The organism is Pantoea alfalfae, from assembly GCF_019880205.1.
Taxonomy (GTDB): Bacteria; Pseudomonadota; Gammaproteobacteria; order Enterobacterales; family Enterobacteriaceae; genus Pantoea; species Pantoea alfalfae.
The window spans coordinates 3,328,255-3,443,597 of the sequence record NZ_CP082292.1; the positions used below are offsets into that span (position 1 = coordinate 3,328,255).

At 56.3% G+C, this 115,343-nt stretch carries 92 protein-coding genes, 3 tRNA genes, 1 pseudogene and 1 other annotated feature (2 of these 97 only partly in view); of the genes and pseudogenes, 47 read left to right on the forward strand and 49 right to left on the reverse strand.

Going from position 1 to position 115,343, the window contains the following annotated elements; translation table 11 throughout:
• Both rapA and rluA read left to right on the forward strand, forming a co-directional pair.
• On the forward strand, positions 1 to 417 hold the 3' end of the coding sequence (gene rapA / locus K6R05_RS15695) for an RNA polymerase-associated protein RapA (RefSeq protein WP_222924574.1). The gene continues 2,490 nt to the left of window position 1, outside the view; only the last 417 of its 2,907 coding nucleotides appear in the window; the start codon falls outside the window, past its left edge; it ends in the stop codon at positions 415 to 417.
• Between the two features lie 38 nt (positions 418 to 455).
• Positions 456 to 1,109, forward strand: a complete 654-nt coding sequence (gene rluA / locus K6R05_RS15700; protein WP_161731658.1) for a bifunctional tRNA pseudouridine(32) synthase/23S rRNA pseudouridine(746) synthase RluA — start codon at positions 456 to 458, stop codon at positions 1,107 to 1,109.
• A 59-nt stretch (positions 1,110 to 1,168) separates the two neighbouring features.
• Here rluA and djlA read toward each other — a convergent pair whose 3' ends face one another.
• On the reverse strand, positions 1,169 to 1,978 hold the full coding sequence (gene djlA, locus K6R05_RS15705) for a co-chaperone DjlA (protein WP_013356743.1): 810 nt from the start codon (positions 1,976 to 1,978) through the stop codon (positions 1,169 to 1,171).
• A gap of 182 nt (positions 1,979 to 2,160) precedes the next feature.
• Here djlA and lptD point away from each other — a divergent pair, with 182 nt between their 5' ends.
• Genes lptD through apaH form a run of 6 tightly spaced genes read left to right on the forward strand, consistent with a single transcriptional unit; the run spans position 2,161 to position 8,974 of the window.
• Positions 2,161 to 4,536, forward strand: coding sequence for an LPS assembly protein LptD (gene lptD, locus K6R05_RS15710; protein WP_161731660.1), 2,376 nt, complete (start codon positions 2,161 to 2,163; stop codon positions 4,534 to 4,536).
• Between the two features lie 54 nt (positions 4,537 to 4,590).
• Positions 4,591 to 5,886, forward strand: a complete 1,296-nt coding sequence (gene surA, locus K6R05_RS15715) for a peptidylprolyl isomerase SurA (RefSeq protein ID WP_161731662.1) — start codon at positions 4,591 to 4,593, stop codon at positions 5,884 to 5,886.
• Positions 5,876 to 6,868, forward strand: coding sequence for a 4-hydroxythreonine-4-phosphate dehydrogenase PdxA (pdxA, locus tag K6R05_RS15720; protein WP_222924576.1), 993 nt, complete (start codon positions 5,876 to 5,878; stop codon positions 6,866 to 6,868). Before surA ends, pdxA begins: the two co-directional genes overlap by 11 nt.
• Positions 6,861 to 7,682 (forward strand): 16S rRNA (adenine(1518)-N(6)/adenine(1519)-N(6))-dimethyltransferase RsmA, encoded by an 822-nt coding sequence (gene rsmA, locus K6R05_RS15725; RefSeq protein ID WP_161731666.1) that lies wholly within the window; start codon positions 6,861 to 6,863, stop codon positions 7,680 to 7,682. Before pdxA ends, rsmA begins: the two co-directional genes overlap by 8 nt.
• A 3-nt stretch (positions 7,683 to 7,685) precedes the next feature.
• The gene (apaG, locus tag K6R05_RS15730; protein WP_161731668.1) at positions 7,686 to 8,063 is read left to right on the forward strand and encodes a Co2+/Mg2+ efflux facilitator ApaG/CorD; all 378 of its coding nucleotides are present in this window, start codon (positions 7,686 to 7,688) and stop codon (positions 8,061 to 8,063) included.
• Positions 8,064 to 8,116: 53 nt separating this feature from the next.
• Positions 8,117 to 8,974, forward strand: coding sequence for a bis(5'-nucleosyl)-tetraphosphatase (symmetrical) ApaH (gene apaH, locus K6R05_RS15735; RefSeq protein ID WP_161731670.1), 858 nt, complete (start codon positions 8,117 to 8,119; stop codon positions 8,972 to 8,974).
• 34 nt (positions 8,975 to 9,008) lie between these two features.
• On the opposite strand, the gene K6R05_RS15740 is transcribed toward apaH, so the two are convergent.
• From K6R05_RS15740 to ribF, 11 genes are all read right to left on the reverse strand, one after another.
• A complete protein-coding gene (locus tag K6R05_RS15740; protein WP_161731672.1) occupies positions 9,009 to 10,892 on the reverse strand; it encodes a PhoX family protein in 1,884 nt (627 codons plus the stop codon).
• A gap of 90 nt (positions 10,893 to 10,982) precedes the next feature.
• Positions 10,983 to 11,465, reverse strand: coding sequence for a type 3 dihydrofolate reductase (gene folA / locus K6R05_RS15745; protein ID WP_161731674.1), 483 nt, complete (start codon positions 11,463 to 11,465; stop codon positions 10,983 to 10,985).
• Positions 11,466 to 11,699: 234 nt separating this feature from the next.
• Positions 11,700 to 12,839: a porin gene (locus K6R05_RS15750; RefSeq protein WP_161731676.1), complete on the reverse strand. Its 1,140-nt coding sequence runs from the start codon at positions 12,837 to 12,839 to the stop codon at positions 11,700 to 11,702.
• 252 nt (positions 12,840 to 13,091) lie between these two features.
• Positions 13,092 to 16,319 (reverse strand): carbamoyl-phosphate synthase large subunit, encoded by a 3,228-nt coding sequence (gene carB / locus K6R05_RS15755; RefSeq protein ID WP_161731678.1) that lies wholly within the window; start codon positions 16,317 to 16,319, stop codon positions 13,092 to 13,094.
• A gap of 14 nt (positions 16,320 to 16,333) precedes the next feature.
• Positions 16,334 to 17,482: a glutamine-hydrolyzing carbamoyl-phosphate synthase small subunit gene (gene carA, locus K6R05_RS15760; protein ID WP_161731680.1), complete on the reverse strand. Its 1,149-nt coding sequence runs from the start codon at positions 17,480 to 17,482 to the stop codon at positions 16,334 to 16,336.
• A gap of 469 nt (positions 17,483 to 17,951) precedes the next feature.
• Positions 17,952 to 18,767 (reverse strand): 4-hydroxy-tetrahydrodipicolinate reductase, encoded by an 816-nt coding sequence (gene dapB, locus K6R05_RS15765; RefSeq protein WP_161731682.1) that lies wholly within the window; start codon positions 18,765 to 18,767, stop codon positions 17,952 to 17,954.
• A gap of 223 nt (positions 18,768 to 18,990) precedes the next feature.
• Entirely contained in the window at positions 18,991 to 19,944 is a 954-nt protein-coding gene (gene ispH, locus K6R05_RS15770) for a 4-hydroxy-3-methylbut-2-enyl diphosphate reductase (protein ID WP_003854823.1), read from the reverse strand.
• Positions 19,925 to 20,395 carry an FKBP-type peptidyl-prolyl cis-trans isomerase gene (fkpB, locus tag K6R05_RS15775; RefSeq protein WP_161731685.1) on the reverse strand — a complete coding sequence of 157 codons (471 nt, stop codon included), beginning with the start codon at positions 20,393 to 20,395 and terminating at the stop codon, positions 19,925 to 19,927. Before fkpB ends, ispH begins: the two co-directional genes overlap by 20 nt.
• A gap of 3 nt (positions 20,396 to 20,398) precedes the next feature.
• The gene (lspA, locus tag K6R05_RS15780; RefSeq protein WP_003854827.1) at positions 20,399 to 20,905 is read right to left on the reverse strand and encodes a signal peptidase II; all 507 of its coding nucleotides are present in this window, start codon (positions 20,903 to 20,905) and stop codon (positions 20,399 to 20,401) included.
• A complete protein-coding gene (gene ileS / locus K6R05_RS15785; protein WP_222924578.1) occupies positions 20,905 to 23,721 on the reverse strand; it encodes an isoleucine--tRNA ligase in 2,817 nt (938 codons plus the stop codon). Before ileS ends, lspA begins: the two co-directional genes overlap by 1 nt.
• Before the next feature lie 29 nt (positions 23,722 to 23,750).
• Positions 23,751 to 24,680: a bifunctional riboflavin kinase/FAD synthetase gene (gene ribF, locus K6R05_RS15790; protein WP_013356724.1), complete on the reverse strand. Its 930-nt coding sequence runs from the start codon at positions 24,678 to 24,680 to the stop codon at positions 23,751 to 23,753.
• Positions 24,681 to 24,986: 306 nt separating this feature from the next.
• Between ribF and rpsT the strand changes: the two genes are divergently transcribed.
• Complete coding sequence (gene rpsT / locus K6R05_RS15795; protein WP_008925553.1) at positions 24,987 to 25,250, forward strand: 30S ribosomal protein S20; 264 nt, start codon at positions 24,987 to 24,989, stop codon at positions 25,248 to 25,250.
• Positions 25,251 to 25,286: 36 nt separating this feature from the next.
• On the opposite strand, the gene nhaR is transcribed toward rpsT, so the two are convergent.
• The 4 genes from nhaR to dnaK form a co-directional block, all read right to left on the reverse strand.
• Entirely contained in the window at positions 25,287 to 26,195 is a 909-nt protein-coding gene (gene nhaR / locus K6R05_RS15800) for a transcriptional activator NhaR (RefSeq protein WP_161731688.1), read from the reverse strand.
• An 8-nt stretch (positions 26,196 to 26,203) separates the two neighbouring features.
• Positions 26,204 to 27,376, reverse strand: coding sequence for a Na+/H+ antiporter NhaA (nhaA, locus tag K6R05_RS15805; RefSeq protein WP_161731689.1), 1,173 nt, complete (start codon positions 27,374 to 27,376; stop codon positions 26,204 to 26,206).
• A 164-nt stretch (positions 27,377 to 27,540) separates the two neighbouring features.
• Positions 27,541 to 28,686, reverse strand: coding sequence for a molecular chaperone DnaJ (gene dnaJ, locus K6R05_RS15810; protein ID WP_135910149.1), 1,146 nt, complete (start codon positions 28,684 to 28,686; stop codon positions 27,541 to 27,543).
• A gap of 104 nt (positions 28,687 to 28,790) precedes the next feature.
• Positions 28,791 to 30,701, reverse strand: a complete 1,911-nt coding sequence (dnaK, locus tag K6R05_RS15815; protein WP_222924580.1) for a molecular chaperone DnaK — start codon at positions 30,699 to 30,701, stop codon at positions 28,791 to 28,793.
• Positions 30,702 to 31,004: 303 nt separating this feature from the next.
• Between dnaK and satP the strand changes: the two genes are divergently transcribed.
• Positions 31,005 to 31,574, forward strand: a complete 570-nt coding sequence (gene satP, locus K6R05_RS15820) for an acetate uptake transporter (protein WP_222924582.1) — start codon at positions 31,005 to 31,007, stop codon at positions 31,572 to 31,574.
• A gap of 51 nt (positions 31,575 to 31,625) precedes the next feature.
• On the opposite strand, the gene K6R05_RS15825 is transcribed toward satP, so the two are convergent.
• The 3 genes from K6R05_RS15825 to tal form a co-directional block, all read right to left on the reverse strand.
• Positions 31,626 to 32,933, reverse strand: coding sequence for an MFS transporter (locus K6R05_RS15825; protein WP_222924587.1), 1,308 nt, complete (start codon positions 32,931 to 32,933; stop codon positions 31,626 to 31,628).
• Positions 32,934 to 33,039: 106 nt separating this feature from the next.
• Positions 33,040 to 33,627: a molybdopterin adenylyltransferase gene (mog, locus tag K6R05_RS15830; RefSeq protein ID WP_161731695.1), complete on the reverse strand. Its 588-nt coding sequence runs from the start codon at positions 33,625 to 33,627 to the stop codon at positions 33,040 to 33,042.
• 125 nt (positions 33,628 to 33,752) lie between these two features.
• Positions 33,753 to 34,706 carry a transaldolase gene (gene tal / locus K6R05_RS15835; RefSeq protein ID WP_013356716.1) on the reverse strand — a complete coding sequence of 318 codons (954 nt, stop codon included), beginning with the start codon at positions 34,704 to 34,706 and terminating at the stop codon, positions 33,753 to 33,755.
• A 209-nt stretch (positions 34,707 to 34,915) separates the two neighbouring features.
• Here tal and yaaA point away from each other — a divergent pair, with 209 nt between their 5' ends.
• Positions 34,916 to 35,689 (forward strand): peroxide stress protein YaaA, encoded by a 774-nt coding sequence (yaaA, locus tag K6R05_RS15840; protein WP_161731697.1) that lies wholly within the window; start codon positions 34,916 to 34,918, stop codon positions 35,687 to 35,689.
• Between the two features lie 62 nt (positions 35,690 to 35,751).
• Here yaaA and thrC read toward each other — a convergent pair whose 3' ends face one another.
• From thrC to K6R05_RS15865, 5 genes are all read right to left on the reverse strand, one after another.
• Positions 35,752 to 37,035: a threonine synthase gene (thrC, locus tag K6R05_RS15845; protein ID WP_161731698.1), complete on the reverse strand. Its 1,284-nt coding sequence runs from the start codon at positions 37,033 to 37,035 to the stop codon at positions 35,752 to 35,754.
• A 3-nt stretch (positions 37,036 to 37,038) separates the two neighbouring features.
• Positions 37,039 to 37,968: a homoserine kinase gene (thrB, locus tag K6R05_RS15850; RefSeq protein WP_013356712.1), complete on the reverse strand. Its 930-nt coding sequence runs from the start codon at positions 37,966 to 37,968 to the stop codon at positions 37,039 to 37,041.
• Positions 37,969 to 37,970: 2 nt separating this feature from the next.
• A complete protein-coding gene (gene thrA / locus K6R05_RS15855; protein ID WP_161731702.1) occupies positions 37,971 to 40,433 on the reverse strand; it encodes a bifunctional aspartate kinase/homoserine dehydrogenase I in 2,463 nt (820 codons plus the stop codon).
• 26 nt (positions 40,434 to 40,459) lie between these two features.
• Positions 40,460 to 40,578: a sequence feature (Thr leader region), on the reverse strand.
• Positions 40,517 to 40,585 carry a thr operon leader peptide gene (gene thrL / locus K6R05_RS15860; RefSeq protein WP_071822204.1) on the reverse strand — a complete coding sequence of 23 codons (69 nt, stop codon included), beginning with the start codon at positions 40,583 to 40,585 and terminating at the stop codon, positions 40,517 to 40,519. It overlaps the preceding feature by 62 nt.
• A gap of 188 nt (positions 40,586 to 40,773) precedes the next feature.
• Complete coding sequence (locus tag K6R05_RS15865; protein WP_161731704.1) at positions 40,774 to 41,478, reverse strand: tRNA/rRNA methyltransferase; 705 nt, start codon at positions 41,476 to 41,478, stop codon at positions 40,774 to 40,776.
• A gap of 609 nt (positions 41,479 to 42,087) precedes the next feature.
• On the opposite strand from K6R05_RS15865, the gene arcA reads away from it, so the two are divergent.
• Positions 42,088 to 42,804, forward strand: a complete 717-nt coding sequence (arcA, locus tag K6R05_RS15870; protein ID WP_010253677.1) for a two-component system response regulator ArcA — start codon at positions 42,088 to 42,090, stop codon at positions 42,802 to 42,804.
• Between the two features lie 71 nt (positions 42,805 to 42,875).
• Here arcA and creA read toward each other — a convergent pair whose 3' ends face one another.
• Positions 42,876 to 43,349: a protein CreA gene (gene creA, locus K6R05_RS15875; RefSeq protein ID WP_161731706.1), complete on the reverse strand. Its 474-nt coding sequence runs from the start codon at positions 43,347 to 43,349 to the stop codon at positions 42,876 to 42,878.
• 194 nt (positions 43,350 to 43,543) lie between these two features.
• On the opposite strand from creA, the gene robA reads away from it, so the two are divergent.
• On the forward strand, positions 43,544 to 44,425 hold the full coding sequence (robA, locus tag K6R05_RS15880) for an MDR efflux pump AcrAB transcriptional activator RobA (RefSeq protein WP_161731708.1): 882 nt from the start codon (positions 43,544 to 43,546) through the stop codon (positions 44,423 to 44,425).
• A 39-nt stretch (positions 44,426 to 44,464) separates the two neighbouring features.
• Here the strand turns inward: robA and gpmB are convergent, their stop codons facing one another.
• Positions 44,465 to 45,112, reverse strand: coding sequence for a 2,3-diphosphoglycerate-dependent phosphoglycerate mutase GpmB (gpmB, locus tag K6R05_RS15885; RefSeq protein ID WP_161731710.1), 648 nt, complete (start codon positions 45,110 to 45,112; stop codon positions 44,465 to 44,467).
• Between the two features lie 204 nt (positions 45,113 to 45,316).
• Here gpmB and yjjX point away from each other — a divergent pair, with 204 nt between their 5' ends.
• Complete coding sequence (gene yjjX / locus K6R05_RS15890) at positions 45,317 to 45,835, forward strand: inosine/xanthosine triphosphatase (protein ID WP_161731712.1); 519 nt, start codon at positions 45,317 to 45,319, stop codon at positions 45,833 to 45,835.
• On the opposite strand, the gene trpR is transcribed toward yjjX, so the two are convergent.
• Together trpR and sltY are read right to left on the reverse strand one after the other, a co-directional pair.
• A complete protein-coding gene (gene trpR, locus K6R05_RS15895; protein WP_222924588.1) occupies positions 45,836 to 46,156 on the reverse strand; it encodes a trp operon repressor in 321 nt (106 codons plus the stop codon).
• Between the two features lie 45 nt (positions 46,157 to 46,201).
• The gene (gene sltY, locus K6R05_RS15900) at positions 46,202 to 48,121 is read right to left on the reverse strand and encodes a murein transglycosylase (protein ID WP_161731716.1); all 1,920 of its coding nucleotides are present in this window, start codon (positions 48,119 to 48,121) and stop codon (positions 46,202 to 46,204) included.
• Between the two features lie 271 nt (positions 48,122 to 48,392).
• Here sltY and atzF point away from each other — a divergent pair, with 271 nt between their 5' ends.
• The 8 genes from atzF (at position 48,393) to urtE (ending at position 60,042) form a co-directional block, all read left to right on the forward strand.
• Positions 48,393 to 50,189, forward strand: coding sequence for an allophanate hydrolase (gene atzF / locus K6R05_RS15905; RefSeq protein WP_222924590.1), 1,797 nt, complete (start codon positions 48,393 to 48,395; stop codon positions 50,187 to 50,189).
• 2 nt (positions 50,190 to 50,191) lie between these two features.
• The gene (gene uca / locus K6R05_RS15910) at positions 50,192 to 53,809 is read left to right on the forward strand and encodes an urea carboxylase (protein ID WP_222924591.1); all 3,618 of its coding nucleotides are present in this window, start codon (positions 50,192 to 50,194) and stop codon (positions 53,807 to 53,809) included.
• A gap of 9 nt (positions 53,810 to 53,818) precedes the next feature.
• A complete protein-coding gene (locus tag K6R05_RS15915; RefSeq protein ID WP_161731722.1) occupies positions 53,819 to 54,520 on the forward strand; it encodes a GntR family transcriptional regulator in 702 nt (233 codons plus the stop codon).
• Positions 54,521 to 54,547: 27 nt separating this feature from the next.
• On the forward strand, positions 54,548 to 55,816 hold the full coding sequence (urtA, locus tag K6R05_RS15920; RefSeq protein ID WP_161731743.1) for an urea ABC transporter substrate-binding protein: 1,269 nt from the start codon (positions 54,548 to 54,550) through the stop codon (positions 55,814 to 55,816).
• Between the two features lie 99 nt (positions 55,817 to 55,915).
• Entirely contained in the window at positions 55,916 to 57,481 is a 1,566-nt protein-coding gene (gene urtB, locus K6R05_RS15925; protein WP_222924592.1) for an urea ABC transporter permease subunit UrtB, read from the forward strand.
• Positions 57,481 to 58,554: an urea ABC transporter permease subunit UrtC gene (gene urtC / locus K6R05_RS15930; protein WP_222924594.1), complete on the forward strand. Its 1,074-nt coding sequence runs from the start codon at positions 57,481 to 57,483 to the stop codon at positions 58,552 to 58,554. The genes urtB and urtC overlap by 1 nt, the downstream gene beginning before the upstream one ends.
• Positions 58,551 to 59,342, forward strand: a complete 792-nt coding sequence (gene urtD, locus K6R05_RS15935; RefSeq protein ID WP_161731728.1) for an urea ABC transporter ATP-binding protein UrtD — start codon at positions 58,551 to 58,553, stop codon at positions 59,340 to 59,342. Before urtC ends, urtD begins: the two co-directional genes overlap by 4 nt.
• Before the next feature lies 1 nt (position 59,343).
• A complete protein-coding gene (gene urtE, locus K6R05_RS15940; RefSeq protein WP_033769607.1) occupies positions 59,344 to 60,042 on the forward strand; it encodes an urea ABC transporter ATP-binding subunit UrtE in 699 nt (232 codons plus the stop codon).
• A 7-nt stretch (positions 60,043 to 60,049) separates the two neighbouring features.
• On the opposite strand, the gene K6R05_RS15945 is transcribed toward urtE, so the two are convergent.
• From K6R05_RS15945 to rbsK, 3 genes are read right to left on the reverse strand one after another with little or no spacing between them, the layout of a single operon-like run.
• Positions 60,050 to 61,063 carry an aldose 1-epimerase family protein gene (locus K6R05_RS15945; protein WP_222924595.1) on the reverse strand — a complete coding sequence of 338 codons (1,014 nt, stop codon included), beginning with the start codon at positions 61,061 to 61,063 and terminating at the stop codon, positions 60,050 to 60,052.
• Complete coding sequence (gene fucP, locus K6R05_RS15950; RefSeq protein WP_161731731.1) at positions 61,060 to 62,385, reverse strand: L-fucose:H+ symporter permease; 1,326 nt, start codon at positions 62,383 to 62,385, stop codon at positions 61,060 to 61,062. The genes K6R05_RS15945 and fucP overlap by 4 nt, the downstream gene beginning before the upstream one ends.
• Before the next feature lie 9 nt (positions 62,386 to 62,394).
• Positions 62,395 to 63,312 carry a ribokinase gene (rbsK, locus tag K6R05_RS15955; protein ID WP_161731733.1) on the reverse strand — a complete coding sequence of 306 codons (918 nt, stop codon included), beginning with the start codon at positions 63,310 to 63,312 and terminating at the stop codon, positions 62,395 to 62,397.
• 379 nt (positions 63,313 to 63,691) lie between these two features.
• On the opposite strand from rbsK, the gene deoR reads away from it, so the two are divergent.
• Both deoR and ettA read left to right on the forward strand, forming a co-directional pair.
• The gene (gene deoR, locus K6R05_RS15960) at positions 63,692 to 64,456 is read left to right on the forward strand and encodes a DNA-binding transcriptional repressor DeoR (RefSeq protein WP_161731745.1); all 765 of its coding nucleotides are present in this window, start codon (positions 63,692 to 63,694) and stop codon (positions 64,454 to 64,456) included.
• 180 nt (positions 64,457 to 64,636) lie between these two features.
• The gene (gene ettA, locus K6R05_RS15965; protein ID WP_013356691.1) at positions 64,637 to 66,304 is read left to right on the forward strand and encodes an energy-dependent translational throttle protein EttA; all 1,668 of its coding nucleotides are present in this window, start codon (positions 64,637 to 64,639) and stop codon (positions 66,302 to 66,304) included.
• Between the two features lie 54 nt (positions 66,305 to 66,358).
• On the opposite strand, the gene K6R05_RS15970 is transcribed toward ettA, so the two are convergent.
• Both K6R05_RS15970 and K6R05_RS15975 read right to left on the reverse strand, forming a co-directional pair.
• On the reverse strand, positions 66,359 to 66,736 hold the full coding sequence (locus tag K6R05_RS15970; RefSeq protein WP_222924596.1) for a type II restriction endonuclease: 378 nt from the start codon (positions 66,734 to 66,736) through the stop codon (positions 66,359 to 66,361).
• Positions 66,737 to 66,847: 111 nt separating this feature from the next.
• Positions 66,848 to 67,744 carry a LysR family transcriptional regulator gene (locus tag K6R05_RS15975; protein WP_135910184.1) on the reverse strand — a complete coding sequence of 299 codons (897 nt, stop codon included), beginning with the start codon at positions 67,742 to 67,744 and terminating at the stop codon, positions 66,848 to 66,850.
• Between the two features lie 95 nt (positions 67,745 to 67,839).
• Here K6R05_RS15975 and K6R05_RS15980 point away from each other — a divergent pair, with 95 nt between their 5' ends.
• Positions 67,840 to 68,841 (forward strand): zinc-binding alcohol dehydrogenase family protein, encoded by a 1,002-nt coding sequence (locus K6R05_RS15980; protein WP_161735974.1) that lies wholly within the window; start codon positions 67,840 to 67,842, stop codon positions 68,839 to 68,841.
• Positions 68,842 to 68,886: 45 nt separating this feature from the next.
• On the opposite strand, the gene nadR is transcribed toward K6R05_RS15980, so the two are convergent.
• From nadR to serB, 3 genes are all read right to left on the reverse strand, one after another.
• Positions 68,887 to 70,128: a multifunctional transcriptional regulator/nicotinamide-nucleotide adenylyltransferase/ribosylnicotinamide kinase NadR gene (nadR, locus tag K6R05_RS15985; protein ID WP_161735973.1), complete on the reverse strand. Its 1,242-nt coding sequence runs from the start codon at positions 70,126 to 70,128 to the stop codon at positions 68,887 to 68,889.
• A 75-nt stretch (positions 70,129 to 70,203) separates the two neighbouring features.
• On the reverse strand, positions 70,204 to 71,586 hold the full coding sequence (radA, locus tag K6R05_RS15990; protein WP_010253610.1) for a DNA repair protein RadA: 1,383 nt from the start codon (positions 71,584 to 71,586) through the stop codon (positions 70,204 to 70,206).
• Positions 71,587 to 71,599: 13 nt separating this feature from the next.
• Complete coding sequence (serB, locus tag K6R05_RS15995; protein WP_161735972.1) at positions 71,600 to 72,577, reverse strand: phosphoserine phosphatase; 978 nt, start codon at positions 72,575 to 72,577, stop codon at positions 71,600 to 71,602.
• Between the two features lie 107 nt (positions 72,578 to 72,684).
• Here serB and K6R05_RS16000 point away from each other — a divergent pair, with 107 nt between their 5' ends.
• Positions 72,685 to 73,335 (forward strand): YtjB family periplasmic protein, encoded by a 651-nt coding sequence (locus tag K6R05_RS16000; RefSeq protein ID WP_095706238.1) that lies wholly within the window; start codon positions 72,685 to 72,687, stop codon positions 73,333 to 73,335.
• Positions 73,336 to 73,426: 91 nt separating this feature from the next.
• Here K6R05_RS16000 and yjjG read toward each other — a convergent pair whose 3' ends face one another.
• From yjjG to K6R05_RS16015, 3 genes are read right to left on the reverse strand one after another with little or no spacing between them, the layout of a single operon-like run.
• Positions 73,427 to 74,107 (reverse strand): pyrimidine 5'-nucleotidase, encoded by a 681-nt coding sequence (yjjG, locus tag K6R05_RS16005; protein ID WP_222924598.1) that lies wholly within the window; start codon positions 74,105 to 74,107, stop codon positions 73,427 to 73,429.
• Positions 74,108 to 74,125: 18 nt separating this feature from the next.
• Positions 74,126 to 74,566 (reverse strand): ribosomal protein S18-alanine N-acetyltransferase, encoded by a 441-nt coding sequence (gene rimI, locus K6R05_RS16010; protein WP_161735970.1) that lies wholly within the window; start codon positions 74,564 to 74,566, stop codon positions 74,126 to 74,128.
• Positions 74,538 to 74,948 carry a DNA polymerase III subunit psi gene (locus K6R05_RS16015; RefSeq protein WP_161735969.1) on the reverse strand — a complete coding sequence of 137 codons (411 nt, stop codon included), beginning with the start codon at positions 74,946 to 74,948 and terminating at the stop codon, positions 74,538 to 74,540. Before K6R05_RS16015 ends, rimI begins: the two co-directional genes overlap by 29 nt.
• 106 nt (positions 74,949 to 75,054) lie before the next feature.
• On the opposite strand from K6R05_RS16015, the gene rsmC reads away from it, so the two are divergent.
• From rsmC to K6R05_RS16035, 4 genes are all read left to right on the forward strand, one after another.
• Entirely contained in the window at positions 75,055 to 76,086 is a 1,032-nt protein-coding gene (gene rsmC, locus K6R05_RS16020) for a 16S rRNA (guanine(1207)-N(2))-methyltransferase RsmC (protein WP_222924600.1), read from the forward strand.
• Between the two features lie 151 nt (positions 76,087 to 76,237).
• Positions 76,238 to 76,324 (forward strand) — tRNA-Leu (locus K6R05_RS16025).
• A 30-nt stretch (positions 76,325 to 76,354) separates the two neighbouring features.
• Positions 76,355 to 76,441 (forward strand) — tRNA-Leu (locus K6R05_RS16030).
• A 28-nt stretch (positions 76,442 to 76,469) separates the two neighbouring features.
• Positions 76,470 to 76,556 (forward strand) — tRNA-Leu (locus K6R05_RS16035).
• 146 nt (positions 76,557 to 76,702) lie between these two features.
• Here the strand turns inward: K6R05_RS16035 and K6R05_RS16040 are convergent.
• On the reverse strand, positions 76,703 to 76,987 hold the full coding sequence (locus tag K6R05_RS16040) for a DUF1435 domain-containing protein (protein ID WP_161735968.1): 285 nt from the start codon (positions 76,985 to 76,987) through the stop codon (positions 76,703 to 76,705).
• A gap of 232 nt (positions 76,988 to 77,219) precedes the next feature.
• On the opposite strand from K6R05_RS16040, the gene K6R05_RS16045 reads away from it, so the two are divergent.
• The 3 genes from K6R05_RS16045 to K6R05_RS16055 all read left to right on the forward strand — a co-directional run bounded on the left by K6R05_RS16045 (position 77,220) and on the right by K6R05_RS16055 (position 79,855).
• The gene (locus K6R05_RS16045; protein WP_161735967.1) at positions 77,220 to 78,317 is read left to right on the forward strand and encodes a diguanylate cyclase; all 1,098 of its coding nucleotides are present in this window, start codon (positions 77,220 to 77,222) and stop codon (positions 78,315 to 78,317) included.
• Between the two features lie 184 nt (positions 78,318 to 78,501).
• A complete protein-coding gene (gene fhuF / locus K6R05_RS16050) occupies positions 78,502 to 79,296 on the forward strand; it encodes a siderophore-iron reductase FhuF (RefSeq protein ID WP_222924605.1) in 795 nt (264 codons plus the stop codon).
• Positions 79,297 to 79,390: 94 nt separating this feature from the next.
• Entirely contained in the window at positions 79,391 to 79,855 is a 465-nt protein-coding gene (locus K6R05_RS16055) for a YbaK/EbsC family protein (protein ID WP_098051571.1), read from the forward strand.
• Positions 79,856 to 80,005: 150 nt separating this feature from the next.
• Here the strand turns inward: K6R05_RS16055 and K6R05_RS16060 are convergent, their stop codons facing one another.
• From K6R05_RS16060 to K6R05_RS16070, 3 genes are all read right to left on the reverse strand, one after another.
• A complete protein-coding gene (locus tag K6R05_RS16060) occupies positions 80,006 to 80,992 on the reverse strand; it encodes a nucleoside hydrolase (RefSeq protein WP_161735965.1) in 987 nt (328 codons plus the stop codon).
• Between the two features lie 11 nt (positions 80,993 to 81,003).
• The gene (locus K6R05_RS16065; RefSeq protein ID WP_222924606.1) at positions 81,004 to 82,026 is read right to left on the reverse strand and encodes a LacI family DNA-binding transcriptional regulator; all 1,023 of its coding nucleotides are present in this window, start codon (positions 82,024 to 82,026) and stop codon (positions 81,004 to 81,006) included.
• A gap of 87 nt (positions 82,027 to 82,113) precedes the next feature.
• A complete protein-coding gene (locus tag K6R05_RS16070) occupies positions 82,114 to 83,502 on the reverse strand; it encodes an MFS transporter (RefSeq protein WP_222924608.1) in 1,389 nt (462 codons plus the stop codon).
• A 580-nt stretch (positions 83,503 to 84,082) separates the two neighbouring features.
• Here K6R05_RS16070 and K6R05_RS16075 point away from each other — a divergent pair.
• Positions 84,083 to 84,637: a histidine phosphatase family protein gene (locus K6R05_RS16075; RefSeq protein ID WP_161735962.1), complete on the forward strand. Its 555-nt coding sequence runs from the start codon at positions 84,083 to 84,085 to the stop codon at positions 84,635 to 84,637.
• Here the strand turns inward: K6R05_RS16075 and K6R05_RS16080 are convergent.
• Entirely contained in the window at positions 84,619 to 85,584 is a 966-nt protein-coding gene (locus K6R05_RS16080; protein WP_161735961.1) for a beta-propeller fold lactonase family protein, read from the reverse strand. The genes K6R05_RS16075 and K6R05_RS16080 overlap by 19 nt on opposite strands.
• Positions 85,585 to 86,086: 502 nt before the next feature.
• Here K6R05_RS16080 and K6R05_RS16085 point away from each other — a divergent pair.
• Positions 86,087 to 87,100 carry a glycosyltransferase family 32 protein gene (locus K6R05_RS16085; RefSeq protein WP_161735960.1) on the forward strand — a complete coding sequence of 338 codons (1,014 nt, stop codon included), beginning with the start codon at positions 86,087 to 86,089 and terminating at the stop codon, positions 87,098 to 87,100.
• Here K6R05_RS16085 and K6R05_RS16090 read toward each other — a convergent pair.
• Complete coding sequence (locus K6R05_RS16090; RefSeq protein ID WP_222924610.1) at positions 87,077 to 87,994, reverse strand: LysR substrate-binding domain-containing protein; 918 nt, start codon at positions 87,992 to 87,994, stop codon at positions 87,077 to 87,079. The genes K6R05_RS16085 and K6R05_RS16090 overlap by 24 nt on opposite strands.
• Positions 87,995 to 88,096: 102 nt before the next feature.
• Between K6R05_RS16090 and K6R05_RS16095 the strand changes: the two genes are divergently transcribed.
• The 3 genes from K6R05_RS16095 (at position 88,097) to K6R05_RS16105 (ending at position 91,794) form a co-directional block, all read left to right on the forward strand.
• Complete coding sequence (locus K6R05_RS16095; protein WP_098051578.1) at positions 88,097 to 88,486, forward strand: tautomerase family protein; 390 nt, start codon at positions 88,097 to 88,099, stop codon at positions 88,484 to 88,486.
• A gap of 210 nt (positions 88,487 to 88,696) precedes the next feature.
• Positions 88,697 to 90,988, forward strand: coding sequence for a phosphatidylglycerol--membrane-oligosaccharide glycerophosphotransferase (gene opgB, locus K6R05_RS16100; RefSeq protein WP_222924612.1), 2,292 nt, complete (start codon positions 88,697 to 88,699; stop codon positions 90,986 to 90,988).
• 218 nt (positions 90,989 to 91,206) lie between these two features.
• A complete protein-coding gene (locus K6R05_RS16105) occupies positions 91,207 to 91,794 on the forward strand; it encodes a coiled-coil domain-containing protein (protein ID WP_161735956.1) in 588 nt (195 codons plus the stop codon).
• Positions 91,795 to 91,810: 16 nt separating this feature from the next.
• Here the strand turns inward: K6R05_RS16105 and K6R05_RS16110 are convergent, their stop codons facing one another.
• A complete protein-coding gene (locus K6R05_RS16110; protein ID WP_161735955.1) occupies positions 91,811 to 92,524 on the reverse strand; it encodes a GNAT family N-acetyltransferase in 714 nt (237 codons plus the stop codon).
• Between the two features lie 99 nt (positions 92,525 to 92,623).
• Between K6R05_RS16110 and pdxR the strand changes: the two genes are divergently transcribed.
• Entirely contained in the window at positions 92,624 to 94,072 is a 1,449-nt protein-coding gene (pdxR, locus tag K6R05_RS16115) for a MocR-like pyridoxine biosynthesis transcription factor PdxR (RefSeq protein WP_222924613.1), read from the forward strand.
• A 5-nt stretch (positions 94,073 to 94,077) separates the two neighbouring features.
• On the opposite strand, the gene K6R05_RS16120 is transcribed toward pdxR, so the two are convergent.
• Positions 94,078 to 95,163, reverse strand: a complete 1,086-nt coding sequence (locus K6R05_RS16120; protein WP_222924615.1) for a LacI family DNA-binding transcriptional regulator — start codon at positions 95,161 to 95,163, stop codon at positions 94,078 to 94,080.
• A 193-nt stretch (positions 95,164 to 95,356) separates the two neighbouring features.
• Here K6R05_RS16120 and K6R05_RS16125 point away from each other — a divergent pair, with 193 nt between their 5' ends.
• From K6R05_RS16125 to K6R05_RS16140, 4 genes are all read left to right on the forward strand, one after another.
• Positions 95,357 to 96,169 (forward strand): ABC transporter substrate-binding protein, encoded by an 813-nt coding sequence (locus K6R05_RS16125; RefSeq protein ID WP_222924616.1) that lies wholly within the window; start codon positions 95,357 to 95,359, stop codon positions 96,167 to 96,169.
• A gap of 61 nt (positions 96,170 to 96,230) precedes the next feature.
• Positions 96,231 to 97,037: an amino acid ABC transporter permease gene (locus tag K6R05_RS16130; protein WP_161735951.1), complete on the forward strand. Its 807-nt coding sequence runs from the start codon at positions 96,231 to 96,233 to the stop codon at positions 97,035 to 97,037.
• Entirely contained in the window at positions 97,030 to 97,782 is a 753-nt protein-coding gene (locus tag K6R05_RS16135) for an amino acid ABC transporter ATP-binding protein (protein ID WP_222924617.1), read from the forward strand. The genes K6R05_RS16130 and K6R05_RS16135 overlap by 8 nt, the downstream gene beginning before the upstream one ends.
• Positions 97,783 to 97,801: 19 nt before the next feature.
• Positions 97,802 to 98,914: an NAD(P)/FAD-dependent oxidoreductase gene (locus K6R05_RS16140; protein WP_222924619.1), complete on the forward strand. Its 1,113-nt coding sequence runs from the start codon at positions 97,802 to 97,804 to the stop codon at positions 98,912 to 98,914.
• Between the two features lie 46 nt (positions 98,915 to 98,960).
• On the opposite strand, the gene K6R05_RS16145 is transcribed toward K6R05_RS16140, so the two are convergent.
• On the reverse strand, positions 98,961 to 99,476 hold the full coding sequence (locus tag K6R05_RS16145) for an RcnB family protein (RefSeq protein ID WP_161735949.1): 516 nt from the start codon (positions 99,474 to 99,476) through the stop codon (positions 98,961 to 98,963).
• A 125-nt stretch (positions 99,477 to 99,601) separates the two neighbouring features.
• Positions 99,602 to 99,757: pseudogene (locus K6R05_RS22170) on the reverse strand (serine hydrolase domain-containing protein); the annotation flags it as partial.
• A gap of 355 nt (positions 99,758 to 100,112) precedes the next feature.
• Between K6R05_RS22170 and K6R05_RS16150 the strand changes: the two are divergent.
• The 4 genes from K6R05_RS16150 to K6R05_RS16165 all read left to right on the forward strand — a co-directional run.
• Positions 100,113 to 100,781 (forward strand): YecA/YgfB family protein, encoded by a 669-nt coding sequence (locus K6R05_RS16150; RefSeq protein ID WP_150010999.1) that lies wholly within the window; start codon positions 100,113 to 100,115, stop codon positions 100,779 to 100,781.
• Between the two features lie 1,174 nt (positions 100,782 to 101,955).
• The gene (locus tag K6R05_RS16155; RefSeq protein WP_222924621.1) at positions 101,956 to 112,860 is read left to right on the forward strand and encodes a beta strand repeat-containing protein; all 10,905 of its coding nucleotides are present in this window, start codon (positions 101,956 to 101,958) and stop codon (positions 112,858 to 112,860) included.
• Positions 112,861 to 112,966: 106 nt separating this feature from the next.
• Positions 112,967 to 114,439 (forward strand): TolC family outer membrane protein, encoded by a 1,473-nt coding sequence (locus K6R05_RS16160; protein WP_222924622.1) that lies wholly within the window; start codon positions 112,967 to 112,969, stop codon positions 114,437 to 114,439.
• Positions 114,440 to 114,467: 28 nt separating this feature from the next.
• Positions 114,468 to 115,343, forward strand: partial view of a type I secretion system permease/ATPase gene (locus K6R05_RS16165; RefSeq protein ID WP_262390874.1) — the beginning only. The gene runs 1,332 nt beyond the window's last position; the window shows 876 of its 2,208 coding nt (coding positions 1-876); it begins with the start codon at positions 114,468 to 114,470; its stop codon lies off the right edge, out of view.

Below are 115,343 nucleotides of genomic sequence, written 5' to 3' on the forward strand. Positions count from 1 at the left end.
CAACTGACCCGTTTCCTGCCACCGACGCCAATCCGTCTGCTGATGGATACCAAAGGCACCAACCTGGCGGGAAAAGTGGAGTTCGAAAGCTTTAACCGTCAGCTGAATGCCGTTAACCGTCATACCGCCAGTAAACTGGTGAATGCGGTGCAGCAGGATGTGCATGCGATTCTGACGCAGGCCGAAGAGAGTGTGGTCAGCGAAGCGCGCGCGGTGATCGATGCGGCACGTGCTGAAGCGAACGAGAAGCTGGGTGCCGAGCTTTCGCGTCTTAACGCGCTGAAAGCCGTCAACCCGAACATCCGCGACGATGAAGTCGAGGCACTGGAAAGCAATCGCGAACAGGTGCTGGAAAGTCTCGATCAGGCTAACTGGCGTCTCGACGCGCTGCGCCTGATTGTGGTGACACACCAGTAAGCTCAGGGGCCACTGGCCCCTTATTTTTGGAAAGCCCCATGGAACCTTACAATCCACCGCGTGAACCCTGGCTGCACATCCTTTATCAGGATGCACACATCATGGTCGTGAACAAACCCAGCGGTCTGCTCTCGGTACCCGGTCGTCTGGATGAGCACAAAGATAGCGTGATGACGCGGATACAGCGTGATTTCCCGCAGGCAGAATCCGTTCACCGGCTCGATATGGCGACCAGCGGCGTAATGGTGGTGGCGCTGACCAAAGCGGCTGAACGCGAGCTGAAGCGCCAGTTCCGTGAGCGCGAGCCTTCCAAAACCTACGTGGCCTGCATCTGGGGGCATCCGGAGAAGGAAGAAGGACTGGTTGATCTGCCGCTGATTTGTGACTGGCCAAATCGTCCAAAGCAGATGGTTTGCTTCGAGACCGGCAAAGCCGCGCAGACGGAGTATCAGGTGCTGGAATATCGTGCGGATAACTGTGCGCGCCTGTTGCTGAAGCCGATTACCGGCCGTTCACACCAGCTGCGGGTGCATATGCTGGCGCTGGGCCATCCGATTCTGGGGGATAACTTCTATGCGCATCCGGAGGCTAAAGCGATGGCAGCCCGTTTGCTGCTGCATGCAGAGTCACTGACCATTACCCATCCGGCATTTGGTAATGCCATGACGTTTCGCCAGCCCGCCGATTTTTGAAATCTACTGCCTGTCACCGTGGCCTCCTCTGTTGCAGAAGAGGCCAGGAGACATAGTGATTACTTAAAGCCTTTCTCTTTGCGAATCAGATCGTACGCTGCCTGAATTTCCTGCGCTTTCTGCTTCGCCATCTCCATCATCTCTGGCGGCAGCCCTTTCGCCACCAGCTTGTCAGGATGATGCTCGCTCATGAGTTTACGGTACGCGCGTTTAATCGTGGTGGCGTCATCGCTGCTCTTCACGCCCAGCACGCTACAGGCATCTTCCAGCGTTGGGCCGCGTTGCGCCTGCTGGAAACCGCCCGAACTGCGCTGACCACCGCCAAACTGCTGGCCACCCTCCATCATGCGCAGGAACTGATCGAACTGGACACGCGAAATGCCCAGCTCTTCAGCAATCACATAGAGCACCTGACGTTCGTTGGGATGCAGTGAGCCGTCGGCAAAGGCGGCCTGAATCTGGATCTCCAGGAACATCCGGATCAGATCGAACCGGCCAAAACAGGCGCTGCGCAGTTCACGCAATTTACTGCGTAACGGGTAATCCGCCTGCTTGCCTTCGCGGAACGCGCGCTGGGCTGCACTGCGGGAGTCACCATGCAGCTGCATCCGTTCCATTAGCAGCGAAGCAATCTGAATATCCGCTTCCGTGACGCGCCCTTTTGACTTGGTCAGATGGCCCATCACCTGAAAGGTGGTGCTGAAAAACAGCGTCTGTCGGGTCTGATTATTTGAGAAGTAAGCCTTGCCTTGCGCACCGCGTACTTTGTCAATCATATGGCCAATGATCAAGCCAATCACAATACCCCAAAAGCCTGCGCCGGAAAGTAATCCCACCGCCAGACCCATAACTTTTCCCCAGTAGCGCATAAACTCCTCAATTCGCCATGCTTGCGGCTGAAAATTGCATTATCATACCTGTCATTTATCTCAGCGCCTAACGGCAACGCTGACAGACCAGGATTAACACTGGCACAACGCCGGGCAGTAAGTTAGTCTCTGACCCGATTGTCGGCATGATGCCAGTTTTCATGGAATTCTCGATACCGCGTATGAAAAAACATATACCTACCCTGCTGGCCACACTGATCGGCGCAGCCATTAGCCAGCAAGCCTTTGCCGACGATTTGATGTCGCAGTGTATGTTAGGCGTGCCGAGTTATAACCGCCCGCTGGTGAACGGTAATACGAACCAGCTGCCTGTCACCATTCACTCTGATGCCGCGAAAGGGAACTATCCCGATGATGCGGTCTTCACCGGCAATGTAAACATTGAGCAGGGCAACAGCCGTATGCAGGCGGATGAAGTTCAGCTTCATCAGCGTCAGCAGGAAGGCCAGACCGCGCCAGTGCGTACCGTCGATGCCCTGGGTAATGTGCACTACGATGACAATCAGGTCATCCTGAAAGGTCCGAAAGCCTGGTCAAACCTCAACAGCAAAGATACCAACGTCTGGAATGGCCAATACCAGATGGTGGATCGTCAGGGACGCGGGACTGCAGACCAGATGAAGCTGCGCGGCGATAACCGCTATACCATCCTGGAAAACGGTACATTTACGTCCTGTCTGCCTGGCTCCAACAGCTGGAGCGTAGTGGGTTCAGAAGTGATCCAGGATCGCGAAGAGGAAGTGGCGGAGATCTGGAACGCCCGCTTTAAGCTCGGTTCCGTTCCGGTGTTCTACAGCCCCTATCTGCAGTTACCGATTGGCGATCGTCGCCGGTCCGGTTTCCTGATCCCGAACGCAAAATATGGCAGCAATAATGGCTTCGAGTTCATTCTGCCCTATTACTGGAACATCGCGCCGCAGGCCGATGCGACCATCACGCCGCACTACATCAGTAAGCGCGGCATGAAGTTTGAAAATGAATTCCGTTATCTGACCACGCTGGGTGCCGGTCTGATGGAATTTGACTACCTCGGCTCCGATAAACAGTATGACAACGACAAAGCGCTGCGCGGCATCGCCGACGATGACAGCTCCGATCGCTGGCTGTTCTACTGGCGTCATGCGGGTGTTTATGACCAGCACTGGCGTTTCAACGCGGACTACACTAAGGTCAGCGACAAATATTACTTCAACGATCTCGACTCGAAGTACTACAGCTCGACTGATAACTACGCCACGCAGAAATTCAGCATAGGCTATGCCGACACTAACTGGGACGCGACGCTCTCCACTAAAGATTTCCAGGTATTCGGCAATAGCAGCAGCGATAACGTTTACCGCGCGATGCCGCAGCTGGACGTTAATCTCTATCAGAACGATATTGGCCCGTTTGATGGCCGGATCTATGCTCAGGCGGTGAAATTTACCAACGTCAGCGATCACTACCCTGAAGCGACCCGTTTGCACATTGAGCCGACGCTGAACCTGCCGCTGTCAAACGGCTGGGCCAGTCTGGATACCGAAGCGAAGTTCCTGGCGACCCACTATCAGCAGACTGACGTTGATTACTATAATAATGCGGCCAATGGCCTCAGGGGTGATCAGAGCGGCGAGCTGGATGAGTCGGTCAACCGTACCCTGCCGCAGTTTAAAGTGGATGGACGGCTGGTGTTTGACCGCGATATGAACTCGGCTGCGGGCTATACCCAGACGCTGGAACCGCGCGTACAGTACCTCTATATCCCGTACCGCAATCAAAGCAATATCTATCCCTACGACTCAACATTGCTGCAAACCGACTACACCGGTCTGTTCCGCGACCGTACTTATAGCGGGCTGGATCGCATCGCGTCAGCCAATGAAGTGGCTACCGGTGTCACCTCGCGTATTTATGATACCGATCTGGTTGAACGTTTTAACGTTTCTGTGGGTCAAATCTACTCGTTTACCCCTTCTCGTACTGGTGTGAATCAAACCAGTAAAGAAGATGATACCGGCAGCCTGATTTGGGCTGGTGATACATACTGGAAAATCAGCGATCGCTGGGGCGTCAGAGGTGGGCTGCAATATGACACCAAACTCGACAACGTCTCCCAGGGCAATACCGTACTGGAATACCGTCGTGATGCCGACCGTATGGTGCAACTGAGCTACCGTTACAGCAGCCCGGAATATGTGGCAACGGCGCTGAACAACAGTGCGCTGGTGACAAATCCTATCTTTAAAAACGGGATTTCACAGGTGGGCACTACGGCCAGCTGGCCGATTGCGGATGCATGGTCCGTGGTAGGCGCTTACTACTACGATACCCGCAACACGCGTCCGGCGTCGCAGCTGGTTGGACTGCAATACAGTTCATGCTGTTACGCGATCCGGGTCGGTTACGAACGCAAAATTAACGGCTGGGAAAACAACGACAGTAAATATGACAACCAAATCTCATTCAACATTGAGCTGCGTGGTCTGAGTTCTAACTATGGCTTAGGCACCAACGATATGCTGCGTCAGGGCATTATCCCTTACCAGCCCGCTTTCTGATGTTGTGATGTTTGACAGGCAATCCCGCAGTGCGGAACCAACAATGGATAAAGTATGAAGAACTGGAGAATGCTGATTCTTGGTGTGGCAATCAGTGCTAACACCGCGTTCGCAGCACCACAAGTCGTTGATAAAGTTGCAGCCGTGGTCAATAACGGCGTGGTTCTTGAGAGTGACGTGGACGGCATGATGGGCACGGTTAAATCTCAGGCCCAGCAGGCAGGTCAGCAGTTGCCGGATGATAAAACGTTGCGCCATCAGATTCTGGAACGTCAGATCATGGACAACATCATTCTGCAGATGGGTGAAAAAGCGGGGATCCAGATCAGCGACGAGCAACTGGACCAGGCGATTCAGAACATCGCTGCGCAGAACAGGATGAGCCTTGATCAGTTGCGCAGTCGTCTGGCTTATGACGGCATGAATTACAGCGTTTATCGTTCTCAGATCCGTAAAGAGATGACCATTGCTGAAGTGCGCAATAACGAAGTGCGTCGTCGCGTCACCATTCTGCCGCAGGAAGTCGATACGCTGGCTAACCAGATCGGTTCTCAGAACAGTCAGGGGACAGAACTGAACGTCAGCCATATTCTGCTGCCGCTGCCGGAAAACCCGACGCAGCAGCAGGTTGATGAGCAGGAAACACTGGCGAAACAGCTGGTTGGCGAACTGAAAAATGGCGCGGACTTCGGCAAGATGGCCGTAACCTACTCTGCTGACTCTCAGGCGCTGAAAGGCGGCAACATGGGCTGGGGCAAAATCGAAGAGTTACCAACCCTGTTTGCGCAGGCGCTGGCGACCGCGAAAAAAGGCGATATCGTCGGACCCGTTCGCTCAGGTGTCGGCTTCCATATCCTGAAAGTGAATGACCTGCGTGGCGAGAGCAAAAATGTCTCTGTCACCGAAGTGCATTCGCGTCACATTCTGCTGAAGCCATCGCCGATTCTCACAGATGAACAGGCACGCGCGCAGCTGGAACAGATCGCGGCTGACATCCGCAGTGGCAAAACCACTTTCGCCGCGGCGGCCAAACAGTACTCTGATGACCCGGGTTCGGCGAACCAGGGCGGCGATCTCGGCTGGACCTCTCCGGAAGTCTTTGATCCGGCGTTTCGTGACGCACTGCTGCGCCTGAAAAAAGGTCAGACGAGTCAGCCAGTTCACTCCTCTTTCGGCTGGCATCTGATTCAGTTGCTGGATACCCGTCAGGTGGATAAAACCGATGCAGCCCAGAAAGAGCGTGCTTACCGTATGCTGTTTAACCGTAAGTTCGCAGAAGAAGCACAGACCTGGATGCAGGAACAACGCGCCAGTGCCTACGTGAAGATTCTGGATGGCAATGCGCAGTAATGCCCGTGTAGTGATCACCCCCGGCGAACCTGCCGGGATTGGTCCCGATCTTACTGTTCAGCTGGCCCAGCAGTCGTGGCCGGTTGAACTGGTAGTCTGCGCCTCACCTGCCCTGTTGCAGCAGCGTGCGGCACAACTCGGTTTGCCGCTGGCCCTGCGTCCCTATCAGCCTGGCATGGCAGCATTGCCGCAGCAGGCGGGTACGCTGACTATCCTGCCCATCGAAACGGCAGCGCCGGTCACGCCCGGCGAGCTTTGCGTCGCCAACAGCGACTATGTGCTGGCCACCCTGGCGCGCGCCTGTGACGGTTGTCTCGATGGTGAGTTCACTGCCCTGATTACCGGCCCGGTGCACAAAGGCGTCATCAATGATGCCGGCATCGCCTTTACCGGCCATACCGAATTCTTCGCCGATCGCGCGGGCGGCCATCGTGTCGTGATGATGCTGGCGACAGAAGAGCTGCGCGTCGCACTGGCAACTACCCATCTGCCGCTGAAAGATGTCCCCGCTGCGGTAACCCGCGACTGTCTGCATGAAGTGATTACGATTCTGCATCGTGATCTGCAGCAGAAGTTTGCCATTGCCGAGCCGCATATTTACGTCTGTGGTCTTAATCCTCATGCGGGCGAAAGCGGCCACATGGGTCGGGAAGAGATCGAGACCATCACGCCGGCACTCAATGAACTGCGTCAGCAGGGCATTAACCTGACCGGCCCGCTGCCTGCGGATACCCTTTTTCAGCCTAAATATCTGCAATATGCCGATGCGGTGCTGGCGATGTATCACGACCAGGGCCTGCCGGTACTCAAATTCCAGGGGTTTGGCCGGGCGGTGAATATCACCCTGGGCCTGCCCTTTATCCGGACTTCAGTTGACCATGGCACTGCGCTTGAACTCGCTGGTCTGGGTCAGGCTGAACCGGGCAGCTTCATCACGGCGCTTAACCTCGCCATCACTATGATCAAGAGCAGTAATGAATAATCGCGTCCATCAGGGGCACTATGCCCGTAAACGTTTCGGGCAGAACTTCCTGAACGATCAGTACATTATCGACAGCATTGTCTCCGCCATCCATCCACAGCGCGATGAAGCGCTGGTAGAGATCGGTCCGGGCCTGGGTGCCCTGACCGAACCGGTCGGCGAACGCCTCGATAAATTAACGGTGATAGAGCTGGACCGCGACCTCGCTGCGCGTCTGGAAACGCATCCGTTCCTTGGCCCTAAACTGACTATCTTCCAGCAGGATGCCATGACCTTCGACTTCGCCGCGCTGGCGCAGGAGAGAGGCCAGCCGCTGCGGGTATTTGGTAACCTGCCGTACAATATTTCGACCCCGCTGATGTTCCACCTTTTCAGCTATACTGGTTCGATCAAAGATATGCACTTCATGCTGCAGAAAGAAGTGGTCAATCGTCTGGTCGCCGGTCCGGGTAGTAAGACCTACGGTCGTCTGACGGTGATGGCGCAATATTACTGCCAGGTCATTCCGGTGCTGGAAGTGCCTCCGCACTCTTTTACACCGCCACCGAAAGTAGACTCTGCCGTGGTGCGTCTGGTGCCGTATGCCGAGCCACCATATCCGGTCAGCGATGTGCGTATTCTGAGCCGCATTACCACTGAAGCGTTCGGCCAGCGACGTAAAACGCTGCGCAACAGCCTGAGCCACATGGTGGCTGCCGGTGCGCTGGAAGAGTTATCCATAGATCCAACCCTGCGTGCCGAGAACGTCTCCGTCGCGCAATATTGTCAGCTGGCGAACTGGCTGGCCAATCATCAGGGAAAATCGCAGGAGTAAGTCATGAGTGAAACGGCCCGCGTCTCCGTCCATGTGCAAAGCCAGTACGTCGCCTCACAATCCTCACCGGATGACGATCGCTACGTCTTCGCCTATACCATTACGATACGCAATCTGGGCCGTTCCGCTGTGCAACTGCTGGGACGTTACTGGCTGATTACCAATGGTAACGGCCGCGAAACGGAGGTTCAGGGTGAAGGCGTGGTCGGTGAACAGCCATGTATTGCGCCTGGTAATGAATTTCAGTACACCAGCGGTGCGGTGATCGAAACGCCGATGGGCACCATGCAGGGACATTACGTGATGGTCGACGAACAGGGTGATACCTTCCACGTCGAGATCCCGGTGTTCCGCCTCGCCATTCAGACCCACATTCATTGATTTACACGCTTTTTGCCCGTTAAATCGGGCACCTTCCTGATGGATAAAACGTTATGAGCACATACCTGATTGGCGATGTTCACGGTTGCTACGATGAATTACGTGCGTTGCTGCAACAGGTCGATTTCAATCCTGAGCAGGATACGCTGTGGCTGACCGGCGACCTGGTGGCACGCGGTCCAGGCTCCCTTGACGTCCTGCGCTACGTGAAATCGCTGGGTGACGCGGTACGTCTGGTGCTGGGCAATCACGATTTGCATCTGCTGGCGGTTTACGCCGGGATCAGCCGTAACAAGCCTAAAGATCGCCTGACCCCCCTGCTCGAAGCGGACGATGCAGATGAGCTGATCAACTGGCTACGTCGTCAGCCGCTATTACAGGTTGATGAAGAGAAAAAACTGGTGATGGGCCACGCCGGTATCACACCGCAGTGGGATATCGAAACCGCGAAAAAGTGTGCGCGTGAAGTGGAAGCGGTTCTCGCCAGCGACAGTTATCCGCTGTTCCTGGATGCCATGTATGGCGATATGCCGAACAACTGGAGTGAGGATTTGACCGGCCTGGCGCGTCTGCGCTTTAGCACCAACGCCCTGACGCGCATGCGTTACTGCTTCCCCAACGGTCAGCTGGACATGATCTGCAAAGATGCCCCTGAATCCGCCCTTCCGCCGCTGAAACCCTGGTTTAACATCGAGGGGCCGGTTGCACGTGACTACACCATCGTGTTTGGTCACTGGGCATCACTGGAAGGCAAAGGGACACCAGACGGCATTATCGGTCTGGATACCGGCTGCTGCTGGGGCGGAACGCTAACCCTGCTGCACTGGGAAGATCAGCGTTATGTCGTGCAGCCTTCCAATCGCGAACAAGCGCTGGCCTCCAGCGACAGTCTCGCACCGCCTGCGTTATAACGGCGATGCTGGTCAGTCAGGCCAGCATCCTGTTTTATGCACCGATAATGCCGCCATCTTCGCGGGTGATCATGATCACCGACGAACGTGGACGCGGGCTGTTATTGGGAAAGTGTGAGTCACCCTCTTCACCGGGATGCTGCACATTCACGAACAGCGTTTTGTAGTCGGGCGTGAAGGTAATACCGGTAAGCTCGCACGATTTGGGGCCGACCATAAACCGGCGGATCTCTCCACTGTCAGGATCTCCCACCAGCATCTGATTATTCCCCTGCCCCTGATAATCCTCTTTGTTACTGTACTTGCCGTCGGTCAGGATCCACAAGCGCCCCTGCGCATCAAATCCCAGGCCATCCGGGCTGTTGAAGGTGTTCTCCGCCGTGATGTTAGGTGTGCCGCGATAAACCCCTTCAGGATGTGCTATCGGGTTGCCGCACAAGGCATAGATATCCCACTCAAAGGTCTGTGCAGTGGCATCGCCCTTCTCATCCCAGCGGATAATCTGACCGTAAATATTTTTTGGCCGCGGATTCGCTGCATTGACCGGCATGCCTTCATTCCCGCGCTTGTTGTTGTTGGTCAGCGTGCAGTAGGCACGACCATCGTGTGGGTTAACGGCAATCCACTCGGGCCGGTCCATCCGCGTGGCGTTAACGACATCGGCCGCCGCACGCGCATTGATCAAAACATCTGCCTGGCTATTGAATCCCTTTTCAGCGGTGAGTCCATTTTCGCCCCACTTCAGCGCCAGCCAGCGCCCGGTGCCTTTCAGCGGTGTGCCCTGCGCATCACCGTTGAACTGCGCCACATAGAGCGTGCCCTTATCCAGCAGTCCGTGATTGGCTTTAGCATCATCCGGGATGACCTTGTCGTCGGAGACATATTTATAGATATATTCGCCGCGCTCGTCGTCGCCCATATAAACCACCAGCTGGCCGGTTTTCGCGACCGTCACGGCGGCATTCTCGTGCTTAAAGCGGCCCAGCGCGGTCCGCTTTACCGGCACGGAGTGAGGATCGAAAGGATCGATTTCGACGATCCAGCCGTGACGGTTGAATTCGTTGGGATTCTTAGCGATATCGAAGCGGGGATCAAAGTCAGACCAGTTGCGCTCCGGCTCGGCGGCATTCAGGGTATAGCGCTTCTGCTGTGGGGTCGGGGTAAAGTCGGCCTGATGGGTACCAAAGTAGGTATCGTAGTTCTCTTCACAGGTGAGATAGGTGCCCCACGGCGTTTTGCCGTTGGCGCAGTTACCAAAGGTGCCCAGGACATTCATTCCCTGCGGATCGGCCGCAGTCTGCAGCGCTTTATCCCCTGCGGCCGGACCGGAGAAGCGCATCGGGGTATTGGCGGTAATGCGGCGGTTATAGTCAGAAGGACGTACCACCTGCCAGCGATTGTCCTCACCCCGTTTGACTTCAACGATGGAGATACCGTGCGCCGCCTGCGACTTTTTGACATCTTCCAGGCTGGTCGCTTTACTGCCGCCGTGGGCAAATAGCGTCGGCTCGTTCACGTATTCATTGTTAATCGCCATCACGCCACGCTGGTCATTAATCGCGAAGAAGCTCATCCCATCGTTGTTGTCACCGAACTGCTTTTCCTGATCTTCTGCGCTATTGTTGCCGTGCGGGTCAAACGCGACCGCGCCATTCACCAGCGGATCACCCCAGGAGATCAGCACGTCAGCACGATAGCCCGGTGCGACCACAACCTCATCGGCCGTAGATGCGGCAATCGCCTGAAAGCCCAGCAGTGGGCTGCCGGCAGGCTTTGTCTGCGCCAGTACGTTTCCTGAAAGCGTGAGGCTGCCGCTGAGAAAGCCGGTCAGCCCTATCGCGCCGGAACCGGCAAGAAATTTACGACGATGTGGATCACGAAGGCGGTCAGTGCTTAATGCGGAGAGTTCGGTTTTCATTATTGATTGCTTCCTTTATGACGATCCCAGAAAAGAAGCAATGCTAATGAACAGAGATGACAGCCAGGTTACAGCCAGGCGGAAAGAGGATTAACGGCGACGGTCGAGGATCTCAAAACAGTAGCTGTGAGAGTTCTGCTCATCAGCGTCGTGGAATTCGCTGAAAGTGGACTGCCATTCGTCCGGCTCGTAATCCGGGAACTGCGTATCACCTTCTACTTCCGCATCAATGTGCGTCAGATAAAGACGATCGGCACGCTTCAGCATCTGCTCATAGACGCGGCCACCGCCAATCACCATGATCTCCTCAGCGTCTCCGGCTGCCTGTAACGCCTCATCCAGCGACGTAACCCAGGTCACGCCTTCTGTGGTGCCTGGCTTACTGCTGACAACAATGTTCAGTCGTCCAGGTAACGGACGGCCAATGGATTCAAAGGTCAATCGCCCCATAATCACCGGTTTCTTCAGCGTATTGCACTTGAACCACGCCAGATCTGCAGGCAGGTCCCACGGCATGGCGTTCTCCATTCCAATAATGCGATCTGCTGCTAATGCCGCGATAAGACTAATCATGTTAACCACTCACTGAAAAAAATTGGCGCCATGATACGTAAAGGTGAAACTTTCGTCGATAGGGGGAAAGGTCTATTTGCGTAAAGCTTTTCATGATGCCGTTTTTCGCGGCCTGTGCAGCGTTTTTCACCGCGTAATCGCGTCAGTTTGCCGCAGCGCGCCAGCGACTGGCCTCAGGCTGGCACAAAAAGCGTGCGCAAAAGAAAACGGCTCCCGCAGGAGCCGTCAGGGTTATCAGAAGTCGTAGCGCAGACGCACCAGATTCATATCACCCAGGTTATCGGTGCTGGAGGTAAAGACATGTTCGTAATCAACACGGAAACCGTAGTCGAGGAACAGCGTCACACCCAGACCGTTGTCGATGCGCTGGTAATCACGGCCAGTCGCATACTCGATGCGGTCACCCATGACATAAGGCTGGATGGCTTTCAGACCGTACTGCGCCACCGGGATCTTGTAACCGGCGAAATATTCAATGCCCCACGCATCGCCAGCAAAGTAGTCATGCACATCTTTGCGTTTGGTGGTCATGAAGTTCTGATACCAGCCGCCACCGGCTGACAGCGTCCAGTTGCCTGGTGTCCAGCTCAGAGCGGTGCCGTAGATGTTCTGGTCGTAATCGCGGCTGTCGCCGTTGTTCGGATTACGCATCGCCGCGCGAGTGTAGTTCCACGCCGTGCCCCAGCTCAGATCCTCAGTGATGTGGTAATCCACGCCCAGTGAGCCGCCGCCTTTGCGCTTATAGCGCAGGCCGTTGCCTGGCAGATACTCGTTATCTTCGAACAGATAAGAAGCGTAGATATCCGCGTCGCCGAAGCTGTTTTTGTACTTCAGCTGCTTACGTGAACGGTAAGATCCATCGTAGTCGCCGTTGATTCCGTTGCCCGGTGCCTGGCCGATCATGTCGTAATCCCAGATATCCGTTTTGGCGCCCACGGTGTCATAATAGACGCTGTTCTGCTGACCAAAGGTAAGCTGACCCCAGGTTTTGCTTTTCAGACCGGTGTAGAGCTGGCGACGCGTGGTGTTATTGGCACCATCGGCATAGTGACGATCCCAGCTGAACACCGCCGGTACGTTAACACCCAGCTCGTAGTAGCTGATCCAGCTCACGTCATCAAACAGGTAATAGTCAGCGCCAAAACGGAAACGGGTGCCACCATCGAAACCGTCGCGCTTGTAGGATTTGTCATCCACGCCGGTCTGATGATTGACCTGAGCACGGATGCTGCCGCCAACATTCAGGGTAAGACGGCTAAGTGGATCGCCCGCCTGCGGATCCTGTTTCAACAGGGTAATTTCCGCCTGGCTGGCGAAAGGAAGAATAGCCATCAGTGCAGCCACTGCACTCAGAGAAAAAGTACGCATTTTCATTTTTTATTTATGTCCTGATACGCTCCAGTGATGAGCGGCAGGCATAGTACTGGCGAAAAATCCGCACAGGAAGTGTTTATCTTATAAATTTGTGCGAACCGGCGTTATTCGCACCTATAGCTAAAAAATTAAGCCAAATCAGTTACTTTAACGCAAACTCCAGACTCTTCCTGGACCTCAATTTCGGATTATCGCCAGAGAAGTGGCAAAAAAAACGGCTCCCGAAGGAGCCGTTTTTCACATTACATTACCTTACATCGCCTTTATCTGGGCATGCATTTCCTGAACGGAGATAACCTGTTCCGTCGGGTCTGCATTCAGCGCCATCGCGGTGGCGAAGCCGCCGTTCAGCGTGGTGTCGTAATGCACTTTATACTGCAGTGCGCTGCGGCGAATCAGCTTCGAATCTTCAATCGCCTGACGACCCGCCGTTGTATTGACGATGTAGCTATACTCGCCATTCTTCAGGCGGTCCTGAATGTGCGGACGTCCTTCATGCACCTTGTTGACCAGGCGCGGGTTGATGCCCGCTTCGCCCAGCACCACCGCGGTGCCGTGAGTCGCATCCAGTTCGAAACCAAACTTCTGCAGCTTCGCGGCCAGGTCGACGATACGTTTCTTGTCGCCTTCACGCACAGACAGCAGCGCACGGCCTGACTTCTTCATATTGCTCTGGGCACCCAGCATCGCTTTGGAGAACGCCTCAGCGAACGTGCGGCCCACACCCATGACTTCACCAGTGGAGCGCATTTCTGGACCCAGAATCGGGTCAACGCCCTGGAACTTGTTGAACGGCAGCACCACTTCTTTGACCGAGTAGTAAGGCGGGATCACCTCTTCCGTCACGCCCTGCTCTGCCAGTGTTTTACCTGCCATCACGCGCGCAGCCACTTTCGCCAGCGGTACACCGGTCGCTTTAGAAACGAACGGAACGGTACGCGCCGCACGTGGGTTCACTTCGATCAGATAGACTTCGTTGTCTTTCACCGCGAACTGAACGTTCATCAGGCCACGAACGTTCAGCTCAAACGCCAGTTTCTCAACCTGCTGGCGCATCACATTCTGAATCTCCTGATTCAGCGTGTAGGCCGGCAGTGAACAGGCGGAGTCACCGGAGTGAACACCAGCCTGCTCAATGTGTTCCATAATGCCGCCAATCAGCACCCGCTCACCGTCGCAAATCGCATCCACATCCACTTCGACAGCATCATCCAAGAAGCGATCCAGCAGTACCGGCGCATCATTGGAAACCGAGACTGCCGTCTGGAAGTAACGTCTGAGGTCGATCTCGTCGTAGACGATCTCCATGGCACGGCCACCCAGTACATAGGAAGGACGCACCACCAGCGGATAACCCAGGCCAGCCGCTTTCTCGACTGCCTGCTCCAGCGTCGCTACCGTGGCGTTAGCTGGTTGCTTCAGTTTCAGGCGATCAACCGCCTGCTGGAAACGTTCACGGTCTTCCGCACGGTCAATAGAATCCGGGCTGGTGCCGATAACCGGTACGCCTGCGGCTTCCAGCGCACGCGCCAGTTTCAGCGGGGTCTGACCGCCATACTGTACGATGACGCCTTTTGGCTGCTCGATGCGCACAATCTCCAGCACATCTTCCAGCGTGACCGGCTCAAAGTAGAGGCGGTCAGAGGTGTCGTAATCGGTCGAGACCGTTTCCGGGTTACAGTTCACCATAATGGTCTGGTAACCATCTTCACGCAGCGCCAGAGCGGCATGAACGCAGCAGTAGTCGAATTCGATACCCTGACCGATACGGTTTGGCCCCCCCCCCAGAATCATGATTTTTTCACGATCCGGACTCGGGTTGGCTTCGCACTCCTCCTCATAGGTGGAGTACATATAGGCCGTATTCGTCGCGAACTCGGCGGCACAGGTATCCACCCGCTTATAAACCGGATGCAGGTTAAACTGCTGACGCAGCTTGCGGATTTCGCTCTCAGCCACACCTGCCAGCGTCGCCAGCCGCGCATCGGCAAAGCCTTTACGCTTCAGAGTACGCAGGAACGTGGCATCCAGGCTATTCACCCCTTCGCTTGCCACCTGATCTTCCAGCCGTACCAGCTCTTCAATCTGCACCAGGAACCAGCGGTCAATGTTGGTCAGATTGAACACGCCATCTACTGACATACCGGCACGGAATGCATCAGCGATGTACCAGATGCGGTCTGAACCGGCATCTTTCAGCTCGCGGCGGATGCGGGTTAACGCTTCCGGGTCATCAAGGTGCACTTTCGGGTCAAAACCGTTAGCGCCGACTTCCAGGCCGCGCAGCGCTTTCTGCATGGACTCCTGGAAAGTACGGCCAATCGCCATCACTTCACCCACCGATTTCATCTGCGTGGTCAGGCGATCGTTGGCACCGGCAAATTTCTCAAAGTTGAAACGCGGGATCTTGGTGACGACGTAGTCGATTGACGGTTCAAACGAGGCTGGTGTTAAACCGCCAGTGATATCGTTCATCAGCTCGTCGAGGGTGTAGCCGACTGCCAGTTTGGCCGCCACTTTAGCAATCGGGAAGCCAGTCGCTTTTGACGCCAGCGCCGAAGAGCGCGACACGCGTGGGTTCATCTCAATGACAATCAGGCGGCCATCTTTCGGGTTAACCGAGAACTGCACGTTGGAGCCACCGGTCTCAACACCGATTTCACGCAGTACCGCCAGCGAGGCGTTACGCATGATCTGATACTCTTTGTCGGTCAGCGTCTGGGCAGGTGCCACCGTGATGGAGTCACCGGTGTGGATCCCCATCGCATCGAAGTTTTCAATTGAGCAGACGATGATGCAGTTGTCGTTTTTATCGCGCACTACTTCCATCTCATACTCTTTCCAGCCAATCAGCGACTCATCAATCAGCAGCTCATTGGTTGGTGAGAGGTCGAGACCGCGTTCGCAAATCTCTTCAAACTCTTCGCGGTTGTAGGCGATGCCGCCACCGGTTCCGCCCATAGTAAATGAGGGACGGATAATGCACGGGAAGCCAACATCTTCTGCCACGGCCAGCGCTTCTTCCATGGTGTGCGCAATGCCGGAACGCGCGGTATCCAGACCGATGCTTTTCATCGCCACGTCGAAGCGACGACGATCTTCCGCTTTGTCGATCGCATCAGCCGTCGCGCCAATCATCGTGACGCCAAACTCTTCCAGCACGCCATGACGCTCCAGCTCCAGCGCACAGTTCAGCGCTGTCTGTCCGCCCATCGTTGGCAATACCGCATCCGGGCGCTCTTTTTCGATGATTTTGCGCACCACTTCCCAGTGAATCGGCTCAATGTAGGTCGCATCGGCCATTTCCGGGTCGGTCATGATCGTCGCCGGGTTCGAGTTTACCAGAATGACGCGGTAACCCTCTTCACGCAGCGCTTTACACGCCTGCGCACCGGAATAGTCAAATTCGCAGGCCTGGCCGATCACAATCGGACCGGCACCAAGAATCAGGATGGATTTTAGGTCTGTACGTTTTGGCATGTATTAGCTCCTGATTACTTCGCTTGCAGACGGAATGCGTCAATCAATTCAATAAAGTGGTCAAACAGCGGTGCGGCATCACCCGGACCCGGGCTGGCTTCCGGGTGTCCCTGGAAGCTGAATGCAGGCTTATCAGTGCGATGAATGCCCTGCACCGTTTTATCGAACAACGAAATGTGGGTGACACGCAGGTTCGCAGGCAGATTGTTCTCATCGACCGCAAAACCGTGGTTCTGCGCGGTAATCATCACGCGGTTTTTTTCGAGATCTTTCACCGGATGGTTGCCGCCGTGGTGACCGAGCTTCATCTTCACGGTCTTAGCCCCGCTGGCCAGCGCCAGCAGCTGATGCCCCAGGCAGATACCGAACACCGGAATCTCTGTCTTCAGGAAGGACTGAATCGCGCTGATCGCGTAGTCGCACGGCTCCGGGTCACCGGGACCGTTGGAGAGGAAAATGCCGTCAGGACTCAGCTTCAGAACCTCTTCGGCAGGTGTCTGTGCCGGAACCACGGTCAGACGACAGCCGCGATCGACTAGCATGCGCAGGATGTTGCGCTTAGCGCCGTAATCGTAAGCCACTACATGATAAGGCAGCGACTCCGCAGTAGCCTGCTCTGGCAGACCCGCGTCCAGCGTCCAGCTGCCCTGCTGCCAGCTGTAAGTCTCCGTAGTGCAGACCTCTTTCGCCAGATCCATTCCTTTCAGTCCCGGAAACGCCTGGGCTTTTTGCAGCGCCAGCGCAGCATCCGGATTATCGCCCGCAATGATGCAGCCGTTCTGCGCCCCTTTCTCACGCAGCAGGCGCGTCAGCTTGCGGGTATCAATATCGGCAATCGCCACGATGTTGTTGCGCTGCAGGTAAGCAGATAAGCCCTCTTCGCTACGGAAGTTGCTGGCAATCAGCGGCAGGTCACGAATAACCAGGCCCTGCGCATGAATCTGGCTGGATTCTTCGTCGGCGGCATTAGCACCGACATTACCGATATGGGGATAAGTGAGAGTGACGATTTGGCGGGAATAGGAAGGATCAGTGAGGATTTCTTGATAACCGGTCATTGAAGTGTTGAAAACGACTTCTCCCACTGCCGATCCTGTTGCCCCTATGGCCCGACCGTGGAATTGGGTTCCGTCTTCCAGAACCAGGATTGCTGACTTGATCAAAACATCCTCCAGGGAATAAACAGTCAATATATCTGCATATTAATTCAAAATAGCCGCCTGAATCAATGCAAAAACCGCCTGAATTGTCGATTTTTGGCAAATTGCGCGCATTCTAATGATCGCCCTGGTCATTGTCTACCCTGCAGTGGAATTTTTTCATACTTATCTGCCTTATGAGGAAAAAAACGGGCATGAGCGGCAAAAAGAGGGGAAAACTCGGCTAAATAATCGTTTGCCAGGCAGCCTAAAAACTAAATTAGCGCAACCGCCTCTTTATTTTTGACCAAATGGTCAAAAATAGCATCCAGCCGGGTAATAAAAGGAATTAAATAGATAAAAATAAGCGTCAGAGCAGAATTTTACATCCTAACCCTGGTTTTTAGATAAAATTAAGGGCAATGAAATCATTGCCCCTTTTCAATCAAGTTATTAACGATTGAAATAACCACATCACGATGGTTCACAACACTTACAACATCGACAAATCCAGCACATCGCGCATATCGTAAAGCCCTGATTTCTTATCTTTCAACCATAAAGCCGACTTAACTGCGCCATTTGCAAAGGTCATACGGCTCGAAGCCTTGTGGGTAATCTCTACCCGCTCGCCAATATCTGCAAACATCGCCGTATGCTCACCGACGATGTCACCTGCGCGCACCGTCGCAAAACCGATGGTCTGTGGCTGGCGTTCACCCGTATGGCCTTCACGTGTATAGACTGCATGCTCATCCAGTTTCCACTGCATCGCGTCGGCTATTGCCTCCCCCATCGCCAGCGCGGTGCCAGACGGCGCATCCACTTTATGACGGTGGTGCGCTTCAACGATCTCAATGTCCGCATACTCGCCCATCACTTTAGCGGCCTTCTCCAGCAGCTTCAGCACCAGGTTAACCCCCACACTGAAGTTAGCGGCGAACACGATGGCGATATCTTCCGCCGCCGCACGAATGGCCGCTTTGCCTGCCTCATCAAAACCGGTGGTGCCAATGACCATCGCTTTACCCTGCTCACGGCAGATCGCCATATACTCCAGCGTGCCTTCCGGCCGGGTGAAGTCGATCAACACATCAAAGTCGTTAATCACCGCGCGTAAATCGTCTGCGATGAGGATGCCATTCTTCCCGATGCCTGCTAATTCACCAGCGTCGCTGCCCGTCAGCGATGAACCCGGGCGTACCAGTGCTGCACCCAGTTCTACGCCCTCTGCCTGCTGTGTCGCCTGAATCAGATTACGGCCCATTCGGCCCGGCGCGCCCACAATAGCAATCCGGATAGTGTTCATATTTATTCATTCCTAAAGCAAATCTATGCATACAAAGCGTCATCAGGTTAACGACGAGTTAACAGTCACGCCACTATTAATCCGTGATAATAAGAATTTTATGCCAGCCGCCTGTGATTATCAGTAAAAGCAATTACGCCCGCAAACAACAGTCTTTTCTGTCTGACCAAAAAAACAAAAAAGGCCGAACAGAGTCGGCCTTTTTAGCAGGTAAATCAGAACGCTACTGCACGTTGCGTACGTCGACACGTAGCTCTTTTGGCACTTCGAAGACGATATTCTCTTCACGACCAATCAGCTCAATCGCCGCTTCGCCACCCAGCTCACGCAGTCGCTGGATCACCTGCTGCACCAGAATATCGGGGGCTGAGGCACCCGCGGTTACACCAATACAGGCTACGCCTTTTACCCACTCTTCCTGAATATCATCCGCAGAGTCGATCAGCTTCGCCAGCTTACCGGCACGCTGTGCCAGTTCGGCCAGGCGGTTGGAGTTCGAGGAGTTCTTCGACCCTACCACCAGCACCACTTCCGCATCTTTCGCCAGCGTACGAACGGCTTCCTGACGGTTGGTGGTGGCGTAGCAGATATCATCTTTACGCGGCCCGATAATCGCCGGGAAGCGCTGGCGCAAAGCATCAATGATGTCAGAGGTGTCATCCACCGACAGCGTGGTCTGCGTCATGAAGCTCAGATTGTTTTCGTCTTTGACGGTCAGTCTGAAGACATCTTCCGGTGACTCCACCAGATACATGCCGCCATTAGGGTTGTTGTACTGCCCCATGGTGCCTTCGACTTCCGGATGCCCCGCATGACCAATCAGTATTGCCTCAACGCCTTTACGGCTGGCGCGTGCCACTTCCATATGCACCTTGGTCACCAGCGGACAGGTGGCGTCGAACAGCATAGTCAGATTGCGCGCTTTAGCTTCGGCACGCACTGCCTGAGAAACACCGTGCGCGGAGAAGATCAGAATCGCGTTATCCGGCACTTCACTGATCTCTTCAATGAAGATGGCACCGCGCTCACGCAGGCTGTTTACCACATAACGGTTATGCACCACTTCGTGACGGACGTAGATGGGCGCGCCATACATCTCCAGCGCGCGCTCAACAATACTGATGGCACGATCAACGCCAGCGCAGAAGCCGCGCGGATTAGCTAACAGGATTTGCATCGTTGGCCTCCAGTGCGGGATCGATTTCCAGCACCTCTACATCAAACTGAATACGACGACCTGCCAGCGGATGGTTGAAATCCACAGTGATAGAGTCACCGGAGATTTCACGGATCACGCCAGGCATTTCACTGCCGCCCATGCCGCTGAACAGCATGATGGCTCCCACTTCCGGCTCACCCGCATCGATAAAGTCCCGACGCGAGAAATACTGGATCAGGTCAGGGCTGACGCCGCCAAAGGCGTCGTCCGGTTCCAGGGTAAACTGTTTAGTTTCACCCGCTTTCAGCCCCAGCAGTGCCTGCTCAAGTGCTGCAGAGAGGCTGCCATCACCGAGACGGAACAGCGCGGGCTTGCCGTTTGCACGGGTCGATTCCGCCGTCGAGCCATCTTCCAGCTTCAGCGTAAAATGCACCAACACCGCGCTTTCGCGCTGTACGCACTCAGTCATCACTTACCCTTTCTGTTTAGCCTGTTTGCCGTTCGGGCTGAAAAAGCCCTCCAGCACCACCAATGCCGCACCGATACAGATGCCGCAGTCAGCGATATTAAATGTAGCGAAGTGCCAGTTACCGACATAGAAATCGATAAAATCGACCACAAAGCCATGGTATGAGCGATCGAACAAATTGCCTATCGCGCCGCCGATGATCAGAGCATAGGCGATGTTAGCCATCTTCTGGCTGGCGTGATTGCGGTACATCATCACCACCAGCGAGATCACGATAGCCAGCGCAATACCGGCAAAGAACCAGCGCTGCCAGCCGCCTTTGTCCGCCAGGAAACTGAACGCCGCGCCATAGTTGTGCGCGTAGAACAGATTCAGATAAGGCATCAGCGGCTGGGTTTCATGCAGCATCATGTTGTTCATCACCCACTGCTTACTGGCGAAGTCGACAACAATCACCACCAGCACCAGCCACAGCCAGCGCAATCCGGTTGATAAAATAGGTTTACGCATCAGGCAAATTCACGCTGTTCGCCGTCACCGGCTACGTTAGTGTAACAACGACCACAGACCTCAGCATGCTCAGGATTCTGTCCGACGTCGGTAGTGTAATGCCAGCAGCGCTGACATTTCTCGCCTTCCGCCTTGTGCAGCGCGATTTTCAGACCTTTCAGCAGCTCACTCTGCTGCGCTTCGTCATTCGCCAGTGCGTAATCCGCTACCTGTGCGCCAGAGGTCAGCAGCACAAAACGCAGCTCATTGCCCAGCGCCTGCAGCTTAGCAGCCAGTTCCGGATCGGCATAGAGCGTCACCGTCGCTTCCAGTGCGCCACCGATACGTTTATCCGCACGCGCCTGCTCGATCACCTTGTTCACTTCGCCACGCACTTTCAGCAGCTCAGCCCAGTAGGCGTCATTCAGCGCTTCATCTTCTGCCAGGCCAAACAGATCCTGATACCACTCTTCGGTGAAGACATACTGTGCACGTTCGCCTGGCAGGTAGCCCCAGATCTCATCCGCTGTAAAGGACATGATCGGTGCCATCCAGCGTACCAGCGCTTCGACGATATGCCACAGCGCGGTCTGACAGCTGCGACGCGCCAGGCCATCGCCTTTCGCGGTGTACTGACGATCCTTGATGATGTCGAGATAGAAGCTGCCCATCTCAATTGAGCAGAACTGCATCAGACGCTGGATCACTTCGTGGAAATCGTAGTTCTCGTAAGAGGCAACGATATCGGCCTGTGCCGCCTGTGCGCGACCCACTGCCCAGCGATCCACCACCACCATCTCTTCAGGTTTCACCAGATCGGTGGCCGGGTTGAAGCCGCTGAGGTTAGCCAGCAGGAAACGCGCGGTGTTACGGATACGACGATAGGCATCGGCAGAGCGCTTGAGGATCTCATCGGAGACCGCCATTTCACCGGAGTAGTCGGTTGAGGCCACCCACAGACGCAGAATATCGGCGCCCAGTTTGTTCATCACATCCTGCGGTGCAACGGTGTTGCCGATCGACTTCGACATCTTGCGGCCCTGACCATCCACGGTGAAACCGTGCGTCAGTACCTGACGATAAGGCGCTTTGCCCTTCATCGCCGTGGAGATCATCAGCGAGGACATAAACCAGCCGCGATGCTGATCGGAGCCTTCCAGATAGAGATCAGGCGCATGTCCGCCAAATTCAGGACGCGCATCCACCACGGAGTAGCTGGTAGAACCGGAGTCAAACCAGACATCCAGCGTATCCGGCACTTTAACGTAATGATCGGCATCGTCGCCCATCAGTTCGCGCGGGTCGAGATCCCACCAGGCCTGAATCCCATCCTGCTCAACGCGCTGCGCCACTTTCTCCATCAGCGCCAGCGTGTCCGGGTGCAGCTCTTCGCTCTCTTTATGAACGAACAGCGCCATTGGGACGCCCCACGTACGCTGACGGGAGATACACCAGTCAGGACGGTTCGCTACCATCGATTCGATACGCGCCTGGCCCCAGTCCGGGATCCACTGTACGCCTTTGATCTCTTTCAGCGACTGCGCACGCAGTCCTTTCTGATCCATGCTGATGAACCATTGCGGCGTGGCGCGGAAGATGATCGGCGTTTTATGGCGCCAGCAGTGCGGGTAGCTGTGCAGCAGTTTCTCAACGTGCAGCAGCGCGCCCTTCTCTTTCAGCAGCTCAACGATCATGTCGTTGGCTTTAAAAACGTTAATCCCATCCAGCGTCGGATATGTGCCTGGCAGATAAGTGCCATCCGGTCCGACCGGATTCGCCGTTTCGATGCCATATTTCTGACCGATGACATAGTCATCCGGACCGTGGCCTGGAGCGGTGTGAACTGCACCAGTACCCGCGTCCAGCGTCACGTGATCGCCCAGCACCACCAGCGACGCCAGCGCCAGGAACGGATGCTGGAATTTCTGCAGCTCCAGCGCAGCGCCCTGACATTCGCCCAGTATCTGCCATTCGCTGACACCGGCGCGCTTCATGACGCTCTCAACCAGCTCTTTCGCCAGGATCAGGGCACGGCCCTCGATCTGGATCAACTGGTACTCAAATTCAGGATGCAGAGAGATGGCGCGGTTAGCCGGTAATGTCCACGGCGTCGTTGTCCAGATCACCAGTGAGATTGGGCCATTGACCTGTGCTACGCCAAATGCCTGACGCACCGCGTCGGCATCGATGGCGTTGAACATCACATCAATTGACGGTGACGTTTTGTCGTAATACTCCACTTCGGCTTCTGCTAAGGCCGAACGGCAATCCAGGCACCAGTGCACTGGCTTCGCGCCTTTATGCAGGTGGCCGTTGCCGATGATTTTACCCAGCGCACGGATGATGTTGGCTTCGGTGCCGAAATCCATGGTCAGGTAAGGACGATCCCAGTCGCCCAGCACGCCCAGACGGATAAAGTCGGCCTTCTGGCCTTCAACCTGTTCAGCAGCATACTTGCGGCACGCGGCACGGAATTCGGCGGCGGTGACTTTCTCGCCTGGCTTGCCGATCATCTGCTCAACTTTGTGTTCGATTGGCAGACCGTGACAGTCCCAGCCCGGCACATATGGCGAGTCATAACCCGCCATGCCTTTCGACTTAACGATAATGTCTTTCAGAATCTTGTTAACAGAGTGACCAATATGAATGCTGCCGTTCGCATACGGAGGGCCATCATGCAGGATAAAGGTTTTTTTCCCTTTTTTGGCTTCGCGGATGATGCCGTACAGGTTGTCGGCATACCAGCGTTGCAACATTCCCGGTTCGCGTTTGGCCAGATCGCCACGCATCGGGAATCCCGTTTCCGGCAAATTCAGGGTAGATTTATAGTCACTCATCAGATTCTCGATTCCGTTTTTCGCTCAGGTTAAAGCAGCCCAAAGAACTGCCGGGCCGTTACCACATCGTTCGCAATTTGTTCTTTCAACGCCTCCAGTGAGGCAAAGCGCTGCTCGTTTCGTATTTTCTGTTTCAGCACCACATCAATGTGACGACCATAGAGATCCATATTGATGTCGAGCAGGTGAACTTCAAGCTGCTGGCGTAAACCTTTTACGGTCGGGCGAGTGCCGATATTGGCAACACCCGGCAGTGGCTCAGGCGTCAGACCCTGTACCTCCACCGCATAGACCCCTTTCACCGGTGAGACGCTGCGGCGTAAAGGAAGGTTCGCAGTGGGGAAACCCAGCGTGCGTCCCAGTGCATCACCGTGCACGACGCGGCCGGAAATGGTGAATGGATGACCTAACAGCGACTGCGCCAGCGCTAAATCATCTGCGGCCAGCGCCTGACGCACAGCGGTGCTGCTGATTCGCTTCCCGCCGTCACAGAAGGTTTCGGTGCTCACGACCTCAAAACCATACTCCGCACCGGCTTTCTGTAATAACAGGAAATCCCCCTGGCGACCAGCGCCGAAGCGGAAATCATCGCCTACTGCGAGGTACTTTACGTCCAGCTTGTCCACCAGCAGGTCACTGATAAAACGCTGGGCGGACAGGGCTGCGAAGCGACGGTCGAACCGCACACACAGCACTTTATCGACGCCGGCTTCAGCCATATAGCGCAGTTTTTCACGCAGGCGCGTCAGGCGTGCCGGGGCTTTATCACCGGCAAACAGCTCCAGCGGCTGTGGCTCAAACACCATGACCACGACCGGCAGATTACGCTTACGCCCCTCTTCACACAGCCGGGACATCAGCGCCTGATGCCCGCGGTGCACGCCATCGAAATTACCAATGGTCAGAACGCAGCCGCGATGCTGCTCGTTAAGATTATGAATACCGCGGATAAACTTCATGGCTGGCCCAAACCGGTGGAAATCGGCGGATTATACCCTTGAAAGCGACTCAGGTTAACCCGTCAGCACGCCTTTCATGCTTTAGGTGCTGCATTTCCTGTTGCAGATGCGCATGTTAAGAATTTTGTCGCGAAATACTGTATTCAGCGAGGGGAAGCTGGTAGAATCTTGCGCCATCAAATACGTAACCGAGTGCTGCTCATAGAGCGACGCTTATTTGCACAAATCCATTGACAAAATCAGGTTAGAAGGGCATAGTCCTCGGCCTTTGATTTGTCTCTATAGAACACATTTGGGAGTTGGACCTTGGCTAATATCAAATCAGCTAAGAAACGCGCCGTAACATCTGAGAAACGCCGCAAGCATAACGCTAGCCGCCGCTCAATGATGCGTACCTTCGTTAAGAAAGTATACGCGGCGATCGCTTCAGGCGACAAAGCTGCTGCGCAGAACGCATTCAATGAAATGCAACCACTCGTGGATCGTCAGGCCGCTAAAGGTCTGATCCACAAAAACAAAGCTGCACGTTATAAATCAAACCTGACTGCACAGATCAACAAACTGGCTTAATCGCCCGTTGTTTATCGCTTTGTTAAAAAAGCCGGCTTACGCCGGTTTTTTTTCGTCTGTACTCTGACGGGGAAAGAGTCCGCTGAAGTCAGCGTGACAGAGACGCTGCACCGCCGGATGCTGAATCATCCGCTCGGCGAAGAGTATATGGTACTCCTCTGACACCGCATCGAGCCGGCCGACTTCATAACTCCCCTCCTGCTGATCCCTGTCCAGCGCTGCTGCTACAAAAACCGCCTTCTGACGCGCACCAAATGCGTTCATCAGAGCTGCATCATCAAACTCACCGAGAATCTCCACCTGCAGCCCCTGGGTTGTGATCCAGTTGAGGATTTTGCGCCCCAGCATCGAGCGGCGACCCGGAATCAGCAGGGGGCGCGTCTCAAGACAAGCCGGAAAAGAGAGATCGGTGATCGGCTGCGCGGACCAGAAACTGATCGGGCACTCCCCCAGCTTCACCGAAAACAGCCCTTCCTGCTGGGTGGGATCGATGGAGCAGTCAGAGATAATCATATCCAGCTTATGCTGACTGAGCTGTTCCAGCAGCATTTCGTGAGTCGACTCAAAACAGCGCAGGTGAATCTTCTCTTCTGCAACCACTGCGGTCTCCAGTACCTTACTGACCAGTTGCTTAGAGAGCGCATCTGCCACGCCAACATCCAGCAGCAGATGAGACTCTTTGCGGTAGTTAACGATATCCAGCATCTCCTGACCCAGCATAAACATGCGGTCAGCGTAGCGGAACACCAACTGTCCCAGTTCCGTCGGTACGAGACCCCGTCCCTGACGCCGGAACAGCTTGCCCTGCAGGCGCTCCTCCAGTGCCTTAATCTGCCCGGTAATGGTCTGTGGCGTCAGGGAGAGTGCCTCTGCCGCCGCCGTAATCGATCCCGCACGGCAGGCGTGCCAGAAGTAGTAGAGATGATTGTAATTAATGTGCGCCATAGGATGCCCTACGCCGCACGCTGCTTAAGACGCCAGCCAAGGATCACATAGCCCAGCACCGCCGACAGAATCGAACCTGACAGAATCCCCAGCTTCGCCAGCGTCATCAGTTCAGCACTGATGTCGCCGTAGGCCAGCGAGGCGATAAATATCGACATGGTGAAGCCAATACCGCACAGCACCCCCACCGCCGCAATATCTTTGATGTGAGTATTTTCCGGCAGTCTGGCTATGCCGGTTTTATCTGCCAGCCAGCAGAACAGCGTAATGCCCAGTGGCTTACCGATCAGCAGACCGGCCATGATGCCCAGCGGCAGCAGCGAGAAGAGGCTACCGAACGAGACACCCGTCAGCGACACACCCGCATTAGCAAAGGCAAACAGGGGCAGGATCACCCAGCGCACCCAGGGATGCAGCGCATGCTCAAGATGAATCGCCGGAGAGTGTCCCTCTTTCTTCGCCAGCGGAATCAGGAAGCCGACCACGACACCCGCCAGCGTCGCATGAACACCCGACTTCAGCACCGCCACCCATAGCACCAGCCCCACCAGCAGATAGAGACCGGTGTTGCGCACGTTGAGCAGGTTCATCAGCGCCAGCACGGCAATGGCAGCGGCGGCAACGCCCAGCGAGGCCATCGAAAGGTGATGCGTGTAAAACAGCGCGATAATCACGATAGCCCCGAGATCGTCGATGATCGCCAGCGCCATCAGGAAGATTTTCAGAGCAGGCGGCACGCGGCTTCCCAGCAGCGCCAGGATGCCCAGCGCAAAGGCGATATCGGTGGCGGTCGGGATCGCCCAGCCGCTGCGGGTGGCGGCATCGGCACCGTTAAACAGCAGAAAAATGATCGCCGGGGCGATCATGCCACCCAGCGCCGCAATCAGCGGGAACAGCGCCTGTTCACGTTTAGCCAGCGCGCCCATCACCAGTTCGCGTTTGACCTCAAGTCCTACCATCAGGAAGAACAGCGCCATCAGCGCATCGTTAATCCACAGCAGCAGGTCTTTGCTGATATCGAGACTGCCAAAGCGAAACTCCACCGGAATGGCCAGCAAATCGCGATAGCCCTGCTGCGTCGCTCCGCTATTGGCCAGTACCATCGCCAGCGCAGCCGCAATAATCAGCACCACACCGCCGGTAGCGTCGCTTTCAACTATTTTTTTTAATCTGATATTCACACGCGTTGTCCTTAATCCAGAGATCAATCAAAGTCCCTAAGAGTAACGGTAATAACAGCTCGAAAAAAACAGTTTATTTAGCGGGGATTGTTCGGAAATAACGAAGCGTTGATCGCAGGTAAAAAAAAGCCAGCGGCAGGCGCTGGCTTTCAGCGTGGATGAACTTAACGGGTTAAGTCATCAAAGAATTTTTTCACGCCGTCGAAGAAGCTCTTTGAGCGCGGGCTGTTATGCTCGCCGCTCGGGCCGCCAAAACTCTCTTCCAGTTCACGCAACAGCGCTTTCTGTTTCTCATTCAGGCTGACCGGTGTTTCCACCACGACGCGACATAACAGGTCGCCGACCGCGCCGCCACGTACCGATTTGACGCCACGTCCGCGCATGCGGAACAGCTTGCCGGTCTGCGTTTCTGACGGCACTTTCAGCTTCACGCGACCATCCAGTGTCGGCACTTCAATCTCGCCGCCCAGCGCCGCCATCGCAAAGTTGATTGGCACTTCGCAGTAGAGATTGTTCTCTTCACGCTCGAAGATCGGGTGTTTCTTCACCGAGACCTGAACGTAGAGATCGCCGGCTGGTGCGCCCTGCTCGCCCGCTTCGCCTTCGCCACTCAGACGAATACGATCGCCGGTGTCAACCCCAGCAGGGATTTTCACTGACAGCGTCTTCGACTTCTCAACGCGGCCATGGCCATGACAGGCGTTGCACGGATCTTTAATCACCGAGCCGCGACCATGACAGGTCGGACAGGCCTGCTGGACAGTGAAGAAGCCCTGGCGCATCTGCACCTGGCCTGCACCATGACAGGTTGAACAGGTTTGTGGCTGCGTTCCCGCTTTCGCGCCGCTGCCGTGGCAGACATCACACTCTTCCAGGGTTGGAATGCGGATCTCTTTGGTCACGCCGCGTACCGCTTCTTCCAGCGACAGCTCCATGTTGTAGCGTAAATCGGCGCCACGTGAGGCGCGCTGACGGCGTCCACCACCAAAGATGTCACCGAATACGTCGCCAAAGATATCGCTGAAGTCTGCACCGCCGCCACCAAAGCCGCCGCCGCCGAATCCACCGCCACCCATACCGCCCTGTTCAAAGGCTGCATGACCATACTGATCGTAGGCCGCACGCTTCTGCGCATCGGTCAGGATTTCGTACGCTTCCTTGACCTCTTTGAATTTAGCTTCGGCCTCTTTGTCACCGGGATTGCGGTCCGGGTGAAATTTCATTGCCAGGCGTTTGTAAGCCTTTTTGATTTCACGCTCGTCCGCGGATTTGGCGACGCCTAAAATCTCGTAGTAATCACTCTTCGCCATGTTTTTTTAGCCCTTAACATGATCGCACGGGCGTGGAGAGATCTCCTACGCCCGTGCTGGTTTCAACGGCTGTCAGGCCAACCGTCGCGCCCGGTCAGGGGCAATTATTTCTTGTTGTCTTTCACTTCTTCGAATTCAGCATCGACAACGTCATCATCTTTCTTCGCTGACGCGTCACCGGCATCCGCTGCACCCGCCTGAGACTGCTGTGCTGCTTCCATCAGTTTGCCGGACACTTCCATCAGCGCCTGCATTTTGGCGTCGATTTCCGCTTTGTCTTCGCCTTTCAGCGCAGTTTCCAGCGCGGCCAGTGCGGCTTCAATTGGCGCTTTGTCATCAGCTGACAGTTTGTCGCCTGCTTCATCCAGCTGCTTACGTGTGCTGTGGGCAATCTGGTCACCCTGGTTACGCGTCTGAACCAGCTCTTCGAACTTACGGTCAGATTCAGCGTTCGCTTCTGCATCACGCACCATTTTCTGGATCTCTTCATCGCTCAGACCTGAAGAGGCTTTGATGGTGATCTTCTGCTCTTTACCGCTGTTCTTATCCTTCGCCGACACGTGCAGGATACCATCCGCATCGATGTCGAAGGTCACTTCGATCTGCGGCATACCGCGTGGCGCATTCTGAATACCGTCGAGGTTGAACTGGCCCAGTGACTTGTTGTCATTGGCGCGCTTACGCTCACCCTGCAGCACATGAATGGTCACGGCTGACTGGTTATCTTCAGCCGTCGAGAAGACCTGGCTGTGCTTGGTTGGGATGGTGGTGTTCTTGCTGATCAGCGAAGTCATCACGCCACCCATGGTTTCGATACCCAGTGACAGCGGGGTAACGTCCAGCAGCAGCACGTCTTTCACGTCGCCACCCAGTACACCACCCTGAACCGCAGCACCAACGGCAACGGCTTCGTCCGGGTTCACGTCTTTACGCGGCTCTTTACCGAAGAATTCGGTCACTTTCGCCTGAACCAGTGGCATACGGGTCTGACCACCCACCAGGATAACGTCGTTGATGTCTGATACAGACAGGCCCGCATCCTGCAGCGCAACTTTCAGTGGCGCGATTGAGCGTACAACCAGATCTTCAACCAGTGACTCCAGTTTAGAGCGGGTCACTTTGATGTTCAGGTGCTTAGGACCGGTCGCATCTGCCGTGATGTATGGCAGGTTAACATCGGTCTGCTGTGCAGAAGAAAGTTCGATTTTCGCTTTCTCTGCCGCTTCTTTCAGACGCTGCATTGCCAGTGGATCGTTGTGCAGATCGATGCCCTGGTCTTTCTTGAATTCAGCAACCAGATAGTTAATCAGGCGGCTGTCAAAGTCTTCACCACCCAGGTGGGTGTCACCGTTGGTCGCCAGAACTTCAAAGGTTTTTTCGCCGTCAACTTCGTCGATCTCGATGATTGAGATATCGAAGGTACCGCCACCCAGGTCATAAACCGCGATGGTGCGGTTGCCCTGGCCTTTGTCCAGACCGTATGCCAGTGCAGCAGCTGTCGGTTCGTTAATGATACGTTTGACTTCCAGACCCGCGATACGGCCGGCATCTTTGGTCGCCTGACGCTGCGCATCGTTGAAGTAAGCCGGTACGGTAATGACCGCTTCGGTCACTGGCTCACCGAGGTAATCTTCGGCGGTCTTTTTCATTTTCTTCAGCACTTCAGCAGAGATCTGCGGTGGTGCCATTCTTTGGCCTTTCACTTCCAGCCAGGCGTCGCCGTTGTCAGCGCCGGTGATTTTGTACGGCATGATTTTAATATCACGCTGCACTTCTTCGTCCTGGAAACGACGACCAATCAGACGCTTGATTGCGAACAGGGTATTCTGCGGGTTAGTCACTGCCTGACGTTTAGCCGGTTGACCGACCAGAATTTCGCCATCCTGTGTATACGCAATAATTGAAGGCGTGGTGCGATCGCCCTCGGCATTTTCCAGCACGCGTGCTTTAGTGCCATCCATGATCGCAACACAAGAGTTGGTTGTACCCAGGTCAATACCAATAATCTTACCCATCTAAACATCTCCCACTTAAATTCGTTGCCAATTTGGGTTGTGAACCTGTTATGTGGGCGGGTTGTTTGCATTCAACCTGCCAGCACATGCTTTTTTTCCAACGTTCACAACGCTCGATGACAAGTAAATGGGGCCGCTTCGATGCGCATCAAGGGCTAAACCAAAAAAATTTTTCTACCTCTGGCCCTGCCGGGATCAAAGAACACGGTTAACCCACTGAATATGATGCGTCGCCTTACTCCTTTCTGTGAGCAGGCTGAAGTCCTTTTATTTCATTAACGATCAACTGACTGCCGAGGAACTATGGCAAATTCAACGCTGGCTAATCCTGCCCCGCTGGGCTTAATGGGATTTGGCATGACAACCATTTTGCTGAACCTGCACAACACGGGTCTGTTTGACATGGACGTGGCAATTTTAGCGATGGGGATTTTTTATGGCGGAATCGCGCAGGTGCTGGCCGGTCTGCTGGAATTTAAAAAGAACAACACTTTTGGGCTGACAGCCTTTACCTCTTACGGCATGTTCTGGTTAAGCTTTGTGGCGATTCTGCTGTTACCGCAGATGGGTCTGGCGAAAGCGCCTGATGAACGCTTCCTGGGTGCCTGGCTGGCACTGTGGGGCATCTTCACGCTGTTTATGTTTATCAGCACGCTGAAAGGTGCGCGGATGCTGCAGTTTGTCTTTGGCTCGCTCACGCTGCTGTTTCTGCTGCTGGCCGTGGCTCACCTTATGCACCTGCCTTCGCTGGAGGTGTCTGCGGGCTGGGTCGGCATACTTTGTGGTGCCAGCGCCTGCTATCTGGCAATGGGTGAAGTGCTGAACGACACCTTTGGCCGCACTCTTCTGCCGATTGGCGCGAAATCGCTTTAAGCCTGCCTTTACGCCTGAAAAAGACGCGGAGCCTGTCTCCGCGTCCCCGCATTACAAAGAGTTTATTCCCTGCTGCAGGCCAGGCTCGTGGCTGACATCACGCCGCAGCCAGATCCCCGTCAACAATCCCACCAGCGCCAGCGCCATCACATACCAGCAGGGTGCCATCACTGAGACGTTCATCAGCAGCGACACAAAGATGGGTGTCAGCCCGCCGAAGATCGCGTAGGAGAGGTTGTAGGAAAACGAGAGGCCGGTAAAACGCACCTCTGCCGGGAAGGCGCGCACCATCACAAAGGGCACGACGCCGACAATACCGACGCTCAGGCCCGCCACGCCATAGAGCAGGAACAGCTGCTGCGGATAGAGAGCGGTCAGGTGATAGAACTGCCAGCTACAGATTGCCAGCAGCAGGCTGCCGACACATAAGGTACGACTGGCACCAACGCGATCGACAGCGAGTCCGGCAATAATGCAGCCGATGCAGAGCATCACGGTGGCGATACTGTTGGCCTGCAGGGTCAGCGCGGGCGCGATGCCCAGCTGCTTCTGCAGCCAGACCGGCGACATCAGGATCACGACCACGATGCAGGCGGAGAGCAGCCAGGTCAGCAGCATGGAAATCACAACCGACTTTTTATGCTCCGCCAGCACGGTCTTCAGCGGCAGGGTTTCAGCCAGCGCTTTACGCTGCTGCATCTCAACAAAGACCGGCGTCTCATGCAGCCAGCGCCGCAGGTACATTGCGATAAGACCAAACACGCCACCGAGGAAGAACGGAATACGCCAGCCGCCGTCATGAATCGCCTGCTGCGACATCGAGGTATTAATCAGCGTCGCCACCAGCGACCCCAGTAAAATGCCGATGGTCAGCCCGGCCGTCAGCGTGCCACAGGCGATGCCGATACGTTTGTAAGGCACGTGCTCAGCGACAAACACCCACGCACCCGGCACTTCGCCGCCAATCGCTGCGCCCTGCAGCATCCGCATCAACAGCATCAGCAGTGGCGCAGCAATGCCAATCGTCTGCCAGGTAGGCAGAGCGCCCATCATCAGGGTTGGCAGCGCCATCAGCAGAATACTCAGGCTGAACATCTTTTTGCGTCCGAGCTTGTCGCCAAAATGCGCCATCACGATGCCGCCCAGCGGGCGTGCCAGATAGCCTGCGGCAAAAATGGCAAACGTCTGCAGCTGACGCAGCCATTCCGGAATATCTGAAGGGAAAAAGAGTTCGCCAATTACGGTGGCGAAGAAGACAAAGATGATGAAGTCGTAAAATTCCAGCGCGCCGCCCAGCGCGGCCAGCGCCAGAGTTTTGTAATCCTTACCGGTCAGACGCTGCGTGTAAGTCGGATTCATAATAGTCCAGAGGCAAAAGAGACAAGGTTGTAAAGATACTCTTACTATATCGTCAATCTTTTGCCACACCAGCAGGGCTATAGCTTATGCCTGAAATGCGCAATATTTAGTTATTTATCTCACGTATCGCGCTTTTAGGGCGAAATGCTGCTACTACCTCAGAATGCGTCTCGACGTAAGGCCCTTCCAGAAGCTGTAAACAATAAGGTACAGAAGCAAAGATGCCGTGCACTTTTACGTTGCCCTGCTCATCCTTCAGCCCTTCCAGCGTCTCTTTGATCGACTTCGGCTGACCCGGCAGATTGAGGATAAGCGACTGTTTGCGGATCACCCCGACCTGACGCGACAGAATCGCGGTTGGCACAAACTGCAGGCTTATCTGACGCATCTGCTCACCAAAGCCAGGCATTTCCCGATCGGCAACGGCTAAGGTGGCGTCGGGCGTGACATCGCGTCGGGCCGGACCGGTGCCGCCAGTGGTTAACACCAGATGGCAAAAACGTTCATCGACCAGTTCGCAAATTGCGTGCTCAATCATCGGCTGCTCGTCCGGTACCAGTCGGGACTCAATCTCAAACGGACTGCTGATTGCGCTGCCAAGCCAGCTCTCCAGTGCGGGAATCCCCTGATCCTGATAGATGCCGTTCGCGGCGCGATCGGAGACCGAGATCAGGCCAATGCGTAATGTATTCATGATGAGCTTCGCTGTGATTTACCGCGGTGCGGTGGAGTAAAAGGGGAATAGCAGAAAGGATAATATAAAGTGAAAGGGTCGGAAAAGAGAAAACCGTGGCAGCCTGCGCCGCCACGGTCAGCAGATTACAGCAGTTCTGCCAGCATTTTCTCAAGTTTGCCCTGATCAACGGCAAAGTTGCGGATACCTTCTGCCAGCTTAGCTACCGCCATGGGATCCTGGTTGTGCTGCCACAGGAACTCAGACTCGGTCATGCGGGCCGGACGCGCTTTCACTTCGCCGCTGTAGCTCAGTTTACGCTCCAGGGTGCCTTCGCTCTCTGCCAGCTCTTTCAGCAGCGCAGGTGAAATGGTCAGACGGTCACAGCCGGCCAGCTCGATGATTTCGCCAACGTTACGGAAGCTCGCACCCATCACCACGGTTTCATAGCCATGCTGCTTGTAGTAGTTGTAGATTTCAGAGACTGAAACCACGCCTGGATCTTCGTGCGCGGCATACTCTTTCTTGTCGGTGTTGGCTTTGTACCAGTCGAGGATACGGCCAACAAACGGAGAGATCAGGAACACGCCCGCTTCAGCACAGGCACGCGCCTGAGCAAAGGAGAACAGCAGGGTCAGGTTACAGTTGATACCCTCTTTTTCCAGCTGCTCTGCAGCACGGATGCCCTGCCAGGTAGAGGCCAGTTTGATCAGGATGCGGTCATTGCTGATACCGGCATCATTGTAGAGTTTGATCAGGCTGCGGGCTTTAGCGATGCTGCCTTCCGTGTCGTAAGAGAGACGCGCATCGACTTCAGTCGAGATACGGCCTGGGATCAGCTTCAGGATTTCCAGACCAATGTTTACGGCCAGCTTGTCAGAAACCAGCTGCAGTTGCTCTTCTTTGTTGCTGCTCTGCTCACGCGCCCAGCCGATCGCTTCATCGATCAGTTTACGGTATTCAGGAATTTGTGCGGCGTTAAGAATCAGAGAAGGGTTGGTGGTAGCGTCCTGCGGCTGATACAGCTTCATGGCTGCAATATCACCGGTGTCGGCGACGACGGTGGTGAGCTGACGCAGGGAGGTAAGTTTGTCCGTCATGTTCTTTTCTCTTAGTTAACTGTCAGTGTGAAAAAAGGCTGTTGGGATAATATCACGCGCCAACGGTCGCGCAAGGTCAGGGAATGCCGTTTACGATAGCGCGAACAAATAGGTGTGATTCGTCATTCTTTGCGGCTTTTTTGGTACACTGCAAAGCCTGATAAGCAGCCAATGTCCTGTTAAACCAGGCATTAACCGAGGAAGCAACAATGTTGATGGTGATCTCTCCTGCCAAGACGCTCGATTATGAAAGCCCGCTGGCGACCACGCGTTTCACCCAGCCTGCGCTGTTAGAAAAGTCACAACAGCTGATTGAGATTGCGCGCGAGCTGTCACCCGCCAGCATCGCCTCGTTAATGGGCATCAGCGACAAACTGGCACACCTCAATGCCGAACGATTTAACAGCTGGCACCCCGATTTTTCCCCGCAGAATGCCCGTCAGGCCATCCTGGCGTTCAAAGGCGATGTCTACACGGGCCTGCAGGCCGAAACCTTCAGTGATGAGGATTTCAATTTTGCTCAGCAGCATCTGCGTATGCTGTCAGGCCTCTATGGCGTGCTGCGTCCGCTCGATCTCATGCAGCCTTACCGACTGGAGATGGGCATTCGTCTGGCCAATCCGGCGGGCAAAGATCTCTACACATTCTGGGGCGATGTTATCACTGAACGGCTGAATGCCGCGCTGGCGGAACAGGGTGATGAGGTACTGATTAACCTCGCCTCGGACGAATATTTCAGAGCAGTTAAGCCGAAGAAGCTGAAAGCACAAATGATTAAGCCGGTGTTCCTCGATGAGAAGAACGGCAGTTATAAAGTGATTAGCTTCTATGCCAAAAAGGCGCGTGGATTAATGAGCCGCTATGTGATTCAGCAGCGCCTGACAAAGCCGGAGCAGCTTAAAGCGTTTGATCTGGATGGCTATCGTTTTGATGCAGCCAGCAGCAGTGAGAGCGAGCTGGTCTTTAAGCGCGCGGAGCAGTAATACCCCGCGCGTAATGTCTCTCCGCGAATAGGCTTCCCGCCGCCGGGAAGCCATTTACAGCACTACTTCAGCAGGAAGGCCCGCAGTGAGGCGAAGTCCGCCGTCATCTCGTGCGACAGGAGCGGCAGATCAGCGCGCTCCGCTAACTCTGGCGGCAGCGTCAGAGTCTGTTCAAGAATCGCTTCCACACTTTCGCGGAATTTCGCAGGGTGCGCGGTACCGAGGAACACACCATATTCCCCTTCCTGCAGCTGATCGCGCAGCAGACGCCAGGCGATGGCAGCATGCGGCTCGGAAACATAGCCAATCTGAGCCAGTTCACGCATGGCGGCGCGCGTGGTCTCATCAGAGACCGCACCACAGGCGAGATCGGTTAAGCGCCAGGTTTTACGGCGGAACAGCTCTTCCACACGCGGCCAGTTGTTCGGCTGGCTGACATCCATCGCATTCGACAGCGTAGAGACCGTCAGGTTAGGCTGCCATTCGCCGTTGCCAAGGAAGCGCGGCACCGTGTCATTGGCGTTGGTGGCGGCGATAAAGCGTTTGATCGGCAGGCCCAGCGATTTCGCCAGCAGACCGGCGGTCAAATCACCAAAGTTGCCGCTCGGCACGGATACCACCAGCTGATTACGTTTTTCCTGCGGCAGCTGCGCGACTGCTTCAAAGTAGTAGCAGATCTGCGCGAGCAGGCGGCTGATGTTGATAGAGTTTGCCGAGTTCAGACCAATCGTCTTTTTCAGCTCTTCATCATCAAACGCCTGTTTGACCAGCGACTGGCAGGCATCAAAATCGCCGTCGATAGCGATGGTTTCGATGTTACCGCCCAGGGTACAGAAGAGTTTCTCCTGCAACGGACTGATTTTGCCCTGCGGATAGAGGATCACCACGCGCACGTTCTTCATGCCGTAGAACGCGTGCGCCACGGCCGCGCCGGTATCACCGGAGGTGGCGGTCAGAATGGTGATCTGCTCATCTGAGCCTGAAACATACGACAGCATCTGCGCCATGAAACGGCCGCCGAAATCTTTAAACGCCAGCGTCGGACCGTGGAACAGCTCCAGACAGGCGATATCTTCGCTGACCTGTTTCACCGGGGCCGGAAAAGCAAAAGCGGCTTTAACACGCTCATGCAGCTGATGGGCCGGAATCTCGTCACCAATGAAAGCCGAGAGAATTTTGCTGCTGCGGCTGACAAAATCCATCTCCAGCATCGCGTCGATGTCGGTCAGTTCAAACTCCGGCAGTTCCAGCGGAAAGAACAGACCCTGCTGCGAACCCAGACCCTGTTTCACCGCCTGGGCGAAGCTGACCTGCTCGTTGTGATCCTTAAGATTGTAGAGTTTCATGCGTTATCCCAATTGTCGTGCGCCAGCCGTGTCGAGACGGCAGATATGGACGAAGCCTTCATCATTCTGCAGATAGTGCTGGCTCAGCCAGTCAGCCATCCGCTGTGCCGTTTCCATCTGATTGCAAACGGCGAAAAGTGTCGGACCAGAGCCGGAGATGCCGCACGCCAGTGCGCCAATCTCTTTCGCGGCCTGCCGCGCCTCGGCGAAACCTGGCAGCAGCCGGGTCCGATAAGGTTCGGCAATCACATCCTGCATAAGTTTAGCTGCCAGCTGCGGCTGACGCGTATGGCAGGCGTGAATGAAGCCGGCCAGCAGGCGGCCATGCTTAATGCAGTCTTCTTTACGGTACTGCGCCGGTAAAATGGCGCGTGCTTCTGCGGTCGACACTTTAATGCCCGGGTAGGCCATTACCCACAGCCAGTCGTCAAAGCCTGGCACCGCCTGGCTGATGATGTCATTCTCCTGAAGCATCAGTTGAATGCCGCCGAGGAAGCAGGGAGCGACATTATCATAATGTACGCTGCCGGAGATTCGCCCTTCCAGCTCACCCATCAGCGTCAGTAGCGTGCTGTCGCTGAGAGGCTTGCCGCAAAACTCGTTCATCGCCATTAAACCGGCCACCACCGAGCAGGCGCTGGAACCCAGCCCGGAGCCAATGGGCATATTCTTCTCCAGCGTCATCGCCACCGGGATCTCTTTGCCAATCGCCTCGCAGAAACGCTGCCAGCACTGATAAACGATGTTCTCTTTGGGATCGGCGGGCAGCTTACTGACAAAACGTCCGGCGTTGGTCAGTGAAAACTGCTCTGCCGCTTCCACGGAGACGCAGTCACCCAGCAGGGAGCCATCTACCGGCGAAACCGCCGCGCCCAGCACATCGAAGCCGACGCTGACGTTACCAATCGAGGCCGGTGCGTAAATTTTTACCATGATTAAACTCCCAACTTCCATGACAGCGTACGCAGCAGGTCGGCAAAGACACCGGCCGCTGTAACATCATTTCCTGCACCGTATCCGCGCAGCACCAGCGGAATCGGCTGATAGTAGCGGCTGTAAAACGCCAGCGCGTTCTCACCGTTTTTCACTTTATAGAGCGGATCGTTGCCGTCAACGGCGTCGATCTTCACTTTGCAGACGCCGCCCTCTTCAATCACGCCCACGTAGCGCAGCACTTTGCCCTCACTCTGCGCCTGTGCAACGCGGTCAGCAAAGGCGTTATCCAGCTCAGGCAGACGCTGCATAAACTGCTCCACATCCTGAATTTCGACAAGGCTGGCGGGCAGCAGCGGCTCGATCTCAATATCACTCAGCTCAAGCTGATGACCCGCTTCACGCGCCAGAATAAGCAGCTTACGCGCCACATCGGTGCCGGCGAGATCGTCTCGCGGATCGGGTTCGGTAAAGCCCATTTCACGCGCCATGTTAGTGGCTTGCGACAGCGAGATCCCTTCGTCCAGCTTGCCGAAGATGAACGACAGCGATCCGGAAAGAATACCGGAGAAGCGCAGCAGTTCATCACCCGCGTTCATCAGGTTCTGCAGGTTCTCAATCACCGGCAGTCCGGCACCGACGTTGGTATCATAAAGGAATTTACGTCGTGAGTTGGCGGCGGCGGCGCGCATCTGCTGATAGTAATTCCAGGAGGAGGTATTCGCCTTTTTGTTCGGCGTTACCACATGGAAGCCTTCGCTGAGGAAATCCGCGTACTGATCGGCAACGGCCTGGCTGGAGGTACAATCCACAATGACCGGATTAAGCAGGTGATACTCTTTCACCAGACGGGTCAGGCGTCCGAGATTGAACGGCTCTTTCGCTTCGGCGAGTGCCGCCTGCCAGTTGCTTAAATCGATGCCGTGGACATTTGTTAACAGCGCATGCGAGTTCGCAATGCCGCAGACCCGCAGATCGATGTGCTTCTGCTTCAGCCACGCCTGCTGGCGATGTAACTGATCCAGCAGCGCACCGCCGACACCGCCGACACCGACCACAAACACTTCGATCACCTGATCGGTGGCGAACAGCATCTGATGCACCACGCGCACGCCGGTGATCACTTCGTCATTATTTACCACCACCGAGATGGAGCGCTCAGAGGAGCCCTGCGCAATCGCCACGATATTGATATTGGCGCGTGCCAGCGCCGAGAAGAATTTCGCTGAGATGCCACGCAGCGTGCGCATGCCATCGCCCACCACCGAGATCACCGCCAGGTTTTCAATGATGTCCAGCGGATCCAGCAGGCCATCTTTCAGCTCCAGGTAGAACTCTTCTTCCAGCACATGACGCGCCCGCGCCAGCTCGCTCTGCGGCACGCAGAAACTGATGCTGTATTCGGAAGAGGATTGAGTGATCAGCACCACAGAGATACCGGTGCGCGACATCGCCGCAAAGACTCTGGCCGCCATTCCAACCATCCCTTTCATGCCGGGGCCGGAGACGTTGACCATCGCCATATTATTCAGATTGGTGATGCCTTTTACCGGGCTCTCATCCTGTTCGCCTTCAGCACCAATCAGGGTGCCGGGCGCCTGCGGATTAGCGGTGTTTTTGATCAGGCAAGGGATCTGGAACTGGGCGATAGGCGCGATAGTGCGGGGATGCAGCACTTTGGCGCCGAAATAGGAGAGCTCCATCGCCTCCTGATACGACATTGACTTCAGCAGGCGTGCATCCGGCACCTGACGCGGATCGCAGGTATAGACGCCATCCACATCGGTCCAGATTTCGCAGCAGTCGGCACGCAGACAGGCGGCCAGCACGGCAGCTGAATAATCAGAGCCATTACGGCCCAGCACCACCAGCTCGCCGCGCTCGTTACCGGCGGTAAAGCCAGCCATCAGGATCATGTTCTGCGGCGGGATTTGACTCGCTTCAATACGGCGGGTTGATTCAGGGATGTCGACAGTCGATTCGAGGTAGTGGCCGACCGCCAGCAATTTCTCGACCGGATCAATCACGCTCACCTCATGACCGCGCGCCTGCAGCAGCGCTTCCATGATCGCAATCGAGAGTTTTTCACCACGACAGATAATCGCTGCGTTGACGCTGTCCGGGCACTGGCCCAGCAGGCTGATGCCGTGCAGTACCTGTTTTAGCTGAGCAAACTCCAGATCAACGCGGGTTTTCAGTCGATCGAACTCAAAGCCCGGCTGCGCGTCAGCGAGCCCCTGCAGCAGCTCGCTGAAGATGCGTTCGGCGTCGCTGATATTCGGTAAAGCGTCCTGACCACTGATGGTTTTTTCAATCATCGCCACCAGATGGTTAGTGATCTTCGCAGGTGCAGAGAGCACGGTTGCAACCTGTCCTTGTTGCGCATTGCTTTCCAGAATGTCAGCGACGCGAAGGAAACGCTCCGCATTCGCTACCGAGGTCCCGCCGAATTTCAGCACTCGCATAATATTAACTCTCCTGAATTTAAGCCGAAAAAAAAGCCCGCACTGTTTAGGTGCGGGCTTGTTTTCTGTTTTTCCTGTATGCGTCAGCCCGCACCGTTACCTGAGGTAATGGTGGTGGTAATAATTGTGGTGTTCAGGCTGATTTTACGCATTTAGATTTATTTTCTGTCTGTTTTTGTCTGTCCGTCTTGCTTCCAGAAGTAAAGCAAAGCGCACATTAAGTCAACCCGATTTGTCCGGCGGACAGTTTTCCACCACTGCGCACAGCCTCCGGTCAAATCGCAAAACGCTGTTCGATCGTTTGCGATGCAGAAATTCCCTGCGATCTGTTGCTGTAAAATCAGCTTTTTGCCGAGGATTTATCTGTGAGTTTTTTTTCAATATCGTGCAGCAGACGATGCAGCATCGCGCTGTCACGCTGTTCCAGCAAACCCACTCGCTGATCGATCCAGTCTGACAGCTTCTCATCATCACTGACATCGAGTTGCGCCAGCAGCTGATGGAAACGCTGACGCAGCGCCTGCAGCTGCTGCCCGTCGGCAGCGGACGCGACCGGCGCTTCAACCTGATTCAGCTTCGACAGCTGATAGCAGTAAACCATCACTGCCTGACCGAGATTCAGTGAAGGATAATCATTTGCCATCGGGATGCCGGTCAGCAGATCGACCTGCTCCAGCTCCTCGTTGGTCAGCCCGCTATCTTCGCGGCCAAACACCAGCGCCATGCTGTTGACCCACTGACGCTTTTCCAGCAGTTGCGTTTCAACCTGCTCGGGTGTGGCATAGTAACGGAACTTTGCCCGGCTGCGCGCCGTCGTCGCGACCGAAAAATCGATATCCGCTAAAGCCTCGGCAAGCGTAGTAAAGGCCTGAACATTATCGAGGATCTCACCTGCGCCATGGGCTACCCGGCGCGCTGCCGGATCCTGCCAGGCGTCGCTGGCAACGATGCGCAGCTGGCTGAACCCCATAGTTTTCATAGCACGCGCCGCAGCGCCGATATTTTCTGGCCGCGCGGGCGAGACGAGAATCAGGGGAAAAAGCATATTTATTCCATTGGTCCATTTACATAACGCCATATTAACATGACTGTTAATGATCCAGTTGTCAGAAGGCGACAAGAAAATCGGGTGTTAACAATGTTAAAACCAGTGAAAAGTGATGCCCTGAATATTTTTATCCCCGAAACCCGCCTTATTAAAGAAATCATTATTAATTTATTTAACTTCAAAGAGATAGAATGTGATTACCCGCTGGTTTCATTTTTGGTCACAGGCGTGATAAATGTAACGTAAATGATGCTTTTTGTGAGCTAAACAGGCATTCTGCGAGAAGTTTTTCACAAAAGTGTTAACGTGCTACAATTGCATTTGATATAAGTCAACGAAGCGTTGTTTTTATGCTTATCGGTTGTAGTTGGTGCTGTTAGGTTGCTGTTAATACAGTTAGGATATGCGCCATTATCATTAACGCCCGGGGCATGCAATTTTCATCCTGACTGGCTGAGCTAATACTGTTGTTGACGTTGATAGATGGCTTATCAAAATATGATTTCGTACAACGGTTCAGCGCGGCCCGCCGCTCTCGATGATGGAGAACGCCATACCGCTGTACGCCCTGTTTTCAATTTGTTGGCAAATTTTAGGTAGCTAAACATGCAGACCCCGCACATTCTTATCGTTGAAGACGAACTGGTCACGCGTAATACCCTCAAGAGCATTTTTGAGGCGGAAGGTTATGTGGTGTACGAGGCGACTGATGGCGCTGAAATGCATCAGGTGCTGACTGACAATGACGTTAACCTGGTCATTATGGACATCAACCTGCCCGGTAAAAACGGCCTGCTACTGGCCCGTGAACTGCGTGAGCAGGCCAATGTCGCTCTGATGTTCCTGACCGGCCGTGACAACGAAGTCGATAAAATTCTTGGTCTGGAAATTGGCGCTGACGACTACATCACCAAACCGTTTAATCCACGTGAGCTGACTATTCGTGCCCGCAACCTGCTGTCGCGCACTATGAACCTGGCGATGCCAGGCGAAGAGCGCCGTCAGGTAGAGAGTTACAAATTCAACGGTTGGGAGCTGGATATCAACAGCCGCTCACTGATCAACCCGAACGGCGAGCACTACAAATTGCCACGCAGTGAGTTCCGCGCCATGCTGCACTTCTGCGAAAATCCAGGCAAAATTCAGACCCGTGCCGATTTGCTGAAAAAAATGACCGGCCGCGACCTTAAGCCGCACGATCGCACCGTTGATGTCACCATCCGTCGTATCCGCAAGCATTTCGAATCTACGCCGGACACGCCTGAGATCATCGCCACCATCCATGGTGAAGGTTATCGCTTCTGTGGTGATCTGCAGGATTAAGCAGCTGTCAGATGCGATAAACAATAAACGCCCCTGCGGGCGTTTTTTTTGCGCTCAATACAGCAGGTTAATCAGTGCCACGGCATAATCGGCACGGCGCTGAGCGCATTTTTCGGTGAACCGTCGACCACTTTATCGGAGTAGGTCAGATAGACCAGAGCATTGCGCTTTTTGTCGAAGAAGCGTACAACCTGCAGCTTCTTGAAGATTAGAGAGGTACGCTGGCGGAAGACCACTTCTCCCTCCGCTTTGCCCTGCGCAATTTTATCACTCAGTTCGACCGGACCGACCTGCTGACAGGAAATCGCGGCATCAGAGGTATCTTCTGCCAGCCCCAGTCCGCCTTTAATACCGCCGGTCTTCGCCCGGCTGATATAACAGGTTACATTTTTAACGTCCGGGTCATCGAATGCTTCAACAATGATTTTGTGGTCAGGCCCGAATATCTTGAATACCGTATCAACAGAGCCAATCTGTTCGGCAAGCAGCGGGCTGGAAAAGGTCAGCGTGGTCAGCACAGCGATCATAAGACGCGTTATTGTCATGGAGTTACCATTGCAAATGGAATAGATGAGAATGTAATGTACTGTCAAACGAATTAATGACCAAACTAAAACGGGTTTAAGCCCGTACTGATTTAGCACAACCTTCCCCGGAAAACGGCCCACGTCTTTTGAGCAATGAGTGCTAATATTCTTCGAATGCGTTTAGCTGCACCACCAGAGTATGAGGATGTTTTATGGACCAAGCCGGTATCATTCGCGATTTGCTTGTCTGGCTGGAGAGCCATCTGGATCAACCCCTTTCACTGGACAATGTTGCCCAGAAAGCCGGTTACTCTAAATGGCATTTACAAAGGATGTTCAAGGACGTAACCGGTCACGCAATAGGTGCCTATATCCGTGCGCGTCGTCTGTCGAAAGCTGCTGTCGCGCTGCGGCTGACCAGTCGCCCGATTCTGGACATCGCCCTGCAGTATCGTTTTGATTCACAGCAAACTTTTACTCGCGCATTCAAAAAGCAGTTTGCTCAGACTCCGGCCTGGTATCGTCGCTCTTCCGACTGGAACTCATTCGGTATTCGTCCCCCGATTCGCCTGGACGATGAGACGCAGCCGGAACCGGCTTTCGTTACCCTGCCGGAAACGGTACTGGTGGGACAAACCCAGAACTACACCTGTATTCTGGAGCAGATCTCCAGCTATCGAGACGAGATGCGGATTCACTTCTGGAAGCAGTTCCTGCTGGAAACGGACACGGTTCCGCCGGTGCTGTATGGCCTGCATCAGGTGCGTGCCAGCCAGGACAAAGATGATGAGCAGGAGATTCTCTACACCACGGCGGTGCCTGCTGACAGCGCGGTCAACCTGCACTCCGGCCAGAGTGTTATTCTGGAAGCGGGCGATTACGTGCAGTTCACCTACAACGGCCCGCGCGTCAATCTGCAGGAATTTATCCTGCTGCTTTATGGCACCTGCATGCCAACGCTGGGACTGACCCGTCGTCAGGGACAGGACATCGAACGCTTTTATACTCATGGCGGTAAAAAGCTTAGCGAGCCACCGACCGAGATTCGGTGCGAATATCTGATTCCGATTCGCCGTCAGACTGTCGCCAGCTAAGATCAGGGCTGCCGTCTGTGGACGGCAGCTTTCACGACATCAGCGTTGCAGCTCGTCGAGCGCAGGCGCGTCAAGATGGGAAATATCCCCCGCCGTCTCCACAATCCACCCTTCTGCCAGCCAGGCACTCTGCTGATAATCGACACGTGAGATTGAGCAGTTACGCAGACGCAGGCGACGTTCCGCATACGCGGGCAGACCGAGAATCGTACTGACCAGCGATCCCAGTGCCATACCGTGACTGACCAGCAGCGGACGGCTTCCGACAGGCAGTTCGCGACAGGCATTCAGCGCGGCGTGCATGCGCGTCGCCATCTCCGTCATCGACTCGCCTTCTGGAATGCGACCGCCTTCGGTGCCGTTGACCAGCGTGGCGCGCCACTGCTCTTCCTCCGCCGTTAAACCATCCAGCGGACGCTTCTCCAGTACGCCCATATTCAACTCACGCAGCCGCGGATCCAGCGTCACTGCGCATCCGCAGGCGTCCGCAATAATCTCCGCGGTGCGGCGCGTACGTCCCAGATCGCTGGCAATCACGTGCGTGATGCCCAGATGTTTGACGCGCTCACCCACCTGATAAGCCTGTTGCTCACCTTTTTCCGTCAGCGGACTGTCGGATTGCCCCTGAATGCGGCGTTCCGCATTCCATACCGTTTCACCGTGACGAACAAGATAGACCTGTAGCATGTTAGTTTCCGTTATACTGCGACAAAAATCGTCTCAGAGCCTGTCCCATCAGGCGTCATTGTTGCAGACAGTCTGGACACGGAGCGTGCGGAATAATCCGGCGTACACGGAGTACGCGAGGATCGTGGCACTGCCCAGGTTCAGACCAGCCCATAAAATCGCCTGATGGGCCAGGCTCTTAATCACCTGAGGGTTCAATCAATTATGTACCATGTTGTCGCAGCCACAACCAACCCAGCGAAGATTCACGCGATTGCTCAGGCTTTCAGCGACGTTTTCGGCGAGGGATCCTGCCATATTGAAGGGGTCGAGGTCGATAGCGGCGTAGCAGCACAACCGTTAACCCATCTGGAAACGCGAACAGGCGCACGTCAGCGCGTCATGAATGCCCGACAGGTCCGGCCTGAAGCGGCGTTCTGGGTAGCGATTGAGGCAGGCATCGAAGATGACACCGCATTTGCCTGGATGGTCGTGGAAAACCAGAAGCAGCGCGGCGAATCGCGCTCGGCCAGTTTTACCCTGCCGCCAGTCGTGCTGGCAGGCCTGCGTGAAGGCCGTGAGCTGGGCGACGAGATGGCGCGGTTAACCGGCATCGACAATATCAAACACCAGGGTGGTGCTATCGGGGCGTTCACGAACGGCCTGCTCAGTCGCTCCAGTGTCTATCATCAGGCACTGATTCTGGCACTCTGCCCGTTCGTCCATCCGCTTTACCAGCAGTGATCAGGTGCGTCCCAGATGCGCTTCCAGCCAGCGTTTCAGCTCTGGGGGCGCCTCTTTCAGGCTGTTAGAGCCACGGGTAATGGTTGCGATGCCGACGCCGAGCTCATTTTTCAGCTCGCGCTGGCTCATTTCGCCGTTCATCAACTCTTCGATAATCCGCAGTCGGGTGCCGAATGCTTCCCGCTCATCAGGCGTCATCATCAGTTGCATCAGGGGCAATGCATGACCATCGGCAAAGGCCTGCTGCATCAGCACGACAAAGCGTTGCCAGCTATCTTCTGGCGAATGCGCATCGGTAGAGGGGGAATCAGAATGGGTCATGAAGAGGCTTCCGTACTCGCTAAAGAGTACGGAAGCTTAGCACAGCTAGTAACGGCGATTCCACTCAGCATCTGACAGGATCTTGTCAGGCTTGCCCATGAAGTGACGATAGTAGGCGTCATACGCCAGCACATTCTTCACGTAGCCGCGCGTTTCAGAGAACGGAATGGTCTCAATAAACGCGACGGCGTCGAGATTGCCTGCACTGGTTTTCTGCCAGCTTCGCACCCGGCCCGGCCCGGCATTATAGGCGGCGGAGGCGAAGATCCGGTTCTGGTTAAACTGCTGATAGACATATTCCAGATACTGCGTGCCGATCTGGATATTGGTTTCCGGATCCAGCAGCTGGCTGGTATTGCTGTAGCCAGGAATGTTATACATCTTCACGGTGTGCGCCGCGGTGGCAGGCATAATCTGCATAAGACCACTCGCCCCGACCGGCGAATGCGCTTTTGGGTTCCAGGCGCTTTCCTGACGCGAAATCGCCATCGCATAGCTCGGCGGGATCTGCTTGATCTCGGTGTTACGCTCATAGACGCTCTGCCACGCCAGCGGGAAGCGCTCTTTCAGGCTGTCCCACATTTTTGCGGTGATGGTCGCCTGCACGCTGAGATCCCACCAGTCCTGCTCATTGGCGTAACGCGCCAGCATCTGCTGCTGCGTGTGGGTGCGGCTGGCAATCAGATTGCTCCACTCGCTGCGTGCCAGATTATCCAGCCCCCAGTACATCAGTTCGCGCACGCGGGCCAGCTCCGGTCCCTGCACAGTGGCACTGTCAGGCTTCGGCGCTTCATCCACCTGCAACGGGTAGTCAACGCCAAGCCGCTGGGCGGCCACCATCGGATAGAAGCCACGCGCCTGCATCAGCTTACGCAGAATCTCTTCCGCTTCCTCTTTACGATCTTTCTCAAATAGCAGGTCAGCCTGCCAGTACTGCCACTCATCTTTCTCTTTGGCCTCCAGCGGCAGACGGGCGATCCAGGTGTTCAGACCGCGTCTGTCATGCTGAGAAAGCGCCAGGCGCACCCGGCGTTCCACCAGCGCGGTTGACTCACTGTTCATCACCACCGCATCGCGCCAGCGCGCCTGCTCAGAAGTGAGATCGCTGCCCATCATGCGCCAGACCACAATCTCTTTCAGCGCCTGCTCATCTTCCGGCCCCATCTTCTGCGCCCGGACCAGTATCGGAATCAGGCTGCGGGCATTTTCCATGTCCTGCCGCGCCACGCGCGTAAAGGCGTAAATCGTGGCCTGACGGGTGAAGTCGGTTGGCCCAACGGCGCTGGCAAACGTGCTGACCGTTAACGGATCCTGCTGCAGGGACTGTATCGCGTCAGACATGGTCTGATAGTCAGCAGGTAACGTTTTCGCCAGATAACTCACCAGGCTGTCGTTGCCCGCTTTCATCGCCAGCCGGATACGTTCCAGGATGGTAATAGGCGAAACCTGACCGGAAGCCTGCCATACCGAGAAGAGCTTATCGCAGTCGGCGGGCAGGGCTGTGCCACGCAGCCAGATCTGCTTTGCGCCATCAAACGCGGCCTGCTGCTGACCGGTGGCCCACTTGGCGTAATACCAGTTACATCGTGCCTGCACCGGCTTGGGTTCGGTCGGACTGAAGTTCAGCACGCCCTGCCAGTCCTGACGCCAGGCCAGCACATTGATAAAGCGGGTACTGAGCGAGCGTGCGGGTGGCAGCGTCGGATACTGGCGAATAAAGTTCTGCACGGCCAGGGCGGTTTCCTGATCGAGATCCTGTGCCAGCAGGCGATATTGCAGATAAGGGTAGAGCGGATAATCCTGGAGCGTCGGCAACAGCTGATCCACAGTCGCCATCTGGTTACTGTCCCAGGCCTGTTTAATTTGTTGATAACGTTGCCGTTGTTGATCCAGCGAATCGGCCCATGCGCTGCTGGCCGAACCGACCAGGCAGATCCCTATCATCCAGTTACGCCACTTCACCACGTAAATCTCCTCTGTTGCTGGGCGCCGGCGAGTTGCCAGACAGTCTTTCATGCTAACCGGGCCACCGGACTCTTGCCATGTTCTTCGCAAAATTTACGCATACGGACATTAAACGCACCGTCATCGCTCAGCGTGCGCGCCGTCATTGTGCAAATTATCATCAGAAAATCTTATCACTGAATGCATTAAACTGTTGAATCATCGTCTTAAAAAAGTGGCACATCCTTTGCTCTGTTGAATCCCATCTTGTATACCAGCTGGAATTCTTCCTATGACTTCAACCCTCGGCCTGACACTTGCCGCCTGGCAGCAGCGCTATCAGCAGGCTCCGCAACAGATAACCTCACTGCTGAGCGCACACCTGGCAGCGATGGATACCCGTGATAATGCCTGGATCTATCTCGCGACCCCGGATCAGTTAGCGGCACAGATTGCGCCACTGCTGGCGGACTATCAGCGCGATCCCGGCTCGCTGCCGCTGTTTGGTGTGCCCTTTGCGGTCAAAGACAATATTGATGTGGCGGGCTGGCCCACCAGCGCTGCCTGCCCTGCCTTTACCTATACCGCCAGCGAAGACGCGGTCGCCGTCGCCCGGCTGAAAGCCGCTGGCGCCGTCGTCATCGGCAAAACCAACCTCGATCAGTTCGCGACCGGTCTGGTGGGAATCCGCTCGCCTTATGGTGCGGTCAGTAACACCTTTGATGCTGATTATGTCAGTGGCGGCTCCAGCTCCGGCTCGGCATCCGTGCTGGCGCGCGGGCTGGTCGCTTTTTCGCTGGGCACCGATACCGCCGGTTCGGGCCGTGTGCCGGCAGGCTTTAACAATATAGTCGGCCTCAAGCCGACCAAAGGCTGGTTCTCTGCGCGCGGCGTGGTGCCCGCCTGTCGCCTCAACGACACCCTTTCGGTGTTTGCGCTGACGGCAGAAGATGCGTTTAGCGTCGCCAGCGTCATGGGAGGTTATGATGCCGGTGACGCCTATTCGCGTGTGAATCCGCGCACCGCCCCGGCCAGCCTGCCGGTTCATCCCCATTTTGCTGTACCTTTGAACCCGGAATTTTTTGATGATGCTGCGGCCGAAGCAGCCTGGGATCAGGCGCTGGAGGCATTACAGACGGGCGGCGCAACGCTGCACCCTATCGACTTCACCCCGTTCAGCAAGCTGGCTGAACAACTCTATTACGGCGCCTGGGTCGCCGAACGCACGGCGGCGGTGGGCGGGATGCTCGATCATCCGGCGGAGATGGACCCGGTGGTGCATGAGATCGTCGCCAGCGGCCTGAAATACAGCGCGGTCGATGCTTATAAGGCGGAGTATCTGCGGGCGGAGCTGACGCGCCAGATACACCAGACGCTGGCACAGTTTGATGCGCTGGTCGTGCCGACCTCGCCCACCATCCACACCCTGGAGGAGATGAAGCAGGAGCCGATTCTCTACAACTCACATTTCGGCACCTATACCAACTTCACCAATCTTGCCGACCTCTCAGCGCTGGCGCTGCCCGGCCCGTTCCGCAACGACGATCTCCCGGCTGGCATCACACTGATTGCGCCAGCCTGGCACGATCGGGCGCTGGCGGAATTTGGTCTTCGCTGGCAGCAGCAGCTCGCGCTGCCGCTGGGCGCGACCGGCCAGCCCTTTCCGACCCGGCGCACTTCGCTGCCCGCTTCACCCGACCACGTCCGGCTGGCGGTCGTGGGCGCGCATCTGACCGGCATGCCACTTAATTTCCAGCTCACTGAACGCAAGGCCGTCTGGGTCGAAGAGACGCAGACCGCGCCACACTATCGCCTCTTCGCCCTGCAGGAGGGCGCGATCAAAAAGCCCGGCCTGATGCGTGACGAACAGGGCGCTGCGATCACCGTTGAACTGTGGGATATCCCGGTCGCGCGTTTTGGCGAGTTTGTGGCGGAGATCCCCGCTCCGCTGGGTATCGGCAGCCTGACGCTGGCTGATGGCCGGGTGGTGAAAGGCTTTATCTGCGAAGGCTCGGCGCTGAAGACCGCGCTGGAGATTACTGAAACAGGCGGCTGGCGCAACTGGCTGGCATCACAGGGGAGTCACTGAGCATGTTCACCACCGTACTGATTGCCAACCGCGGCGAAATTGCCTGCCGCGCCATCCGCACTCTGAAGCGCCTCGGGGTGACAAGCGTCGCAGTCTACTCCGACGCTGACCGCAACGCGCAGCACGTTAAGCAGGCCGATATCGCTATCGCGCTGGGCGGCGACAAAGCCAGCGACAGCTATCTTCGTATCGACAAAATCCTGGCGGCGGCGCAGCAGAGCGGCGCGCAGGCGATCTGGCCAGGCTACGGTTTTCTTTCTGAAAGCCAGCCGTTTGCTGACGCCTGCGACGCGGCGGGCATCGCCTTTGTCGGCCCTACCGCGCAGCAGATTGGTGAGTTCGGCCTGAAGCACCGCGCCCGTGAGCTGGCAGCCAGCGCGGGTGTCCCGATGACACCAGGTACACCGCTGCTCGCCTCGCTGGAGGCGGCGTTACAGGCCGCCGATGAAATAGGCTATCCGGTGATGCTGAAAAGCACGGCGGGCGGCGGCGGCATTGGCCTGACGCGCTGCGCCGATGCCGATGCGCTCGCCAGCGCCTGGGAGAGCGTGCGCCGTCTGGGCGAACAGTTCTTCAGTGATGCCGGCGTTTTTCTGGAGCGCTGTATCGATCGCGCCCGCCACGTTGAAGTGCAGATTTTTGGTGATGGCACCGGCACCGTGGTGGCACTGGGCGAACGCGACTGCTCACTGCAGCGCCGCAATCAGAAGGTGGTGGAAGAGACGCCGGCACCCGGTTTATCGCAGGCGACGCGTGACGCCCTGCTCGCCTCGGCGGTTCGGCTCGGCGAGCGGGTTAACTACCGCAGCGCAGGTACCGTGGAGTATATCTACGACGTCGACCAGCAGACCTTTTACTTTCTGGAAGTGAACACCCGTCTGCAGGTGGAACATCCGGTCACAGAATGCGTCACCGGACTCGATCTGGTCGAATGCATGTTGCAGGTGGCGGCGGGCGATGCGGTGGACTGGGCACGTCTGCAGCGGCCTCCAAAGGGCGCGGCCATTGAGGTGCGGCTCTACGCGGAAGATCCGCTGAAGAACTTTCAGCCCAGCCCCGGCCTGCTCACCGGCGTTACCTTCCCTGACGGCGTGCGGGTCGACAGCGGCATCGAAACCGGTAGCGAGGTCTCCAGCTTCTACGATCCAATGATCGCCAAGCTGATTGTGCATGCCAGCACCCGCGATGCGGCGCTGGAAAAACTACACCAGGCGCTGGATGCCACGCAGCTGCATGGCATCGCCACCAACCTCGACTATCTGCGCCAGATCACCACCAGCGACGCTTTTCGCAGTGGCAACGTCTGGACGCGCTACCTCGACAGCGTCGTCCCTGCCTCCTCCGTAGTGGAAGTGCTGCAGCCCGGCACCTTCAGTTCGGTTCAGGACTACCCTGGTCGCCTCGGCTACTGGGATATTGGTGTGCCGCCTTCCGGCCCGATGGATGACCTCGCGTTCCGGTTGGCGAACCGCATCGTCGGTAACCATGAATCAGCCGCAGGCCTGGAATTTACTCTGCAGGGACCGACGCTGCGTTTCCACTGCGATGCCATTCTGGCGCTGACCGGCGCGGACTGCAACGCCCGGCTTGATGGTGAACCGGTCAGCACCTGGCAGCCGCTGGCCGTGAAAGCGGGACAGACTCTGGCGCTGGGACGCGCGCGGACCGGCTGCCGCAGCTATCTGGCGGTGCGTAACGGCTTCGACGTGCCGGAATATCTGGGCAGCCGCAGCACCTTTTCACTGGGACAGTTTGGCGGTCACGCCGGACGTACCCTGCGCGTGGCCGATATGCTGGCGATCTCACAGCCTGAACGGGCAGCCTGCACCACGCCTGCGCCAGTCAGCGATCCGCAGCCGCTCGATACCGCACTGATTCCGCACTACGGCAGTGAATGGCGCATCGGCGTGCTCTACGGCCCGCACGGCGCACCAGACTTCTTCACCCAGGCTGCCATCGACGAGTTCTTTGCCAGCGACTGGCAGGTGCACTACAACTCCAACCGCCTCGGCGTGCGGCTGGTTGGCCCGAAACCGACCTGGACCCGCGCCAACGGCGGCGAAGCGGGCCTGCACCCCTCCAACGTTCACGACTGTGAATATGCCATCGGCGCGGTCAATTTCACCGGCGACTTCCCGGTGATCCTGACGCACGATGGCCCGAGCCTGGGCGGCTTTGTCTGTCCGGTAACTATCGCCAAAGCCGAGCTGTGGAAAGTGGGTCAGGTCAAACCTGGCGACACCATCCGCTTCCATCCCATTACGGCAGACGATGCGCTGGCGCGGGAAAAAGCACAGATGCACCTGGTCGACATCCTGCGACCGGAACATCCACCAACCTTTGCCGTGCCGTCGCTGGCCGAAACCGCTCACGGCTCCGCCACGATTCTGGCCGCCATTGAGGCTACCAACAGCACGCCAAAAGTGGTCTATCGCCAGGCGGGCGATAAATATGTGCTGATTGAGTATGGTGACAACGTGCTGGACCTGGCGCTGCGCCTGCGCGTCCATCTGCTGATGAATGCGCTAACGGCGCAGGCGGAGACGGGTGTCGGGGAGCTGTCGCCTGGTGTGCGTTCGCTGCAGGTGCGTTACGACAGCCGCATCATTAGCCAGTCCCGGCTGATGTCACTGCTGCTGGCGCTGGAAGCGACGCTGGGCGACGTCAGCACGCTGAAAGTGCCCTCCCGCGTGGTGTGGATGCCGATGGCATTTGAAGACAGCGCCACGCTGGGTGCGGTCAGCCGCTATCAGGAGACGGTGCGTGCCAGCGCGCCCTGGCTGCCCAACAACGTCGATTTTATCCAGCGCATTAACGGTTTAAGCAGCCGCGATGAGGTACGCGACACCCTGTTCGACGCCAGCTATCTGGTGCTGGGGCTGGGCGACGTCTATCTTGGCGCACCCTGTGCCGTGCCGATCGATCCGCGCCATCGCCTGCTGAGTTCCAAATACAGTCCGGCGCGCACCTTCACCGCCGAAGGCACCGTCGGGATTGGCGGCATGTATATGTGTATCTACGGCATGGATTCGCCCGGCGGCTATCAGCTGGTGGGCCGCACGCTGCCTATCTGGAACACCTTCCTGAAAAACCCGCAGTTCGCGCCCGATGCGCCGTGGCTGCTGCGCTTCTTCGATCAGGTGCGCTTCTATCCGGTAAGTGAAACCGAACTGAACCAGCTGCGCGAAGATTTCCGGGAAGGTCGTGCCAGCCTGCGTATTGAAGAGACGCAGTTTGATTTTGCCGCCCACCAGCAGTTCCTCGCCGACCACGCCGCTGAGATTGCCGCGTTCCGCCAGCGCCAGGCCACCACCTTTGAACAGGAAGTGCAGCTCTGGGCGCAGGAAGAGCAGAACGCAACGCAGGCGGATGACACGCCTGCCAGCGTCATCGAAGAGGAGGAGAACGGGCTGCCGGTGCAGGCGGACCTCAATGGCAACATCTGGAAAGTGCTGGTGCAGCCGGGCGACGCAGTCAGCGCCGGGCAGACGCTGATTATCGTCGAGGCGATGAAGATGGAGCTGGCGATTGTCGCCCCGCAGGCCGGTCGGGTAACGCGGATTGCCTGTCAGGCGGGCCGTCCGGTCAGTCCTGGCGACACCCTGCTGTGGCTGGAATAAGGAGCGCCGATGACAACCCAACCTCAATCCCCTAAAGCGCGCCCGGAAGCGCTGGCCGAACGGGTCTATCAGGCGCTGAAGGCCGATATTTTCGCCTTTCGCCTGATGCCGGGCGATCGTTTCAGCGAAAGCGAAATCGCCGGACGGATGGCGGTCAGCCGCACGCCGGTGCGCCAGGCGCTGTTCCGGCTGGAGCGCGAAGGCTTTGTCGAAGTGTGGTTCCGCAGCGGCTGGCAGGTTAAAAATTTCGATTTCGCCTGGTTCGAATCGCTGTATGACCTGCGCACGGTGCTGGAGTGCGAGGCGGTAAAACGCCTCTGCGCCCTGCCTGCGCCGCAGTCTGGCGCGCTGTTAAGCGAACTGAATCAGTTCTGGTGTGAGGCAGAGGCGCTCACCGAGGGCCTGGTGGTGTCGCAGCATGACGAGGCGTTTCACATGACGCTGGTCGCGGCAGCGGGTAACCCGGAGATGGCACGCATTCACGCCGAACTCACGGAGAAGATCCGCATTATCCGTCGGCTCGACTTCACCCGTGATGACCGCGTCTATGCCACTTATCAGGAACATGCGCAGATTTTACAGGCGATCTTTCAGCAGCAGACCATCGAGGCACAACGCATCCTGACCGATCACATCGCCGTCAGTAAGGCGGAGGTCAGGAAGATCACCCTGCACCGTCTCCAGCAGGCCCGGCTCCAGCTTACCGAATAACATAACAACCACCCAGGGGTTTAAATGATGAAAAGACGTTCGTTGATCAAGGCTTTCGCCCTCTCCGCTACCGTTATCAGCATGGGGTTCGCCTGGAGTGCGCAGGCGGCTGACACCATCAAAGTGGGTATCATGCATTCGCTCTCTGGCACCATGGCGATTTCTGAAACGCCACTGAAAGATGTGGCGCTGATGACCATTGATGAGATCAACGCAAAAGGCGGCGTGCTGGGGAAAAAGCTGGAACCGGTGGTGGTCGATCCCGCCTCTAACTGGCCGTTATTTGCCGAGAAAGCGCGGCAGCTGCTGACTCAGGATAAAGCGGCAGTGGTGTTTGGCTGCTGGACTTCAGTGTCACGCAAATCGGTACTGCCGGTGTTTGAAGAGCTGAACGGCCTGCTGTTCTATCCGGTGCAGTATGAAGGGGAAGAGATGTCACCCAACGTCTTCTACACCGGCGCGGCGCCTAACCAGCAGGCGATTCCGGCGGTGGAGTACCTGATGAGCGAAGATGGCGGCAGCGCGAAACGCTTTTTCCTGCTGGGTACCGACTACGTCTATCCGCGCACCACCAACAAAATCCTGCGCGCCTTCCTGCACAGCAAAGGCGTGGCCGACAAAGATATCGAAGAGGTCTACACGCCGTTTGGTTACAGCGACTACCAGACCATCGTGTCCAACATCAAAAAGTTCGCGGCAGGCGGTAAAACGGCGGTGGTCTCGACCATCAACGGCGACTCCAACGTACCGTTCTACAAAGAGCTGGCGAACCAGGGCATCAAAGCTACTGACATTCCAGTGGTCGCCTTTTCGGTGGGCGAAGAGGAGCTGCGCGGCATCGACACCAAACCGCTGGTGGGTCAGTTAGCGGCCTGGAACTATTTCGAGTCGATCGATAATCCGACCAACGCGAAGTTCGTCGCCGATTACCGCGCCTACGCCAAAGCACACAACCTGCCGAATGCGGCTACCGTCGTCACCAACGACCCGATGGAAGCAACTTATGTTGGCATCCATATGTGGGCGCAGGCGGTGGAAAAAGCGGGCACGACGGATGTGGACAAAGTACGCGCGGCGATGGCCGGTCAGACCTTCAACGCGCCGGATGGCTTTACCCTGACCATGGATCAGACCAACCATCATCTGCATAAGCCGGTCATGATTGGCGAAGTAGAAGAGAACGGTCAGTTCAGCGTGGTGTGGCAGACCGATAAGCCGGTGCGCGCACAGCCGTGGAGCCCGTACATTGCCGGTAACGACAAGAAGCCCGATCACCCGGTGAAGACCGCGCAGTAAGCGCGCGTTGCTGATGAGAAAGCGTCACCCGCTGTGACGCGGCAGCACGGCAGCACTCAACAGGCTGCCGTGCTGACCTTCCCAAACGAGGCTCCTTTTATGAATCTATGTCGCTGCTTTTTCAGCCTGCTGCTGCTGCTCCCGCTGTTTGCGAGTGCCGGACCGGCGGCTGATTTTGCCGCCGCCAGCCGCAGCCAGCAGGCCACGCTGCTGCAACAGTGGGCCACCGCACCGGACAGTCATCGCCTGCCGCTGCTGGAAGCGCTGCATGCCGAAACGGTGGTCATCGACCAGAATAAACAGCCGTTCAGCCAGCAGGGATCCACGCTGCAGCCGCTGGATGCGGTGGCGCAGCCCACAGGAAACCTGAAAAAGCTGTTTATGAACAATCGCCTGCGCGTGCTGGTTAACAATGCGCTGGCCGCCCACCAGCTGGTGAGCAGCGATGCGGCACTGCGCCTGCGCGCAGCGCAGCAGTTGCAGAATGGGGGTGCCGCTGACCAGTTGCCGCTGCTGGAACAGCGCCTGGCCGCCGAACAGGACAGCCGGGTGCATGCCGCATTAGCGCTGGCGCTGGCGAACCTGCAACTGGCGGATGACGAGCCGATGGTGCGCCTGCGGGCGGTAAAACTGCTGGGCGAATCCAGCGATCCTAACACGCAGGCCAGTCTGCAACGCCTGACTCAGCCCGCGAATGAGCCGGACGCCACGGTGCGGGCAGCCGCGGCGGAAAGCCTGCAACAGATTCAGAAACGGCTGATGTGGGGCGATCTGCTGGGGCAGGCGTTTAGCGGCCTGTCACTGGGCTCCATCCTGCTGCTGGCCGCGCTGGGCCTGGCGATCACCTATGGCCTGCTGGGGGTGATCAACATGGCGCACGGTGAAATGCTGATGCTCGGCGCGTACGCCACCTGGTGGGTTCAGAGCCTGTTCCAGCAGTTTGCACCGGACTATTTAGCCTGGTATCCGCTGCTGGCGCTGCCGGTCGCCTTTATGGTCACTGCCGCTATCGGTATGGCACTGGAGCGCACCATCATTCGCCATCTCTATGGCCGTCCGCTGGAGACGCTGCTTGCTACCTGGGGGATCAGCCTGATGCTGATCCAGCTGGTGCGGGTGCTGTTCGGGGCGCAGAACCTGGAGGTGGCGAACCCGTCGTGGCTCTCCGGCGGCTTACAGCTGCTGCCTAATCTGGTGCTGCCGTGGAACCGCATCGCGGTAATCCTGTTTGTGGTGTTTGTACTGGCGCTGACCTGGCTGCTGCTGAACCGGACCCGCCTTGGCATGAACGTGCGCGCCGTGACCCAGAACCGCGCCATGGCGGAGTGCTGCGGCGTGCCGACCGGCCGCGTCGATATGCTGGCATTTGGCCTCGGTTCGGGCATTGCCGGGCTGGGCGGCGTGGCGCTGTCACAGCTCGGAAACGTCGGGCCGGAGCTGGGTCAGGGCTACATCATCGACTCGTTCCTGGTGGTGGTGCTGGGTGGCGTCGGCCAGTTAGCGGGCACCGTGGTTGCCGCGTTCAGCCTGGGGATTCTGAACAAAGTGCTGGAGCCGCAGATTGGCGCGGTGCTGGGCAAGATCCTGATTCTGGTGATTATCGTGCTGTTTATTCAGAAACGCCCGCAGGGGCTGTTTGCGGTTAAAGGAAGGGTGACTGACTGATGACGCAACCCATCACGCTTCGCGTGGCGCGCACCGCGCCGCGCCTGACGATCGGCATCGGCGTGGCGATCACTCTGGCATTACTGGTGATGCCATTTCTGGCGCTGCTGCCCGCCACGCATCCGCTGGCGATCTCCACCTATACCCTGACGCTGGTCGGCAAAATCCTCTGCTATGCGGTGATCGCGGTGGCGCTGGATCTGGTGTGGGGCTACGCCGGACTGTTGTCGCTGGGTCACGGCCTGTTCTTTGCCCTGGGCGGATATGCCATGGGCATGTACCTGATGCGCCAGGCTGCCGGTGAGGGTTTGCCCGCCTTCATGTCCTTTCTCTCCTGGCGTGAACTTCCCTGGTTCTGGACCGGCACCGACTATTTCGTCTGGGCGCTCTGTCTGAGCATGCTGGTGCCGGGCCTGCTGGCGCTGGTGTTTGGCTTCTTCGCCTTTCGCTCGAAGATCAAAGGCGTCTACTTCTCCATCATGACCCAGGCGCTGACCTACGCCGGAATGCTGCTGTTCTTCCGCAACGAAACCGGTTTTGGCGGCAACAACGGCTTTACCGGCTTTACCACCCTGCTCGGCTTTTCGGTGACGGCGACCGGCACCCGCATCGGGCTGTTTATCGCCACCGTGCTGCTGCTGCTGCTGAGTCTGGTGATCGGCTTTGCCCTGGCGCGCAGCAAGTTTGGCCGGGTGCTGACCGCAGTACGCGATGCCGAAAACCGTCTGATGTTCTGTGGTTACGACCCGCGCGGCTTCAAGCTGTTTGTCTGGACGCTCTCCGCCGTGCTGTGCGGCCTGGCCGGGGCGCTCTATGTGCCGCAGGTCGGCATTATCAATCCGGGTGAGATGTCACCGGCCAACTCGATAGAAGCGGCAATCTGGGTGGCGCTGGGCGGACGCGGCACGCTGATAGGCCCACTGCTGGGCGCGGCGATTGTGAACGGCGCGCGCAGCTTCTTCACCGTCGCCTTCCCTGAATACTGGCTCTTCTTCCTGGGACTGATGTTTATCCTGGTCACGCTGTTTCTGCCGCACGGCGTGATTGGCCTGCTGCGTCGGAGGAAAAAATGAGTGATGTCCTGTTTACCCAGACTCAACTGGCGGATCGCCATCGGGCGCAGCGCGATCCGGTGCTGCAACTGGAGAAAATCAGCGTGTCGTTTGACGGTTTCCGGGCGCTGACCGATCTGTCGCTGCAGATCGGCGTCGGTGAACTGCGCTGCGTGATCGGCCCTAACGGTGCGGGCAAAACCACGCTGATGGATGTGATTACCGGCAAAACGCGTCCTGACGCTGGCCGGGTGATCTACGACCAGGACAGCGATCTGACCCGCCTTTCACCGGTGGAGATCGCCCGCGCCGGGATCGGCCGTAAGTTCCAGAAACCCACGGTGTTTGAGGCGTTAACCGTGTTCGAGAATCTGGAGATCGCGCTCAAAGACGACAAATCGGTCTGGGCCAGCCTGCGCGCCCGCCTCAGCGGCGAACAGCGTGACCGCATTGATGAGGTGCTGAAACTGCTGCGGCTGGGCGGCGAACGCCAGCGTCGCGCGGGCCTGCTGTCACACGGCCAGAAGCAGTTTCTGGAGATCGGCATGCTGCTGGTGCAGGAGCCGCATCTGCTGCTGCTGGATGAACCGGCCGCGGGTATGACCGATGCCGAAACGGCCTACACCGCCGAGCTGTTCCGCAGCCTGGCGGGCAAGCATTCGCTGATGGTGGTGGAGCATGACATGGGCTTTGTCGAGACTATCGCCGACCATGTCACCGTGCTGCATCAGGGACAGGTGCTGGCCGAGGGTTCGCTGCGCGACGTGCAGTCCAACGAGCAGGTTATCGACGTTTATCTGGGGCGCTGAAATGTTACAGGTTACTGAACTGAATCAATATTATGGCGGCAGTCATATTCTGCGCGGCCTGTCATTTGAGGTTAAGATTGGCGAAATTACCTGTCTGCTGGGGCGCAACGGCGTGGGGAAAACCACGCTGCTGAAATGCCTGATGGGGCTGATTCCGGCGAAGTCAGGCGAGATTCACTGGCAGCAGCAGCGCATGAATGGCCGCAAGCCGCACCAGCGGGTGCAGGCGGGCATCGCCTATGTGCCGCAGGGTCGGGAAATCTTTCCGCGTCTGACGGTGGAAGAGAACCTGCTGATGGGCCTGTCACGCTTTCCGGCTGCCCAGGCACGTGAAGTACCGGAGGAGATCTACCAACTTTTTCCGGTGCTGCTGGCGATGAAGTCACGCCGGGGCGGCGATCTCTCAGGCGGTCAGCAGCAGCAACTGGCGATCGGCCGGGCGCTGGCCTGCCGGCCACAGCTGCTGATCCTCGACGAGCCGACCGAAGGGATCCAGCCTTCGGTGATCAAAGAGATCGGCGCGGTAATCCGCCAGCTGGCGCAGCGGGGCGATATGGCGATCCTGCTGGTGGAGCAGTTTTATGACTTCGCAGCGGAGCTGGCGGACAGTTATCTGGTGATGTCGCGCGGGGAGATCGTGCAGCGTGGCCGCGGCGACACCATGGAAGCTGAGGGTGTGCGCGGCCTGGTGGCGATTTAAATCCGGCTCAGAGCAGGCCGGTCTCGACGGAGAAGTGCCGCTCTTCGCCGCTGGCCAGGGTGATCAGCGTACCGGCCTGCTGCGCGGCCAGAAAGCCCTCTGGACGACAGGTGGCGGGCAGAATGTAGGCCGCCACCTGCTGATCGTGGTTATGCAGCAGCCAGCGGGTCGCGTGCGGAAACTGCGCGGTAGAGAAGCGCGTCATCAGCGCATAGCCCTGCGGCGAATGCAGCTCAAACTGCACGTCATCGCCATACTGCGGCAGATCGTCCGCGAAGAAGACGATCTCCGGCTCGCAGAGTTGCGGCTGATCGAGCTGTTGTAACGCCTGTGGATCGCGCGATAAGTGATCCGTGTACTCGCGCCAGGCAGGTGTGGGTTTAAGGTGTGCGGGGATCGAGCGACGCAGCTGGAATGCCCGATCGGGGATCGACTGCCGGAAGCGTCCCTGGTCGATCCACGCGCTGTTTAGGTGACACATATACTGCAGCGGCATCGCCGCGCCCGCCAGATTGGTCACCGTCATCGCTATCGTCAGACGGGGCCGATCGGCCTGAAGGCGGACGGCAGGTGCCGCAAGGTAGTGATGGCCGAAGCCTTTAACATATTCACACTCCCCTTCCAGCGACAGCGTCTGATCCTCCAGCACCAGCCAGGCGCTGTCCATGCGGGCGCAGGCCATCTCACCGTGCAGCGGATGATCGTCCTCTGGTGCGGGACAGCCGTTGGCCAGCAGTCCCGAATGAAAGGCAAAACAGCCGTAAGTGTCGATGATCGAATTGGCGGGCAGCGGCTGTTTAAAACTGTGGCCCATGGTCAGATTGTGCTCGTCGAACTGCACGTCCCAGACCATCTGTCCGAGAAATGGCAGCACGGTCACGCTGCCGCGCCGGTTATGAATGCGCACCGCCTCAATGCCCGCCGGATAGCGAAACAGCTCAACCCGGAAGTCATCGCTCTCTAACAGCACCCAGGGTGTGGTGTGAAACTGTTCACTGGCTAAAGGTAAACGGGTTTTCATGGTGACTCCTCCGCCAGACGACCGGTCGCAACCAGCTGTTTTTTATGGCGCAGTTCGCCATAGAAGTAGAATCCGACCCAGGCGAAACAGAGCAGCGAGACGCCAAATGCCCGCTGCATCGAACCCAGTGAGTCCGAAACCAGGCCCTGCAGCGCCGGGACAAAGGCCGCACCGACAATCGCCATCACGATAAACGCGCCTGCGACTTCGGTGTATTTGTTATCGACCGTCGCCAGCGTTCCCGCGTAGATCGTCGCCCAGCAGGGACCAAACAGCACGCTGACAAACACAGCGGCGTAGACGGCGGTAAAGTTCGGCACCAGCATCACATAGGCCAGCGTCAGCACGCCCAGCACCGAATAGGCGATCAGCACTTTCTCGGCACGGAAGCGGGTCATCAGGAAGTTCGCCACGAACTTACCGATAAAAAAGCAGACGAAGCTGTAGATCATAAAGTTAGAGGCGTGACGTTCGTTGGTCGCCCCCAGCGTCAGCGCCAGACGAATGGTAAACGACCAGACCGCGACCTGCATGCCAACATAGAGGAACTGGGTCACAATGCCGCGTTTAAAGTGACGATTAGCGGCCAGATAGCGGAAGGTCTCGCCCAGCGAGGGGCGCGATCTCTCATTACTCTCAGGTTTGCAGCGCGGATAGCGGGTGAACATAAACAGCAGCATTACGACTACCAGCACCATCACCAGATATTTGTAAGGCTCCAGCGTGTGCTCCAGCATCGTCAGACGGAAGGCATGCGCCTGCTCTGCCGTCATCGTCGCCATCTGACTCTCCAGGCTGTCGCCCTCCTGGAACACCAGATATTTACCCAGCACGATCCCCATCAGCGCACCAATCGGATAGAAGGTCTGGCTGACGTTGAGGCGCAGCGTCGCATGGTCACGATGACCAATCATCGAACTGTAGGTATTGGCCGCAGTTTCCAGGAAGCTCAGGCCGATGGCGATAGCAAAGATCGCCGCCAGGAACATGGTGTAGGTCGCCATGTGCGAAGCGGGATAAAAGGCGATACAGCCAGCGATATAGAGTGCCAGGCCGATCATGATTGCCATCTTGTAACTGGTTTTACGGATCACCAGCGAGGCGGGGATCGCAATCAGAAAATAGCCGCCATAAAAGGCGCTCTGCACCAGCGCACTGGCAAAATCGCTCAGGGCGAACACGCTTTTAAACTGGGTGATCAGGATATCGTTAAGACTCGCTGCACAACCCCAGAGCGGAAAGAGGCACGACAGCAGAATGAACTGGAACAGCGGCGTTTTATTCAGATAGCCATCAGATTGCTGAACAATTTTCTGTTGCATAGCAGAACCTCAGTTACGGTTGAGAAAACGCTGGAAACACTCGGCGTCGGGATAAGCGCGCTGCGTGCCGCGCCCGGTGACGCTGCAGGCGGCATAAGCAGAGGCCTGGGTCATAGCGGCGACCACATCGCCGGTTTTCACCAGCAGATACGCGAAACAGCCGATAAAGGCATCGCCCGCACCGCTGGTATCCACCGCCTGAACCGGCGTGGCGGCCACGCGATGGATCTCGTCGCCGCTCATCCAGACCGAGCCCCGGCTGCCCAACGTGATAATCAGATTTTTAAGGCCATGCTTCAGCAGCGACTGCCCGGCCAGGATCACCTCTTCATCAGTGTTGACCGGCAGGCCGGTGAGGATCTCCAGCTCGGTTTCGTTCGGCATAAAGAAGTCGCATTTGCAGGCGTAGTGAATATCCAGCGTGGCGACGGCCGGCGCCGGATTCAGGATCACGCTGATCTGATGCTGGCGGGCAAAATCGATGGCGTAATAGACCGTTTCCAGCGGGATCTCCAGTTGCAGGATGATCAGCTCACAGGCTTTCAGCGCCTCTGCCGCGTCGTCGATATCGGCCGGTTTCAGCTGCTGGTTGGCCCCTTTGATGATCAGAATGCGGTTCTGCGACTGGTCATCGACAAAAATCGGTGCCACGCCGCTGGAGACGCCTGTTGCAGTAGTGACAAAGCGCGTGTCCACGCCCTGCTGCTGCAGATTAGCAACGGTGTTGGGAGCAAAGAGATCGTCGCCGACCTTGCTGACCATCATTACGTTGCCACCCATTTTCGCGGCCGCGACCGCCTGGTTAGCGCCTTTACCGCCGCAGCCAATGGCAAAGTCGGGCGCTTCAAGGGTTTCGCCCGCTTTCGGCAGGCTGTTGGTATAGGTAATCAGATCGACCATGTTTGAGCCGATAACCGCAATTGTCATGACAGAACTCCCGGATGTTTTCACACTTAAAATGTTATTAAATTAACAATAACCTTTCTTAAAGGTTAAATATGTGACAAAAACCACATCCTGAAGTGGCAGATACCGGCGGGAAACGGCATAAAGGGGGATTTAAAGTGTTACTATTATAACAAGATAACATCAGGGGCCATGACGGCTGAGAGATGTTACCGCCAGTGATGATGGGCCGGGATCACCGCACGGCGGAGGTTTGCGGCTCTTACAGATTGCGGGTAAGATTGACTGCCAGCCTGGCGGATGAGACGCAACTCATTCAAATCTGTGAGGTTTGTCGCGATATAGCGTCGATTCCGGCGTTCCTGCTCCGCACTACAGGATAGGTAACAGAGAGATGACCATGGAAACCCGGCGCGACGAACGCATTCACAAGCTGACCCAGGCGCTTAAACGCACCGACAAACTGCATCTGAAAGATGCGGCCCACTTGTTAGGCGTCTCAGAGATGACGGTTCGCCGTGATTTAACCGAGCCAGGCTCCAGCGTGGTCCTGCTGGGCGGCTATATCGTCAGCGACCCGAAAAGTCATGCCGGCCACTATTTTGTCAGCGATCAGCATGGGCAGAATGCCGCCAGAAAGCAGCGGCTGGCGCAGACGGCAGCCAGCCTGATCAGCGAAAACGATACGGTCTTCTTTGACTGCGGCACTACCCTGCCCTATATCGTTGATGCCATTCCTGACACGCTGTCATTTACTGCCATCTGCTGCGCCATGAACACCTTTCTGACCCTGAAAGAGAAACCGGCCTGTAGTGTGATTCTGAGCGGCGGTGAATTTCATGCCGACAATGCGCTGTTTACGCCGATTGGCGTGCATACCCTCCTGGACGATCTCTGTCCGACGCTGGCCTTTATCTCTGCGGCGGGCATCGACAAAGATCAGGGGGCGACCTGCTACAACACCAATGAGCTGATGATGAAACATCACGCCATGCTGCGTGCCCAAAAGTCGGTGCTGGTGGCGGACAGCAGTAAATATGGCAAAGTGCTGCCCGCCCGCATCGCCGGGCTACAGCGCTTTGATCTGCTGGTGAGTGACAGCGCGCCCGACCAGGCATTGCAGAACTGGCTGGCACAGCAGGCGATACCACTGCGCCTGCCCTGAGGCCTGCCCCGGTACTATCGTCAGCAATTGAGCGCGGAAATCAGTCAGTTATCCCGCACGTCGTCCGGCATCCCTTCTGCCCGGCGAATATTCGCCGCCCCCTGGCTGGGATTAAACGGTGAAAAAGGCTAAACTTCGACATCATTCCAACGACCAACAGACCCAGAGGCTCAAACCAACGTGGCTCAATTCGTCTATAGCATGCATCGCGTCGGCAAAGTAGTTCCGCCGAAGCGTCATATCCTGAAAAACATCTCGCTCAGCTTCTTCCCTGGCGCAAAAATCGGCGTACTCGGCCTGAACGGTGCGGGTAAATCTACCCTGCTGCGCATCATGGCCGGCATCGATAAAGATATCGAAGGGGAAGCGCGTCCGCAGCCAGGCATCAAGATTGGCTACCTGCCGCAGGAGCCGCAGCTTAACCTTGAACACACCGTGCGTGAGTCGGTTGAAGAAGCACTGTCAGAAGTGGTTGGCGCACTGAAACGTCTCGACGAAGTCTATGCGCTCTATGCCGAAGAGGGTGCAGACTTCGACAAGCTGGCCGCCGAGCAGGGCCGTCTGGAAGAGATCATCCAGGCACACGATGGTCACAACCTGAATACCCAGCTGGAACGTGCTGCCGATGCGCTGCGCCTGCCAGACTGGGACGCGAAAATCGCCACCCTTTCCGGTGGTGAACGTCGCCGCGTCGCCCTGTGCCGCCTGCTGCTGGAAAAACCAGACATGCTGCTGCTGGACGAACCAACGAACCACCTGGACGCCGAATCTGTCGCCTGGCTGGAGCGTTTCCTGCATGACTTCGAAGGCACCGTCGTGGCGATCACGCATGACCGTTACTTCCTGGATAACGTGGCAGGCTGGATTCTGGAACTTGACCGCGGTGAAGGTATTCCGTGGGAAGGCAACTACTCCTCCTGGCTGGAGCAGAAAGATGCGCGTCTGGCGCAGGAAGCCTCTTCTGAAGCGGCTCGTCGTAAGTCGATTGAGAAAGAGCTGGAGTGGGTTCGTAAAGGACCAAAAGGCCAGCAGTCTAAAGGCAAAGCCCGTCTGGCACGCTTTGAAGAGCTGAATAACACCGACTACCAGAAGCGTAACGAAACCAACGAACTGTTCATTCCGCCAGGTGCCCGTCTGGGTGACAAAGTGCTGGAAGTCAGCAATCTGCGTAAGTCCTATGGCGACCGTGTGCTGATTGACGATCTCTCGTTCTCTGTGCCAAAAGGCGCGATTGTCGGGATTATCGGTCCGAACGGCGCGGGTAAATCCACCCTGTTCCGTATGATGTCCGGTCAGGAACAGCCTGATTCCGGCAGCATCGTGCTGGGTGAGACCGTTAAGCTGGCCTCCGTCGATCAGTTCCGCGACAGCATGGACAATTCCAAAACCGTGTGGGAAGAAGTTTCCGGTGGTCAGGACATCATGCGTATCGGTAACACCGAGATGCCAAGCCGCGCCTATGTCGGCCGCTTTAACTTTAAAGGCGTCGATCAGGGCAAACGCGTGGGCGAACTGTCGGGTGGTGAGCGTGGTCGTCTGCACCTCGCGAAGCTGCTGCAGGTTGGCGGCAACATGCTGCTGCTCGATGAGCCAACCAACGACCTGGACATTGAAACCCTGCGCGCGCTGGAAAACGCCCTGCTGGAGTTCCCGGGCTGTGCGATGGTGATCTCGCATGACCGCTGGTTCCTGGACCGTATCGCCACGCACATTCTGGATTATCAGGATGAGGGCAACATCGAATTCTTCGAAGGTAACTTTACCGAATATGAAGAGTACAAGAAGCGTACCCTCGGCGCCGACGCGCTGGAGCCGAAGCGCATCAAGTACAAACGTATGACGAAGTAATCGCAGTCTGATTAATACTAAAAAGGGAAGCGGATGCTTCCCTTTTTTATTTTTTTAAAGCGGCATCCATTCTTCAACATGTCCTTGATGCTCATCATCATGTGTTTTAAATAAAATGCAGGTTAATTTACTTTTTTTATCATAACCAATGACAATATTATCACCAGGCACTGCGAGCTCCATTACCGGATTGCCTTCATAATAAAGCCGAAATTCAGACCGGCTTTCATGTGACTTTCTGGCATCATACCAAGTCAGTGATGCACTACAGCTGACATCACTGCCCCTGAGTACAAAATCTGCTTCAATATCTTTATTTTCATTACCTAAAATATTTTTAAGAGCTGCTACACCATTAAACTCTCTTTGATCATAAAGTTCACTTTTTGATAAATTTTTAATACATGCACTTTTTAAATTTTGAGCTTTCATAACATTTCTCTTCCTTTGAAAAGACGGGAAATGCCATCGTAATTAATGCAATGTAATTTTCTGCTATGGGTGTCAAAGTTACAGGTTGCGGTTATAACTTTTATTTTAAGTTCAGCGATAAAACTCCCTGAACACCGGTGACTGCAGCGCGAACTCAATAAAGCGCGCCAGCGCAGGTGAATTCAGTTTACGGCCCGGATAGACCAGCCACAGCTCATTCCCCTCGATTTCCCATTCCGGCAGTACCGGCACCAGTCGGGGATCCGCCATCGCCCCGTCGGTCAGAAAGTGCGGCAGCAGCGTAATACCCGCATCGCCCAGCGCCGATTCGCGCGCATAGAGTAAATTGTCGGTGAGATGGCCTGGCGGCAGCAGCCAGCGATAGAACTCGTCATCGCGCTGCAACACCCATTCATTCCAGGCGCGATGCGCGATACAGCGGTGGGCCGAGAGCTGCTGTGGGTGAAGCAGCGGTGGATGCTGATTAAGATAGTGCTGAGAAGCCACCAGCAGTCGCGGGCAGTTGCCTATCCGGCGGCCAATCAGCGAGGACTCCTGCGGCTGACCGGTGCGCAGCGCCACATCAAAGCCCTCCTGTACCAGATCGCGCATCTCATCGGAGATCGAGACATCCAGCGTCACATCAGGATAAAGACGTAAAAACTCTGCATTACAGCGCGCCAGCAGCGTGGCACCAATGCCTGCCGGGCTGGTAATGCGCAGGCGCCCGCTGGGGTTTTCCCGCAGGCTGGCAATCGCCTGATCGGCGCGCTCACTGGCCTGCATCATCTCCTGGCAATGCAGCAGATAGCGCTCACCGGCAAAGGTCAGGTTGAGCTGGCGGGTGGTGCGATTCAGCAGCCGGATCCCCAGCCGCTGTTCCAGCTGACTGATGCGCTGACTGACGCTCGATTTGGGCAGACCCGCGCGTTCTGCCGCGCCGGTAAAGCTGCCGCATTCCGCCACCAGCGCAAACAGCGCCATATCCTGCCACTGACGAAATGCCATTGTTCACCTCAGACGAACACTCTATGAGAGATTGTCCATCTTATCACCGCTAAAATCAGGTTCTACACTTAAGACACTGACCAAGGAGAATCTTTATGTCTATTCGCGCTATCGCAGTTAATCCCGAAAATCCGGAAAACTTTACCGAAATTTTTCCTGAAACCCCTACGCCAGGTGAGTATGACCTGCGGGTCGAAGTCAAAGCCGCGTCGGTCAACCCGGTCGATACCAAGGTGCACAAAGGGGCGAAGAAGAACGGCTTACAGCAGCCACGCATTCTCGGCTGGGATGCCAGTGGCGTTGTGCTGGAAGTGGGCAGCTCAGTCAGCAACTTTAAGCCTGGCGATGAAGTCTTCTATGCGGGCGATCTGACCCGCCCTGGCAGTAACAGCACCGAACAGCTGGTTGACTCACGCATCACCGGTCACAAGCCAGAGAGCCTGGACTGGGCACAGTCGGCGGCGATCCCGCTAACGGCCCTGACCGCCTGGGAAGGCCTGTTTGAGCGACTGAACCTGGAGACCGCAACGGAAGATCAGACGCTGCTGATCGTCGGCGGCGCGGGCGGTGTCGGATCGCTGGCGATCCCGCTGGCGAAACTGCGCAGCAAGGTGAAGATCATTGCGACAGCCTCGCGTGAAGATTCCGCCCAGTGGTGCCGCGATCGCGGAGCCGATCTGGTGATCAACTACAAAGATATGATCGGTGAGCTGGAGAAACAGGGCATTAAGCAGGTCGATTATATCTTCTGCCTGAATGACACCGACGGTCACTGGGAAACCATGGCGAAGCTGATCGCTCCGCAGGGTCATATCTGCACCATCGTGGAAAACGAACATCCCCTGTCGATGGACCAGCTGAAGCTGAAGAGTGCGGCACTGCACTTCGAGCTGATGTATACCCGCAGCATGTTCAATACACCGGATATGGCGCGTCAGGGCGAGATTCTGGATGCGGTATCGGCGTTGCTGGATGAAGGTAAGCTGCAGACCACGCTGAGCGAAACACTGCATGGCTTAAGCGTTGAGACTTTAACCGCCGCCCACCAGCGCGTGCTGGAAGGCCACATGCGCGGCAAAGTGGTGATGGTCTATTAATGCCCTGACCCGGCTGCCGTGCGGCAGACCGGGCCAATGCATGCGTTACGGCTGGGCGTTTTTCTCGCCCAGCATCGCTTTCACCAGCTCAATACAGCGCAGGAAACGGGCGTCATAATCATCTTCCTTCACGTGCAGGAATTCGATGTTATTTTCCCGCAGCATCGTGACCAGCATCGACTGAAACTCCCGCCGATCCACTGAACTGCCCAGGCTGCGCAAGCCATCCGCGACCCAGGGCACGTTGTTCTCCAGCAGGATCACCAGATCAAAACGATACTCATCGATCAGCGCCTGCACAAAGGGATGTTCACGCCCTTCATATTTGAGACAAAACGCCTGCGTGGTCACAAAGTCGGTGTCGATAAACGCCACTTTATTCGCGTATTTGACGGCGAAATCGATGTACTGCGCCTGTCCCAGCGCGATCTTGTCGTAATCGGAATATTGCAGCGCCATTTCGTCACCGCCCAGATGGGAAAAGACATAGTCGCGGCCATATTCCCAGGCACTGGTAGTGTTGAAGATGTTGGCGAGTTTATTCACCAGCGTCGATTTACCGCTCGACTCTCCGCCGAGGATCGCCACGGTACGCACAAAGAACGGTTTCACTTCAGTCGGGATGTAGTCCCAGAAGCGGAACGGATCCTGACGAATCTGCGCGCCGCTGATGCTCATAAAGGATCGGTTGGGATCGACCAGCACGGTCTGAATGCCCAGGTGCTGCTGGTACATCTCCGCATCGGGCGCTTCGCTGGTGTAGATGCAGTCCGGCGCAATGCCGTGCTCGCTGAGAAACGCGCTGACGCCTTTACTCCACACATCCCAGCCGTGCGGATAGGGTTCGATCCCCTCTTCATCAAAGGCGTGAATACGAATATTTTTCTGATACTTAAAGGTCTGCAGCAGCCAGCGCAGGCGATCGCTGACTGTCGGCTGCTGTGACATCGCGCTGTTCTCAAACAGCTCGCGGTCGCGCGGCTCGTCATAACCCATAATGATATGCAGCTCATCCACCTGACTACAGGCGCGCTGAATCAGATAGATATGGCCGGTATGCAGCGGATAGAACTTACCAAACACCACGCCCACCGTTTTATCGCGGCGCGGAAACTCCAGTCCCAGAAAGCGGTGCAGCGCCTCCAGCTTTTGCGCGCTGGGGCTTTTGATTTTGGCATTGAGTAACTGGCTCAGATAGCCTTTGGTCATGCCGCTGGCATCAGCGACCTGTTGCAGCGTATGGCCCTGCTGGCGAATGGCCGTTTTCAGATAATCAAACGACGACATGTCGTGCCTCCTGCATCAATGCGGTTAAGGTGGGAACGGCCAGCCAGCGGCTTTTCGCTGGCGGCCGCAGGCGCGTTACAGATCGTCCAGAATCGCCAGCGCATCGGCCAGCTTCTTCGCGCTGAAAACCTGCATCCCGGCAATCGGTTTTTTCGGTGCATTCCCTGCCGGCACAATGGCGCGTTTGAAGCCATGCTTCGCCGCTTCAGCGATGCGCTCCTGCCCGCTGGGCACCGGACGGATCTCACCGGCCAGTCCTACTTCGCCGAAGATCACCAGATCCTGCGGAAGCGGACGATCGCGCAGGCTCGACACCATCGACAGCATCAGCGCCAGGTCTGCACTGGTTTCGGTGACTTTGACGCCGCCCACGACGTTAACGAATACATCCTGATCGGCCATCTGCAATCCGCCGTGACGGTGCAATACTGCCAGCAGAATCGCCAGGCGGTTCTGCTCCAGACCCACTGCCACGCGGCGTGGATTGCCCATCATCGAATGATCGACCAGCGCCTGAATCTCCACCAGCAGCGGTCGCGTTCCCTCCCACAGCACCATCACCGAACTGCCCGAGGTGATCTCTTCGCCGCGCGACAGGAAAATAGCTGACGGGTTGCTGACTTCACGCATGCCCTGCTCGGTCATGGCAAACACACCCAGCTCATTCACCGCGCCGAAGCGGTTTTTATGGCTGCGCAGCGTGCGGAAGCGGGAATCAGCATCGCCATCCAGCAGCACTGAACAGTCGATGCAGTGCTCCAGCACTTTCGGCCCGGCCAGCGAACCATCTTTGGTGACGTGGCCGACCATGATGATCGCCACGCCGCGCGTTTTGGCGAAGCGCGTCAGGTAAGCGGCGGTTTCACGCACCTGAGCAACGCTGCCCGGCGATGACTGGATCTCCGCCATGTGCATGACCTGGATCGAGTCGATCACCATCAGTTGCGGCTGCTCCTGCTCGGCGATCAGGCAGATCTGCTCAATGCTGGTTTCCGACAGCATATTGACATTTTCGGTGGGTAATCCCAGACGATGGGCGCGCATCGCCACCTGTTGCAGTGACTCTTCACCGGTGACGTAAAGGGTTTTCATCCCTTCGGACAACCGGCACATCACCTGCAGCAGCAGCGTGGATTTGCCCGCGCCCGGACTGCCGCCAATCAGAATAGCGCTGCCCGGCACGACGCCGCCGCCCAGTACCCGGTCAAACTCTTTGAAGCTGGTCGAGAAGCGCGGTAACGCCTCCAGGCTGATTTCAGAGAGCTTCTGCACCCGGCTGGTGCCAGCGCTGCCGGCATAACCACTCAGGCGCTCGTTACGCGCAGCGGCGGGCGAGGCGGCGATGCGCACCTCGGTGATGGTGTTCCAGGCGTGACAGGCGCTGCATTGCCCCTGCCAGCGTGGGTAATCTGCGCCACATTCGTTACAGACAAATGCGCGTTTTGCCGCTTTGGCCAAATCAATACCTCTGTTAACGCTCTTCGTGGATCAGGCTGCCGGTGAGGATGCAGAACACCCCCATTAAATCGGCATGGCGAATGGTGACCGCAGTCTGCTCATTCACCTTAGGTTTAGCATGGAACGCAATGCCCAGCGCTGAGGCTTTGATCATCAGCAGGTCATTGGCCCCATCGCCGATCGCCACCGTCTGTTCCGGCGCGATGTCAAAACGCTGCGCCAGCTTCTTCAGGGTATCGGCTTTGTATTGTGCGTCGACAATCGGTCCCAGCACGTTGCCGGTCAGTTTGCCGTCGCGAATTTCAAGTTCATTCGCGACCACCGCCGACAGATGCAGCTTGTCGCGCAGGTATTCGGCGTAGTAGGTAAAGCCGCCAGACGCGATGGCAATCTGCCAGCCCAGCGCCTGCAGCTTCTGCGTCAGGGTGGTTAAGCCTGGCATCAGCGGCAGGGCATCACGCACCTGTTTCAGAATATTGGCGTCCGCCCCCTGCAGCGTGGCCACGCGCTGACGCAGGCTGGCGGTGAAGTCGAGTTCGCCGCGCATCGCGCGTTCCGTGACTTCCGCCACCTGCTCGCCGCAGCCCGCCAGTTTTGCAATCTCATCGATGCACTCGATCTGAATCGCGGTGGAGTCCATATCCATCACCAGCAGGCCTGGCGTTTTGAGATGCGGGATTTTTCCCAGCGGTGCCACGTCCAGCCCGGCGTCGTGCGCCAGCTTGCTGGCAAACGGCGTCAGCGATCCCGCCAGGCGAATCACCTGATACTCATCGACGTTCCAGGCGCTGACGATCACCATCGCCGCACCCAGCTGGTGCTGGTAATCGGTCAGCCGCTGCTTATCCAGACCGCGGCCATACAGCAGCCAGCCGGTACGGCCAGCACGATAATCCAGCGGCATCACTTCATCACCGCTAAGAGAAAGGGGCAAACCCGGCCAGAGGGAGACATCGGCGGGAAGATCGCACCAGGTTAAACGATTTGGCATCAGAGCTCCTGTAGGGACAACAAAACCACGCAAGAGGCTACCTTGTCTGCGTCGCTTCTGGCAACATAATCTCCAGGCTTTCTGTTGTGATATGACCCGGATGATTAATGGCTAAAACCGCACTGAAATTTCGCTTACATCGTACCGTGATTGTTCTTATCTCGATGGCGCTGCTGGTCGTGCTGATGCAGGGCGCCTCCTGGTTTAGTCTCGGCCATCAGACGGCGCGTTCTGAGCAGGTCGAGGAGTTGGCGCATACGCTGACCAGCCAGGTGGCGTTCAGCCTTAAGCCGTTGATGGACAACAGTGAAAATAACCGGAATCAGATCGAAGCCATCCTTAATCAGATGACGGCGAACAGCCGTATTCTGGATGCATCCGTATATGACGGAGACGGCAGTCTGGTGGCGCACAGCGGTGAAAACATCAATGTCCGCGACCGGCTGGCGCTCGACGGCAAGCGCGCGGGCAGCTATTTCAACCACCAGATTGTGCAGCCGCTGGCCGGAAACGATGGCCCGCTGGGCTTTTTGCGCGTAACGCTGGATACCCACGTGCTGGTCACCGACTCACATCAGGTCGATAACACCACCAATATTCTGCGTCTGATGATGCTGCTGGCGCTGGCGATCGGCATTATTCTCTCCCGTACCCTGCTGCGCCATCGCCGCACCCGCTGGCAGCAGTCGCCGTTTCTGCTTACCGCCAGCACTCCGGTGAAAGAGGATCGGGATGAGGACGACGAGAAGAAAGAGTAACGCGCCTGCGCTGCGGTAAAGATAAAACGAGAAAGGCCCGCTGTGCGGGCCTTTTTTACAGGAAAGTTGCGGATTTGCGAGGCAGCTTCCATCAGCCGATCAGCAGCGCTTCCAGCTCACCCAGCGATTTGACCTGCCAGGTTGGTTTGATATGTTCTGGCAGCGGCCGGGTGCCATGATTGAGCCAGCATGTTTTCACGCCAGCATTCATGCCGCCCAGAATATCTGATTCTGGTGTATCACCCACTATCAGCACCCGCTGCCGATCCGGATTGCCCATACGTTCCAGCGCATAATCAAAGATCTCTGCCGCCGGTTTAGGCACGCCGACCTGCTCAGAGATCACCAGCACCGGGAAGTAATCGCGGAAACCGGTGCGCTCAAGGCGCGTCTGCTGCAGCGCGGTAAAGCCGTTGGTAATGATCCCCATCTTTACCTTGCCATGCAGTTGATTCATCAGGCTGACTGCACCCGGCAGCGGCGTGCAGATCTCGCCCATCGCGCTGAGGAAGCCGCTGTTGAGGATCTCTGGCGCCACGCTGAGCTTTTCGCTCCAGTGGTTAAAACGCTGAGTCTGCAGCTGTAACGCTGAGATGGTGCCGTTCTGATAATCGACCCACAGCGGTTTGTTGACAGCCTGATAATCGCTGTAATCCTGGTCGGTGAACTGCACGTCATAACCCGCAAACAGGCGCTGTAAACCAGCATAGGCGTCGAAATGAAAAAGGGTATCGTCCGCATCAAACAGGATGCAGTCCCAGTTATCGATCATTAAAGCTCCTTAACACCACTACGGCGTCAGGGCCATGAGAATGGCATCTTCACGGCCGCTGGCGGTGGGATAATAGTTGGGGCGACGACTGACCTGATTGAATCCAAGCTGCTCATAGAGCGCAATGGCGGGCTGGTTCGAGGCCCGCACTTCCAGCCACAGCGTCAGCACGTCGCGTTTAATCAGTTCATCGATCAGATGCTGCAGCAACTGGCGGCCCAATCCCCGGCGCTGAAAAGCGGGATCGACCGCGATGTTAAACAGCGAGGCTTCGTCCAGTACCACCTGCGTAATCGCAAAGGCGGCCATTTTGCCGTCAACATCGAGACGTAAATTGATAAAGCGCTCGCCCTGATTGCTGGCAAACGTCTTTTCACTCCAGGGAAACGCGTGACTACGACACTCAATGGCGTAGGCCTGCGCCAGATCGTCAGGGGTGAGTAAAGAGATGGCTGTCATGGTTACACATCTGTTGCCAGAGCGCGCGTTTGGCGACGCCGCTGCTGATTAGTTCATTGAAAGAGGCGCTGGTTAATGCTACGCCATTGAAAGTCTGTTCGCTCTCTACGCCGAGCAGCCAGCCCGCGCAGTTCAGCGTCTCCGGCAGCATTTGCAACTGATCCGGCGTCACGGTCATGACCTGTTCGGGTTGCAGATTGAGAGCATGCAGCACGTCGCGCATCAGCGGTTCATGCAGACCGGGCGGTGCGTCAGCGACAATAATTAACTGCGTGTCCGGTGCCAGCGTGACGGCAATTTCGCCCTGAAGCACGCGCGGGCGGCGCAGCTGGTACTGTGTAATTCCCATTTGCTGTAAAAGCCAGTCGCGCCTGGACGTCATGGTGTTACCTGTTCTGCTGCCTGAATGCGTCGCTATGCTAGCAAACCCATCGAACATGCGCCAACAAACCACTATAATCCCCGCTCAGATCTTACAGGAGCCCTACATGTCTGCTTTAACCCCGGCCAGCGAAGTCATTCTGCGCCACAGTGATGAATTTACCGCCCGCCATGTTTTATTTGCTGGCGATCTGCAGGATGACCTGCCCGCTCAGCTGGAAACCGCCTCGTCGCGCGTTCACACCCAGCAATATCATCACTGGCAAAACCTCAGCCGTCGTATGGGCGAGCAGGCGCGTTACGGCATGGTTGCGCAGGCAGAAGATGTGCAGGGCTGCGATACGCTGGTCTACTTCTGGACCAAGAATAAGCCGGAAGTGCAGTTCCAGCTGCAGAACCTGCTCTCTCTGCTGCCGGTCGGCTGTGACGTGTTCGTGGTCGGTGAAAACCGCAGCGGCGTGCGCAGTGCTGAAGGTATGGTGGAGTCGTGGGTGAAACTGGAGAAAATCGACAGCGCGCGTCGCTGTGGTCTCTACCATGCTCGTCTGGACAAACAGCCTGAGTTTGATGCCAGCAGCTTTGGTCATCAGTATCAGCTGGATGGTCTGACGATTCATACCCTGCCTGGCGTCTTCAGCCGTGACGGCCTGGACAGCGGCAGTGCCCTGCTGCTCTCGACCTTTACTCCACATACCAAAGGTAAAGTGCTGGATATGGGCTGTGGCGCAGGCGTGATTGCCGCCTCTCTGCCGGCCCGTTCGCCTAAAGTACGTTTGTGGCTGTGCGACGTGCACGCGGCTGCCATTGAAGCGAGTAAATTGACGCTGGCCGCCAATGGCATTGAGGGCGAAGTCTTCGCCAGCAACGTCTTCTCTGACGTCACGGGGCGTTTCGACATGATTATCTCGAACCCGCCGTTCCATGAAGGTACCCAGACCAGCCTCGACGCCGCCCAGGCGCTGATCCGTGGCGCAGTGAAACACCTGAACACCGGCGGTGAACTGCGTATCGTCGCAAACACCTTCCTGCCCTACCCGCAGGCGCTGGATGAAGCCTTCGGCAGTCACGAAGTTATCGCGCAGACCGGTCGTTTTAAAGTTTATCGTGCTGTTTACGGTCGCGGAGCCAAAACGCGCTAAGCGCTTTTCCCGGCGTTAACTGCGTTGCCGGGCTGAAAACGTTGCTTTTTACAGCGATCGTTTCAGCCCGACGAAATAGTTGTTGACGCAAAGAGTAAAATCTCTAGAATGCGCCTCCGTGGTTGTAACATTCTCAGGATGTTACGGGTATGCGAAGGTGGCGGAATTGGTAGACGCGCTAGCTTCAGGTGTTAGTGTCCTAACGGACGTGAGGGTTCAAGTCCCTCTCTTCGCACCAAAATCACATGTTTCATATCGCGAGCACTGCGCGAAGGTGGCGGAATTGGTAGACGCGCTAGCTTCAGGTGTTAGTGTCTTAACGGACGTGAGGGTTCAAGTCCCTCTCTTCGCACCATTGCGGTGATATGAACAGACAACTCGATGCGAAGGTGGCGGAATTGGTAGACGCGCTAGCTTCAGGTGTTAGTGTCTTAACGGACGTGAGGGTTCAAGTCCCTCTCTTCGCACCAACGTTGTCCTCCTCAGTTTTTCCCGCAATGCCCTTCAGTTTTCCTTGCAGTATCGTTTTATCCCCTGCTCACCTCATTTTTTCAGCCTGGTTTCGCTCATCCGGTCGCTTCACGCTGTACGACAATTTTCAGCCGCTCCGCCCCGATTAAATCAGATGAAAATTCACAGAGATAGCCGCCAGTCCGCCTGCTAACGCCAGACAGGAGGGCAGCAGCAGATAGTGACGCAGACGCGGGCTAAACAGCATTACGACCGTCAGTAGCAGTGCAACCGTCATCACCATCCGCCACTGACTGAAGCTCGGTTCCCACAAGGCGAACAGCGGCAGTGCGATGCAGGGCAGCAATACGCCCCACGCGCTATCCAGCTTTTTACCCAATGCCCAGCTGACTCCCCACAGGCCGCAGGCCGCAATAATCGCTATCCCCATGACGCAAACCTCAAATGATAAGCATTCCCATTATCATATGACAGTTTTAACGGCCTTGCAGCCTGTTTTTGTCACGTCCGGCAACGAAGATGACAGACCAGTTGGAAAATGCTAGATTGCGGCCGATAACACTTTTAATAACAGCAACAGCAATAATTTGCTCACTCTCTGGCAGAATCTTTTTTTTGCCGGCTTGCGCTTTGGTATTTCAGGGCCGTCACGAGTATTTATAATGAAATTACAATCATATGAAGAACTGAAACAGAGTAAATACCGGCTTTCAGTGATGCTTTTTCTCTTTTTAAATATCGCCGTTTCGCTATTTTATCTGCTGCCCGTAATGAGCAATGAGACAAATGACGCGACCCTGCCGGTAATTTGTGTCGCTGCGTTTAGCGGGATCATGTTAATTACCTATTTAATATGGCCCAGACTAAAACTTCCCCTGTTAAATCCTGTAGCACTCCTGCTCGGCATGCTCTGGGCTTTGCACATTAATTATCGCTTTCATCAGGTGTTCTATTTTGATGGTGGCTTTCTTATTATCAGTTTGATCAGTGTGTTATTTATCAGTGCCATCGCCCTGAGCGATTATCTGGGTGCTTTTTGTCTGCACGTCGCGCCGCCGGTATTCACCGTACTATTGCTCGACAATGGACAGCATCTGCCGCTGATCCTGCTGACCATCATCCTGCCCCTGATCGGTTTCTCCCTGCAGCATCTGATGCGCCGCCGTGCCGACAGCTTTACCCTGCGCCTCATGCATCAGCTCTACGAAGAGAAAGAGACATTCAGCGATCTCAGCATGCTTGATCCGCTGACCGGACTCTATAACCGCCGGGGCCTGAAGAACCGGCTCGATAATATTCTGGAAAACCACGCCGGCAGCCACTACGTGCTGCTGCTGGATATCGATCACTTCAAGGCCTACAACGATAACTATGGACATGCGATGGGCGACCAGGCGCTGGCGCGGGTCTCTGTCGCGATTCGTGATGCAGTGCGTTCGCGTGATGTCGTCACCCGCTACGGCGGCGAAGAGTTTCTGGTGCTGATGACCAATGTGAACAGTTCCATCGCCATGAAGCTGGCAGAGCGAATCCGCCAGTATGTGCTGGATTTAGAAATCCCTCACCTTTTCAATGAGACCGTTTCAACCCACGTTACTATCAGTGCGGGTATCGCGCCCATTTATGATAATGAGTTCGATCTGGCGGTCGCCAATGCGGACAGCGCGTTATATGTGGCTAAAAATCAGGGTCGCAATACCATCCTGGCCTGGGAAGATTTGCCCCGACAGCAGCCTCAGACGTCCAGCGAACATGCCTGAGTAAGCATAATGCGGTCGTTACTGAACGGAACGGTGGCGAGCGAAGTGCTGCCCTGTCCGGCCTGATGACCGCTCTCAATCCCCGCCTTTTTCCCGCCAGCAGCGACGTTTTTTTACGCGACTTGTAGAGTTAATCAATAACGATTATCATTTGCTTTCTTATCTACACTTTCTGCGAGTCGTCATGGCAACTGCTTCAGCTCAGGAACAGCGTTTTAGCGCTCAGTCGATGATCTTCCGGCAGAATGACCGCCCGCTGGCGGAAAGTCTGCATGAGCGGCTGCAGCAACAGCGCAGCTATCTGCTTGAATCGACGAAGTTCAACCAGTCTGCTCCGCGCGATACGCTGACACTTGCCGCCTGGTCGGCATCAGAGGCCTTTGGTCCGCTCATCCAGCGCTATAGTGATTATCTCTATCGCGATCATCCTGATGCCGTTCGTGAAGCGAAACCGGTGCTGTCACTCTGGGCACAGTGGTATTTTGGCCTGCTGCTGCCACCGCTCATTATGGCGTTGTTGCAGGAGTCACGTGCGCTGGACTGCTCGCCTGAGCATATTCGCGTCGGATTTCATGAGAATGGCCATCCGGCCACGTTCTGGATCGATGTGCAGGAAGATGAAGAAGCGCGCTATCTTAATTCCCTGCAGCGCATTAATCGGCTGATTCAGCAGCATCTGATCCCGGTGGTCGATAGCATTACGCAGCATGGTGATATTAACGCCCGACTCATCTGGAACAACATGGGCTACTCATTCCAGTGGTTCCTGGGTGAGCTGAAAAGCCAGATCGATGAGGCGCTGATCCTGCAACTGGAGCAGGCGCTGTTCTTCAACCAGCGGCTGCTGGATGGCAGCGCAAACCCCCTTTACCGCACCATGATCCCGCGTAACGGCGAACTGGTCCGTCGCAGCTGTTGCCAGCGTTATCGCATCCCTGATGTCCAACAATGCGGCAACTGCACACTGAGCGGCAGCTAAACAGACTTAATTACAGCGAATTCTCCGTTTATCTCGTTTACAGGCACTGAGGCTTGTGGCAATTTTTACGCCTTCGATAAGCCTGGAGAGAAAGATGAGTCTGGAGTCCGTGCGCCAGTTCTTTGCCGAACACGCCCCTGAAATTGAAATTATTGAACTGGCAGAAAGCACTGCAACGGTCGGGATGGCTGCACGCGCCCATGGCGTGACACCAGGAGAGATTGCCAAAACCCTGTCACTGAAAGTCAAAAACGACGTGGTGCTGATTGTGACACGCGGTGATGCCCGGCTGGATAATCGCAAGCTGAAAGCAGCGCTGGGCGCGAAAGCGCGGATGCTGAGCGTCGACGAGGTGATTAACTGGACCGGCCACCCAGTGGGCGGCGTTTGTCCGTTCGGTCTGGAGAATCCGCTGACCGTCTACTGTGATGTTTCACTGCGCAGCTTTGATGAAGTCCTGCCCGCCGCTGGCGCTATCCACAGCGCCGTCCGTATCTCGCCACAGCAGATGGCTGAACTGACTAACGCCCGCTGGATCGACGTGTGTGAAGCGATCTAACGCTTTGTATTGGTTGATAAACCCTGCATCTTCTGCCTGCGCCCGAATGCTACTGACAACCTGACAAATTTTGTCAGCCGCTGATAATCACTGCCTTATCATGGCAGCCGATCACGCGCAGTAAGCGGGCGCAGTTAATCGCCCATGACTTCAGGATGTCAGGCGCATAAATGCCTGTTCAATGATCGACAACAGCAGCGTGTTATCGACGCTATGCAGCACATGCACCGATGCGCCGCAGTGATCAGGCACACCGACAGTGAGCCGAAGCGGCTGACGATAACGCCAGCTTTTGCCACGCGTCGCACCGGGACGCAGTTCGATATCAACCCGGTAATCGATGCCTGAGGCGACTCGCTGATTCAGCAACCAGGCGACCACCAGCGCATCGTGGATCCAGCATCCCGCCAGCTGACGGGTTTCCATTGAATAGTCGATCCACGGTCGCAGCGTGTCGCGCACAAATTCGGTCAGCGGATGATCGACGGCGGTGAGGCGGGTCAGATCCTGCTGGGTCAGCAGCGTCTGCGTGGTGACATCCATCGGCACCAGTGTCACTGTAGCACCGCTGTGCAACACCTGATGCGCCGCCTCGGGATCCAGACCAAAATTGGTGTCTTTGATGTAGTCATCCAGCGAGAAGACGCCGCCCATGATCACAATTTCCGCCACCGATTCTGCCATGGCGGGATAACGCTGCATCGCCAGCGCCACATTCGTCAGCGGGCCAATTGCCACCAGCGTAATCTCGCCCGGATTGTCGCAAATCAGTTTGCCGATAGCGTCAGCCGCATCAAGCGCATCCGCCGCAACATCGGCTGGCTGACGCACATCCTGCCAGAGTTTTCCCTGCGCAAGCTGATTGACCCGATGATCCAGCATCTCGCGCCATGGCGCAGGATCTTCCTGTAACGCCTGCGTCGCGCCCTGTACGACCGGAATAGATAATCCCAGCCGGACGATCAGATCTTTGGCAACGCGAGCGCCCACGTCAGATGGCGTGTTACCCGCTACGGTGGTGATCAATTCCAGCGACAGGGCTGGTGAAGCTAAGGCCAGCGCAATTGCCAGCCCATCATCGGTGTTGGCACCCGCGATACCATTGCCGGGATCGCAATCAATAATGATTCTTTTCATATTTTTATAAATTAACTCTGACTTTGCGGCTGACAGCCGCAGGATTCACCGATTTCAAGATAGTGTGGAAACTCCTTTAATTGCGCTTCGCTCTGACCCTCTTTCAGCATCTGAATCGCAGAGCGTGCCATCTCACGCAGTGGCTGACGCACGGTGGTTAATGTCGGGACATGAAACGACGAGTGATTGGTCCCGTTAAAGCAGACCAGTGCCACATCCTGCGGCACGCGAATGTGATGTTCGGAAAAGGCGCGAAGCGCACCAATCGCCTGACCTTCATTACTGGTAAACAACGCACGAGGCACACAGCCGCGGGCGATCATGGTTTGTGCCGCCTCGTAACCGCCCTGTGGGGTGTAGCTGGCAGGAAACATCAGCGACTCATCAACCGGCAGGCCACGATCGTGCATGGCATCGCGCCAGCCCTGAATACGATCCTGCGCGTTGAGCATATCGACCGGGCCGCTGATGATCCCCACCTGCTGATAACCGTGACTCAACAGATGTGCCGTCACCTGCCACGCGGCCTGACGTTCATTGACCCGCAGCATGTTCACACCCGGCTGAGGCTCAACCCGCTCCAGCATCACCAGTGGCGTTCCGCTTGCTTTAATCAGGTCGATGTAAGGATGGCGATCGACGCTATTGTAAAACAGTCCATCGACCTGCCGGTTGAGCAGCCCCTGAATCAACTCCAGTTCGCGTTTGCGATCGTCACCTGCATCACCCAGCAGCATGACGTGACCGTGGTTCATCGACTCCTGCAACAACACGTGCGCCATTGACGCCACGAAGGGATTGCCGATGTTGGGCACCACCAGTCCAAACGTTTTGGTATTACCGGATGCCAGGGCGCGTGCTGCCGCATTTGGCCGGTAACCGGTCGCTTTAATCGCCTCCAGTACCCGCTGGCGGGTCGCCTCAGCGACCGGACGAGGCCCGTTGTTAATGACATAACTGACGACTGCCACTGAGGTGCCTGCCGCTTTCGCAACTTCACTGCGGGTCACTTTTCCCGTTAACGACTTAGGCACATCACGTTCCTCCATAAAAAAAACAGGCCGCTTTACACGGCCTGCTGTTTATCGCTCTCCCATGGCAGATGGCACCCTCAGGCAAATCTAGATGGCATCTTCAGGCAGATTGAGATTCCGCCCTCGCGTCTCAGGAGCGACAAAGGTGGTAAAGAATCCAATGGCGGCCATTGCAGAGAAGTAGACCGCAATCGGCCACCAGTGACCGGTATAAGAGAGCATAGCAGCGGCAATAAGCGGTGCCGTGCCGCCGGATAAAATCGAGCCAAGCTCTTTGGCCACCGCCATTTTAGTGTAGCGATGATGAACACCGAACATTTCCACGCCCCATGCAGCCTGCACACCAAAGATACCCAGTGACGCCAGTGCCATACCGACCACGATAACCGGGATAACCAGCATCGGTTCACGCGTGTCCAGCAGCGTAAAGGCAGGCCAGGCGTAGATCATCAGTAACAGACAGAAGACGCGATACACCACCCGGCGACCAAAACGGTCGGAGAGCCAGCCTGCAAAAGGAATAATCAGGAAGCCCAGCAGTGAGGCAAGGAACACGGCCGTTGTCGGCACGGACTTATCCACCATCAGTACCTTCGCGACGTAACCGACGATAAAGCCCTGCGCCAGATAGGACGGGCCATTTTCCCCGATACGCAGGCCAACCATGGTCCAGAAGGCACGTGTACGCTGGAAGAACGGTCGCTGATCCACTACCGGCGCCGCCAGTACGCCTGCACGTTCCGCTTCGATCTCCGCTTTTCTGCGCTCAAACACCGGCGTTTCACGCAGATGACGTCGAATCCACAGCGCAACCAGGGCAATCAAGGCACTGCTGAGAAAGGGAATACGCCAGCCCCACTCCAGCAGGCTCTGCTGATCCATCTGCACCACCAGCAGCCAGACCAGTGAGGCCAGTAGCGTGCCGCTGTTGGATCCCAGTGCGATCACGGAAGAAACCAGTCCGCGACGCTCTGTCGGCGCATACTCACCCAACATCACCGTGCCGCCCGATAACTCTGCGCCCGCGCCGAAACCCTGGGTAAAGCGAAGCAGCACCAGACAGGCCGGAGCCCAGACGCCAATCGCGGCATAGCTCGGTATTAAGCCGATAAAGGTGGTGGAAGCGCCCATCAGAATGATGGTGGAGATCATCACCACCTTACGGCCTTTGCGGTCGCCGAGCCAGCCGAAAAAAAGCGCGCCGATAGGCCGGGCAATAAACCCGACGGACCAGGTCGCAAAGCTGGAGAGCAGTGCCATCGCGGGAGTCGATTCCGGAAAGAAGACGTCGCCAAAGATGATACCGGCAGCCAGGCCGTAGAGTGCGAAATCCGCGTACTCCATTGCCGTTCCGAGCCAGCATGAGAAAGTGGCGCGCCAGAAATCTTTTCGGCCTGAAGAAGTGTTAAACCGCTCGTCGGCGGCTGAGGTGGAAGACAGTGATGCCTGCTGCTTAACGGAATTGTGTGCCGTCATAACCCTATCCCTGAATGAGTATGCAGATTGATAAACGCCCGTCCATGGGTCGATTCCCTGATGAAAGCGGAATTCCCCCGGTGGCGACGTTCAGTTGACTAACCATGATGAAAGGTTAAAGGATTCCCTGGTGTTGGAATCTTGTTCTTCGCCCCGTTTCGCCGATGTATTTTTCACCGGTCGCTTAAACTGAGCGAATGTAACTTAACAATCAATGGAGCCTACTATGCATCGCACCGTGAGCAATCACTGGGGACCTAGTGTATCTACGCGCGTAGATAAATCAAGGCATCCCGACGAAATTTGTTAGTAAAACTTCACTATCACATTGCGTCATCGCACATTTTCAGCGCAAATTCAGCCAGTTAACTCCACCATATCGCACAATAAAAAATCACTCTGCACGGTAAGTTAGCATTTTCTCTAATCATTGAGCGTTATAAGCGAGGCTAAAATCCTTTCATCGGGTTCTGTTGTCGCACACCCTGATTACCTGCAGATGACACTTCGTGTTTATTCTGAAAAATCTCTGCAAGCGCAGACAATGCGTTACCCTGAAAAAAAGCCTGACAGAGGTGTTATGACCATTATTCTGATGCGACACGGTAAACCTGACCACCAGGCCGCGGGTCGTCAGAGCGTGCAGACACTTGCAGACTGGTGCGAAGCTTACGATCAGTCCGGAGTCAGTGACGGGCCGCCACCGCGCAGTATTGAGATCGCCCGTCAGGCCGCGATTATTGTCTGCAGTCCTCTGCCCCGCGCACAATCCTCTCTGAGCCAGCTTGGCCTGCAGCCTCATGAGATTGATGCGCTCTACAGCGAAGTCGCCGTACCGCTGCTGCGGACGGGGGCCTTTCAGCTGCCAACGATCTGCTGGCTGGCCTTACTGCGGCTGTTGTGGTTCTGCGGTTATGCGGGTGAAGCGGAGTCGCTGCAACATGCGCGCAGCCGCGCCTCGGCGGCGGCAGAGAAGCTGATAGGACACTCACAGCGTGGCACAGTGTTGCTGCTGGGCCACGGCATCATGAACAAGATGATTGCGCGCGAATTACGTAAACGCGGCTGGCAGGCAGAAAAACATGCCAGCAGCCGCCACTGGAGTTCCGCGATCTATCACCGTCCGTTTATCTGACCAATCGGAAAATAGCCCAGCACCTCACAGCCTGTTCCGACACGCGGCGTGGCAATCACTTTACCCTGCGCCAGATCGATCACGCTCAGCGTGCCATCATCCTGATTAGCAATCAGCAGCTGTTGCCTGTCTGGCGTGAAGCAGCCATCCATCGGCATGTTGCCCACGCTGATATCGCCCAGCGGATTCAGCAGGTCGTCAAACAGCGTTACCAGTGGTTCCTGATCGCCAATCGCCACCAGCTGTTCGCCATCGGCGCTGAAGCGAACCACCTGGCAGGGCTGCTGATGACCTGGCAGCGTAATGCGCTGGCGAATACGGTGGCTCTGTCGGTCGATCACATAAAGTAACGGCGCATCCGCGGCGCTGGCGACCAGATAAGGGTGTTTTGGTGAGGCGGCGATGCCCGCAATCGGACCCGGCAGCAGAATCGTATCGATGACCCGTCCCTCTGCTTCACAGAGATCCACGACGGTGATGGTCGCATCCTCTTCGTTATCGGTGAACAGTTTGCGGCCGCTGGGTGACAGCGTCAGGCGATGCGCGTTGTGAGAAGGAATCGGGATGACCTTTTCCACTTTGTCGGTCTGCGGATCGATCACGGCTACAGCGGCGCTCTGCTCACAGCAGAGATAGACTTTGCCATCACGGCCCAGTTGCCCACTGTGTGGGGCACGCAACGGCGACAGATCGATAAAGCCGCTGATCTCGCGACGCTGCAAATCAATGATCGCCACTTTGTGACCCGGATGCGGGTTATTGCCATGAACGCCGTCACCATAGATGGGCACATACGCTTTGCCCCAGGGGGCCAGCATCAGGAGTTCATGCGGCCGCGGTGGAAAAGCGTTCAGCTCGCGCTCGACCGCGAAGGTTTCCGGATTAAGAAACAGGACGCGATTACCCTGCTTATCAACCGCCAGTAAACCATAGGATTCACTCTGCATGCGCGCTCCTTTCTCAGTAAGTTCTTCTTAAGCGTAGACAATCCTCTTCAGGCTGTACGATTCCGGGAATTGTTGAGCCGGGCTTACGCTACACGTTAAGCGCAATATTCACTGATCCTGATGTCCGGGCCCTGAGAAAACCCAAAGGCTCAGCATAATATTCAGATATTCTTTAGTTATGTGTTCAGACACATTTAAATAACTGATTAACCATGCCGATATTATTATTCCAATAGGGTGACCGGATGATTTCCGTATTATCCTAAAGTCAAAAAAAGACATAGCTAATGTGTAAATAATGTTTTATTAAAAAGGTGCAGTGCAATTAAAAAGCCGTGAGGAAACTATCGCGCGCTCCCGCACTGCGTCGCCACCAGGGAAAACTATTCATTAATTCCCGCATTCATCGGGATGAGCCATTATTCAATGCCGTCCGTTCACGCCTCAGGCGTAACGGCCAGAGCCTGAACTATCGCGGGAAAATAAAAATAACAGGTGTACCATGACTTCACATCGCCAACGTTCAGCGCATAAAATCTGGCGTAACTGGAAAAGAATATCGTTCAGTAGCCAGATGTTATGGAATAAGAAACAACAGAGCCTCTGTCAGGCACCGGAATATGATCCAGGACAGGAAGATAATGTCGTATTGATCGCTCAGCAGAAAGATCTGCCTGAGATTCCAAAGATTGTCTGGATGGTCTGGCATAACGATCAGCTGCCGACGTCAATGGCGCTGAATATCAGTAAAATCCGGCGGGACAATCCTGATCACCAGGTTTATCTGGTTACGCAGCGCACCCTGTCGCAGTGGCTGCCCGAACTCAGCTTTATCTCTTCCGATCTGACGCTGGCACATAAAAGTGAAATCATCCGGCTTGAGCTGATTCACCGCTATGGCGGTATCGGTATCGACTGCAGCACCCTGCTGTTTGAGAATCTCGCCTGGGTACACCGCGTTCACAAGACGCGGCCAATGGATCTCATCGGCTACTATCGCGAGCAATCAACGCTGAACCTGCTTGCGCCGGTCACCGAGAGCTGGTTCATTGCCGCGCCGCCGCAAAATGCCTTCATTCGCGAATGGCTGAAACAGCTGGCACCGGTTAAAAACGTCGGTATCCGCAACTATTTCCATGAGCTTAAAAAGCGGGATGATTTTCCGCTGATTGTGCAAAATGTAGATAATCCGTCACGTCAGCTCCTGTCACTGGCGCAGCAGATCGCGATGCGCGAATACCGGCGAGCCAATCTTTATCTGCGTAAAGGGGAAGCCAGCGCCTGGTACTATCAGCGCCTGCATGCCGACAGCAGCACCGCCTTTGCGCAGTCGGTGATGTTTCAGCAGCGGCCAGAGACGCCACCACCGATTATCAAATTAACCGGCAACGAGCGACTGCATCTCGACTTCAATCTGCGGCTGGGTTTGTATAACCGCAGCAGCCTGATTGGCGAGATGATGGACACCCCATCACCTGCGCTGGCATTGCCATCAACGGTCAAAACGCGCGCGTAGCCAGTGCGTAAAGGTGGTGACTGCGCGGGGCACCTGCGCCGCCCAGGGTCGGACGATCCACAGGCGGGCGGCAAAGGCTTCAACCGGCTGCCACTCAGATAACACCTGCTGCAATGAGCCCGCGGCCAGCGCTTCACGGGCGCTGAAGTCGGGCAGCATCGCGATTCCCAGTCCCTGTAGAGCGGCATCGCGTATCGACTCACTGTTGTTGGTGGCAAAACTGCCCTGAATCCGGACCTGCACCTCTTCGCCATCCGCTGCGGTAGCAAACCGCCAGCGCGGTGATTCAACACCACGCGGATAGTAAAGACAGTTATGCTGCACCAGATCCTGCGGCGTGTTCGGTATACCCTGTTCGTTAAGATAGGCGGGTGAGGCCACCAGTACTGTCTGCGTATCACACAGCGGCAGCGCCACATGGGTTTCCGGCAGCGTGTCACTGTGCCGGATTGCCAGATCAAATCCCTCACTGCTCAGCGACACAATGCGATCCGTCACATCCAGCTGCAGACGCACCTGCGGATAGTCACGCAGAAACTCACCAATAATCGGCACCAGTTGCTGTCGGGCAAACGCCACCGGCGCGGTAATACGCACCAGACCACGCACTGGCCCGGCGGTATCGCGCACGCTGAAAAAACTCTGTTCGATGCGGGCAAAAGGCTCGCGCAACTCCTCCACCAGCTTCTCACCCGCCGATGTCAGCCGCACGCTGCGTGTGGTGCGCTGTACCAGCAGTACACCGGCTATCTGCTCCAGCTCTTTGATTTTCTGACTCATCGCCGCTTTGCTGACGTCCAGCCGCTCTGCCGCGCGGGTAAAGCTGCCCTGCTCAGCCAGTACGGTCAGCCAGTGAAGATGATCCCATAGCGTATCCGTTTTCATCTCTTTCATTGCGATTGTTCATTATATTGAATAATCATTTCAGGCTACGCGCTTTTTCCCGCCGGATAAAGAAGTCACCATAGGCGCATTAATCACGATGAGGAGTTCACTATGCCACTACTGCAATTCGATGTTATTCAGGGTCGTTCAGAATCAGAGCTGCGTACACTGCTGGATGCAGCGCACCGTGCCGTGCTGACAGCTTTTAACGTGCCTGAACGCGATCGTTATCAGATTGTTCAGGAAAACAAGCGCTATCAGATGGTGTTTCAGGATACCGGCCTGGGATTCAGCCGCAGCGATAATCTGGTGATGGTGCGGGTTTATACCAGCCCACGCAGCCGTGAACAGAAGCAGCATTTTATGGCGGAGCTGGCGCGTGAGCTGCGTGAGCACTGTGGCGTGCAGGGCAACGATTTAATGATCAGCTTTATCACCAACGACAAAGGTGACTGGAGTTTTGCCGACGGCGAAGCTCAATACCTCACCGGCAAACTCTGAAAAACGTCCTGACTTCTGCTCTGCTGACGGTGCGCCAGCCACCGTCACGCCTGAAAACCTCTCTTCTTAACCAATCTGCTCTACACCGCACAAATCGGGCCGGATATGTTGCAGCCGGATGACAGCCAATATAGATTGTCGAAAAACCATCCCCCGAAGGTGGCCGGTTGCGTGAAGCCTCGTGCAACCCTGTAGAGAGAGGATTTACCGTTGTCCGAATTGGTCTCCGTCGTGCTGTTTCTGGCCGCTATTGCAATCTATTCCTGTAAAGCCGGGCGTAACAAATTCTGGTTTATTCTTGTTCTTATCCTGCTGGTGCTTTTCGTTGTGCTGAACGCCACCCTGTATGCCAGCAACTATTTTACCGGAGACGGCATCAACGATGCGGTGCTCTATACCCTGACCAATAGCCTGACCGGCGCGGGTGTCAGTAAGTATGTGGTGCCCGCGATTGGGCTGATTATTGTGCTGTTCCTGCTGTTCTGCCTGCTGTCGTGGATTCTGCGTCGGCGTAAGCGTCCGCATCACATGGGCTGGTCGCTGCTGGCGGCCGCCTGCGCACTCGGCTCAGTGCAGACTACCCCGGCCTTTCGTCAGGTTGCGACGCTCATCGTGTCGCATACCCAGATGGCCGATTCTGACTTCGACAACTTTTATAAAGTGCCGCGTAATCGCATTGAACAGCCGCGCCTCAACGTGGTTTACATCTATGGTGAAAGCTTAGAGCGCACCTATTTCGACCCCATCGCCTTTCCCGGCCTGGCGCCTGAGCTGAGCCGGCAGAAAGAGCAGAGTATCGACTTCAGCGAAACCGAACAGTTACCCGGCACCGACTACACCATTGCAGGTATGGTCGCCTCACAGTGCGGCATTCCGCTGTTTGCGCCGTTTGACGGTAATGCGTCGGCGTCGCTCTCCAGCTTCTATCCGCAAAACGTCTGTCTGGGCGACATCCTGAAAAACTCCGGCTACCAGAACTGGTTTATTCAGGGTGCCGATCTCCGTTTTGCCGGTAAAGATGTCTTCCTGAAATCGCACGGTTTCGACCCTGAAAATCTTTATGGTTCGCAGGAGCTGAAAAGCCGCGTTGCCGATCCTGCTTACCGCAATAACTGGGGTTATTACGACGATACGGTGCTGGACGAAGTCTTTGAAAAATATCAGGAACTCTCCCAGGCCGGTAAACCTTTTGCGCTGTTTACGCTGACCGTCGATACGCATCACCCGGACGGGTTTATCTCACGCAGTTGCGATCGCAGAAGCTACAGCATTGCAGGCAAACCGAATCAGTCCTTCAGTGCGGTCGCCTGCTCGCAGGAACATGTGGCGCGACTGATTGCGCGCATCAAAGCGTCGCCGTGGTTTAAAAATACCGTGATTGTGGTGAGCTCCGATCATCTGGCCATGAATAATACGGCGCATCCGTGGCTGGTCAAACAACCTCGTCGTAATCTATTCATGGTGATCCGGGGTGATAAACCGCAGGCGGAACTGATGGAAGCGAAGCGCAGCACACTGGATAATGGCGCAACGCTGCTGGATATTCTCGGCGGCGATAACGCGATTGGCCTGGGCCGCAGCAGCCTTTCTTCTCTTTCACTTTCCACCCAGTTCGACGATATGAAGAGTAAGGTGGCGAGCTGGAAACCTGACATTATTCAGCTCTGGAATTTCCCGAAGAAGATAGACAACTTCACGGTGGATCAGGCGAAGAATACGTTCAGCTTCTCAGGCACCACCTTTAAACTGCCGATTCTGTTCCGCATCAGCGATAAGCATGTGGAGCCGATGCCGGAAGGGGAATATTCGGCCCCGCTGCGCTATCAGCTGGCCGATTTCGCCTCAGCCGATAAATTTCTCTGGGTGGATCACTGTTTTAAAATGGCACGACTCTGGCAGCCTTCGCTGGCCCTCTCCGGCGATCTCTGTGTGGCGATGGGGCAGCTTGGCGGCACGCCAACCGTGACGCATGTCGACAAACCGCAATGGAAAGGCAAAGTGCAGTTTCCGGACGGCGTTGTCAGCGAGGCACGTTACCAGCAGAACCTGGCGCAGATCCGGATTGAAGATAACAACATTCGCTATAGCGCTGACAGCTTCCGGCTCGACGTGCCTGGCGCGCCAGAAACGGTTAAAAGCTTCAGCGGCATCTCACGGCCAGAGAGCTGGGGGCGCTGGTCAAACGCCAATCTCGCGCCAGAAGTGCATATCGATTATGTCGATGCGCTCCCGGCTAAGTTTGATCTGGTCATTACCGCACGCGCATATGGCCCCAACGCACACCGCGCGATCCCGGTTCGGGTTGGCGATCAGCAGCAACTGCTGTCGCTGGGCGAAGAGGTATCGACGCATACTCTGCATTTCGATAACCCAAACGCCAGCCATCAGCTGGTGATTGCGCCACCGGAACCGCAGCTGAGTAACATCGGCAATATCACCGGCCAGGATCCGCGCAAACTGGGCATCGGTATGGTTGAAATTAAAATCGTACCACAGCCATAACGCCGTTTTTTCCCCTTCCGCCTCTGCGGTAATCCGCAGAGGCACCTCATACTGTCATCGGCTCTCTGTTGCGAACCAGCCCGTACTTCGCTGCACGTTACCTGTTGAACTAATTGATATTTTTCGGCATGTCGCGCAAAATATAACCGGTTGAGTGGGGATACGCTTTGTGCCTGTCATGATGCGGTTATCGCTGGAGTACACAGGGAGGTGTCGTGATGACAAGCACAATGATGAGTACCCATAAAGCCTTTAAAGCGCTGCAACAGGCAGGGATCGACGATCAGCAAGCGGAGGCGATGGTGGAGGTGTTTAACGATATGCAGCAGAGGCCGCCAGGCGCACAGGTCGGGAAGCAACTCGGTCAGATTCAGACCAAAACCAATCATATTGACGTCCGGATCGGCCAGCTTCAGACAAAAGCCGACCAGACAGACGATCGGATCGGTAACCTCACGACCAAAATCGACCAGATGGACGATCGACTCGGCAAACTTACGGCCAAAGTCGATCAGATAGATGAGTGGCTTGGTCAGCTCACAACAAAAGTACATCAGATAGATGAGCGGCTTGGCCATGTTGAAAGAAAAACAGACAAACTGGCCATCCGTTTTAATCAGTCAGAAGGCAAAGTGGATAAGCTGGATGTCGCTCTCAGTGAAATGAATTTCCGATTAACTTCGGCTGTCGACAGCCTGAGAAATGACGTTGTGACCCTGACCACCGATATGCGCTGGATCAAACGGTTGTCTATCCTGATGACCACCACCCTGCTGGCGGCGGTCCTGAAAGATTGTGTAATGTGATCCCGTTATCGCCCGGTCAGGGTCTGTCGCGAAGCGCCTCCAGCTTTTCGCGCTGCTGACCCTCGGCGGTAAAGTTATCCTCCGCCAGCCAGCGCTTCAGGCCCTTTTTCACCTGCGGCCATTCGCTGTCGATAATCGAAAACCAGCTGGTGTCACGCGAACGCCCTTTGTAGACGATTGCCTGACGGAACTCGCCTTCATACCGGAAGCCCAGCCGTGCCGCCGCCTTACGCGACGGGGCATTACAGCTGTCGCATTTCCATTCATAGCGACGATAACCCAGCGTCTCAAATGCGTAACGCATTAGCAGGAAATGCGCCTCCGTTGCCATGCGGGTCTGCTTCAGCCGGGCCGAAAACATGACATGCCCGACTTCCATCACGCCATATTCAGGCTGGATGCGCATTAACGACAGGCTCCCCACCGCCTGGTCGGTGGCGAGATCGATCACAGCAAAATGCAGCGGATCGCGGCTCACTTCAAGCTGTGCGGCATACGCCTGCCATGCCTGGCGTTCGGTAAAGGGACCGGCTGGCAGGTAAGTCCAGTCGCGTCCATCCTCAGCCATCTCCCAGGCCTCAGACAGTGCATCACCATGCCGTGCTGCACTGAACGGCTCCAGCCGACACGACTCGCCGGTGAAAACCTGATGCTGGGGCAAAGGACGGGGTTGCCAGTCTGGTAAAGGCTGACCGACCGGCTGACCGAATTGATTCAGGTGTTGTGACATATCGCCTCCCGGCTACAGATGATATCTGCAGATTGCCACTATCATGGTGGGTTAAAAAGTACCACAATCATGAAAAATGATGGATCCACGGAGCAGGTCATGAAGCCAGAGATCCCAGATTTGCTGCTGGCTCCATTGATACCAGCAGCAGGGACCACACTGCAGCAGCAACTTTATCGGCGGATAAAACAGGGCATTTTGCAGGGTCAGCTTGCTGCCGGAACGATGTTACCGTCCACGCGTCAGCTGGCACCTGAGCTAAAGGTTTCACGGAATACGGTGCTTAACGTCTGGACACAGCTACAGGCAGAGGGCTATCTGATGAGCGATCGGCAAGGCAGCCGCATCAGCCCGCTGGCTTTACCTGCCGTACAGACGGATGACGATACGTTAGCCAGCTGGCCGCTGGCAAAACGAATTGATCTCTTTCACCACAGCAGGGAAATGGACAGCGGCGCATTGCCCCTGCGTCCCGGTATCCCCGCTCTGACCCATTTCCCGCTGGCTGCATGGCGCCGGACGCTGAATCAGATATTGAGTCACACGCCACCGCAGCTACTCGGCTATGGCGATCCGTTTGGCGATCCCGAACTGCGTGATGTACTGGCGCAGCAGTTGCGTCTCACGCGTGGTGTACGTTGTGATGCCGGACAGATTGTGATTACCGAAGGTGTGCAGCAGGCGCTAACGTTGTGCGTCGCCCTGTTAAGCAATCCTGGCGACCATGGCTGGATTGAAGAGCCCGGCTATCGCGGTGCCAAAGCCGCTCTGCAGGCCGGGGAGCTTAACGTTGTCCCGATCCCCATCGATCAGCAGGGTCTTGCCCCCGAGCCGATACACTGGGAACGGACTCCGCCCCGTCTGATTTATACAACGCCTATCCATCAGTATCCCACCGGCGCGGTAATGAGCGCGGCCCGGCGTCTGGCGCTGATTGCTGCTGCGCAGCAGCACCAGGCCTGGATTATTGAAGATGATTATGATGGCGACTTCCATTACCACGGCGAGCCTGTCATGGCGATGCAGGGCATGACCGATCATGCCCCGGTTATCTATCTTGGTTCTTTCAGCAAGACGTTGTTCCCTGCGCTGCGCATCGGTTTTATGGTACTGCCCGCCCCGCTGGTCAGTCGACTGCGACCAGCGCTTCATCAGCTACTGCGCGGCGGAAACCGTCTGGAGCAGCAGGCACTGACGCATTTTATTCTCAGTGGTGATTATCGCCGCCATCTCGGTAAAATGCGTCGTCTCTATCGTCAGCGACAGGCATGGCTGCGAACCGAACTGCAGCGCGCTGCGGGTCAGTCGATTCCGCTGCTGGGCGGTAACAGCGGTATGCATCTGGTGCTGCCACTCGATCCTCATCGGGATGACGTCGCTATCACCCGCAAACTGCTCCAGGCGGGATACGCACCCACGGCTCTCTCGACCTTCTATCTGCAGGAACGGGTGCAGCAGGGGCTGGTTATTGGCTATGGCAACTGCAGCGACACGCAAATTACCGCAGCTACGCGCCAGCTAAGTCGCCTGCTCAGCTGGCCCGGATAACCTGATCATTCCGCGCTGATCAGGCTGGCCGGCGCAGCAATCGACTGGCGAATCATCAGGCGGGCGTCAAAGCGCGGCATTGGCCCGGCTGCCTCGCCGCGTATCTCCGCAATCAGGCGTCGTGCCGCCTCACGGCCCATCTCATAGACCGGTTGCGCCACCACCGTCAGCGGCGGCGTGACAATCTCACTCCACGGAAAATTGTCATACATCACAAATGAGAGATCGGCAGGGATGCGCAGTCCGCGCTGCGTGACTTCCCGCAGCAGCCACATCGCGACCACGCTGTCAGAGGCCACCAGCGCCGTGGGCGGCTGCGGACGCTGCCACAGCTCAGCCACAATACGGGCAATCTCCGTTTCATCCAGCGCGTTCACTTTCACCAGCGTTGGATCAAACTCCACGCCCGCGGCAGCAAAGGCCTGCATCATGCCGCTAACGCGCTGAGCAACCGGCGTCAGGCCAAAATCCTCTGGTGCTCTGTAATCGGTTGCCAGCGCCATGCTGGTAACATAGGCGATATGACGATGACCTGCCTCCAGCAATCGGGCGGTCGCTTCTGCGGCGACATCCGTAAATTCGCAGCAGATCGCTTCCACATTAAGGTCAGTCACTGCGCGATCAAATAATTTCAGCGCTCTGCCCTCTTCCAGTACCTGCGTCAGATGGCTGTTGTGCTGGTGCTCCGAACAGCATGGCGCAACGATAATGCCGTCGACCCGTTTTTCCAGCATCACCCGCACTGCATCCTGCTCAGCCTGCAGTTTCTCATCGCTGTTGCTAAGCAGCAGATGGTAACCGGCCGTGCGCGCTACATCGGCCATGCCGCGCAGCGCAAGGCCAAAGTGAGGGTTTTCGATATCACCGACAATCACACCGATGGTATGAGAACGCCCGGTATTCATGCTGCGGGCCAAAGCATTCGGACGGTAGCCCAGCGCTGAGGCCGCGCTGCTGACCCGCTCCTGCACCTCATCACTGACGGCCCCATAACCGCCCAGCGCACGGGCCGCCTGAGCTTTAGAGACGTTTGCTGCACGTGCCACATCCGCCACGGTAGGCGCTTTCGATTGTCGTTTCTGACTCGTCATAATTATTTTGAATCACAGGTTGATGACAGGAATATTGACGCCGAAAAAAGGCTGTGCTTAAACTCATTATAACCCCTTGAGACCGGTCTCACAATGCCCACGTCTTGAGGTGCCACCTGCGTTGAGACCGGTCTCAATTATAATTGCTGGCTCAACTGTCTCTGATGTTTAAACCTGCAAAAACGGATGAGCTATGAAATCGCAAACCACCCTGGGCAAGCTGCTCGGCACCACGCTCGCACTCTGTTCACTTTCGTTCTGTACGCTGGCTGCCAGCGATAACAATCCTTATGGGCTGATCGAACCGGGTCAGCTACGCATCGCCAGCGTCGGCGACTCAAAACCTTACACCTTCACGGATGCCAGCGGTGAGTTTACCGGCTTTGACGTCGAGTTCTTCCGGAATGTCGCCCACCGAATCGGGATCGATAAGGTCGATTTTATTGGTCAGGACTTCTCGGCGATTATGCCGGCCGTGGCTAACGGTCAGTATGACGCGGCGGTGGCGGCTATCGGTATCACTCCGGCGCGGGAAAAGACGGTCGACTTTTCGACGGGTTATCTGGCGGGATTTCTCACCGTGCTGACCCGCTCTGACAGCGGCGTCAAGAATGTCGCCACCCTGGCAAAACGCCGGCTCGGGGTGGTCCAGGGTACGCTGCAGGAGAGCTATGCCGTCGAACACTTCACCCAGACCGATCTCGTGCGCTTCCCGGATAACAACAGCGCAGTTTCCGCGCTCAACAACGGTACGCTCGACGCGATCTTCCTCGACTACGAGGCAGCAAAAAGCTACGCCGACCGCTTTAAGCTGGTCTCTGCCGCCGACATCCCCTCGTTTGATGCACCGGCCGGCATTGCCATTGCCAAAGGCAAACCCGCCTTCAAGACCGCGCTGGACAGCGCCATTAAAGCAGCCATGCAGGATGGCACCTGGAAACGACTTTACGAGAAGTGGTTCCCCGGATCGCCGATGCCAAAACAGTATCTGCCTGGCGGGCAGTAAAGATGCGGACGTCCGCGTCCTGAGTTAACCGGGGGATCCCCCACCCTGCATGGAGACGGCGATGGACCTGCTCACGATTCTTTCCCGCACCTTCTTTGATTTTCCATCAATGATGGAAGTACTGCCGCAGATGCTGACCACCGGGCTGGTCAACACGGTGATTATCTCGCTGGCAGCTACGCTGCTCGGCACGCTATCTGGTCTTCTGCTGGCGCTGATGGGCATCTCGTCCTCACGCTGGCTGCGACTACCTGCCCGGCTCTATACCGATCTGTTCCGCGGTCTGCCTTCGATTCTGACCATTCTGCTGATTGGTCAGGGCCTGGCGCGATTCAGCTATCAGCTGTTCGGTCCTACACCCTATCCGCTGGGGATCTTCGCCCTCAGCCTGATCGCCAGCGCCTATATGGGCGAGATTTTCCGCGCCGGTATTCAGAGCGTGGAATGCGGCCAGATGGAGGCCTGCCGGGCGCTGGGGATGAGTTATGGCCGGGCAATGCGGCTGGTGGTCATCCCGCAGGGGATCCGCCGTGTGCTGCCCGCCATCGTTAACCAGTTCATCGCCATTATCAAAGATTCATCGCTGGTCTACCTGCTGGGCCTGATGACCCAGCAGCGGGAGCTGTTTCGCGTGGGTCAGGATGCGGCAGTGCTCACTGGCAACCTCTCGCCCCTGATGCTGGCCGGGCTGTTCTATCTGATCATCACGGTGCCGCTGACACACATGGTCAACTATGTCGATGTGCGCTATCGCACCGGCCGCCGTCGCCTGACGGCACCGAAAAGCGGCTTAAAAGAAGTGGATGAAGTCAGAGCGCCCGGGGTTTCACTGGTCACGCAACCCCGAATCGGAGGCCCCCATGAATAACCTGAACGGCGCGAGCTGGCACGGCGCCAGCCTGGAGCTGCGCGATCTGACGCTGGCCTATGGCCCGATTGAGATGCTGCGTAACGTCTCGCTGCGGGTCGCGCCTGGCAGTACTACCTGCATTATCGGACCATCCGGCTCGGGTAAATCGACGCTGCTGCGCGGCATCAACCGGCTGCATGAACCGCAGTCCGGGGATGTGCTGCTGGCTGACCGATCGGTGCTGCACGACAAACCCGATGCGCTGCGGCTGCGGATTGGCATGGTGTTTCAGCATTTCAATCTCTTCCCCGACCACAGCGCGCTGGAGAACGTGGCGCTGGCCCCGTGGCGGGTTAAAGGCTTGCCTAAAGCGCAGGCGATGGCGATTGCGCGTCAGCGACTGGAAGAGGTGGGCCTGGGGCAACGCGCCGATCACCGGCCACGCGATCTCTCCGGCGGTCAGCAGCAGCGCGTCGCGATTGCCCGTGCGCTGGCGATGGATCCCGAGGTGATGCTGTTTGACGAGGCGACCTCCGCGCTCGATCCCGAACTGGTGAAAGGTGTCCTGACGCTGATGGCGGATCTCTGCCGTCGCGGCATGACAATGGTTGTAGTGACCCATGAAATGGGCTTTGCACGCAAGGTGGCAGATCAGGTGGTGTTTATGGACGAAGGCGAGATTGTTGAAGCCGGACCGCCGGGTGCCATTTTTGATGCACCGCAGTCGCCGCGACTGCAACGTTTTCTCTCTGAAGTGCTGTAACTGAGCAAGGAACCTGATAATGGCGTTAAAAAATGAAATAAAAGTGGTGGTACTGGGCGGTGGCGTCATCGGTGTGTCGACGGCGCTGGAGTTGACAAAACGCGGAGCGGCGGTGACGCTGGTGACCGAAGCTGCACTCTGCTCCGGCGCATCGGGACGTTCACTGTCGTGGCTCAACTCAGCGGGTGAGCGCTCCCTGCCCTACCATGCGCTGCGCATGGCGGGTATCGATCGCTATCGCACCCTGTTTGCTCAACATCCTGACCTTGACTGGCTACGTTTCGATGGCGGGCTCTGCTGGTTTAAAGACGATGCAGCCGGAACCCAGGCGCGGCATGCTTATGAGAAAACCCACGGCTACGACTCACAACTCATGACTGCGGATAACGTGGCGCAGGCGGATGCGGCCATCAATCCCGCCGCGCTGCCGTCGCAGGCAATATTTAATCCTGGTGAAGGCTGGGTCAGCCTGCCACACCTCACAGAGTATCTGGTGAATCAGTTTCGGGCGCGCGGGGGTGAAGTGATAGAACATGCCGGTAAAGCCAGCGTGCTCACCGATCAGGGCCGCGCCTGTGGCATCCGCACTGAACAGGGTGAGCTGCGGGCAGATGCGGTGGTGGTCGCCTGTGGCCCCTGGACACCGGATGTGGTAGCACCTCTCGGCGTGACGATCCCCAACGGATCGCCGGTCTCCATGCTGGTCATCACGGAACCAGGCAGCCATGAGTTGAAAGCGGTGCTGAACACGCCCCGCGCCGCCATCCGGCCTAATCCCGGCAACCGTTACGCGCTGGATCATGACTGGTATGAAGAGGATATCCAGCCGCTGGCCGGAGGTGATTACTATATTGATGAGCAGGTCGTGGCAAAGCTGGCGGACGAAGCGAGCAAGCTGTTACGGGGTGACGAGCCGCTCAGCGTTCAGAGCTGGAAGACTGGCCTGAAGCCGATTCCGGGCGATGGCGATCCGGTGCTGGGACAACTGCAAAAGGTGCCGGGCTGTTATGTGGCGTTCACGCATTCGGGCGCAACGCTGGCGCTGATTGTCGGGGAATTACTGGCGGAGGAGATCGTAAGCGGTGAGAAGCATCCGATGCTGGCCAGCTTTAGTGCAGAACGTTTCAGCTAAAAAAAAGCCGGTCATCACGACCGGCTGATTTTATTTATCCACGGAATTAGCCACGGAAGAAGATATCACCCGATTTACCCATGACGATTTTGCCAGTGTCATTGGTAATCAGAATGTAGTTGGCGTTGATATACGCCCAGTGAGTATTTTCCTGCGGGGCAGGCAGATTACGCTTTTGCCACTCGGTAATGGTGAAAGTTTTATCGGTGTACTTCTCTGGCACGATGTCACCGATTTTGTACTGTTTGTAGTCGATGATGATGGTGCTGAGTTCATAATCAGGGCGCGCACCATTCACCGTTGACGGCGTGTTTGGCGTGGTGGGCGTAATACCATCATTAGACTGTGAGCTGGTCGGTGCCTGGTTTTGCGCCGCACCGGCATCTGGCTGAACGCTGCCGGTATCAGGCGTCGCGGTCTGAGCATCAGGATTAGCGGGCTGGATCTGCGGCGGTGGCGGAACGGTATCCGTTGCTTCGCCAGCAGCCTGTACAGCGGGGATCAGGCTCAGCGAGCCAACCAGTAATCCCATTGATAAAAGTACACGTTGAGTCCTGCGCATAATGATTTCCACGTTGAATTTTGACAGTCAGGCTAAAGTTTATCGCACTTCCGTTCCGTTGTGCTGATGCTATGTGCAGGGAAAACAGCGCTGTTTGCCTTACTGCACACAGGCCAGATAACGGATCAGACCACTTTATCCTGAGTTGCCAGATCGACCAACAACGCAATGCCTGAATTGTTGCTCCGGTTAAAGCCGCTCTGCAGCACCACAACCGCATTACCGTGACGTTTGTCGTAGCCGATAAAACTGGCGTAGGCGCCGATATAGCCCGACAGCGCGGAGATCTGCGAGAAGGTGACACCATCCGCCAGCAGGCAGATTAAGTCGCATTGTTAATCTGTCCATCCACTGGCCGATAGCGACGATCCGTGTGAAAAAGCCAGCCAAAACCATGCTGCAGGAAACGCTGTTTTCCTTCTGTCAGTCATTTATTTAACGCGTAGCTGAGCGGCGGCAGCGCCAGAACGTACGTGACTGTAGTTGCATAACAGGTGACAGAGAGGCTGAACACGGTTTAACTGCCAGGGAATGCCCGAACAGGGTTAGCTGTGTTGCAGCCCACAAGGGTGTACACTGCTGCGGTTTTGAGGCTTAACGCCGCGCTGAAATTTGATATGCCCGGGAGGCAACCGCATGAAAGAAGGCCCACTGTCCGAAAAAGAGCTGCAATGGCTGGAAGATATGCTGGAAAAATATGGCAGCGAAGCGTCGATTATTGATGTCTCCGAACTGGATGGTCTGCTGACTGCCGTTCTCTCCGGCCCTGTGACCGTCGAACCCAGCCAGTGGTTGGTGGCGCTGTGGGGTGGCGAGAAGCAGATTCCAAAATGGAGCAACGAGCGTGAAATGACGCGTTTTATGTCGCTGTGCTTCCAGCATATGAATGATGTGGCTGATCGCTTATCTGAATTCCCGGAGCAGTTCGAACCGCTGTTTGGCATCCGCGAGATGGAGGGTCTGGAGTTTACCGTGGTTGAAGAGTGGTGCTTCGGCTATATGCGCGGTGTCGCGCTGACCGACTGGTCTGCTCTGCCAGCGGATCTGCAGCCTGCGCTGGATGCTATCGCCCTGCACGGCGTGGAAGAGAACCTCGAAAAGATTGACGCTATGACGCCGGAGGAGATGGAAGCCAGCATTGAGGCAATCCGCCCTGCTGCGCTGGCGCTGCATGACCACTGGATCTCCCAGCCGGAAGCGATTCCCGTGCCACAGAAACCTGTTTCAGCTGAGAAACTGCCCGGCCGTAACGATCCCTGCCCGTGCGGCAGCGGCAAAAAGTATAAGCAGTGCTGTCTTCATTAATTGACTGATTAGCTCAATCACTTGCCGGGTGTTACCACCGCCCGGCAGGTCTCGCCAGATTATCTATCCGTTACCTTCCCCGATTAAACAGTCTACGGTCTGAACAGCAACATGCTTATCGCTGAGGTAAGCACGATTTTACCCTTCTGTATTAAGCACCCTTCCCGATCAGGAATGAAAGTTAATAATTTTTCACTCTACATCGTTAAAAAGCAAAAATGTTGCGTTTAAAAACCCATCATTAACTTCAAATCAGGTATAGCCTGCCCGGGTTTATCACTCCCTATAAACCCTGATAGATATACATCTTTATTTTAACAACAGTTATAAAATTGCGATCTATCGTTGTTATCAACAAGCTGATTTTGAAAAGTGCATTTATTGCTAAATATGAAACGATGTTATTTATTGCCATGTGATAATGCACGATTATTTCTTGTTAAAACAGCATTAACTCCAATCGTATTTTCTACGTTTAAATTTATAATGAAAATGCTCAATCAGGCCGAATAAATACATATAAGCTACTGATATTATTAATTATTAATAAAAACAGAAACAAACGAAAATCATTTCTGCGCTGGTAGCGGATTATTAAATACATTTACACAAGATTGACAAAAAATTCCTGCATGCAAGGTCTGATTAGTTGTTTTTCGGAGTTTAAAATCGAAAAAAATCCATAATAACTTATTTTATACTGCCTGATTACCTCAACTTAGATTAATCCTCTACAGCGTGTGGATAAGAGTGTGTAAATTCCCTTTCATGATTTTATTTGTAAGAATACAGATTAAAGTTAAAGAACTAACTAAACCATCCTTCTCTCTATAAGATATGAGTGATGAAAGTGATAAACACTTATCTATCTACTCAGATAAGTGCTTAGCCATCAAACAGGATAAAACCTTGCCATGGCAATGAATAACTAACCCTATAGCAGAGCTAAGAAAAAACCGGTCAGCATTATTAAACAGAGTGTCAAATCACATTAATTATTAAGCGTTAAGATAAAAAATATATTTTTAGTCATTTTTATGACACCGCGTTATCGGGCCATAACTCACTGCCATCTGGAGGTTAACTCACTGTTTTAAATTTTTTTATCAAAATAACACAGCAGCATCTGGCTACTTTTTAACCGCCAGATTCATTTCAACACTATTGGTGAAAAATGAAAACACAATTAATTATTAAAGATACTCAGGGCAATGTTATTGCTAAACATGCTTTACAACCTGGAAAGTCGCTGGCATTGGAGTCAATGCCACAGGCTGCGTCCTATGAAGTTCACAGTGTTGATGGGCAGCCTCCCCAGAAGATCATTGCGTCAAAAGCGAATGGCCAGATGAAATTCAAGCTGGTGGATGATGTCACGGGTGAGCAGTATGACATCATCCTGCAGAACGTCAGCGCAGAAGAAATACCGGTCATGACAGCCTCTGGTTCAGACGGTGTGATTTACGCGTATGACTATGATTCGGTTAATAGCGTTTATGAACTTGTTTCGACCTCGACGGATCCCCTTATCGCGGACAATGTCTATGTAGCGGGAGGTGTTTTAGGTGGTCTTGCTGCATTGATTGGTGTGGCTGCAGCGTCAAACTCTGGTGGCAGTGGGGTTTCAAGAAATAACAACTCTGTAGCAGCGAATGAAGATAACTCTGCAGCAACCAGTGAAGACAATAGTGCTGCCAGCGTTGTTCCTGCCACAACGCCATCTCTCATCGACGACGCCGGTAACCCGGTGGCGGACGGCGCAAGCACCAGCGACAGCACGCCGACCATCAGCGGCGGCGGCATGCAGCCCGGCTCCACCGTGGTGATCACCGACGGCGACACCGAACTCGGCACCGCCACCGTCGACGCGGACGGTAACTGGACCTTTACCCCGGACGCCCCGCTGGCCGACGGCGAGCACGCGCTCGTGGTTGACGGCACCGACGCCAGCGGCAACGCCAGCAGCAGCACTGTCGACGTTATCATCGACACCGGCGACACAACGTCGGGCGTGAGTGATGATGCAGGTATCCCGGCAGAAGACAATGGCAGTGATTCTACCCCGGGCGCGGGGGACAACGCAGGTAACCCGGCAGAAGGCGACACCAGCGCTACCGTACCGGGCCTGACCGACGACGCCGGTAACCCGGTGGCCGACGGCAGCACCACCAGCGACAGCACCCCGACCATTAACGGCGGCGGCATGGAGCCCGGCTCCACCGTGGTGATCTCCGACGGCGACACCGAGCTCGGCACCGCCACCGTGGACGCGGACGGCAGCTGGACCTTCACGCCGGAAAATCCGCTGGACGACGGCGAGCATGCACTCGTCATCGACGGCACCGACGCGAACGGCAACGCCAGCAGCAGCACCGTGAACGTGACGGTCGACACCAGCGCCACCGTACCGGGCCTGACCGACGACGCCGGTAACCCGGTCGCCGACGGCAGCACCACCAGCGACAGCACCCCGACCATTAACGGCGGCGGCATGCAGCCCGGCTCCACCGTGGTGATCTCTGACGGCGACACCGAGCTCGGCACCGCCACCGTCGACGCAGACGGCAACTGGACCTTTACCCCTGACGCCCCGCTGGACGACGGCGAGCACGCGCTCGTGATTGACGGCACCGACGCGAACGGTAACGCCAGCAGCAGCACCGTCGACGTCATCATCGACACCAGCGAAACCGTGCCCGGCATGACCGACGACGCCGGTAACCCGGTCGCCGACGGCGCAAGCACCAGCGACAGCACCCCGACCATTAACGGGGGCGGCATGGAGCCCGGCTCCACCGTGGTGATCTCCGACGGCGACACCGAGCTCGGCACCGCCACCGTGGACGCCGACGGCAGCTGGACCTTTACCCCGGACGCCCCGCTGGACGACGGCGAGCACGCGCTGGTCATCGACGGCACCGACGCGAACGGCAACGCCAGCAGCGACACCGTGAACGTGAACGTCGACACCAGCGAAACCGTGCCCGGCCTGACCGACGACGCCGGTAACCCGGTCGCCGACGGCAGCACCACCAGCGACAGCACCCCGACCATTAACGGCGGCGGCATGCAGCCCGGCTCCACCGTGGTGATCTCTGACGGCGACACCGAGCTCGGCACCGCCACCGTCGACGCAGACGGCAACTGGACCTTTACCCCTGACGCCCCGCTGGACGACGGCGAGCACGCGCTCGTGATTGACGGCACCGACGCGAACGGTAACGCCAGCAGCAGCACCGTCGACGTCATCATCGACACCAGCGAAACCGTGCCCGGCATGACCGACGACGCCGGTAACCCGGTCGCCGACGGCGCAAGCACCAGCGACAGCACCCCGACCATTAACGGGGGCGGCATGGAGCCCGGCTCCACCGTGGTCATCACAGATGGCAACACTCCGATCGGTGAAGCTACCGTAGACGCGGATGGCAACTGGACGTTTACGCCAGATACTGCGCTGGACGATGGCGAACACACGCTTATCACAGGTGGTATTGATGCCAGCGGCAACAACGTCAGCAATGCTGTAGACGTCATCATCGACACCAGCGCCACCGCGCCGGTCATGACCGACGACGCCGGTAACCCGGTCGCCGACGGCAGCACCACCAGCGACAGCACCCCGACCCTCAGCGGCGGCGGCATGGAGCCGGGTTCTACCGTAACCGTCTCCGACGGCGATGCTGAAATCGGCACCGCCACCGTGGACGCGGACGGCAGCTGGACCTTTACGCCGGATGCACCGCTGGCAGACGGCGAGCATGCGCTGGTCATTGACGGTACCAATGCCAGCGGTAACGCGGTCAGCGACACCGTGAACGTGACGGTCGACACCAGCGCCACCGCGCCTGGCCTGACCGACGACGCCGGTAACCCGGTCGCCGACGGTGCGACTACCAGCGACAGCACCCCCACCCTCAGCGGCGGCGGCATGGAGCCGGGTTCTACCGTGGTCATCTCTGACGGCGACACCGAACTCGGCACCGCCACCGTGGACGCGGACGGCAGCTGGACCTTTACCCCTGACGCCCCGCTGGCCGACGGCGAGCATGCACTCGTCATCGACGGCACCGACGCGAACGGTAATGCGGTCAGCGACACCGTGAACGTGAACGTCGACACCAGCGCCACCGTACCGGGCCTGACCGACGACGCCGGTAACCCGGTCGCCGACGGCAGCACCACCAGCGACAGCACCCCGACCCTCAGCGGCGGCGGCATGGAGCCGGGTTCTACCGTAACCGTCTCCGACGGCGATGCTGAAATCGGCACCGCCACCGTGGACGCGGACGGCAACTGGACCTTTACGCCGGATGCACCGCTGGCAGACGGCGAGCACGCGCTGGTCGTTGACGGCACCGACACAAACGGCAATGCGGTCAGCGACACCGTGAACGTGACGGTCGACACCAGCGAAACCGTACCCGGCCTGACCGACGACGCCGGCAACCCGGTCGCCGACGGCGCAAGCACCAGCGACAGCACCCCCACCCTCAGCGGCGGCGGCATGGAGCCGGGTTCTACCGTGATCGTCTCTGACGGCGACACCGAACTCGGCACCGCCACCGTGGACGCCGACGGCAGCTGGACCTTTACCCCTGACGCCCCGCTGGCCGACGGCGAGCACGCCCTTGTGATCGACGGCACCGACGCGAACGGCAACGCGGTGAACGACACCGTGAACGTGAACGTCGACACCAGCGAAACCGTACCGGGCCTGACCGACGACGCCGGCAACCCGGTCGCCGACGGCGCAAGCACCAGCGACAGCACCCCGACCCTCAGCGGCGGCGGCATGCAGCCCGGCTCCACCGTGGTCATCACAGATGGCAACACTCCGATCGGTGAAGCTACCGTAGACGCGGATGGCAACTGGACGTTTACGCCAGATACTGCGCTGGACGATGGCGAACACACGCTTATCACAGGTGGTATTGATGCCAGCGGCAACAACGTCAGCAATGCTGTAGACGTCATCATCGACACCAGCGCCACCGCGCCGGTCATGACCGACGACGCCGGTAACCCGGTCGCCGACGGCAGCACCACCAGCGACAGCACCCCGACCCTCAGCGGCGGCGGCATGGAGCCGGGTTCTACCGTAACCGTCTCCGACGGCGATGCTGAAATCGGCACCGCCACCGTGGACGCGGACGGCAACTGGACCTTTACGCCGGATGCACCGCTGGCAGACGGCGAGCATGCGCTGGTCATTGACGGTACCAATGCCAGCGGTAACGCGGTCAGCGACACCGTGAACGTGACGGTCGACACCAGCGCCACCGCGCCTGGCCTGACCGACGACGCCGGTAACCCGGTCGCCGACGGTGCGACTACCAGCGACAGCACCCCCACCCTCAGCGGCGGCGGCATGGAGCCGGGTTCTACCGTGATCGTCTCTGACGGCGACACCGAACTCGGCACCGCCACCGTGGACGCGGACGGCAGCTGGACCTTCACGCCGGATAGCGCACTCGCCGACGGTGAACACGCCCTTGTGATCGACGGCACCGACGCGAACGGCAACACGGTCAGCGACACCGTGAACATCACCGTTGACACCAGCGCCACCGTGCCGGGCCTGACCGACGACGCCGGTAACCCGGTCGCCGACGGCGCGACCACCAGCGACAGCACCCCGACCCTCAGCGGCGGCGGCATGCAGCCGGGCTCTACCGTGAACGTCTCTGATGGCGATGCTGAAATCGGCACCGCCACCGTGGACGCGGACGGCAACTGGACCTTCACGCCGGATGCAGCACTCGCCGACGGCGATCACGCGCTGGTTATTGACGGCACCGATGCGAACGGTAACGTCATGAGCGATACCGTGAACGTGACCGTCGACACCAGCGCCACCGTGCCGGGCCTGACCGACGACGCCGGCAATCCGATAGCCGACGGCGCGACTACCAGTGACAGCACACCGACCCTTAACGGCGGTGGTATGAAGCCCGGTTCCACCGTAACTGTCTCGGATGGCGACACCGAAATAGGCACCGCCACCGTGGACGACGACGGCAGCTGGACCTTCACGCCGGATACCGCACTGGCCGATGGCGAGCACGCCCTGGTTGTCGACGGTACAGACGCCAGCGGTAACCATGTCAATGACACCATCAATGTCGTGGTGCAAACCGCGCCGTCCATGGAAATCGTTGATGATAACGGTACCGCTATTCTGGATGGCGACACTATCAGTGACAGTACGCCAACGTTCAACGGTAAAAACTTCGAACCTGGAACCACTATTGTCATCGCTGACGGCGATACCACGCTGATCACTGTGACTGTAGGTGCGGACGGCAGTTGGACCTTCACACCAACCGCTGGATTGGCTGACGGTGCGCATGCCATCGAGGTCACCGTTACTGATCCACAAGGCGTCAGTGCCAGCGGAGTCTTCAACGTCACTGTCGATACCACACCGCCTGAAGGGGTTGATATCTCTACGGTCACAATGGTCGATAACGACGGTGCCACTATCACCGCAGCCGGTATCACAGCAGATAATACGCCAACCTTCAGTGGCACAGCGCTGGAGCCGGGAGCGACCGTGATTATTCGCGATGGTGAAACCGTATTGGGTGAAACCACGGTCAGCGAAGATGGCAGCTGGTCCTTTACGCCTTCAACCTCGCTTGATGATGGTGAACATCAGTTCACTTTCGAAGTCACCGATGAAGTCGGCAACAGCAGCGGTGCATCTGAAGCGCTGGACCTGTCAATCTCGGCAACCAAAGGCATCAACACGGGTGTTGTGGTGACAGATGATGCCGGCAATGTGATTGTGAATGGTGAAGCCATTAACGACAGCACACCGACCTTTAGCGGTCAGGATCAGACGCCGGATGTAACAGTCACCATCGCCGATGGCGAAACCGTGCTGGGCAGTGTCGTGGTTGCTGAGGATGGAAGCTGGAGCTTTACGCCTGACGCAGCACTGGCTGACGGTGATCATGCATTGATCGTCACCGTAACGGATGCGGAAGGAAACACCCGCAGCGATACCATTAACGTCGTGGTCGATACCGTTGCACCAGATCTGCTTGATGTGGCCACTGTGGTCGTCTCTGACGATGCTGGCAATACGTTCGCCGCTGGCAGTGCGATTAGTGATACCACGCCGACCTTTAGTACATCGGGGCAGGAAGCGGGCACCACTATTATTGTTCGCGATAATGGCACAGTACTGGGTGAAGCACAGGTTGCAGATGACGGCAGCTGGTCGTTCACGCCATCTGAAGCCCTGACTGAGGGTGATCACAGCTTTACGTTTGAGACTGTCGATGCTGCAGGTAACAGCAGCGGTGAGACTGCATCCGTAAGTTATCTCGTGGATTCTGTTGCGCCTGAAGGCGTGGACATTACTACGGTAGTGATCACGGATGAAGTGGGTGCGGCTATTAATACAGCCGAAACCCAGAGCGATAGCAAACTCACCTTCAGCGGCAGCGATCTTGAGCCTGGTGCCACCGTCACGATGTATGACAAAGGTCAGATCGTCGGCGAAACCACCGTCGACAAGGATGGTACCTGGACCATTACTGCCACTGACGGATTGTATGATGGCACCCATGAAGTGACCTTTACTGTCACGGACACGGCAGGCAACAGCAGCGATCCATCCGGCACGCTGGATCTGAATGTGCAGGCCATCACGCTGACGGCATCTGACAATGTCAGCTCAGGTGCTGCGGTAGGCTTTACCTATCCGGTTGATGTCAGTGAGGATCTGGGAACCATCCTGCAGGACGGCGGATTGATCGCGTTTAACAATAAGATCGTCAGCGATCCGATTGTGGTCGCAGACGGCACCATTATCGATCTTGATGTAACAGCGACCTCTTCTGCCTTCGTTAACGTCGCCAGTAACTCGACACTGGTGTTGCAGAAGTATGACTCGTCAACCAGCACCTGGGTCACCGTGTCTGAAGAGAACAGCGGAAACCTGTTTGGCCTGTTCGGACTGGGCGCATCAACTTCCACCATCACGCTGACCGGTCTGACTGCCGGCCAGTATCAGCTGGTTTACACCACCAGCGGTATTAACGTTGGCGTAAGCTTTAATCTGGAAGCCTCTAAAACCGTCTATACGCTGGCTGAACAGGGCACACCGACCGACTACACCACAGCAACCGGCAATGTGATAACAGATGTCGACAACGTCTATGGGGCAGATGGTATTCCGCACAGTGCCTACACCTCAGTGAGCGCGGCGAGCGTGACCAACAGTGATGGCACCGTGACATCTGTCACGCTGGATGCCACCACCCAAACCGCCACGCTGGTCGGTCAGTATGGCACGCTAATCATCAACGCTGATGGCAGCTATGTCTACACGCCTGTTTCCGCTATGGAAAGCATCGGTAAGGTGGATACCTTTACCTACACCATTACCGACTCCGCTACGGGTCAGAGCTCATCGGCTCAGATTTACGTGCAGATTGGTACAACAAATGAGGCGCTGGATCTGAGCTGGGATGCTACCGATCCTTCTGCAACCGCTGTTACGGATATCGCTTCCAGCAACGAGGCGAATGCCAGCGTTACAGTGACTTATGAGTCATCCAGCGCGACGAATACCGACGTTAAGCTGGTCGCAGGCGGGACCGAGAACTACAGTTCCACCTTTACCCTGGCAGGGAATGATGACCTGGTTACCGGTTCGCTGTCGTTAAAAACCGAATGGGGAGCATTTGGCAACAACTTCTCCACACCATTAAACATCACTTACGCCGTGCAAATGCAGAACAGTGATGGCACGTGGACCACGGTGAAAACGCAGACTGCCGTCGTGGCAGCCGGACAGCATAACGATGAAGTTATCCAGAACCTGGAGATGTCGTCGCTGCTGGACGGCCTGGGTGAGGGAACCTACCGCGTAGCGATTTCAACCACAGGTGCAACAAACGTGGTGAAACTGGATATGTCAGTTCAGACAGTCAGTCCCACCGAATACGTTATCACCGCGAATGAGGTCGCAACCGGCAACGTTCTGACCGATGAAGGCACAGACGGTGCGGTTGATAAGCTCAGCTCCATCTATACACGGATGTATGCCAAAGCCGGTGACAGCACCAGCGATGTGAAGGTCGATGACAGCTATACCTGGGTGACCGAAAGTGGCGTATCTATCGCGGGTCAGTATGGCACTCTGGTGATCTATAACAACGGTGCTTATACCTACACCCCTGCCACCACCACACTACCAGCGGGCTCTGAAGACGTATTTACCTACGCGCTGAAAGGCGCAAATGGTGAAGTGGTTAACGCCACCGTCACGATCCATCTGGGCGTTGAGGTTGACGGCAGCAACGGCGGTGCACTGGTATTCCACGGCACCGAAGTCAACGATGTATTTGATGTGTATGACACGAGCTTTGCCTCAGTAGATGGCGCGGCTGGCGATGACACGCTGGCATGGCATGGCAATGGCAATGGCAAGCTGGTCTTGAGCGACGTCGCGGCGAAAGTCAGCAACATCGAATCGATCATGCTGACCTCAACCACCAGCAGTGACAACCTGGTGCTGGATGCGCAGAGCGTAGAAGATGTGACCAGCGAAAGTAATGCGCTCTATGTTAAGGGCATCGCTGGCGACAGCGTGACGCTGGAAGGCACCTGGATCAACAGTGGCACGGTGATTGTCGACAGCATCACTTACACGCACTATACCAGCACCACCGCTGCCGGTACCCTGGTCGATATCTACGTGCAGCAGGGGGTTACTCTCTCCTCAACTCCCTATACGGATAGCCAGAATGGAACGGAATATACCGTTACCGCTGCGCAGGATGTCACAGGTACGGCGAGCGACGATATCTTCAACGTGAGCGACACCAGCTTTACCCACATTGATGGGGGTGAAGGTCTGGATACGCTGGTGTGGAGCGGTACCGGCACCCTGACGCTCAGCGAGCTGCAGTCGAAAATCAGCAACATCGAAGAGATCGAGCTGGTTAATGACAGCGCAGTGAATAATCTGGTGGTCACCGCACAAAACGTGGCGGACATCACCGATGCCGATAACACGCTGTTTGTTAAAGGTGCCATCACCGACACACTGACCCTTTCTGGCAGCTGGACGCTGGCAGGCAGCGAAGTGGTCAACAACGTGGATTACGTCCATTACGTCGGCACGACCGCTGATGGTCAGACGGTGAATCTCTACGTTGATCGCGACATGAAACTGAGCAGCACCGAAACCGCCTCTGAAAACAATGCGGCCGACGTGACCGGCGACGTTGCTCTGCTCAGTGACAGCGTGGCGCAGAGCACCACGATGAACACCGCAACCAGCAGCTTTACCAGTGAGAGCTTCACGGTTAACAGCATCAGCGATCTGCAGGAGATTAATGTCAGCGTGACCGGGACGTCGATCAATGCCAGCAATACTGTTTCGGTGAACTGGTCGTTGCAGGTTTACAACGAGCAGACGCTGCGCTGGGACAACGTGACCAGCGGCACGCAGGCGATCACCAGTGGCAGTCCGCTGAATGTCTCGCTGGAGGGTCAGAATGCGGGAACCTACCGCATCGTGGTCGACAGCACGCAGTCCGGACATCCTGGCTTCCTGTGGTCTACCAGCTATGACGCGCTCACAGTGAAAGTGGCAGTGAACATTGTCAGCACCACCGACTATAAAGTCAGCACCAGTTCCAGCGTCAATGGTTCGGTCTTTACCAGCGACAGCACCAGTGACAGTTCGCTGGTAGTGACGTCAATAACGGCGGGTATTGTGACCGGTGCCGCAAGCTATACGCTGGTTGCTGCTGCGGGAACCACTATCGCGGGGACTTATGGCTCGCTGACGATCAAAAACGATGGCAGCTATAGCTACACACTGAATAGTGACTCAGTGATCAAACTGACCGGCAGTGAAGATTCATTCACCTATGTTCTGGCGGATGGAAGCACCAAAAATCTGGTGATCACGCTGGGTGTCTCCGTGGATGGCTCTGAAGGTGGCGCGCTGATCTTTGCCGGTACCGTTGGTGATGACAGCTTCACCGTTCACGACACCCAGTTCACCTCGGTGGACGGGAAGTCGGGTCAGGATACGCTGGTCTGGAATGGCACAGGCGAGCTGAATGTCAGTGAGATTGCGGACAAAGTGAACAATATCGAAATCATCGATCTGCAGGATAACGCCCAGGCAACGGCGCTGCTGATTAGTGCCGATGATATTGAGAAAATCACGGATACCAACAATGTGCTGTATGTCAGGGGTGGCAGCAATGACTCCCTTTCACTGCAGGGCGTGTGGGCTGTTAACGGCGTGGAAACGCTGAATAACATCACCTACACCCTCTACACCAGCACGGCGCTGGATGGCACGGCAATCAAACTCTATGTTCAGCAGGGTCTGCAATTCAACGAAGTGGCAGAGCATCTTGCCGGCTCCATCGAGGATGTCTCCGCCGATCTGACCGTGGTATCGGTGAGCCAGAACGGTGAAACCACCGCGATCACTGACGATGCGGTGAGCTTCAAAGGTGCCTACGGCACGCTGGTTATCGATGAAGCGGGTCACTACAGCTACGTGGTGGATGATGCGTATGCGCACAGCGGAAACACTGACACCTTCACCTATGCCCTGTCAGACGGCAGCAATGCCTCTCTGAGCTTTAACCTGGGCGTTGATGTTGATGGCAGCGAAGGCGGCGCAATTACCTTCACCGGCACCCGCGGTGCAGATGTTTTCGAAGTCTATGACACCGATTTCATCTCTATCAACGGTGCCGATGGTAACGATACGCTGGCCTGGCATGGCACGGGAACGCTAAACCTTAGCGATATCTCCGCCAGGGTCAGCAATATTGAAACCATCGACCTGATGACGGATGCCGGAAAAGACAATCTGGTAATAAGCGCAGAAAGTCTGCTGAAGGTCACTGATAACGATAATACGTTATATGTCAGAGGGGAAAATGGCGACACGGTGACGCTGAATGGTAACTGGGAGCAGGCAGACGGAATAGTGGCAAATGGGGTTAACTATAACCATTACACCAGTTCTGCAGCCGATGGCTCCGTGGTACAGTTATATATTGAAGACGACATCACCATCGGATAATTAATATCCGCATTAAAAGCAGGCTGGGTTATTTACACCAGCCTGCTACTTCCCCGCGATTTAATCCACCTTTTATGACGGAGATATATTTAATTATCTAAACATCATGAAAAAAATTATTATCATTTTGCACTGTATTCTTATTACCCAATATTCTTTTGCTGCCGATCAAAAACTTTTCTCAGGCAGCGAACCCGCCATTAATGAAGCACCGGCAGGTTTCTGGGGCGTATTTTCTAAAACACCAAATCCCGGCACCTTGCCTGCGGGCGGATCGGCGCTGGCAGACAAATTACAAATTAATCCGGCAGAAATTGAAATGCAGCCTGCAGCGTCGAACGGAGCTGAAAGCTTTCCGGCTGACTGGCAGGCGGCTATCCAGCTGGCGGTGAATCATCATCCCTCCATCAGCAGCAGCATTGCGACGCTGGAGTCATCAGGGTTCACCATTGATGCCGCAAAAGCGGGCTATCTGCCCTCCATAAAAGCGGGCATCACAACCGGTCGACAGCAGGATGAAGGCAGCGGCCATATCGCCACCGTCGGCCTCTCTCAGATGCTTTACGACTTTGGTAAAACCGGCAGCGCGGTCGATCAGGCCAGCGCGAAATATCTGCGCCAGCAGGCCACTGTTCTGATGCAAATCGACACCATTATTGAACAAACCGCACTGGCACTGAATGACGTTTATCGCTCGACGCAGCTGCTTGATAATTCGAAGAAAGAGGTGAAAGCCCTGCGGGATATCCTGGCGCTGACGCAAATGCGTGCCGATGCCGGAGCCAGCACACGGGTGGATCCGGTTCAGGCGCAGGCGCGTGTTGAAGCCGCCCAGGCAGAGCAACTGGATCTGGAAATCAAACTCCAGCAGCAGAAATACCATCTGCAATCCTTGCTGGGCCAGCCGGTTGCCGAAAAGAAAATATCCGCACCGATCTCGCTGCTGCCGCTGATTGAGCGTCAGAATGCCCGGATCGATTTAAACCGTAACCCGACTATTTTAGTCGCCCAGGCCGATGCCGCCGTGGCACTGGCTGAGTTACGTAATTACAAAGCGCAGCGCTATCCCACTTTATCGCTTGAAGCCAGCACCAATAAATATATCGGCGACATTGCGGATTATCAGCGCCATAGCCAGTACCAGAACGTTTATCTGTCTGTTAACAGTACGCTTTATCAGGGCGGCGCATTAGTGGCGCAGGAAAGTGCCAGTGCCCGCGCACTGGAAGCGGCCAGAACCACCATAGCCAGTAAAAAACTGGAGATCAGCGATCAGCAACGCAATTATTTCCAGAGCGTAAAGGGATTACAAAAAAATATCAGCCTGCTGACGCGCCGGATGAAAACGATTATGGAGACGCGCTCCCTTTATCGTGAGCAATATTTATCGCTGGGTAACCGAAACGTACTCGACTTACTTAACGCCGAGCAGGAAATAAGCCGTGCTCAGCAGGATTTAATTAATGCCCGCTGCGATCTGTGGGCCTCCTCGGTTAATTATCTGGTAGTAACCGGTATGGCACGTGAAGCATTTGATTTAAATAATAAGGTCATTCAGGGACTGCGCATTGCGCCGTAATTCTGTCAGCAATTAAGAGAAGATGATAATGAACACAATATCTGACAGCGAAAATGCATCAGCACAGCCTCACGCGAAAAAGGCTTATACCCCCTGGCTCGACGCGCTGCTGCTGGTGGCGAAACATTACCGCCTTGATGGTTCACCTGAGCGGGTGAAAGGGGAAGCGGAATGGCACATGCAGCACCTTTCACAGGATGCCCTGATTGAAAATATGGCGCGCCAGCTCGGCCTGCTGGTCATTTTTGACGCGTTTGACCCGGATCAGCTCGATCCGTGGCGCATGCCGTTGATCGTCGATTTCGGTCCTCGCGGCGTCGGCGTCATCACCACGGTGGGCGAGGATGGCCAGGTCAGCGTGATGCTGAGCGGTGAAAAACAGCTGCAGACCACGCTGAGTATTGAAGATCTGTCGCAGCATGCACAGCGCGTACTGCTGGCGAAGCCGGAGTCTTCCGTGCCGGATGCGCGGGTGGATGACTATATTAAGCCACATCGTGCTGACTGGCTGTGGCAGACCATTCTTCGTGAGTGGCCAGCCTATGTAAACGTGATGTTTGCGTCGCTGATCTCCAACGTGCTGGGCCTCTCCGCGATGCTCTTCACCATGCAGGTGTATGACCGGGTGATCCCTTCCCAGTCGGTGCCCTCTCTCTGGGTGCTGTTTGGCGGCGTCATGATCGCCCTGACCTGCGTGTTTGTGATGCGTATCATCCGCACGCATATCTCTGATGCAGCCGGTAAAAGCGCGGACCTGCGCATCTCCGATCGCGTCTTTGGTCACGCGCTGCGGATCCGTAACGATCAGCGGCCCAAATCGACCGGATCGTTTATTGCCCAGATCCGCGAGCTGGAACAGATCCGTGAACTGATTACCTCGACCACCATTTCAGCAATTGCCGAT

Excerpts from the sequence above, each read along its gene's own strand:
- K6R05_RS16125 (WP_222924616.1), top strand. The coding sequence starts at position 95,357 with ATGAAATCGCAAACCACCCTGGGCAAGCTGCTCGGCACCACGCTCGCA.
- K6R05_RS16135 (WP_222924617.1), top strand. The coding sequence starts at position 97,030 with ATGAATAACCTGAACGGCGCGAGCTGGCACGGCGCCAGCCTGGAGCTG.
- K6R05_RS15915 (WP_161731722.1), top strand. The coding sequence starts at position 53,819 with ATGACAACCCAACCTCAATCCCCTAAAGCGCGCCCGGAAGCGCTGGCC.
- K6R05_RS16090 (WP_222924610.1), bottom strand. The coding sequence starts at position 87,994 with ATGAAAGAGATGAAAACGGATACGCTATGGGATCATCTTCACTGGCTG.
- rsmC (WP_222924600.1), top strand. The coding sequence starts at position 75,055 with ATGTCTGCTTTAACCCCGGCCAGCGAAGTCATTCTGCGCCACAGTGAT.
- K6R05_RS16000 (WP_095706238.1), top strand. The coding sequence starts at position 72,685 with ATGGCTAAAACCGCACTGAAATTTCGCTTACATCGTACCGTGATTGTT.
- robA (WP_161731708.1), top strand. The coding sequence starts at position 43,544 with ATGGACCAAGCCGGTATCATTCGCGATTTGCTTGTCTGGCTGGAGAGC.
- urtD (WP_161731728.1), top strand. The coding sequence starts at position 58,551 with ATGAGTGATGTCCTGTTTACCCAGACTCAACTGGCGGATCGCCATCGG.
- trpR (WP_222924588.1), bottom strand. The coding sequence starts at position 46,156 with ATGACCCATTCTGATTCCCCCTCTACCGATGCGCATTCGCCAGAAGAT.
- lspA (WP_003854827.1), bottom strand. The coding sequence starts at position 20,905 with ATGCGTAAACCTATTTTATCAACCGGATTGCGCTGGCTGTGGCTGGTG.
- rbsK (WP_161731733.1), bottom strand. The coding sequence starts at position 63,312 with ATGACAATTGCGGTTATCGGCTCAAACATGGTCGATCTGATTACCTAT.
- carB (WP_161731678.1), bottom strand. The coding sequence starts at position 16,319 with ATGCCAAAACGTACAGACCTAAAATCCATCCTGATTCTTGGTGCCGGT.
- fkpB (WP_161731685.1), bottom strand. The coding sequence starts at position 20,395 with ATGACTGAGTGCGTACAGCGCGAAAGCGCGGTGTTGGTGCATTTTACG.
- arcA (WP_010253677.1), top strand. The coding sequence starts at position 42,088 with ATGCAGACCCCGCACATTCTTATCGTTGAAGACGAACTGGTCACGCGT.
- K6R05_RS15975 (WP_135910184.1), bottom strand. The coding sequence starts at position 67,744 with ATGGCATTTCGTCAGTGGCAGGATATGGCGCTGTTTGCGCTGGTGGCG.
- K6R05_RS15740 (WP_161731672.1), bottom strand. The coding sequence starts at position 10,892 with ATGAAAACCGAACTCTCCGCATTAAGCACTGACCGCCTTCGTGATCCA.
- folA (WP_161731674.1), bottom strand. The coding sequence starts at position 11,465 with ATGATTAGTCTTATCGCGGCATTAGCAGCAGATCGCATTATTGGAATG.
- dnaJ (WP_135910149.1), bottom strand. The coding sequence starts at position 28,686 with ATGGCGAAGAGTGATTACTACGAGATTTTAGGCGTCGCCAAATCCGCG.
- lptD (WP_161731660.1), top strand. The coding sequence starts at position 2,161 with ATGAAAAAACATATACCTACCCTGCTGGCCACACTGATCGGCGCAGCC.
- K6R05_RS16045 (WP_161735967.1), top strand. The coding sequence starts at position 77,220 with ATGAAATTACAATCATATGAAGAACTGAAACAGAGTAAATACCGGCTT.
- rluA (WP_161731658.1), top strand. The coding sequence starts at position 456 with ATGGAACCTTACAATCCACCGCGTGAACCCTGGCTGCACATCCTTTAT.
- fhuF (WP_222924605.1), top strand. The coding sequence starts at position 78,502 with ATGGCAACTGCTTCAGCTCAGGAACAGCGTTTTAGCGCTCAGTCGATG.
- K6R05_RS15980 (WP_161735974.1), top strand. The coding sequence starts at position 67,840 with ATGTCTATTCGCGCTATCGCAGTTAATCCCGAAAATCCGGAAAACTTT.
- K6R05_RS16095 (WP_098051578.1), top strand. The coding sequence starts at position 88,097 with ATGCCACTACTGCAATTCGATGTTATTCAGGGTCGTTCAGAATCAGAG.
- urtA (WP_161731743.1), top strand. The coding sequence starts at position 54,548 with ATGAAAAGACGTTCGTTGATCAAGGCTTTCGCCCTCTCCGCTACCGTT.
- rimI (WP_161735970.1), bottom strand. The coding sequence starts at position 74,566 with ATGACAGCCATCTCTTTACTCACCCCTGACGATCTGGCGCAGGCCTAC.
- djlA (WP_013356743.1), bottom strand. The coding sequence starts at position 1,978 with ATGCGCTACTGGGGAAAAGTTATGGGTCTGGCGGTGGGATTACTTTCC.
- atzF (WP_222924590.1), top strand. The coding sequence starts at position 48,393 with ATGACTTCAACCCTCGGCCTGACACTTGCCGCCTGGCAGCAGCGCTAT.
- ribF (WP_013356724.1), bottom strand. The coding sequence starts at position 24,680 with ATGAAGTTTATCCGCGGTATTCATAATCTTAACGAGCAGCATCGCGGC.
- urtC (WP_222924594.1), top strand. The coding sequence starts at position 57,481 with ATGACGCAACCCATCACGCTTCGCGTGGCGCGCACCGCGCCGCGCCTG.
- rsmA (WP_161731666.1), top strand. The coding sequence starts at position 6,861 with ATGAATAATCGCGTCCATCAGGGGCACTATGCCCGTAAACGTTTCGGG.
- K6R05_RS16070 (WP_222924608.1), bottom strand. The coding sequence starts at position 83,502 with ATGACGGCACACAATTCCGTTAAGCAGCAGGCATCACTGTCTTCCACC.
- creA (WP_161731706.1), bottom strand. The coding sequence starts at position 43,349 with ATGACAATAACGCGTCTTATGATCGCTGTGCTGACCACGCTGACCTTT.
- urtB (WP_222924592.1), top strand. The coding sequence starts at position 55,916 with ATGAATCTATGTCGCTGCTTTTTCAGCCTGCTGCTGCTGCTCCCGCTG.
- thrC (WP_161731698.1), bottom strand. The coding sequence starts at position 37,035 with ATGAAACTCTACAATCTTAAGGATCACAACGAGCAGGTCAGCTTCGCC.
- nhaR (WP_161731688.1), bottom strand. The coding sequence starts at position 26,195 with ATGGCGCACATTAATTACAATCATCTCTACTACTTCTGGCACGCCTGC.
- yaaA (WP_161731697.1), top strand. The coding sequence starts at position 34,916 with ATGTTGATGGTGATCTCTCCTGCCAAGACGCTCGATTATGAAAGCCCG.
- K6R05_RS16075 (WP_161735962.1), top strand. The coding sequence starts at position 84,083 with ATGACCATTATTCTGATGCGACACGGTAAACCTGACCACCAGGCCGCG.
- serB (WP_161735972.1), bottom strand. The coding sequence starts at position 72,577 with ATGCCAAATCGTTTAACCTGGTGCGATCTTCCCGCCGATGTCTCCCTC.
- K6R05_RS16080 (WP_161735961.1), bottom strand. The coding sequence starts at position 85,584 with ATGCAGAGTGAATCCTATGGTTTACTGGCGGTTGATAAGCAGGGTAAT.
- K6R05_RS16120 (WP_222924615.1), bottom strand. The coding sequence starts at position 95,163 with ATGACGAGTCAGAAACGACAATCGAAAGCGCCTACCGTGGCGGATGTG.
- K6R05_RS16040 (WP_161735968.1), bottom strand. The coding sequence starts at position 76,987 with ATGGGGATAGCGATTATTGCGGCCTGCGGCCTGTGGGGAGTCAGCTGG.
- pdxR (WP_222924613.1), top strand. The coding sequence starts at position 92,624 with ATGAAGCCAGAGATCCCAGATTTGCTGCTGGCTCCATTGATACCAGCA.
- tal (WP_013356716.1), bottom strand. The coding sequence starts at position 34,706 with ATGACGGACAAACTTACCTCCCTGCGTCAGCTCACCACCGTCGTCGCC.
- K6R05_RS16060 (WP_161735965.1), bottom strand. The coding sequence starts at position 80,992 with ATGAAAAGAATCATTATTGATTGCGATCCCGGCAATGGTATCGCGGGT.
- thrB (WP_013356712.1), bottom strand. The coding sequence starts at position 37,968 with ATGGTAAAAATTTACGCACCGGCCTCGATTGGTAACGTCAGCGTCGGC.
- pdxA (WP_222924576.1), top strand. The coding sequence starts at position 5,876 with ATGCGCAGTAATGCCCGTGTAGTGATCACCCCCGGCGAACCTGCCGGG.
- yjjX (WP_161731712.1), top strand. The coding sequence starts at position 45,317 with ATGTACCATGTTGTCGCAGCCACAACCAACCCAGCGAAGATTCACGCG.
- K6R05_RS16150 (WP_150010999.1), top strand. The coding sequence starts at position 100,113 with ATGAAAGAAGGCCCACTGTCCGAAAAAGAGCTGCAATGGCTGGAAGAT.
- K6R05_RS15750 (WP_161731676.1), bottom strand. The coding sequence starts at position 12,839 with ATGAAAATGCGTACTTTTTCTCTGAGTGCAGTGGCTGCACTGATGGCT.
- K6R05_RS16155 (WP_222924621.1), top strand. The coding sequence starts at position 101,956 with ATGAAAACACAATTAATTATTAAAGATACTCAGGGCAATGTTATTGCT.
- K6R05_RS16160 (WP_222924622.1), top strand. The coding sequence starts at position 112,967 with ATGAAAAAAATTATTATCATTTTGCACTGTATTCTTATTACCCAATAT.
- uca (WP_222924591.1), top strand. The coding sequence starts at position 50,192 with ATGTTCACCACCGTACTGATTGCCAACCGCGGCGAAATTGCCTGCCGC.
- thrA (WP_161731702.1), bottom strand. The coding sequence starts at position 40,433 with ATGCGAGTGCTGAAATTCGGCGGGACCTCGGTAGCGAATGCGGAGCGT.
- K6R05_RS16055 (WP_098051571.1), top strand. The coding sequence starts at position 79,391 with ATGAGTCTGGAGTCCGTGCGCCAGTTCTTTGCCGAACACGCCCCTGAA.
- satP (WP_222924582.1), top strand. The coding sequence starts at position 31,005 with ATGGCAAATTCAACGCTGGCTAATCCTGCCCCGCTGGGCTTAATGGGA.
- K6R05_RS15970 (WP_222924596.1), bottom strand. The coding sequence starts at position 66,736 with ATGAAAGCTCAAAATTTAAAAAGTGCATGTATTAAAAATTTATCAAAA.
- gpmB (WP_161731710.1), bottom strand. The coding sequence starts at position 45,112 with ATGCTACAGGTCTATCTTGTTCGTCACGGTGAAACGGTATGGAATGCG.
- apaG (WP_161731668.1), top strand. The coding sequence starts at position 7,686 with ATGAGTGAAACGGCCCGCGTCTCCGTCCATGTGCAAAGCCAGTACGTC.
- urtE (WP_033769607.1), top strand. The coding sequence starts at position 59,344 with ATGTTACAGGTTACTGAACTGAATCAATATTATGGCGGCAGTCATATT.
- K6R05_RS16085 (WP_161735960.1), top strand. The coding sequence starts at position 86,087 with ATGACTTCACATCGCCAACGTTCAGCGCATAAAATCTGGCGTAACTGG.
- dapB (WP_161731682.1), bottom strand. The coding sequence starts at position 18,767 with ATGAACACTATCCGGATTGCTATTGTGGGCGCGCCGGGCCGAATGGGC.
- deoR (WP_161731745.1), top strand. The coding sequence starts at position 63,692 with ATGGAAACCCGGCGCGACGAACGCATTCACAAGCTGACCCAGGCGCTT.
- mog (WP_161731695.1), bottom strand. The coding sequence starts at position 33,627 with ATGAATACATTACGCATTGGCCTGATCTCGGTCTCCGATCGCGCCGCG.
- apaH (WP_161731670.1), top strand. The coding sequence starts at position 8,117 with ATGAGCACATACCTGATTGGCGATGTTCACGGTTGCTACGATGAATTA.
- K6R05_RS16140 (WP_222924619.1), top strand. The coding sequence starts at position 97,802 with ATGGCGTTAAAAAATGAAATAAAAGTGGTGGTACTGGGCGGTGGCGTC.
- ileS (WP_222924578.1), bottom strand. The coding sequence starts at position 23,721 with ATGAGTGACTATAAATCTACCCTGAATTTGCCGGAAACGGGATTCCCG.
- K6R05_RS16145 (WP_161735949.1), bottom strand. The coding sequence starts at position 99,476 with ATGCGCAGGACTCAACGTGTACTTTTATCAATGGGATTACTGGTTGGC.
- surA (WP_161731662.1), top strand. The coding sequence starts at position 4,591 with ATGAAGAACTGGAGAATGCTGATTCTTGGTGTGGCAATCAGTGCTAAC.
- nadR (WP_161735973.1), bottom strand. The coding sequence starts at position 70,128 with ATGTCGTCGTTTGATTATCTGAAAACGGCCATTCGCCAGCAGGGCCAT.
- K6R05_RS16015 (WP_161735969.1), bottom strand. The coding sequence starts at position 74,948 with ATGACGTCCAGGCGCGACTGGCTTTTACAGCAAATGGGAATTACACAG.
- K6R05_RS15945 (WP_222924595.1), bottom strand. The coding sequence starts at position 61,063 with ATGAAAACCCGTTTACCTTTAGCCAGTGAACAGTTTCACACCACACCC.
- ispH (WP_003854823.1), bottom strand. The coding sequence starts at position 19,944 with ATGCAAATCCTGTTAGCTAATCCGCGCGGCTTCTGCGCTGGCGTTGAT.
- K6R05_RS16130 (WP_161735951.1), top strand. The coding sequence starts at position 96,231 with ATGGACCTGCTCACGATTCTTTCCCGCACCTTCTTTGATTTTCCATCA.
- fucP (WP_161731731.1), bottom strand. The coding sequence starts at position 62,385 with ATGCAACAGAAAATTGTTCAGCAATCTGATGGCTATCTGAATAAAACG.
- K6R05_RS15865 (WP_161731704.1), bottom strand. The coding sequence starts at position 41,478 with ATGCTTTTTCCCCTGATTCTCGTCTCGCCCGCGCGGCCAGAAAATATC.
- dnaK (WP_222924580.1), bottom strand. The coding sequence starts at position 30,701 with ATGGGTAAGATTATTGGTATTGACCTGGGTACAACCAACTCTTGTGTT.
- K6R05_RS16105 (WP_161735956.1), top strand. The coding sequence starts at position 91,207 with ATGACAAGCACAATGATGAGTACCCATAAAGCCTTTAAAGCGCTGCAA.
- K6R05_RS16110 (WP_161735955.1), bottom strand. The coding sequence starts at position 92,524 with ATGTCACAACACCTGAATCAATTCGGTCAGCCGGTCGGTCAGCCTTTA.
- yjjG (WP_222924598.1), bottom strand. The coding sequence starts at position 74,107 with ATGATCGATAACTGGGACTGCATCCTGTTTGATGCGGACGATACCCTT.
- K6R05_RS15825 (WP_222924587.1), bottom strand. The coding sequence starts at position 32,933 with ATGAATCCGACTTACACGCAGCGTCTGACCGGTAAGGATTACAAAACT.